Origin of the sequence: Parachryseolinea silvisoli, assembly GCF_021190955.1 — a bacterium.
GTDB classification, from domain to species: domain Bacteria; phylum Bacteroidota; class Bacteroidia; order Cytophagales; family Cyclobacteriaceae; genus Ohtaekwangia; species Ohtaekwangia silvisoli.
Genome location: NZ_JAIOAO010000007.1, coordinates 57672 through 173014, shown reverse-complemented (window position 1 = coordinate 173014; position 115343 = coordinate 57672). Strand labels below are relative to the sequence as shown.

Genomic DNA, 115343 nt, shown 5'->3' with positions numbered 1-115343 from the left:
TAACCGGGCCGATGGCTTTGTGGGCTACAGCTTGAAGAAAGATGAGTACATTTGCGACTGTTCGGAGCTGGACGACGTGATCGTGATCCGCAAAGACGGTAAAGCGAAGGTGTCGCGTATTCAGGAAAAGGCGTTCATGGGCAAAGACATTTTGTATGTGGGCATCTTTAAGAAGGGCGACGACCGCATGGTCTACAACGTGATCTACGCCGACGGCCGTGGAGGCAAGAGCTTTGCCAAGCGCTTTACGATACCGGGTGTGACCCGCGACAAGGAGTACGACCTGACACAAGGCAACGCCAACTCGAAGATTCTATATTTAAGCGTTAATCCCAATGGAGAGGCTGAAACGGTAGAAGTAAAACTTTCGCAGGCGAGCACAGCGCGGAAAAAAGTATTCAATTACGACTTTACCGAGCTGGAGGTAAAGAACCGGAGCTCAAAGGGTAACATCATTACGCCGTACCCGGTACGCAAGGTTGACTTCCTGAAAGCCGGCTCGTCTACGCTCAGCAAGCTGACATTGTGGTACGACCCCGAAGCAGGCCGTTTGAACAAGGAAAATCGCGGCAAGTATCTCGGCAAGTTTGAGCCCGAAGATCAGCTGATCACCTTCTCTCGGACGGGCACGTATAAAATCACGGGCTATGACCTGACCAACCGCTATGAGCCAGAGAAGACCTTGCGGGTGGAGAAGTTCGACCCGGCGCGTGTGTTCTCGGCCATCTATATAGACGGCGACACAAAGCTGCACATGGTGAAACGGTTTGTGATCGAAACGAGTACGCTCGACAAGGAGTTCTCCTTTATACCCGAGAACGGTTCGCGTCTGATCGCCGTGACCTCTTCCGAAGAGCCTCTGATCGAGCTCGAGTTTATCAAGAGCAAAGACAAAGGCAAGGTGACCAAGAAGGTCAAGTTAGAGAGTCTCGTCGAAGTAAAAGGCTGGAAAGCCCAGGGGGGACGTCTTTCAGACTATCGTGTAACGAAGGTGACCCTGATAGAGGAAGAGGAAACGGGACCAGAAGAAGGCGACAGCGACACCGAAGGCAATGAGGTGACTGACGCAGATCAGTCGCCAAAAAAAAAAGAGCAGCCAAGCCAGCCGCCAGTCCAGCTCCCAAGTCAAAACCGAAACCAAAGCCCGATCCAAAGCCAAAGCAGCGAAAGGGGGGAGCAAGCAAGCCTCTTCGGCCAGCCGGCAAAGCCCCAGCAAAGCAGCCAAAGCCAGCCGCAAAAAAGTCAGCAGCCGCCAAACCTCTTCGGGGGACAGCCGGAAAAGCAAAGCCCAAACCCAAACCAGGAGCCAAGCCAAAGCCAGGCAAACCAAAAAAGCGAAAGTAGCACCGAAGAAGACGGGGCGAAAAAAGCGATAGGTGACGACGACGAAGGCATCATTGGTGCCGGAGAGACCGTAGAATGGTAAACAAAAGGCACCCTGCCACACGGCAGTGATTGTCACAGATAAAAGACGCCGGAATCCCTTTTCGCAGACAGGGATTTCCGGCGTTTGCTTTTTAGTCCGTTAAAGCTTCGCTTGCGGCGGTATACATCCTTGATTGGCAAGGACTTTGCAACTAGAACCTGTAAGTTTGCATTTTAAACCAAAAGCAACCCCCATGAAAACGATTGGAATGACACTTGTTTTGCTTACCATGTTTCTGCCGGCATTTGCACAGAAAGACGAAATGCTGGCGCAGGGCAAAATAAGGGATTCGCGGACGGGCAAGGGCGTGAAGGCCAGCATCCGTTACAGCAGCATTCCTACCGGCAGTATATTCGGTCGTTTCAACGACAGCACGTTTTCGTTCCCCATCTTTGGCACCGCCAAATATCAGATCACCGCAGGTGCCGAAGGCTACAACCCGAAGACCGTGATTGTCGACCCCAAAGATGTCGATGGGAGCAAACGCATTTTGCGTGACATCACGCTAACGCCCAAAGGCCAGACGGTGGTGCTGAGCCATCTTATCTTTGCGCAGGGTAAGGCAGCCATCGACCCGAAGTCGTATGGCGAGTTGGATGAACTTGCCCAGATGATGAAAGAAAACGCCAATATGGAGATCCAGCTGGAAGGTCACACCGACAACACCGGCAGCCCGAAGGCGAACCTGGAGCTTTCGCAAGATCGTGTCGACGCCGTGAAGAAATACCTGGTGGAAAAGGACATTGCCAAAAAACGTATCCTGACAAAGGCCTTCGGGGGCAGCCAGCCCCTGCGGAATGAGATGACACCCGAAGCGCGCGCCGCGAACCGACGGGTGGAGATGCGTATCCTGAAAGACTAACGCAACGGACGTCCTATTGGGTCAGCATCTTTAAACATACCGGCGACGGTACCTTAACGGGTTTGCCCACTTGTGTGAGCAGCCCCGTTTTTGCATTTATACGGAACAGGATGATCGTGTCGGTATCCTGATTGGCGGCAAAGAGGTATTCGCCTCGTGGGTCGATCATGAAATTGCGTGGGGTCTGACCACCCGTGGGCTGGTGGCCTGCCAGCTTGATCTTGCCGGTAGAGGCCACGGTAAAGATGCTGATGCCATTAAAGCCGCGGTTCGACATGTATAAAAACTTGCCGTTGGGGGTAATGTGTATGTCGGCGCTGCTGTTCTTGCCGGTGAAGCCCGCGGGTAGGGAAAGTACCGAGTCCTGCAGCACCGTCAGGGCACCGGTCTTTTTGTCGATCTTAAAGGAGCAGACAGAAGAAGTCAGCTCTTCTGACAGGTATAAAAAGTTGCCGTTCGGGTGAAAGGTAAAGTGTCGTGGGCCTGCGCCCGGAACGACTGCGGCTTCTTTCTGTTGGGATGGCTCCAGCTTGCCTGTGTTCAAGTTGAAGTTATAGCTGTACACTTTGTCGGCGCCCAGGTCGGCCGCGTAGAGGATACGATTGTCGGGTGAGATCAGGGCCGAGTGAATGTGCGAGCTTTCCTGCCGGGTGGGATTAACGCTGCTGGCAATATACTTTTTCGAATCGGAGGGGTTGCCTACCAATCCGTCTTCAAACAACGGCAGCACCACCAGGTTGCCTTCGCCGTAATTCGAGACAAAGGCGTATTGACCCGTCTTGTCAAAGCTGATGTGGCAAGGGTCGGCGCCAAAGGAAGAACGGTTATTGAGGTCACTGAGGCGGCCGGTCTTTGCGTCGATGGCAAAGGCACTGATGGAGCCTTCCAGGTCACTGTCCTTCGCTTTGCCGCGGTTGACAGAGTATAAGAATTTGCCGGTGGGATGAATGCCTACAAACGACGGGCTTTCGGGTGTCGGTACGGTTTGTACCAGTGTAAGCGTGCGCTTGGCGCGATTGAAGGTATAGACGTACAGGCCGGCGCTGCCGCGCACACTGAAGGTGCCTACGTAGAGAAGCTCTTTTTTACCCGAGGTCTTCGTTTTTTGTGTTTTGGTTTGTCCCCATACGGTTGGGACAAGCAGGCACAGGATGACTGGCAACAGGCGTAGTTTTCGGTACATAGGTTCTCAGGGTTCAGGTCGCTTGCCGGAAGGTACTTAACAAATGTCAAATCGCCACTTCCTGGTATTGTTGTACTGTAATTTTCTTGGAGTGTGCCAGGGAGGCGTAGAGGGCGCCGCTGGGTTTCATAAAGCGATTACGGGTCTTGGGGTCGGTTTGGTATAGGCCGAACCGCATAGAGGGGCCGAGGTGCCACTCGACGTTATCCCACGTGCTCCAGTGGTAGTACCCCTGGATATCGATGCCGTCGTGGATGGCCTGGTGTATAATGGCGGCGTAATCCTGGATGGCCTGTAGCCGCAGGAAATCACTCTCGTCGCAGACGCCGTTTTCAGTGATGATAATGGGCTTTTTATACTTATTCCAATACCGGTCCAGGCAAGTGCGCAGGCCTTCGGGATAGTACTCCCAGATGTCGTCGTGTTTGCGGCCCAGGTCTTTGATTTTCTGCGGGTGATTGAGGTAGGTGATCGGCAGCGGATCGTGTGAAATGCGGCCGTAGTAGCTCATGCCAAAAAAGTCGACCTTTTCGAAATACTGGGGCACGTAGTCCATGAACCACCAGTCGCTAAGGCGCGCGGGAAACCAACCCAGGATGTTTTCGGCTGCGAAGACAGCGCAGTTGTGCGAAATGCCCACGGGGTGGTGCGGGAACCGCGACTTCAGGTAGTCGTAAACCTGATCGTGGGCCTTGCCCATGTTGATGACCACTTTGCCGGCTGCCAGCGGGTTGATCTTAAACGGAGGGAAGAAGCCTGTGAGCCATCCGAAGCTGGCGTATACATTCGGTTCGTTAAAGGTATTCCAATACGATACGTATTGACCGTATTCGTCAATCACACGGCGGGCGTAGTCGATCCAGAGGGGGATATTTTCCTCTTTTTCCCAACCACTGCGCTTTGCAAACCACAAGGGGTTGGAGAAATGATGCAGTACCATCATGATGGATACACCGCGGGCTTTCAGACTTTTAAGAAGGGTATGGTAATGCAGGCGTGTAGGTTCGTCGAAGGCGCCGTAAGGCTCGCGCTGCAGCTTGCTCCACATGAGGCTCATGCGGTAGTTCGGGGCCAGCGTGGCGATGATGTTCACATCTTCTTCCAGCCGTAGCTCGTGGTCGGTAGTTTGATCGAACACGTGCCCATCACGGCACTTGATGCCTTGCCAGTCGTGTTCGAAGGCCGTCTCGACCTGGACGGCTGCGGTGCTCGTTCCGAAGAAGAACTTTTCGGGAAACGTTAGCCTCATGATTATTTACGTGTCACCGCGCTCTGCGCAGTTTCCCATTCTTTCCAATACCGGCGCAGCACGCGAACGTCTTGCGTCATGCACGGATAGAGATCTTCTACGCGGGGAACAGGCGGCAGTATGCCGACGGCCAGGTGGGAGGAGGTAAGTCCGCCAGTCCACTCGAAGTGCCCCGGGTCATACGGCTTGCGCCAGCGTCCGCCCCAGCGGAGGCCCAGCTTTTCGCCTTCCACGCCCACGCTTTTCCAAAGGGCTTTGTTGTCCCACACGGCTACGCCATTCACAACCGGAACAACGTCCACCGCCAGGCCATACTGATGTTTGGATTTGCCGGCGCCCGAGTTGGTGTATTTCTTTCCCATGACCTTGTATTCGTTTTGTTTGGCATGGGTGCGGTATGATTCTACGACAGCCAGGGTAATGCCCTTGGCTTTGCAAGTTTCGATCAGGGTTTTGATGCGGTCGCGGAAGTAGGGGTGCAGCGCATTCAGGTCGGTGATCATGGGCATGGCACCACGGTCCTTTCCGAAATGAAAATTCTCTACATACTGCCAGTGTTTCCAACCGTTCAGGGTGTCGAATGCCTCGACGGCTTCTTCTACCTCCAGCGACACCGTAACGTCGGCATCGGATACGATCACTTCTTCTACCGGGGTGCTGTAAAAAAACTCGGCGTGTTCGCGGCAATCATAGGAGGCAAACAGGGAACTGTGTTGCGCCTGGGCAGTGAAACATACGCTGCACAGCAGGACGGTGGCGAGTAGGAGGGATTTAGGCATTTTTTTCAATGTCATACAAGGGCACAAAGATATGACTTTTAGCAATTTAGCACTTTATCCAAAAGTTAAGCTTCGAAGGGGATTTTACCGGTGTAATATTTTCGGCATTACAGACAGCCACATTCGTTTCCGAAACTAAAAGTGCACAAAACAAAAGAGGCCGCCCGGAGAGCAGCCTCTTTTACGCCGGTTCGCGGCACCTGGACGTCAGGCCGTTAGTTAACTGTGTTGTCTTTTCCCAGCTCATCCATCATGGACTGGTATTTTGTCTTCAGGGCTTCGTCCGTTGTAAGGGCTTTCTTCACTTTGTTAAAAGAAGCCACTCCCACGTAGTCCTTGGCCAGCAGTTGGTACGTTTCCTTGATCTTGGCAGTGCCTTGTTCGCGACGGGCAACCACTTCTTTTACAAAACGGATCTCATCCGTTGTTGCTTGCGCCTCCAGGAGTTTAGTCTCGTCGCCAATGATCTTATACAGCTCATTGTATCGTGCCACGGGCATGGCCTGGTTGTCCTTCACCATGGTCTTGATTTCGCCCGACAGCTCAGTCTGCATCTCGTTGATCGAGTCCATGGCCACTGCATACTTCTTCAGCTCTTCATCGGTTACGGCAGCCGCGCTCTGCGCATCTTGTGCAAACAGTGGGGCGGAAGCCAGGGTCAGGAAAAAGATCCCCGTTAAAAATGTTGACTTCATACTCGCGATGGTTTTTTTATTGTTATAAGTACGTTTAATAAGCATGTTACTAACGCAAAAGCAAGAAGCCATCGTGTTTCCCGTGAACGGTTAATTTTGCTTTTTATTGGAAAAAAAATGCCACCCCAGACAGTAGGGCGGCATCAATCAATCCCTTCTAATCACAGCCAACAACAGTGTTATCAGGCGTCAGCCTTAAGTTTTGGGGCTCCGGCGAGTATTTCGGCATTGGCCAAGGCGGCGAATTTCTCAAAGTTCTTGAGGAACGCCTCTGCCAGGTACTGCGCCTTGTGGTCGTAGGCATCTTTATCATCCCACGTGTCGCGCGGGTTGAGCAGGCCGTCAGGCACACCAGGACAGGCGAGGGGTACGGCCAACCCAAAGATTTCGTGGTTTTCGTATTCGACGTTGTCGAGCTTGCCTTCCAGCGCGGCGGTAATCAGTGCGCGGGTATATTTTAAGCTCATGCGTGTGCCGGTGCCATAGGGGCCACCTGTCCAGCCGGTGTTGACCATCCATACACGCACGCCCGCTTCCTGCATTTTGTTGCTGAGCATGGTGGCATATTTGGCCGGGTGCAGCGGCATGAACGGCGCACCGAAGCAGGCCGAGAAGGTCATGGTCGGCTCGGTCACATCGGCTTCCGTGCCCGCTACCTTGGCAGTATAGCCGGAGATGAAGTGGAAGGCCGCTTGCCCCGGCGTGAGCCGCGCGATGGGCGGTAATACGCCGTAGGCATCGCACGTCAGGAAGAAGATATTTTTCGGGTTCTTGCTCAACGACGGTTGCACCGTGTTACAGATGTAGTCGATCGGGTAGCTCACGCGGGTATTTTCGGTGCGTGTGCCATCGGCGAAGTCAACCTCGTCCGTGCCCGTTTTATAGCCTACGTTTTCGAGGAGGGCGCCGGGGCGTATAGCCCGGTAGATGTCAGGCTCTTTTTCTTCCGTCAGGTCGATGGTCTTGGCGTAGCAGCCGCCTTCGAAGTTGAAGATGACGTTGTCGGGTGTCCAGCCGTGCTCGTCGTCGCCGATGAGCTTGCGATTGGGATCGGCCGACAGGGTTGTCTTACCCGTGCCGGAAAGGCCGAAGAAGATGGCCGTGTCGCCAGCCGCGCCGACGTTGGCCGAGCAGTGCATGGCGAGCACATTCTGCTGGTGGGGCAAAATGAAATTGAGCACGGTAAAGATGCCTTTCTTGATCTCACCGGTATACCCACTGCCGCCGATCAGGATCACCTTGCGGCTGAAGTCGATGATCGAGAAGTTATGCTGGCGGGTGCCGTCTACAGCCGGATCGGCGTGGAAACCTGGCGCGTTCAGCACCAGCCACTCGGGCTCAAAGTTGCCGAGCTCTTGTTCCGTCGGGCGGATGAACATGTTGTATACAAACAGGTTCGACCAGGCGTACTCGTTGACCACGCGCACGCGCAGGCGATAGCGTGGGTCGGCGCAGGCGTATACGTCACGCACGTAGAACTCCTTGCCTTCCAGATACTGCAGCATCTTTTGATGCAGTTGGGCAAACTTGTCGGGAGAAAAGGGGATGTTGAACTGGTTCCACCACACGGCGTCCTGCGTCAAAGCGTCTTTGACCGTGAACTTGTCTTTTGGAGACCGCCCGGTGAACTCACCCGTGTCGATTGCCAGCGCGCCACTTGTCGTCTTCTTCGCTTGTCCCAGCTTGAGCGCTTGCTCCGCCAGCGCACCGGGCGATACATTCCAATGCGCTTTTCCTTTGGGAATACCAAAGCTGTCCGTCCCGACGGATCGGGACTTAGTTCCGGATTCTAACATGTTTGTTGGGTTAATGAGTTAGACAAAGTTAGGTATTTTGATAGTGTTTCAATCGTTTGCAATGAATTTTTTGTTTCCTTTGCGCCCGGAATGGCCATTTGCGAAAACCAAATTCTCGCCCTACTTTCGGGCGTTTTTGGAATAACATTTTGCCGGAAGACCTATACCTAAGCTGATCATCTGTTTTCATGAGTACAGACAAAACTTTTTTTGGCCACCCCCGTGGTCTTGCGACGCTGTTTTTTACCGAAATGTGGGAGCGATTCAGCTACTATGGCATGCGCGCACTGCTCTTACTCTTCATGGTTGCCTCTGTCGAAAAGGGCGGTATGGGCCTGGATGATAAAACAGGCGGCGCCATTTACGGCCTTTACACCATGTTTGTGTACCTGTTGGCACTGCCAGGCGGCTGGCTGGCGGACAAATTCTTCGGATTGCGCAAATCGATCTTTTATGGAGGGTGTATCATCGCTCTGGGCCACTTTTGCCTGGCTTTTCCTTCGCAAGAGACATTCTTTGTAGGCCTGCTCTTTATCGTGATCGGTACGGGGCTGCTGAAGCCCAATATCAGCAGCATGGTAGGCGAGATCTACCCGCCGGAAGATCAGGTGCGACGTGATGCAGGATTCTCTATATTTTTCATGGGTATTAACTCGGGTGCGCTGGTTTCGCCGATCATCGTCGGCTACCTGGGGCAAAATGTCAATTGGCACTATGGTTTTGCTGCCGCGGGCGTCGGAATGATACTGGGCGTCATTCAATATAAATTGACGGAAAACTACCTCGGTACGGTTGGCCTGGAGCCAGCACGCCATGCGGACCCTGTACAGCAAAAGGCCCAGGAGAGAAACATCCGCTATGCTTTGTGGATCATTGGTTTGGGCCTCGTAGCGCTGGTGGTATTACTGTGGACCCGCGCGATTACCATCAATCCGGTGGCTTTCGCACAAGGCTCCGGCGTGGTGCTGCTGATCAGCGTGCTGTTATACTTTATCTATGTGTTTATCTTTGAAAAGCTCAGTGCCGACGAAAAGAAGAAAGTGCTGGCCATTTTTATATTCTTTGTCGTGACGACGGCATTCTACGCTGGCTATGAAGGACAGGGCTCTTCCCTCAACCTGTTTGCAGACCGCTATACGGACCGGCTCTTTGGCAGCTTTAACATGCCGGCCAGTTGGTTGCAGTCTGCGCCACCCATCTTTGTCATCTTGTTTGTACCGGTCTTTACCTGGTTGTGGTCAACGTTGGCCAAGCATAAACTGAATCCGATCACGCCCGTGAAATTGGCATTGGGTTTATTCTGGATGGGCCTGGGCTACCTGGTCATGATGGGCGCCGCCGAGATTGTTATGAACGGTAACAAACCTGGCATTTCGTGGCTGGTAATAACCTACATGCTGCATACCTTCGGGGAGATCTGTTTATACCCCATTGGCCTGAGCGGTGTGACCAAGCTGGCTCCCAAGCGGTTGGTGGGGCAAATGATGGGCGTGTTTTTTATGGCGTTGGCCCTGGGCAACTTGTTTGCCGGGTTGTATGCCGGCGAGTTTAGCGAAGACGTGCTCGCAAAAAATCCTTCGCTGATGATCGACTTGTTCGCGCTGATCGTGAAGATCATGTTTGTGGCCGGTGTGATCGTGCTGGTGTTTGCCAAGCCTATTCGCAAGCTGATGGGCAACATCCGCTAATGACTGTGTAACTCATTATACCTACCCTATGGATGTAAATAAAACGTTTAAGCCGTATGTGCCGCCGGAGATCACGATGGCGGAGTTTACGGTGAAGTCCGTATTGGTCGGCTCGCTGTTCGGCATTTTGTTCGGCGCGTCGACAGTATACCTGGCGTTGAAAGCGGGACTCACGGTGACGGCCTCGATCCCCATTGCTGTTATTGCTATTACACTGGGACGTAAATTTCTCAAGACCACCATTCTCGAAAATAACATCATTCAGACCACGGGTTCGGCCGGCGAGTCGATCGCGGCGGGTGTGGTGTTTACACTGCCAGGCTTCTTGTTCTTGTCGCCCGACGCCAGTGGCGAGAGTATTGGCGAGCACTATTTCAATTACCTGACAATCCTGATCCTGGCCGCCTTTGGTGGTATGCTGGGTACACTCATGATGGTGCCGTTGCGCCGTTCACTGATTGTAAAAGAACATGGTGTGCTGCCATACCCGGAAGGCACTGCCTGCGCATCCGTGCTGCAGGCCGGCGAAAAGGGTGGGGTGTTTGCACAGACCGCTTTTATCGGCATGGGCGTGGCCACAGTCTACGCCTTGCTGCAAAAAGTACTTCACGTCATTGCGGAAGTGCCGTCGTTTGTCACGTCGCAGGCCAATAAATACTGGCCATCGGCAGCGACCCGCGGAGAGATCACACCGGAGTACCTGGGTGTGGGCTATATCATCGGTCCGCGCATCTCCGGCATATTAGTGGCTGGCTCGGTGCTGGCCTGGTGGGCGCTGACGCCGCTGTTGACTACGCTGGTGTCGCCTGATACCATAGCCCTCCAGTTGGTAAAACTGGGCTACCTGGCCGACATCAACACGTCGGGTGGACCGGGTGCCTGGGATGCGGGTGCGCACACCTTTGGCAGCTATGCCGATGCTATCTACCGGGCGTACATTCGCCAGATCGGTGCGGGTGCTGTGGCAGCCGGTGGTTTTATTACCCTGCTCAAGACCATTCCGACGATCGTTTCTTCCTTCCGCGAAAGCATTGCTTCCATGCGCAGCGACGCTGGCGCTCAGACCAACGTGGTGCGTACGGAACGAGACCTTACCTTTAAGGTCGTCATCATCGGTAGCATAGCCCTGGTATTGCTGACGGCCCTGCTTCCTGATAACATCATTCCCGGCGACAATATTCTGCAAAAGCTCATTATCGGCATCCTGATCGTCGTCTTCGGTTTCTTCTTTGTGACGGTATCTAGCCGTATTGTGGGGCTGGTGGGCACGAGTAACAATCCTATTTCGGGTATGACCATCGCGACGCTGATGGGCACGTGTTTGATCTTTACCAGTGTGGGCTGGTCCGGTAAGTTTTATGAGCCACTGGCCCTGGTAGTAGGAGGTATGATCTGTATCGCCGCTTCCAACGCGGGTGGAACTTCGCAAGATCTCAAGACTGGTTATATTGTGGGGGCTACACCACGCTACCAGCAGTTGGCATTGTTTATCGGTGCCATTGTTTCGTCGGTTGCCATTGGTGTGGTCGTGCAGATTCTGGATACGCCTACACCTGAGATGATCGCGCAAGGCCTGCAGCATGCTATTGGAAGCGACAAGTATCCGGCCCCGCAATCTACACTCATGGCTACGCTGGCCAAGGGTATCCTGTCGTATAACCTGGACTGGCAGTTTGTGATGGTCGGAGTGTTTATCGCCGTTACCATGGAGCTGTGCGGTATCAAGGCATTGGCGTTTGCCATTGGGCTGTACCTGCCACTATCTACTACGTTGCCCATTTTTGCCGGTGGTGCGCTCAAGGGATATATCGATTGGAATGCAGCGCGCAAGGGCGAGCAGAAGGAAGAAGACGAATTGAGTCGCGGAAGCTTGTTTGCTACGGGCCTGATTGCCGGCGGTGCTCTGACGGGCGTGCTCGTCGCCATCCTGGCCGTATTCCTGCCGACGCTTATGGACTCGATGAATGTGGAGCACCACCTGGTGGCCAGTATCGGTACGGATGTGTATCAACTGCTTGGGGTGGCGTTCTTTGCTGCGATGATGTTTATGTTGTATCGGCTGGCGAAGCAGAAGTAAGTACTTCGGCCGGTGATACGATAGTATAAAAGTACAAGGCCGTTCCCGGTATGGGGCGGCCTTATTGTTTAGTATCAGTATAAATATTAACCGGAGTATAAGATTATATATTCCCGGTAGGAATCCTGTCGGCAATGCGAAATTATTACCTGTCTATAATCGAGTGTGCACATCGCCACACTCTATTTCAGCCTCTGATAACATAAAAAGGCCGCCCCTGCAAGGACGGTCTTTTTATTTGGCGACTGAAACATACATGGCAGACGTTGCCCGTCACCCATAGTACATGAAGGACGAGTGTACGAAGCGTGTATATTTACCTATGTAACTATTAATTTTAAGTATCTATGAAAATGAAATGTTGGCCCCTGGTTGTGCTATTGGCAATGATGGCCTGGGCGTGTAGCGACGACGACGCGGATGTGACAACGGACAACGATCCGGAAGTTCACGAAGAGCCGGAAACTTCCGAAAGGAAGAAGCTGGTATTTACCATTACCGGAAATGTAATTCCATCTGGCTTCAGCGCCTGGATGATCCTATCGAATAAGCAAGGCGATGTGCTCGAAGCAGCCGAGCTGAAGAACAACGAATCCCACACGTTTGAGGCTGCCGAAGGCTTCGCCGAGGAAACTGTGACCCTGACGGTAATCCGTAACTATACGGCTAAGTATACCAGCGTGGATACCTATGTCCAGGTGCCTTTTGGAGAATACGGCTTTGCCACTACCGGCACAGGAGGAGTTGTTAACAAAGTGACTCTAACCCTTGAGGGCTATCAGGGTGACAGACTTTCTATCACCAACTCAGGACCGAGAGTACCGTCTACCTACCCGGAGCTATTTGAAAGCACCGATACAGGGGCAAAAATTGGCTTTACGACGTGGTCCCAAACGTCAAAGGTGCTGATCGCTAAGAATAGTGCGCCTTTTCAGTATCTATACGGCGACTTCGAACAGAATACGCCGTATACCGTTCAGATGAGTGAATTTGAGTCTTCTGACGAAAAAGACTTTGCTTGGCCTGGCGACGCAGAAATTGCAGGGTGGCAAATTACGGGTACCAACAGCGACGGCGATTTTCGCTATTATACTACGACCCGGCAACGGTCTTTGGCAAACCCAGAGCAATTTGTAACCATTCCTGTCATTCCCGAACTCTTTACTTCCTACAGTACAACGCTAACGGCGCGTACTGGCAATGTTGCTGACGTCTATTGGTACAAAGGTAGCGAAATGGCGACAACCATGAAGTATATAGATGCAACGTTTACCTACGCTCAGAACGACAATAAATTTAACTGGGAGACTACCGGTACTGCGGATGCGGTGAGACTGCAGGTAATTGCTACTATGGACGGCAATCAATCGGATTGGAGGGTGCACGGGCCAACCGGTGAACAGGAGGTGAATGTTCCGGTAATACCCGCTACCGTGACACTGAGTTCAGGCAACATGAAGCGATCATTCGCCGAACTCGTGGACAACGCAAAAAGCTTCACCACCGAGTTACGTGAATATCCGGATTACACAAGCTATTTCGATGTAGCGGTAGAGCCTGCCTTGGTGAATAATACATCGTTGACCTGGACGGAGATTTTGACTCAGTCGATAGAGCACGTTACGCAATAACACTGCGCGGATACAAACAAAAAGCCTGGCCGTCGATTGACAGCCAGGCTTCTTTTATGATAAGATGTTTTAATGCTTAGTAATCGCCCAGTGTTTCTTCCAACTGTGCAAGCGCCTTCTTCAGCTCTTCGTCGTTGGGGGCAACACCGTGCCACTTGTGCGAGCCGACCATGTAATCTACGCCGTGGCCCATTTCAGTTTTCATAAGGTTCATGACGGGTTTGCCGCCTTTGGCAAGTTTCTGGGCGTTCTCCAGGCCGGCTACGACCTCGTCCATGTTATTGCCATTAAACTCTTGCACGATCCATCCGAAGGATTCCCACTTGGCACGCAGGTTAAGCAATGACAAGATCTTATCTACGGGGCCGTCAATCTGCTGGCCGTTGTAATCGACGGTTGCAATGAGGTTATCTACCTTGTTTGCACCGGCGTACATGGCAGCTTCCCAGACTTGACCTTCCTGAAGCTCACCGTCGCCCATGAGGACGTATACAAAGCGGTCGTCGTTGTTCAGTTTCTTGGCTTGTGCCGCGCCATTGGCTACCGAAAGGCCTTGCCCCAGCGAGCCGGAAGCTATACGAATGCCCGGCAGATGCTCGTGTGTGGCGGGGTGACCTTGCAAACGAGAGTTCAGCATACGGAATGTAGCGAGCTCTTTTTTATCAAAGTAGCCAGCGTGCGCCAGCGTAGAATAAAACACCGGCGAAATGTGGCCGTTGGAAAGAAAGAATATGTCTTCACCCTTGCCGTTCATGTTGAACTTGGGGTCGTGTTTCATGATCTTGAAATACAAGGCTACAAAAAAGTCCGTACAGCCCAGCGAACCGCCCGGGTGGCCTGATTGGCAGGCGTGTACCATGCGAACGATGTCTCTGCGGACCTGGGAGCTTAACTGGCGAAGTTTATCGATGTCTGTTGTCTGACTCATGCAAATGGCGATGTTTGGTCGCGAAGATGCTGTAAATTTTGGACAAACGAAAGAGGCCCTCCCAAAAGTCGGGAGGGCTCCAAACAAAAAACCATCTCGTTGCTGAGATGGTCTTTTTCTATTTCTTAAGTCGTTAACTTTTTACGGAGCGGGTGTTTCAGTGGCCGGCGCGCCAGCAGCACTATCGGCACCGAGGTTCATGTCGGGAGTGGTTTGCGCGGGAGCTTGCTCACCTGCACGGTCCAGCATTTTGTTGGAGCCTTCTGTACCACGGTTTACGCCGATGTAGTTAGTAGACAGCACCAGGATCATGATGGCGATAATGAACGTCCAGGTTAGTTTTTCAAGCAGGTCGCCGGTCTTCTTTACGCCGATGATGTTGCTCGCGGCAGAACCGCCGAATTGGCTTGTAAGACCACCACCTTTAGAGTTTTGGGCCAGGACAACAAGCACCAACAGTACGGCGAACAGGATGATCAGGCTAATGACAATTGTATACATAAGTTATTTTTTCAACTCTTCAATTTGAGCCGCAAAGTAAGCCTTTTTTTGTGGAAATTTCCAAATAAGCTTCTTTAAAACCTCGATGGCTTTGTCTTTCTTTCCTTGCTTGAGCAAGATTTCGACCAGGGTCTCAGAGACGATGTTGTCGCCGAACTCGCCGGCCTTGATAGTAGAAAGGTCGCCTTGTGGCGGCGGCAGTGGTTTTTCTTTGGATTGTGCTATGCTGGGGGCACTGCGGATGAAATGATCGATCATCTCAAGCTGCTCTTTCAGCTTTTCGTTCTCGGGTGTGAGCGCTTCTTTGTTGGCAATCTCATCGATCAGCTCTTCGCCGTTATTTTCCTTCTTCTTGCGTTTACGTGCGGCGGTAGGTGTTTCCATTTCCTGGCTGGCGGCCCGCGCCAGTTCGATGATACGCTGCTTCCTGGCCTTTATCGGGCTTTGGTCACTGTCCGATGCGGCAGTATCGTCTTCGTCCGTTTCTTCATCACCAATCGGGGACAAGAGAGGAGTGGAAGGTACTTCGGCCACCGCCGTGGAAGGGTTTTCGGAGAACAATGATTCAAAGTTTGCTTTCAGCACATGCAGGCGTTCCAGGTCCTGGATCACCTCTTCGGCCAGATTGTCGTCATTCTCCTGTACAGCCGTAGCAGGCAAGTTGCCATACGTAACGGAAGGGATGACGCCAAGCGCACCCGGTGCCATTTGTCTGGGGGCTACTTCCGCCGTCATCATCTCGCGTAGCACCCCGCGGTCAGCCGCATAAACGGCCGCCTGTTGCAGCTCGGCTTGATGGTTGGTGAAACCGTGGTCTTTGGCCAGGCGGGCAGAAAGCGTGTGCAGCAACTGGCTATAGGGGAAAGCCTCCTTCAGGGAAAGGACGGCCTGCGCTTCCGCCGCAGAACTCTCGGGGTAGCGTTTCAGTACGTGTATGAAGAGGTTTTTTTCCACAGTCAATGGGCCTGATTGGTAAAAATACTAAATTTTACCAGTTGGCAACAGACGCGTTGTAGATGTCGTTGACGAGACGTGCAAAAATGTCTTTAGTCAGTCGCTCTTCTATGTCGGTGAAATTTTGGTCGTTCGTAAAATCCTGGTAAAACGAGAACGATTTGTCTTTGAAGGACATGGTCTCGTCCAGGGTGTTGACGTACGTAACCTTTATGGTGATGGTCAGCCGTGTCGACGAAGCGTTGCTGAACTGACCCTGGTCACCCGTCGCTACCGGCGCGATGGGGGTCAGGCGAAAGTCGGTGATTTCCCCATCCATCTGCAGCTCGCCATTGTCGGTTATTACCGACAGGTTGGAGTTCTGAATGAGGTAGTTCTTCAGGTCGTTGGTAAAGGTCTGGCCCATGTTGGCCGGCCCGAGGTCGGCGTTGTTGTAAAACTCGCTCATCGAAATGGTCTTGGCCTGCGTGGCCGAGCCGTTGAACGAGTATACACCACATCCCTGCATTACAACGGCCAGCACAGCCGCCAGGGCAAAGGCCTTCACCTGCACAGAGGCGGCGGTATTATTCTTCCAAATCATACTGTTTGATTTTACGGTATAGGGTTCGCTCGGAAATACCCAAATCCCGTGCCGCATATTTACGACGGTTATTATTTTTTTGAAGCGCCCGCATGATCAGTTCCTTCTCCTTCTTCTCAATCGAGAGCGAGTCGTCTTCGGTCTCGTGAGTGATGTCATGTACATCTTCTACGTTGGCGTCGTCATCGGGTAGAGACGACGACACATTCAGCAGCACCGGCTCGGAGGCTGTGGTCGGGTGGTGCTCGTTGGCATCCATGTCCTCGAACAGACCCGGATGGTCTTTCACGACTTGCGCCTTGTTCTGGTGGGAGTAGTTGTCCAGCACGAGCTTCTTCAGATCATTGAAGTCCTTCTTCATGTCGAACAGGACTTTGTATAATATGTCGCGCTCCGACACGCCATCCTTGTCGTTGCCGGCCGTTTTATAAAGGGCCGGCAAGCTGTTTTGTTTGGGCAGGTAGCGCAGGAGGATGTCGGCATTGATTTCTTTCTCATCCGTCGACAGCACGGAGATTTGCTCCACGAGGTTTTTCAGCTGGCGAATGTTGCCGGGAAAGCGATACTTCAACAGCACTTCCTTTGCGTCGTCTGTCAGCGCGATGGGTTTGACACGATACTTGTCGGCAAAGTCCGATGCAAACTTGCGGAAGAGCAACTCGACGTCGCGGCCACGCTCGCGCAGCGGCGGTACGTAGATCGGCACGGTGCTAAGGCGATAATATAAATCTTCGCGGAACTTGCCTTCCTCTACGTTGCGCATCAGGTTGACGTTGGTAGCCGCTACGACACGCACGTCTGTCTTTTGTACTTTCGAAGAACCCACTTTCAGGAACTCTCCATTTTCCAACACGCGCAGCAGGCGCGCCTGAGTCCCCAGGGGCATTTCGCCAATTTCGTCCAGGAAGATCGTGCCCCCGCTGGTCACCTCGAAGTAACCTTTGCGGGCTTCGTGGGCCCCGGTAAAGGACCCTTTTTCGTGTCCGAAAAGCTCGGAGTCGATCGTACCTTCGGGAATAGAGCCACAGTTAATGGCGATGAATTGCCCGTGCTTGCGCGCGCTGAGGTGGTGAATGATCTTCGAGAACGATTCTTTACCACTACCGCTTTCGCCGGTGATGAGGACGGACATATCGGTCGGTGACACTTGAATGGCCACACTTACGGCGTTGTTTAGTAGCGGCGAGGTGCCGATAATGCCAAACCGCTGTTTTACACTTTGTATCTCTGCGTCTGTAATTGCCATAACTCGGTTGTTTGTTATTGCGCCGCGCGGCCAATCAGCGTGCCGCCGGTACACTCTTCTACCAATACCTGCACATACTGCCCTTTCTGGTATTGTTCACGCGGGAAGACGATCACTTTGTTGGCGGTGTTACGGCCTTGCAAAAAGTCTTCTGACTTTTTCGAAAATCCTTCGATCAGTACTTTATGTACTTTGCCGACATCGCGCAGGTTGCGCTGCAGCGAGTGCGCACGTTGTTTGGTGATGATCTCGTTCAGGCGACGGGTCTTTACCGCCAACGGAATGTCGTCGGGGTACTTCTTCGCCGCCGGGGTACCCGGACGTTCTGAATAATAGAACATGTAGGCGAAGTCATATTGCACGGCGTCCATCAACGTGAGCGTGTCCTGGTGTTCCTCTTCCGTCTCCGAGCAGAAGCCCGCGATCATGTCAGATGACAGGCCGCAATCTTCCCCGAGGATACGGCGAATGCTCTTCACTTTTTCCAGGTACCATTCGCGCGAGTAGTCGCGGTGCATCAGGTTGAGCACACGCGTGTTGCCGCTCTGTATGGGCAGGTGTATATTTTTACAAATGTTCTCGTGACGGGCCATAGTATGCAGCACGTCATCGGTAATGTCTTTGGGGTGGGAGGTCGAGAAGCGAATGCGCAGGTCGGGGCTCACCCGTGCCACCCGGTCCAGTAATTCGGCAAAGGTGATCACGTCGTTGGTGCCGCGTTTCTCAATCCACGCCTTGTTGTTATTCTCAGGGCTCCATTTGTAGGAGTCTACATTCTGACCCAGCAGCGTTACCTCGCGATAACCACGGTCAAAGAGATCTTGCGCTTCAGCCAGGATCGACTGTGGATCACGGCTGCGCTCACGGCCGCGGGTGAACGGCACCACGCAGAATGAGCACATATTGTCGCAGCCTCGCATAATGGAGACGAAGGCCGTCACGCCGTTGGAGTTCAATCGTACAGGGCTGATGTCGGCATAGGTCTCCTCGCGGGATAGGAATGTATTGATGGCTTTTTCGCCTTCGTCCACCTGTCCGATCAGGGCCGGCAGGTCGCGGTAAGCATCGGGCCCGGCGACGAGGTCGACAATCTTTTCTTCTTCCAGGAACTTCGCTTTCAAACGCTCGGCCATACAGCCCAGCACACCCACCAGCATCTCCGGTTTCTGTTTCTTCAGGCCGTTGATATGGTGCAGGCGGTGGCGGACAGTTTGCTCGGCCTTTTCGCGAATGGAACAGGTATTTAAAAAGACTACGTCGGCCTGCAGGATATCAGAGGTCGTGTCAAAACCTTCCTTTTGTAAGATGGAGGCGACGATCTCACTGTCGGAGTAGTTCATCTGGCAGCCATAGCTTTCAATATAAAGCTTGCGGGCTTTGCCGGTATTTTGATCCTTGGACACCTGGAAAGTCTCGCACGCTTCGGTCTCGCGGGGCGTTATGACGTCCAGGTCTTCGATCAGGTTTTTCATGGGCGATGGTCGTTGCTCAGTAAATCGCAAAAATACAATTTTTAGTCTTTAAAAGTGACATCTTGTCAGTAAAACTGTCTCGGATAACGCAATTTTACGCCAAATGCGGGTAGTCACTCTGGAATCCGGTTTGTACCTTGCCGCCAATATCGTACTGACATACTTAGTAACATGGCGCTGATTAAATCCGTTCGTGGACACGAGCCCCGCTTTGGGAAAAACTGTTTTCTGGCCGACAACGCCACGGTGGTGGGAGAGGTCGTTATGGGTGACAACTGCACGGTGTGGTTTAACGCCGTGGTGCGGGGCGATGTGCACTCCATCACCATTGGTGACAATACTAATATCCAGGATGGTGCCGTTATTCATTGTACCTACCAAAAGGCTAAAACGGTCATCGGCAGTAACGTATCCATTGCCCACAACGCCATTGTGCACGGATGCACGGTGCACGATAACGTGCTTATCGGAATGGGTGCGATTGTCATGGACGACGCTGAGATTGGCAGCGATTCTGTTATTGCTGCCGGAGCCGTTGTGCTGGCAGGCACCAAGGTGGAGCCGGGCAGCATCTATGCAGGCATGCCGGCTCGCCGGGTTAAAGACATTACCGACGAGATGCGGGCCGTGATTCGCCGTACGGCGGGAAATTACCCGATGTATGCCGAATGGTTCAAATAAACACGTATTTGACATTGCTTTTTTACGTAAGCCCCCGGAAATTGCAACGAGAATAAAGCCCCTCATTGCGCCGGAAAGCGTGCGGCGTTTACCATTTTATTTTTTAAATTAAAGCAAAAGACATTCTTAAGGACAATCGCGGTATGGCAACACCAGAGAACATAGGGTTTACACAAGACGTCTTGAATGACTATCGGGCTCAAATAGACGCTTCGGGCAGAAATTTTGTTTACGACGACGAAGACGAGAACTCGGACGAATACGCCCACTTCTATTTTATTGGCAAGTACGAGGGGCGTGACGTGGTATACGACGCCGTAATCTATACGCTCCGGCTGCAGCACGAAAGCGAGCTCTACGAAATTGCCGAGCACCGCGCCGCCAAACATTTCCCGCAGTATAAAAAGATCTCCTACGAGGAAGACGAGAACGGAAACCTCGAAGCGCTTGATCCGCTCGAGGAAGAGATCGGCCTGTTTATGGCCGAAGTTATAATGGAGCTGGAGGAGGATGAAGCCGTCAAGGTAAAGGAGCATGTCGATGTCGACGCCAATGTCGAGTTCGGCGTGAGCCTGGATGCCGGCCTGCACGTGGAGGTCATCAGCCCCAAGGTCATCGAGAAGTTCATTCGCGAATTCAACGACGATACCCTCAAGCTGGACGCCACCCTGTATACGTTTCAGACCCAGGAAGCCGATTAGGGTCGGGCGGGGCGCACCCGTTTGCCATTTATTAAATTCTGACCATATTTGCGCCCTGAACTTGAACCTTAACCATGAAGAATCTTTCATTGATCCTCAACATCGTGCTGCTGATTGCGGTTGGTGTCCTGTTTTTCCTACATTTTTCAAAAGATAAGCCGGCTGGCGGCACCGCAACCTCTGCACTGGAGCCCGGCGCGCTGCAAATAGCGTACATCGATTCTGACACCGTGCTTAAATACTACGAGTACCTGAAGGTCAACAAAGCTACCCTGGAAGGAAAGACCAAACAGATGGAGCAGGATTTTCGTAACCGTGCACAAGGCCTACAAAACGAAATCGCTGCATATCAACGCAACGTATCCAGCATGACCCTGGGACAAGTACGCTCGACAGAGGAAGAACTGGGCAAGAAGCAACAGAATCTACAGATGTATCAGCAGAGCCTGAGCCAGGCGCTGATGGAAGAAGAAGCTAAACTGAACCGTGAGCTCTACACCCGCGTGACCGAGTACCTGAAGAAGTATGGTAAGGACAAGGGCCTGCAGGTAGTATTGAAGCACGACCCCACCAGCGACGTACTGTGGGCCAACAACGCCCTGGATATATCGCAAGATGTTATTACCGGACTGAACAGCGAATACACGGCTGAGAAGAACGGCACCACGCCGAAGAAAGACTCGGTAGCTACAAAATAACCCGGTAAACCTGTAAGGGTATACGGACAACGTTTCTAAAATCCGGCTCTGATGTTTCATCGGGGCCGGATTTTTTTATCTTTGATGATTATCCCCGTATGGCAAAAGGGCTAGCGAACGCGTTGCGCATCAAGAGCGAAGAGCAGAAGCAGATTGTACTGATGCTCTGTACAGGCTTTTTTATGGGGGTGTTTATTGCCACCTACCAGGTAACGGCCGACTCGCTGTTCCTGAACCGCATGGGCAGCTACCTCGACAAAGCTTTCCTGGTGGCCGGGGGCCTGGGTATCATCACGACATCGACCTTCGCCTTTTTCCAAAACCGCATCCGGTTTACAACGCTGGCCTTGGGAGCGGTTACACTTATTTTGGTGTTTACCCTGGGAGCCTACTGGTTGCTGAACTTTGGCGACCAGGCCTGGCACAATTACTTCATCTTTGCCTTGTACTGTATGTCCGGCCCCATGACAGCCATCCTGCTGCTAAGCTTCTGGGGTATCTTTGGCCGGCTGTTTAACTTCCGACAATCCAAGCGTATCATCGGCTGGATTGATACGGGCCAGCTTATTGCCGCCATTCTGGCGACGCTGGTAGCCATCCCGTTCACGTCGGAAATTATAGAGGATACTTCCGACTACCTGCTGGTGTGTGCCATCAGTATCGCCGTCGTATCGATCCTGCTGCTCGCGATCGCATCGTCTTTTACGTTGTCCAAAAATGACCCACGTGAATTCGGACAGGCTGTTCGCCGCGAGACACGACTGGTCAAGCTGTTTGGCGACAAGTACATTCGTACCCTGTGCGTGTTCCTGCTCATCTCCATGGTCATGTTTGTGCTCAGCCAGTACTCCTTCCAGGAGCTGGTGACCAAACAATATACCGATGAGCGATCACTCACGAACTTCAACTCATTCTTTGTGGGCGCGGTGTACGGCATCAGCCTCATCATGCAGACGTTCGTAAACCAACGCATCATCAGCACCTACGGGTTACGTGTATCGCTGATCATTCTGCCGGCGGTAACCGCCTTGTTTGCAGCAGGCTGCATTGGCTTCGGCCTGAGCTTTGGCTTTGAAAAAGAGCTGGCGCCCACGGGCTTCATCTATTTCTTCCTGTTCGTGGCCCTGACACGACTTTTCAACTGGACGCTACGCGACTCACTGGAGAACCCGGTATTTAAGCTCTTTTTTATTCCGCTCGACAACCGGCTGCGTTTCAGTGTACAATCTAAAGTAGAAGGGTTGATGAACGAGGTCGCGCGCTTCGTTGCCGGTCTGGCCATCTTTGGGTTGGCCTTTGTGCCGTTCTTCAACATGCTCTATATCTCGGCGTTTCTCATTCTGCTGGCCGGGGCCTATTTCTTAGTTGTAGGCGGTATGTACCACGGGTATCGCAACAAGATTCGCCTCAAGCTCGAGGGCTCGGACATCCGCCAGGAGAAGCTTGAAAAAGGATTTACGCTGATCACCCAGAAGCTGGAGCGTATGCTCGATATTCCTCAGGGCTCAAAGGCCGTCTTTTCGTATAAGCTTCTGGAAAAGATCAACGCCGGACAGGTACGGGTGTGGGTGAACAGCCTGATGAAGAACGAAGCAGAGCCCGTGCGCCACTACGCGCAGGAGAAAATGAACGAGCTAAAAGGCCTTTCGGTATCCGACCAATACGTCATTCGTTTGGACGAGAACAAGGTGGACGGCGCGCAAAAAAACATCCTGAGCCGGAGCGAGCTGCAGCTCATCATTCAGCACGGCGGAGACATTACACAAGCCCGCATTCGCAAGCTGGCGCGTTCAAACAACCCCAACGACCGCCTCTACGCATCCGAGCTGTTGCTGCACACCTCGCGGGAAGAATGTACGTCATTCCTCATGGAGCTACTGATCGACAGCGAGCCCACCGTGCGCAATACGGCCATTAAAACATCCATCAAGAAATACACCCCCGAGGTCATCAATGCCGTGATCGAGAACCTCGGCAGCCCTGTCTATAGCAACCAGGCCATGAACGCGCTGGTGCAGATCGGTGCGCCGACGCTGCAAGCCCTCGACACCGCGTTTTACCGCAGTGGCCAGAGCACGCAGATGATGCTGCGCATCGTACAGGTTATTGGCCGGGTAGGAGGGCAGCGGGCCAAAGAGATTCTTTGGAACAAGATCGACTATCCCAACAAGGTGGTAGTGTCGCAGGTACTTCTCTCGTTGGGGGAATGTGGTTTCAAAGCAGGCATATCACAGATCACCCGTATCAAATACGCCATTGAATCCGATATGGCCGACATCAGCTGGAACCTTAGCGCCATACAGGAAGTCGGCAACGAAAGCTTCAGCGAGCAGATCAAAACCGCGCTGCAGCACGAGATCAAGGGTGACATCGAGCACATCTACATGCTGCTAACGATGTTGTACGACACGCGCTCGATCCAGCTTGTAAAAGAGAACATCGACAGCGGTACCGCCGAAGGCGTGACGTATGCGATCGAGCTACTCGACGTCTTTTTGTCTGAACAGCTTAAGCAACGCGTGATCCCTATCCTCGACGATATATCCGAGGCCGAACGCATCAGCCGGTTGGAGAACTTCTACCCGCGCATCAAGCTGGACTCGCGCCTGGTGCTGAAGTTTATCATCAACCGCGATTTTACCCAGTCCAACCGGTGGACGAAGGCCTGCGTATTGTTCCAGATCGGCACGCAACGCATCGAAGAGTTTAAGCTCGACCTGATCGCACAGCTGTTTAACCCCGACCTGCTCATCCGCGAAGTGTCGGCGTGGGCGCTGCACCAGATCAATGCGACCGAGTACGAGATGAACACGAAGCGGCTAGGCGCCGATATCAAGCGTGACCTCGATACACTTATCATCCAATCCCGGCGCATGACCCGGTTTGAAAAGATACTATTCTTCCAGAAGAGTGATATTTTTGAAGGAGTGCCCGGCGTGACCTTGTCATACCTGGCCGATCTGAGCGAAGAGTTGCGGCTAAAAAGCGGCGAATCGCTGACGCTGGACGAACGGGCCAATAACCACTTTTACGTACTCGTAAAAGGAGAGGTGGCGTTGCTACAACGTGGCGAGCACGTGGCCAGCTTTGCGCCAGCGCAGTTCATTGGCGAGATGCTCGGCTTCCCTAACGACGTAAATACCAATATATTGTTTGCGGCCTCCACGGCGGTGATCCTTAAATTAAATAAAGATCAGTTTTACGAGCTGCTGTCCGACAACGTCGAGCTGGCGGACAAAGTAGTAGAGTATATATGACACGCGGTAAAAAGATTTTTGCCGGCATGGCAATCGTATTTGTGTTGGGCATCGCCTGGATCAGCTATGACATCAGCCGGCGAACCACCTTTCCGGGCTCAAAACCGCAGTTACAGGAGCGTATCAAAGACACCTATCTGCAAAAAGGCGACACCCTTGCCACTGACTCGGCAACCCATCGGTAACGTTGGAAATCAAATGATAATTTTCAGAAAACGGTCAGGTGATAGAAATTTTGTACAATTTCTTGCGCAATCGGTTGTAGAAATCGAATAAAACCCTAATTTTGATACAGATTAAAGCCAACTATAGACATGACAATCCCCCTTAGTCGAGAACTTCGGGGGATTTTCAATTATATAGACCCCTGTTAAATGCTCTTCATCCCCCGTAACATTCCATTCATCTGCGATATTTTCAAGTGGTCGATTTAGTGCTGGCGGAAAAGCCCTCACGCTATATCTTTGAATCAAGATTAAAGCCAACTATAGACAGTGATTATCCCCCGGAATCCAGGATTTCGGGGGATTCTCATTTTATACCGTTTTGGAAATTACTGAACTGTGCCGCGTTACCCGATTTATAAGGTACTGGCATATCCCCGCACGGCATTACATAAAGGCTACTATAAGTTATCCGTAGCTTTGGTATAGGTATGGAGATAGCTTTGACATAGGGATGGCTGGCTGAGGTCATACCCGTATCAAAGCCGTACATACGCCCTACTAAAGTCCTATTGAAGGCATAAAGCCACCCCCATGCTTACGCGGGTTTTCCGCCTCCGTGCTCACGCTCCCTCTGTTTTTTGCTGTATATTTGAGTATGAAGACCCCTCTGTGCGCCTGGGCACTGCTGCTTGCCACTACGCAGGCCTGTGTCTACCACAACCTGGACGAGCCGCCCCCCGGCGGGGTGAACTGTACCACGGTCGACGTGAAATACACCGAAAACATTATCCCTATCATTAATACCAATTGTGCTTTTTCGGGCTGTCACGACGGTGCCAGCGGAATTCCTAACTGGAAGGTACTCACCAATTTACAGGAGCATGCCGCGGAAATCCAGCGGCGCACCCAGCTGCCGGCCAGCGATCCTGACCACATGCCGCGGGTGGGAAGCCTGACAGAGTCTGAAAAGAATGCTTTGTATTGTTGGATCGAAAACGGGGCAAGGGGGGATTAAGTGCGCATGAGGTTTGTCGTTTTATTCTTGATTGGCCTGTTGCTCACAGCTGTGCACGGCTTCGCCCAGCATCGGTTTGTACTGGATCAGTCCACTATATCCTTTCATTCTGACGGCGTCATTGAAGACATCGCCGCCACCAACACCAAAGTGAGCAGCATCTTCGATGCATCTAAAGGCGAGATTGCCTACCTGCTCAATATGAAAGACTTTCAGTTTCAAAAGAAGCTGATGCAGGTGCACTTTAATGAAAAGTATGTGGAGTCGGAAAAATATCCGCAAGCATTCTTCGAGGGACAGATCGTTGGGTTCGACCCGACAGCGGAAGGTGTGCAGCAAGTTAATGCCGTCGGTAAGATGACCATTCACGGTGTGACCAAAGACATACAGTTTCCCGGAACCGTCGAACGCAAAGGCGGGACGCTGGCCATGAAGTCAAACTTTATCATCAAGCTTCAGGACTACGCCATAAAGGTGCCGCAAATTGTCTGGCAAAATATCGCCCAGCAGGTGGAGGTCACCGTCGATTTTAATTACCGCGCCCAATAACCCTATGATCACAAGAATTCTATTTTTTGTCACCCTGCTGCCGCTGCTGGCGCAAGCCCAAGGCGACCTGCTGGACGAACTCAACAAAACCAAACCAGAGACGGACTATACCATTGCCACCTTCAAAGGCACACGGTTGGTCAACGGGCATACCATTGAGACCAAGCAGGGGGGGACGCTGGAATTTATCTTCGCCCACCGGTTTGGGCCGCTCGACGGTGGCTTGTATGAAATGTTTGGCCTGGACGAAGCCTTTGTGCGCCTGGGGTTGGATTATGGCATTACCGACAACCTGTCGGTCAGCATCGGTCGCAACTCCTCCGACAAGATCATGGACGGCTACCTGAAATATAAAGCCTTATCGCAACGCACGGGCAAGAACAGCTTCCCCTTTACCCTGACGGCACTGGGCGGCGTGGCCTATAGCATTTCGCCCAAGCGCGATAACGAGCCCGAAGGGTTCGAGATGGCCGACCGCCTGGCGTATACTACCCAGCTTTTGCTGGCGCGCAAATTCTCGCCACGCTTATCCCTGCAGCTCATGCCGACATTTATTCATAAGAATGCTGTGAGCAAGACTGCTGAACGCAACGATCACGTGGCGCTTGGTATCGGCGGCCGCTTAAAACTTACCCGAAGCGTGGCGCTGACCACCGAATATTATTACCGCATCGATCCGCCCGACAACGATGTGCTCGAGGCCCAGGAGCTATTGCCCCGGTACAACTCCCTGGGGTTTGGTGTCGACATCGAGACCGGTGGTCACGTGTTCCAGCTGGTGCTGACCAACACGACCAGCCTGACAGAGCGTACCTTCATCACCCAGACGCAAGGCGATTTCTTTGACGGTAAGATCCACCTCGGGTTTAACGTCACGCGCACCTTTCAGCTGAAGAAACAAGACCGTCGTTAGGTGAGGGCGTATGCGGAATTCCGGCGATCTTTTCTAATTTTAGCGGTCATGCCATAACCTTGTAATACGTTGCTGCTTGCTTTTATCATTACTTACCTGATCCTGACCGTGCTGGTGGGAATCTGGGCTTCCCGCCGGGTGCAAACCTCCGGCGACTTTTTGCTGGCGGGCCGGAGCCTGCCCATTGCCATTTCCTCGGCTGCTTTGTTCGCCACCTGGTTTGGGTCGGAGACCGTCTTTGGCGCCTCTTCAGAATTTATCCAGGGCGGCCTGTATGCTGTTATGGAAGATCCGTTTGGCGCCTCACTCTGTCTGCTCTTATTCGGGTTGTTCTTTGCCCGCAAGCTCTACAACATGAACTTGCTCACGCTGGGTGACTTCTTTAAGACACGCTATGGCAGGACCACCGAGCTTACCGCCAGCTTATTCCTGGCCATTCCCTATGTAGGCTACATCGCTGCACAGCTGGTGGCCATGGGCCTGGTGCTGTGTGCAGTCACGGGGCTGGCGCTGTGGCAGGGCATTGTGATCAGTGCAGTAGTCGTCACGTTATATACCTATATCGGGGGGATGTGGGCGATCTCTATCACGGATTTTATCCAAAGCATCATCATTATACTCGGCATGGTCATCCTCGCCGTGATCCTGACGGGCAAGGCGGGTGGCCTGGACAATATCATAAAGGAAGTACCGGCCGGGACCTTCCGCTTCCTGCCGACATGGGATGCCCGCGAGATCGTGACCTACCTGGCGGCGTGGGCCGTCCTGGGCCTGGGGTCCATTCCCTCGCAAGATGTATTCCAGCGGTCGATGTCCGCCGGCTCTGCGCGCACCGCGGAACTTTCGTGTTACTTCGCGGCGTTTCTATATCTGACGATTGCCATGTTCCCAATCTTTATAGGCCTCTGCATCAAACACCTCTATCCGGAAATGATTGCCGGCGACCCGCAGATGGCGTTGCCCAACATGGTGCTGGCACACACGGCGCTGCCTGTCCAGATCTTGTTTTTCGGATCGCTGCTGTCGGCTATCATGAGTACGGCCAGCTCCGCCATCCTGGCTCCAGCCTCGATCTTTTCCGAAAACCTGATCAAGCCGCTGACCAGGCATCGTTACAACGACCGGCAGTTTCTGCTGCTCACGCGCCTTTCGGTGCTTGCCTTTAGCGCTGTGGCGACGGCGATGGCCTGTATGCGCAGTAATATTTATGAGCTCGTGGGTGAGTCGTCCATCCTTAGCCTGGTGTCACTGTTTGTGCCGCTCACTCTGGGAATCTACTGGAAGCGCTCCAGCAGCACCGGTGCCCTGTTGGCCATGGCGCTGGGGATGATGACATGGATTATCTTCGAAGTATACGAAACGGAGTGGCCCAGCCTGGTGCCGGCCACCCTGGTAAGCCTGGTGGCGATGATAACCGGCAGCCTGGCCTGGCCGCAACAGCAAGAAGCAGAAGTAAAAGCATTATGATAAAGATAGAAGTAAATCGTTTGAACGACGCCTACCACATGGAGGCAGTAAATGAGCATGGCAACCGCGTGGAGATGGACGGCTCGCCCGATATCGGCGGGGGCAACCATGGCATGCGCCCGATGCAGATGTTGTTGGCCGCCATGGGTGGCTGCAGCGGCATCGACGTCGTCAGTGTACTAAAGAAACAACGACAGGACCTTCGCGACATAAAGATTACCATTACTGGCGAGCGTGAGAAGGACGCCGTGCCGGCATTATATACTGAAGTGCACGCGCACTTTCGTCTTTACGGGAACGTCGACCCGCAGAAGGCCGAGAAAGCCGTGAGCTTATCCGTGGAGAAATATTGCTCGGTCGCGCGCACGCTCGAAAAGAGCGCGAGAATCACCTACAGCTTCGAGGTGTTGGAATAAGCCACACGACATCATAGTCACAAGAAAAGGCCATCCCGATATTCGAGACGGCCTTTCTTTTAATCGTATCGCTCTCACACCCGATGGCTATCGGGTTCACACTCACCCTGTTTCTCTAGTATGTTGGCATTTCAGGATCAATCTCTCTCGCCCACGCCAGAATCCCACCCTGCAGGTTGTAGAGGTTGGTAAAGCCGTGGTTCTTTTCAAGCCACTGGACCATGTTGCCGCTCCGCGCGCCACTGCGGCAGTGAATCACTACTTTTTTATCTTTTGAAATACGGTCTACACTGTGTGGTACGTCGGCCTGGGGAATGAGCTCTCCCTGCAGGTTGCAGATGTCGAATTCGTGCGGCTCCCGCACATCGATCAGTTGGAAATCTGCTCCGGAGTCTATCATCTCTTTCAGCTCCTGTACGGTAACTTCTTTCATGGTATGTTCTTGATTATTAACGTCCAAAGATTTGGATTTATCAGCACTTATCCCACAAAATTCATCATAATCCAATAAATGTTTTATGCTGCCACGAGTGCCCTGGGGCTTGATACGGATCACCTGCTGGCGCATGGTGGTACTCTCCAGTAACAACAGCCTGTCGGCCAGCGGTTCGCCCACGCCGCTAATTATTTTAATGACTTCGTTGGCCTGCATACTGCCGATCATTCCCGGCAGCACGCCCAATACCCCCGCTTGCTCGCAATTGGGCACCGACGCCGGGTCGGGCGGCACGGGAAACAGGTCGCGGTAGTTGGCGCTATAGTGACCGTCGGCGTACCGCCAGTTAAAGACGGCAAGCTGACCTTCAAACCGTAGGATCGAGCCGTACACCAGGGGCTTGTCCAGCAACACACAGGCGTCGTTCAGCAAATACCGTGTGGGAAAGTTATCGGTGCCGTCTAACACAACGTCGTACGCAGCGATAAGCTCGAGCGCATTGGCCGCGGTGATGCGCGTGGTGTGTGTATGCAGGGTGATGGTAGGGTTAAGTCGCTGCAGCCGCTCGGCCGCGGCCATGGCTTTGTTGCGGCCAATGTCATCCGTCGTAAACAACACCTGCCGTTGCAGGTTCGAAAGATCTACTGTATCAAAGTCGGCAATGCCTAGCGTGCCCACGCCCGCGGCGGCTAAGTAGAGTAGGGAAGGAGAGCCTAATCCGCCCGCGCCGACCACCAACACCCTGGCCCGCTTCAGACTTTGTTGACCGTTTATGCCAAACTCTTCTAACACCAGGTGTCTGCCGTAGCGTTTAATCTCTTCGTTCGTAAGTGTATTCATGTCGGTGTCAAAGGTACGCGTGTTGCTGAAAATACCCAATGCCGGGTAGCCGTCTGTATAAGCGTTACAACGCTTGTATAGTTCCTTAATTTTTATCCTTGCCGGCGTAGCGAATACCATATTTAATCCTACATTTATATACTCTTCCAGGGATTATGTGATATTGAGTTTTCTGGTGATGATCGTGATCAGACCCTGCGGGAATTTCCTTTTCAGGTTCAGTTTTATACCCGGCATTTCTTTTTTTTCCAACGTCTTTAATCTTGTTTGGTAATATGTAATCACACGTCAAACCCTCCTGTCTATGAAAACAAGTTGCAGGCCTTTTTGTCGACTGCCGCGCGCGGCGCCCTCCTTCGTATTTTCTTCTATAAACCTGGCCTGGCCCTGTGCTCGTCTGCCAGACGTCGTATCCTGATATAATTTATCCATGTGTGTCAACGCCATGTGCCGGCGCTGAACATAGTTGAATTGCCCCGTAGGCGTTTCATGCATTGCTATGTCCATACGTATCCAACGGATGGGGTAACATTCCTATTGACAATAACCAATTTAGACCCTATAGCGCTATGAAAAAAAGTACCTCGTATGTATTCCTGCTATTCTTCGCGATGCTCGCGTTGAATGCGTGTCATGATGAAGAAACCGCACGCCCTGGTAAAATCAAATTCGAATTCCGCGCGCCTTCGGGAAGCGACAATGGCCGCGTGGCAGCACTGCCGGAAGGCTCAGCCCTGTACGTCAGCATCGAAACACCGGATGGCGAGCCCATCGAAACGCTGAAAGAGTTGGCGGTATTTCAAATGGGCGAACACTTCATCAGTGAAACGTTGTCACTGGCTCCCGGCAACTATAACATCGTTTCGTTCTTTATTGCCGATGGTGATCAGGAGGTACTCTATGCCACGCCGGAAGAAGGTTCGCCGCTGGCCGGTGCGGTAGACGATCCGCTGCCGGTGTCGTTCTCGATCGAGAATGGCGAAGTGACCAACGTGGCAATGCAAGTCGTGTCGACGTCGGGCTACGAGCCGGACGATTTTGGCTATGTATCCTTTAGCATTGTTCCCGTGCTGCAGGAACTCTTTGCGCTGTCGGTCTTCCGTCCGGAGGAAGGCGGCTTCCAGCTTTCGTCAGCCCGGGTAATTATCCTGCACGAAATTACCGATCTCGAGCGCGATACGCTGTACGACGAATACCTGCCGGCCGCCGTGAACGGCATCACGTTCGCGAACGAACCCAATGTAAACTATACGCTCGTCGTTCAGGAGCATGGCCACATGCGTTACTCGCGTTACTTCACGGTAGAGGCGTTGCAAGCGGAGTTGCAAGGACAAGCGCTGGTGGTGGAACTGCAACCCGGCGTGACATTTGAAGCCTGGGGCAGAGATTTCATGCTCGGTTCATATGATTTTGAAGTGCTGCTGAACAGTGTGAACAACAGTGCTGCAACGTTCTGGGTCGACTGGGGGGATGGCGGCATCCTGGAAGAAGTCACCCGTCCCGCTGACTTTCTGTATGCATACCATCCGTATCCTACACCCGGTCCGCACTTTGTCAGCATTGGTGGCGATCTTGACAAGCTCGGCGAGCTGAATATTCCCAACACCGGATATATTAGGGAGATATCGCTGCGGCACGCCCCGGCACTGCACGAGTTTACCAACGGCAATAACTTCAGCCCGCGTGAATACGACTTCTCGCACAATCCCGAACTGGTGTCGCTGAGCCTTTCTTTTAGCAATGTCGAGACCTTCAATGTGTCGGCTAACCCGCGGTTGAAATTTGTATACCTCAATGGTAATCTCCAATTCTCGCCGACTGCGCTGAACCAGATCATTCTCGATCTGTATGCGTCCGCGGGAACGAACAGCCTCTACGAGGGCGCGCTTTGGCTGCCGGTTGACCCTATCAGCGGCGACATCCTCGGCCCGCCTACACCCGAGGCGATCGATGCGCTGGAAGCATTACGCGACACCTATAACTGGACGATAACGCCTGCGGATTTTTAGATGCCTACCTAAAACAATGAAACCTCTCTAATCCCAAGACCTAATGAAACAGATCAGTTGGCTTGTCAGTCTTTGGGTATTGGCTCTCGTCTTCCCGGGTTGCCGGGAAGACGAATCCGCCAAACCCGGAAACATACGTTTCGCATTCAATCCAGCCGTTGTAACCGACGGCCAGGGACGTAAAACAACATCATTGCCCGACGGTGCTTCGCTATATGTCAGCATCCGGCGGGTAAGCGGTGACGAGGTATATTCGCTCGAGCCGGTGCGATTGCTGAAACTCGGCGACGAGTATATCAGCGAACCCCTGGCATTACCGGGCGGCAACTATGAGCTAACGGACTTCCTGGTGGCCGACGGTGATGGCAACGTCGTGTATGCCACGCCCAAGGAAGGCTCGGAGCTAGCCTTGTGGGTGGACGACCCGCTGCCGCAAGATTTTGCAGTGAGCGATGACGACATTGCGCAGGTAGACGTACAAGTGCTACCGATCGATGCACAGCTGCCCGAGCAGTTTGGCTATGTCACCTTTAAGATCGATGTTGTGCCGTTTCCGTACTTTCAGCTGGCCGTCTTCCGTGCCGACAGCACCGCGCCGGTGTTCACGCCAGCATATGCATACTTACTTCTGGAGGGTGATACCGTGTACCATCGCCACCTGCCTGCGGGTAATCAGCCGATCAGCTTCCCGGGTAACCCTGAGGCGACCTATACGCTTGTGATCCAGGAAAATGCGCTCGCAACATACCGGCGCACGTTTGTGTTACAGGATTTAGTGGCGGAGCTGAATGGTGCGCCGTTGCAGGTAGTACTGCAGCCGGCACTGACCTTTACGGCGCTGTACCGGTTCGACTTCTTTCAGTTCTGGACTGAAAGTATGCCCGGAAGTTCGTTTACGATAGACTGGGGCGACGGTACTGTGGGGGAATATGCGGCCGACGACGGATATATAGAATTCCATCACATTTACCCCGGCTCGGGAGATTATCACGTGTCCGTGTCGGGTGACCTGGACGTTTTGTGGCGACTGGGATTGGTGTTTGGCTTTGGCGCCAGCGACCATATTTTTTTGAACGCCTTGCCTAACCTGCGAAGCCTTGGTACAGGTTCGGGATATGACTTCGGCGCCGACTCACTCGACCTGTCGCACAACCCGAAGCTAGAGGCGCTCAGTTTGTTTTACTCGAACGTGCGCTATTTTGACATCAGTAACAATCCACGAATAATTGGGCTGGAGCTAATAGGTTCCGATGACATTTCCACCGCAGTGCTTGATCAGGTGATCGCGGACCTGCATCAGCATGCTTTTGAGCTGTCCTTGGAGCAGGGATATGTCAACCTGGAGGGCGGCGAGAGTAGCATCATTGGCCCGCCGTCACCGGAAACCATAGAATTATTACGGGATCTGAAAAACAACCTTGGCTGGAACGTCGTACCTGATCCCTATTAACCAGCCAAAATCTACACGATGAAAAATTGGTTATTAACCGTATTACTGTTAGCGCTCGTCCCCACTGGCTGCCGTGAAGACGTCGCCGTGAAGCCGAGTGTTATTCGCTTTACATTGAACCCGAGAGCGTCTGACAGTCAGGGGCGCCAGGCAACGTCGCTTCCGGAGGGCGCCTCGCTATACGTCAGTATCCGGCACGCTGGTGGCGAAGAAGTATACAACCTGGAGCCGGTGCGATTGCTCAAGTTGGGCGACGAGTATATCAGTGAGCCGCTGGTCCTGCCCGGCGGTGACTATGAGCTTACCGATTTTCTGGTGGCCGATAGCGACGGCAACGTAGTGTTTGCCACACCCAGGGAGGGGGCCGAAATGGCCGACTGGGTGGACGATCCGCTACCGCAGGCGTTTACTGTGAGCGTTGATGCCATTGCCCGTGTCGATGTGCAGGTGCTGCCGACCGATCTCTATCAACCAGGCCAGTTCGGCTATGTCACCTTTACGGTGGAAGTAGTGCACGTTCCCTATTTTAAGCTCTCGGTGTTCCGCGCGGGAAGCACCCGTCCGGAGTTCGCGCGGGTACAGGCCTACCTGGTGTCAGAGGGTGACACGTTGCTTCAGCGTTACCTACCAGCCAGCGTCAACGACATTGCGTTTGACGGCAATATGGCATCTACATATACACTCGTGTTGATCAAAGAGTCATACAAAACCTATACGCGCACGTTCGTGCTGGCAGATTTTCTTGCCGAGCTGAACGGCGCGCCGCTTCAGGTGACATTGGAGGATGCGCTGACGTTTACGGCATTTTTTGATTCGCCATACTTCCAGTTTCAGATGAGCGCAAGCGGCGCGACCACACAGCCGTTTATCGTAAACTGGGGTGACGGCGCCGAAGAGGCGATAACACCCAATAGCGACAACATAAGCTATACGCCACAGCATACCTATGCACGGCCAGGGCGGTATCATGTAAGCCTGGTGGGCGACCTTGCCGCCGTGGATAGATTGAGTTTCATCTATACCTCAGTTGACAACTTCGCCCTGCGCGCCTTGCCCGCTTTACGAAGTTTCGGTATATCAAATGTAAATGAGGCCGATTCGGTCGACCTTTCGCACAACCCTGCGCTGGAGTCTCTAAACCTATCGTACTCCGATATACAGTACTTTGACATCAGTCACAATCCCCTGATCAGAGAATTGGTTCTGGAAGGAAGCGTTGACATCCCCATACCCGTGCTGAATCAAATGATTCAGAATCTGCATGACCATGCGTTTGAGCAACAGATCTACCAGGGCGAGTTGAACTTAATGGTGGATCGCCGTGGAGGACTCCTCGGACCGCCTTCTCCGGAGGCAATGGACCTGTTGGGGCATATGGGCGAGCTTGGCTGGATTATTTACCAATAGGCATACCGTGCTAATAACGAACAACTTTATAACGAGTCATTCATGAAAGCAAAATATCGGATTCTATATTTTATACTGGTGGCATTCGTGTCGGGATGTGGCGATGAGCAGCAGCTGGCCAAACCTGGCAACGTTCGCTTTACCATTAATCCCGCCGGCGGTCCCGGTGGGCGCATATCCGCATCGCTACCCGAAGGCGCTTCCCTTTATGTCAGCATTCAGAAAGCAGGCGGCGGTGATGTATATACCCTGGAGCATGTCACGTTGCTGAAGATGGGTGGGGAGTACATCAGCGAGCCGCTGGTATTGCCGCCTGGCAATTACGAGCTGACCGACTTCCTGGTAGTCAATGCAGCCGACGAGGTGGTGTATGCTACACCCAAGGAGGGATCAGCTATGGCCGACTGGGTGGACGACCCGCTGCCGATGGCTTTTGGTGTGAGCGACAATGCCATTACCGGGCTAAGCGTACAGGTGGTTTCGACAAGCGCATATCCACCGGCAGCGTTTGGATATGTCACCTTCCAGGTCGGCATCGTACCGGGCACGTCGTTTCGCCTGGCGGTATTTAAACCAACGGGAACGGGCTTCGTCTTTACACAGGCACAGGCCTACATTCTCGACGGCGCGGACACGGTCCATCGTCAGCACCTGGACGCGGCGCCCCAGGCAATCCTGTTCGAGGGCGACCTGACCAGGACCTATACGCTGGTCGTCATCCAATCGTCCTATAAAAAATATACGCAGACATTTGTTCTGGGGGATTTGCTAGGCTCGCTGGCCGGCGCGCCGCACACGGTTTGGCTGGAGCCGGCCTTTACGTTTCGGCTGCTCGAGCAGGATGTTTACTTTGAGCTTGTAGGCGACATCGATACCCTGTATCTCGATTGGGGCGATGGTACGCAGGAACTGATCACACAGGAGACATTTGAGAACCGATCGGAGCACCTGTATGCAAATCCTGGAAACCACTTCGTCAGCATCTCCGGCGCGACGCTGGATAAAATAGAAAGGGTTTCGTTTGCGTACGCATACGGCAGTACCAGCGAAATATCCGTGGAGCACCTCACCGGACTAAAGGACTTCACAGCTACCTTTACCGATTCGCCGTCGACCATCGATTTATCTCATAATCCCTCGCTGGAGCGTATCTACATCAGCATAAGTGACATTGTCGAGTTGGATGTATCGCACAACCCCCAGCTGCGTTATGTATCGATGTTTGGCAATGTAAACTTCTCGGTGCCTTCGTTGAATGCCCTGATCCATCATCTATACACCACAGCCGTGCAGTATAACCGCACGAAAGGAGTGTTTGAAGCGCACAGCTTCCCCGGCAGCTTTGATGTCTTCATAGGGCCGCCATCGCCGGAAGCTTTGGACGAGCTACGTGTCTTACGCGATGCCTACGACTGGGAGATATATCCGTCTGAATTCTGACGGGTACAATGCTCTTGCGTCCACCCGCATTGATATTTACCTTGGCGCATCTCTGGCGATGCTACGTGAGCTGTGCGATTGGTATGGATGGTTCATTTGGGCGTACGAATTTTAGCGCCTGGTATAATTCAGGCTGTACCACTTCGATGTCCTCTTTAATGATCGATTGGAAAATCTGGCCACTGGAATTCTAAGGTGTTATTACAACGTATATGATGTACGTAGTGGAATTCTCCGCCCCACATCCATGGGGGCGGAGAATTCCATTTACATTCCCTAAATATTTTTTCTTTAGCCAGGTTAACAATTGACGGCAATTAGTGATACATTTACATACTCCCGTTGAGATGCCAGCAAGAAAGAGTTGAATGTAAGAACGTTGATAGATCTTCCCGGGAGTCTCTCGCATATAGACTGGTTGTAGAAACGCTTCCTCATAGGAGGAAATAGCAGTGTATAAGTATGCCGTAGCGTCTCTCTTCCTTCGTTGCGTGATAGCAGCAAACGATAATGCTTTAACCCCCTATAATATGAAAAGCTATAGTTGGCATCTTAATCTTGTTTCACCCACCAAGGCCTTCCTTCAACAGGAAGAGGATCCTGTCATACGCGAAAATTCTTCGCAGGGTCTGTAACTAGGTTTACCCGTTGCCATAACAGGGCAAGCAGCACACGCTACGTGCTGTGACGGCTGCCGCATGCCCTTTTCTGATGCTTGCCATTTGGCGCGCGCGAAATACGCGCGTGAGTGTTCTATATTTTCTAAAAATTACCCTCTTAGTACGTTATGAAAAAAAACAGTTGGTTCCTCTCTCTTTGCATGTTTATGTTTACGATACTGTTGTCTGGCTGCCAGGAAGAAGTGCAGCCGGAAACGGCACGGGGCAACGTACCCCTTACTGGACGTGATTCCGCACACGGCCGTGCCGGATCCGTAACACCTGAGTTTACGTTTACCGCCTTACATGGCGGGCAGGTCCCCTTTCGGTTTTTCCCCTACGGACCCTTTACACAGCTTTCCGTTGATTGGGGCGATGGCACGCAGGAAGTGATAGACGGCGAACCCCTCGAAGGCATCTCGCATAGCTATGCAGCCACCGGCGAATATGCTGTGCGTATTGTAGGCGATCTTGAAAACATCGGTGTCCTCAGTTTTTATGAGGACGGCCCCACGCGGGAGATCAATCTCGAGCACCTGCCTTCCTTGCAGAACTTCTACATGCACAACGTGGCCACGCCACGCATCATTGATTTCAGACAGAATCCTCTCATCGCCTTCATTGATGTCAGCAGCACCGATGTTCAGAACATGCTGTTCTCCGGGAATGCTCCGCTTACACTCGTTAACATTCTCGACGACCCGCGGTATTCCGAAAAAGGCTTTCAGGAGCTTATTCACCAGGCATACCGGTCGGCAACAAATAACCAGATCTACTACGGCGGGCTCTACATCGGCTTACAAGCTACCGGTGAATTGATCGCACCACTCACTTCCCGGTCAAAGGCGGAGCTACGGATACTGCGCGACATATTCCAGTGGGACATCTACCCGAATAACTTTTAACTCCCTCTCTTCACATGTAAACCGTGCTATCAAAACTATACAACACTAAAAACGAAAAGACTATGAAAAAGATATATGGATTCTTTTGCCTCGCCCTGGTTGCCTGCGCAGTGCTTTTGTCATCCTGCCAGGAAGACGAGAAAAGTCCGGCTAAACCGGGCAATGTCCGTTTTACGCTGCAGCCCCGGGCGACAGGCGATGCTGCGAACGGCCGGACAGCACAAAACCTCCCGGAAGGAGCCAAGCTATACGTCAGCATCGAAAACACTTCCGGTGAGCAAATCTACAATCTGAAGGAAGTGACCCTGGTCAGCATGGGTGACTATGTCATCAGCGAACCACTGGCGCTCAATACCGGCGACTACGTGTTGACCGAGTTCATTGTGGCCAATGAGCAGGTGTCGTATGTAACGCCCAGGGAAGGTTCGCCCCTGGCGCAATGGGTGGACGATCCGTTGCCTATCGCGTTTTCCGTCGAGGACAACACCCTCGCCGGCCTGGACGTACAGGTATTGCCTTTTGACGACGACCATACGCCCCAGGACTTTGGTTACATCGGCTTTGACATCGTGGTGGCACCATATCCTTATTTTAATCTCTCGGTGTTCGCGCCGACGGGTGATGCATTTGAGTTTATACCGGTGCACGCTTATATACTCGAGGGCACCGATACCCTGTATGACGAAGTGCTGCCTGCCGGAATCAACAAGATCGCCTTTGTGGGAGATCTGTATGACGATGACAATCTAACCCGCTACAAATTGGTGTTGCAACAACCCGGTTATAGCGGGTACGCAAAAGAGTTTAGTATAAAAACGTTGCGACAAGAATTAGAGGATGCCGGTAAAAATGCGTGGGAAGTCACGCTACACCCGGCGTTTACCTTTGTAACGTTGTATGGTCGGAAGTACGCTGCCTTCGGGATACATGGCCCGGAGGATCACCTCACGGTGGATTGGGGTGACGGCACCATTGAACCAATCGCCCTGGCGGAGAGCAGCACCCGTTCTATAACCCATGAATATGAAGGCGAAGGAAGTTATTTCGTCAGCGTGTATGGCAGCGGCCTGGCAAAAGTAGAAGACTTCCGTTTAACCTTTTCCAAACAGGTAACACTGGATCATTTGCCGCGACTTCGCGAAGTTCGGATGTCGTTTGGCCAGGCTCCGCCGGTAGTCGACTTTACACACAATCCGGAATTGAACTACATCGAATTGATTCGGGCGGATGTCCAGTCCATTCTGTTGGCAGAAGATGCGTCCGTAGAAGCAATATTTCTCGATGGAAACGAGAATACTTTCTTAGCGAGTTCCCTTGACCACGTGCTCCATGTATCCTACCGCGCAGCGGTAGAGGGCCGCGTACCCCTGGGCGCATTAGGTCTTGCAGGGTATGTGCCACCCGCGGGTCCGCTGTTCTTGATTGTTACCCCTTCGCCAGACGCGTTGGAGGAACTGCGCGCCCTGCGCGATGTCTACGGATGGAGCATCTCACCGGATGAATTTTAGCAATCCCTTTTAATACAGTATATCTCTTAAAATCAACCCCTAAATCGTATGAAAAAAGTCAGTTGGTTCTTTTGTCTGAGCATGCTTGCATGCGCCATGCTCTTCCCGTCATGTCAGGAAGATGAGAAAAGTCCGGCCAAGCCGGGCGATGTTCGTTTTGCGCTCCGGCCCCAGCCGGGTAAAGATGGTACGGTGGGAAGAAAAGCTGCTGCCTTACCTTCCGGGGCAACCCTGTATGTGACGGTGGTCAATGCCGTCGGTGACGTCGTGTATGATCTCAAAGAAGTGACGCTGATCAACGTCGGTAGCAGCGTTATCAGCCAGTCCCTTTCGCTGGAGCCCGGCAATTACACGCTCACCGAGTTTATTGTGGCCGATAGCCAGGTGTCGTACGCCACACCAAAAGAAGGCTCGCCGTTAGCGCAGTGGGTAGACGACCCGTTGCCCGTACCATTTACGGTGTACAACGATGACGTGACCGAGCTGGGAGTAGAAGTGTTACCCTTTGCGGACGGATATACGCCCGAGGATTTTGGCTATGTCAGCTTCAACATCACCGTAGCGCCGTTCCCGTATTTCAAACTGTCGGTGTTTAAGCCGGAAGGGGAGACGCTGACACTTTCGCCTGTGCATGCCTATGTGATCGACGGCATCGATACGATCTACAGCCAATCGCTGCCGGCGGGTACCCACGACATTGCCTTCGTCGGCAACATGGAGCGACTCTACGAGCTTGTGCTGGTGCAACCCGGTTATCGTAAGTATACCCGGCCATTTATCCTGCAAGACTTGATTCCCGACCTGGCAGGAGATCCGTTAATGGCAACGCTCGAGCACGCGTTCACTTTTGTAACCCGCTGGGGCAACCACGTAGCGTTTCGCGTGCACGGCCCCGCCGCCGACCTGTTCATCGACTGGGGCGACCATGACGTGCAGCCGATATCGGCGATCCGCGACGGCATAGACGGCATTGAGCATTCCTATGGACGCGAAGGCCAGTTCTTTGTCAGCATCTATGGTAGCGACCTGAGCGGTTTGTATGGTCTGGAGTTCTACTATGGTGATGGCTCCGCGCTGAAAGTAACACTCGATCACGTGCCAGCGCTCCAGCAATTCGCGATGGCCTTTGCCGATACCCCCGGGGTTATTGATTTTAGCCACAACCCACGGATCTCCTCCATTGAGTTGTCTGTGAGCGATGTGAAGAGAATTATACTACCCGAGCACGCGCCGTTACACGATGTGAGCCTGGTCTACCAAACAGGTTTCTCGCAGGTGTCGCTGGGTGAGATCATTCACGCTGCGTACGTAAACGCCGTGGCGAACAACGTGCAGGACGGCTGGTTGTATCTCACCGATACGCCGCATGGCTCCAACCTGATCGCCTATCCCTATCCCGCGGAACAGGCGTTCCAGGAACTGCGGACGCTGCGCGATTCTTACGGCTGGGAAGTGTGGGGATACCTTGACTAGCATAACCGCGAAAAAAACTCCCGCTCCACCATCCTGTGGGGCGGGAGTAATGTCAGGCCCTTTTTTTTATAGGATCATGTACACTCACAATGGACATTTCCCACACCCATCAGCACGTAAACATCATCATTAAACAACAAGCGTATGAAGCAAATTAACTGGACGAATTGTGTCATCCTGGCGACGGCAATGGCTGTTACATTGTCGGGCTGTAAGGAGGACGAAAGCGTGAAGACCGCGGCCTACACCGAAGGTATTTCCATTCAGATGAACGCCCCGGCTGCTTATGGAAAACGGCCCGCCGCTTCATCAGAAGTGGTTGCCAATGTATATGTTCTCGACGGAAAGGACACCATTTACAGTCAGTTGCTTAAAAAACTAAAAGATCGCATTGCCTTCCACGGCGACGAGGACAAGTCCTATTCGTTGGTCGTGAAAGCAAACGCTTTTCAGAAAGTCGTCATACCGTTTACCATGCGTTCGTTGCAAAAGGAAAAGGGTGGGCGACTGGTTAATGTTAACCTCGTGCCGGCGCTGACTTTCGTAACAGGCGGCCAGCAAGAAGTGCAGGTGGACCTTGGTGCTACCGATGCTGCGCTTTCGATCGATTGGGGTGATGGTTCCCCCATTGAAGCAACGACATGTGGATGTTATTTGACACACCTGTATGACTCGCCCGGCTATTACTTTGTAAGCATTGCCGGCGAGCTAGACAAGGTGGAAACGCTCGGGTTCTTCTATGAATACGGCAACATCGCCGATGTTGCACTCGATCATGTCGCCAACCTCGTGAGCTTTGGCAACGCTTTTGCGCTATCGCCTACATACATCGATTTTTCGGCCAACACCCTGTTACAGACTGTCGAGCTCAGCGCCAGCAAGACGCGCTACATCACGGTGCCGGCCGATAATGATCTGCTGAACGTGAGACTCTTTCTCGACTCGGGCTTTTCGGCGACCAGCTTGAACAACGTTATCCACCAGGTATACATGGCGTCACTGGCAGAGAACCGCACAAGCGGTCAAATGTACCTTAGCCAGCAGCCGTTTGGCTCTGTCTTCATTGCCCCGATCTCCAACACTGCCAAAGACGAGCTGCGCGTATTGCGCGACAGCCTGGCGTGGGAGGTATGGCCCGATCAATTCTAACAACCAACCGCTATAAAAACAAAGAAGCCTTCCGCAACAACGGAAGGCTTCTTCATGTCAGGTCCTATACGACTAAAGTCTTTTTAACGCTAATTGTGAAACCGTCTCGCCAATGGAGAGGGAAGAGGTTGCCGCCGGCGACGGCGCATTGCACACGTGTATCGCGCGGGCTTCTTCCAGGATCATGAAGTCATCGAGTAGCCCCCCCGTGCGATCGCAAGCCTGCGCACGTACACCCGCGCCACCTGCTTCTAAATCTTCTTCGCGAATCTCGGGCATGAGCTTTTGCAGCGCTTTGGTAAAAGCAGCCTTCGACCAGGAACGATACATCTCGCCCATACCGGTCTGCCAGTATTTCGCCACGATCTTCCGGAACCCCGGCCAGGCTAACGTCTCGCCCAGCTCCGGCAGGTTGATCGCCGTTTTAGTATAGCCCTCCCGTCGGAACGCCAGTACCGCATTGGGGCCGCACTCTACGCCGCCGCCGGGCATGGTCGTGAAATGAACTCCCAGGAATGGGAAGTTTGGATCGGGCACAGGATAAACAAGTGTCTTGACCAGGTATTCTTTCTCCTTTTTAAGCTTATAATATTCGCCGCGGAAGGGAATGATGCGAACGTTCAGACCAGGCGTCGTAAGACGAGCGAGTGTATCCGAATACAAACCGCCGCAATTCACCACCAGCTTGCCCGTGTAGGTCGCGGCAGACGTCACGACGTCTACCGTGTCGTGGCTTGTGCGGATGTCAACCACTTTCTCGCCCAGCTTGATCTCACCGCCTTGGTGTCGGATCACGTCGGCATACTTTTCGGCCACCACGCGGTAGTCGACAATACCGGTTTGCGGCACATGGATGCCCGCAATACCGGCCACGTGGGGCTCGTACTCGCGCACCTCATCACCGGTCAGCATCTTTAAGCCCGCCAGGCCGTTCTGCTGGCCGCGGTCAAAGATGTTCTGGAGCAATGGCAACTCCTTTTCTTCTGTTGCAACAATCACTTTACCGCACAGGGTATGCGGTATGTCATGCTCCCGGCAGAAGTCCAGGAGAAGCTCGTAACCATGAATACAGTTGCGAGCCTTCAAGCTTCCCGGCTTATAGTAAATACCCGAGTGGATGACGTTGCTGTTGTTGCCAGTCTGGTGACGGGCCACAGCCGTTTCTTTCTCGATCACTACCACCCGGGCCTTTGGCTGCTGACGAAGAATCTGCACCGCGGTGCCAAGCCCTACGGCACCCGCACCGATAATTATAACATCGTACTGCACGACTATTGAAAATTTTGCGAAGCTAAGGATTATCCATCAGATTTTACCATCGATTACACCACCAACCGCAAGCCCATACGGTGGATTGTCGCGGGTAAGCATTACGTACCTTCTGTACGCTTATTGCCAGATTTTTACGAAAGCCATCGTGTTAAAACGCGCTACAAAAGAAATTTTCCACATCCGGACGATTTAGTAACTTTAATCAATACCCGAGGGCAACATACCATCTGCTGAATGAACGCAGCGGTTGGTGGCCCGGATGGCATCCGCTTTGCTTTACACCAAAGGTAGACGGTCTGAAGGCATCATCAGAAATGCCGGGAATTGCATGGTCCTAAAAATTGACTAACTTCTTGCAATACCCACCAGACGTTAGAAATCAGCGAAATTTTAAACATTTTAGATTATGAACGGGCATATTTTTGCAAGCATATCAAAGAAGCAGTATACTTACCAAAGCATGAGAAAGACTCTATCCACTCTACTCTTCTTTTTTGCCTTTCTGCCGGGATTCACTCAAACACACAAGTTCCAATCCGTTTTCATTTACAGCTTCACACGCTACGTACAATGGCCGGATGCCTACAACCAGGGCGACTTTGAAATCCTGGTGCTGGGCGACTCGCCCATCTACGACGAGCTTAAGAACATGGCAGCCGCTAAAAAAGTAGGAGGTGATCGCACCATCAAGGTGACCAGGATCAGTAGCCCGGGCGAGATTCGCCGGTGCCACATCCTCTACGTGCCGTCGCACAAGTCGACGATGATCGATAACGTGTTGGCCAAAGTCGCCTCCCAGCCGATCCTCATCGTGACCGAAGAGCCGGGGCTTGGCGTTAAAGGCAGCGACATAAACTTTATCGTTAAAGATGGTAAATTGGCTTTCGAACTAAACCAGGCGGCAGTAAATAGGCAAAACTTAAAGGTCAGCAACGAGCTGACCCGGCTGGGCATCATGATCTAAACTAACCTATGGAAGAAAAAGAACAGAAGAAGTTGCGTCTTCGATTAACCATCGGCAACAAGATACTCGGTGGTTTCATCATCCTGATCGCGCTGTTCATTGTCAATGGCGCCATCATTTTTTGGAAGGGTAAATTCATTGATCGTGTTGTTAACAGCTCCAGTGAAAACTATCGCCCGTCACAGGATGCTATTCAGGATTTTATCCTATTGGTAACACGTGCCAAAATGCTGGCAACGAACTGGGTGTATCTCCAGACCAACCAGGAAGATAAGGATGCCCTTAAAAAATTGCAAAAGACAGACTATCCGGTTTTACAGAATCGCTTTGAAAAACTTGTACCACAATGGGAGTCGGAAGAGCAGCGGCTGTCAATGGACACCGTGTTCGTAAAGTTCGATTCCTTAATCAAGATTCAGCAGGAATCCATCATGGCGCCCCTCCAGTCGTTCGAAAACTACGAAGATCCAATCACCAAGCTGCTGGCAGAAGATGTTATTGAAAGCCAGATCATCCCCCGTAGTACCGACCTGATCCGACGCCTCGAGAAGATCGCCGCGATCCAAAGCGAGGTGACGACGGAGTCGAACGACAACGTACTGACGTCCATCAGCAGCCTGCAAAATTACACACTTATCCTGGGGGCCGGTATCATCATCATCGGTTTGCTGAGCGCCATCTTCCTCATGCGCGCCATTACCCGTCCGGTGAACTTCCTCAAGAACGTGGTCGTGAAGCTCGGCCGCGGTGAACTGGTAGAAGACAAACAAGCCAACGTCAGCAACGACGAGATCGGCGAAATGGCCGTGGCCATGGATAACCTCGTAACAGGATTAAAATCCACCAGTCTCTTTGCCGAAAACATCGGTAACGGAAACTACCAGATGGAATTTCAGCCCCTGAGCGAGCACGACGTACTGGGTAACGCCCTGATCAACATGCGCGATAACCTCTCGAAGGTAGCCGACGATGATAAGAAGCGTAACTGGGCAACCGAAGGGCAAGCCAAGTTTGGTGAGATCCTCCGGACCAATAACACCGACCTAAACAAGCTGGCCGACGAGATCATCGGCAACCTGGTAAAATACCTCAAAGCCAATCAGGGCGCACTTTATATTGTAGACGACGCCGCGGCCGACGAAGAGACGACCATGTCCATGAAAGCGTGCTACGCCTGGGACAAGAAGAAATACCTCAACCACAAGATTCACCGTGGTGAAGGCCTCGCCGGTCAGGCATGGCAGGAGGGGGACACCGTGTACCTCACAGAGGTGCCTCAGAATTACGTACGCATCGTATCGGGTCTGGGTGATGCAAACCCCACGGCCGTACTGATCGTGCCCCTGAAAGTAAACGACCAGATTTTCGGTGTCGTAGAGATCGCTTCGTTTGGCGAGTTTCAGGACTTCGAGATCGAGTTTGTCCAGAAGATCGCAGAAAGCATTGCGTCCACCATTTCCTCTGTAAAGGTCAACGCCCGCACCCAGCGCCTGCTGGAAGAATCGCAGGAGATGACCGAGCAAATGCGTGCACAGGAAGAAGAAATGCGTCAGAACATGGAAGAGCTGCAAGCTACACAGGAAGAAATGCAGCGCAGCCAAGGTGAGACCGAAAGCACACTCAACGCCATTCACAGTTCCCTGGCCGTGTCCGAGTACAACCCCGATGGTACGATCGTGAAAACTAACAGCAATTTCCTGGAGCTCTTTGGATACACGCAAGACGAAGTATTGGGCGAGCACCACCGTGTCCTGGCCTCCAAAGAAGAAAAGAACAGCGAAGAATACCGTCAGTTCTGGAGAGATCTGGCCAATGGATACCCCAAGAAGGGACTATTCAAACGCCAGAACCGGAAAGGTGAGCTGATCAACGTCCGTTCAGCTTTCTCGCCAATCAAGAACCGCTCAGGCGAGGTCGTAAAGATCATGGAGATTGCCTACGAACTGAAGTAAGAGATATGAGCCTGACAACCGTCAGGCGGCCCCCGGAAGCCCGGAGTTCTACCAAGAGCTTCGGGCTTCTGCTTTTAGCAGATAGCCACTACGTTTGAAACGTAGCGGCAACGATACCGGTAAAATCAGGTATACACATCAGCCCCGCTCAATCGCCAAAACAAGACGAAAATCATGCCTAAGCAGCAAGCGTTGACATCGGCATGTGTATAGGGTGTAGTGTAGATGATTCAGTACATTCTTCGGTAAAGTGTATGAAAGGCCCAATAGATGGTATATACAGATGATGTATGACAGAAGAATGAGAAGTATATAAATGCAAAAGAGCCCAGCGTCTCTGGGCTCTTTTGTTTTACCTAAACCTAAACCTATGAGAAGAATTACTCTACTCACTGTATACTAACGGAGACCGTAGTGTGGGGTTTCATTAGGAGTAAAAAAAATTAAGATTTTTTCAGCTTGTCTTTAAACACCTTCTTGAACTTCTCCACCTTGGGTTGGATAACGAACGAGCAGTAGGGTGCACTGCCATTCAGGTTGTAATAGTTCTGATGGTAGTCTTCTGCTTTATAAAATACTTCGAACGGTACAATCTCAGTGACGATCGGTGCAGTGAACGCACCGGATTTATCCAGCGCTTGTTTATACTTCTCAGCCAGTTGCTTCTGCTCATCGTTGTGATAGAAGATCGCCGAACGATACTGCGTACCCTCATCGGCACCCTGACGGTTAAGCGTCGTGGGATCGTGCGTCTTCCAGAACACTTCCAGTAATTCGTCGTAGCTAATCTTCGCGGGGTCGTAATGTACATGGATTACTTCCGCATGGCCCGTCTGCCCGGTACACACTTCTTTGTAGGTAGGGTTCTTTACGTGGCCACCCGAGTAGCCGGATTCTACCAATTCGACACCCTCCACGTTTTGAAAGACCGCTTCTGTACACCAGAAACAACCGTTCCCAAAGGTTGCTACCGCGAGGCCTTCTTTTACAGGTTTATTTGTCATCGTTGTTGCTTGTTTTTGCTTTTGTCCGCAGGAGCTCCCGGCGACCAGCAGTGCCAGGATTGTTGCCCATAATCCGAATTTCATAGGAGTCCGTGTTTAGTCATAAAAACCTAAATACGGTAAAAATGGTTTGCCTGGATTCCCGTTTTCAGAAAAACGAGAGTCCAGGCAAAGGACTATACGCCAGTGACAGCGTTAGTAATTCTGATAGAATCCCTTAATGGCCGGGATCAGTTGATTATAGATCGGCTTGGTGAACTCCAGGAACAGGTCCTGGGCCACCGGCGGTTGTTGCTCGCGTTGTTTGGTGAGGGCAATCTGCTGGCTCGTCAGGGCGCGGTCGTCGCCGTTAAAGCGTGCCCACTGGCTTACCCACACATACTCACCGTTGAACTTCCGGTGTGCCAACACACCGTTGGTCTTGCCGTCCATCACAACCATGCTGAGCAGCCCCGAGGAAACAATCTCCTTGCGGTAGGTCGTGTATTTGGCCTTCACTGTGTTATACACAGGCACGGTCTTGCCCGCCACTTTGGCCTCTCCGACTTTCACGCTGTCTTTGGAGAAAGTCTCTTCCTTCTCCTTCATATTCGAATTGCCTACCGAGAAGTCGTCGAACTGTACACGCACGATCTGGTCAATGCGCTTCAGGCGAATCGTCTTCATCTCCTCGGGAGTATAGAAGCGGATAAAGGTTTGTTCTGTATAGTTGGAGCGTACAAACTCCTCAACCTTGTCCTGGAAGAAACCACCACTCAGGTTGTAACGCGCCGGCACCGGGATTTGCTCCAGCACCACGATCAGCGTCGCTTCCTCTTTGGCTTTGTCGAGGTACTCCACCACGTCCTTGTAGCCTGGCACAAAACTCTGGGCATCCGCAAAGCTGTAATACGCCTTCTTCGCTTCGTTTCGGTTACCCTTCATGAGGGCGTCTATGCCAGCGTTGTAGCTCTCTTCCGCAGCCTTTTCTTTTAGGGGGCCAATCTCCGAATAGACGTTCACCGGGTTCTTGACAGCCTTCATACAACCGGGGCACGCACGGATGGCCTCGTACATCTGGTTGATAGAGTTGTAATACTGGATGGAGTTCTTCCACTTAAAGGCCGCATTCGAGGCGATCTCGTTTTTGGCCTGCGTCTGGAATTGCTCGACCGCCAGCGGGTAGGCATTCTTCAGCGCGTCGAGCGTCTTGGAGTGATCAGGGTTGCCGCGCAACTTGTTCACAGCCTTCATTACGGCGCCGTAATAGTCGCCGCGCTCGTACGACTTCTTGGCAGAGCCGCAAGACGAGAGATAAACAAGCGCGATAAAGAGAAGAATGAACCTGCCTACCGTCAGGCAGGCGTGAAAACGTAAACGTCCGGTTTGCATAAAATGGTAGGTATAAGAGAGGTCAGTCAAATAATAGACCAAAGTTAATCAGCCGGGCACGAAAAAGTAAACAGGTGTACCACGTCGGTCATACGGAGATATGTAATTTTTGACCCGGAAAAACACCTTTTAGATCGCTTTAGCGGGGATGAACCGCTGCATGCATACTTTTATGCGGGCAGATGCGCACGATCCTCAGAGTCGTCAATAAATCGCGCAGAGACCGCACCCAGCAGCATGAAGACGCCCGCCGTCACCAACGCGTAGATGGCCTGCGAGGCATACAGGTATTTCACCACCGGGCCGCCGATAACGCCATTAACGATTTGGGGCAGTGTAATGAAGAAGTTGAAGATGCCCATGTAGAGCCCCATCTTATGCGCCGGCAGCGCACCACCCAGGATGGCATACGGCATCGCCAGAATGCTGGCCCACGCAATACCGACCCCCACCATGGATATTACCAGCCATGCAGGATCGTGAATGAAATAGATGGAAATAAGCCCCAGACCACCCGCCATCAGGGAGACCGCGTGCGTGGTGCGACGGCCCAGCTTAAACGCCAGGTAGGGCAGGAGCAAAGCATATACGGCCGACACACCATTGTAAATACCAAACAATGAGCTTACCCAGTTGCCCGCACGTTGGTACGCTACCGACGATGTGTCGCTGGCGGCCAGCCCATACACGTGTGTCGCAATGGCTGGTGTACTAAATACCCACATGGAGAATAGCGCAAACCAGGAGAAGAATTGTACTAGGCCGAGCTGCCGCATCGTGCGCGGCATCGCGGCAAAATCGGCGGCAATCTGGCGTAGGCCGTGGCCCTGTCCCTCGGCGGTGTCGTGATGTTGATACGGTGACTCCCGCGTCGTGAATACAGTCCACAAAATGGCCGACAAAAACACGGCGCCGCCAATGTAAAATGAAAGTGAAAGATAAAATGGCACCTCACCCTTGGGCAGTGCTTCATCAAACCCAAGAAACGACGAAAGAATAGACGGCAGGAACGATCCAATCACCGCACCTATGCCGATGAGGCAGGTCTGAATGGAAAAACCAAGCGTACGTTGGTCGGAAGGCAGCAAGTCGGCTACCAACGCGCGGAACGGCTCCATGGCCACATTAAAGGAAGCATCCATGATCATTAGAATGCCTGCCGCAGCGTAGAGGGTTGGTAATGCATGCACCAGTATATCGGCATTTGGCATAAACAACATCGCTACCGATGCCGCTACCGCACCGGCCAGGAAGTACGGACGGCGGCGTCCCAGCCGCGTCCAGGTACGGTCGGAATAATAACCAATGATGGGCTGCACGATCATGCCCGTCAACGGCGCCGCCAGCCAGAACCACGACAGGTGCTCCACATCGGCGCCGAAGATGCCGAGGATGCGGGAAGCATTGCCATTCTGCAAGGCAAAACCAAATTGGATACCAAAAAAACCAAAGCTCATGTTCCAGATCTGCCAGAACGACAAACGGGGTTTGGAAGGGGGGGCGGTAGGTTGCATCAGGCGAAGTTCAAACGATTGAATCCACGAATGTGTCGAAAAACGAAGAGACTATCAAGCCGCGTATTACCACTGGACCACGATCTCGCCGGCGGTATAGGCGATCTCCGCGCTGTACACTGCCTCCTGAGGGGCCGGTTCAGGATCGAAGAACGGGTCGAACTTCTCCAACGCCGCCAGGAACTGGCTCACGTCGGGATGGATCACCACCGGGTCGCCCTGGACCAACGCCTCTGTCGGATGCTCATCCAATCCGTGCCACACAATCTTGAGCTTCTTCACCGGCGAAACGTATGTGCCCTCCGTAGTGCCCACCACCAGCTTGCGCGCCGCGGCGTAGTACGCCAGTTGTCGCCGGGCATATATACCGGATTGGTATTCGAACGTCGCGCCGTCGTCTTCGTAGTAAACAAACGTCGAGTTCTGCTTGCCGGTGTAGAGGTGCAGAATCAGCAGCTCGCTCACCACCTGCGTATTAGGCGCGGCAGGTTTCAGCGGAAGAAGTGCCCCCGCCTTCACAAACACCGGCAGCCGGTGTACCGGACACTCGGTAATCACTTCCGCGTGCCCCGTGTGTTTATGGCCGGTATAAAGCGTATACCAATCGCCTTCTGGCAAATACACTTTGATAAATTCTTTCGTGCTTTCAGCCGGCGCAATCAGCAGCGATGGCCCCAGGAGGTATTGATTGTGAAACTGGCCGTCGTACACCTTCCGGTCGTGGGTATAGTCAATCGCCAGCGAGCGCTGCACCGGCATGCCCGTTTCGCTGGCTTCGTGAAAGAGCGAATACAAATAGGGCAGGAGTTGGTAACGCAACTTAATATAATTGCGCGAGATCTGTTCCACCTCTTCACCGTAGGCCCACGGTTCGGAGTCACGGCTGTTGATCATCGAGTGGCCGCGGAAGAACGGAGAGAAAGTACCGATCGATACCCAGCGTGCAAACAGCTTCGAGTTGGCATCGCCCACAAAGCCACCGACATCGTATCCCGCAAAGGCGATCCCCGACAGCCCCATGCTGTTCACGAGTCGCACCCCCAAAAGCATGTGCTCGTCGTACGCCACATTGTCGCCCGTCCAGACGGCCGCATAGCGCTGCACGCCCGAGTAGCCCGACCGGGTCAGGTTAAACGGCCGCCGTCCCCCCAGCAGGGCCTTGGTACCTTCGTACGTACTGCGGGCCATCAGGAAGCCGTATAAGTTTCGGCCGCGGCGCATCGTTGCTTGCTGACCTTCAAAATCCATCGTCATCAGCTCGGGCAACATCTGGCCCCAGGTGGCGATTTCGTTCATGTCGTTCCAGAAGCCATCGATCCCCAATGCCACATATTCCTTGAACTGCTCTTGCCACCAGGTGCGCGCCCGCGGGTTGGAGAAGTCCGGGAAGTGACACCACCCCGGCCATACCTGCCCGGTGTATGGCGTGCCGTCGGGGTATTGAATAAAGATATTCTCCCGCATGCCTGCGTCGTACGTGGCATAACCCTCTTCAACCTTGATACCCGGGTCGCACATCACGACCACGTGAAAGCCCATGTCGCGCAGCTGTGTCAGCAGGATCGCGGGGTCTGCGAAGTCGCGGTTGTTCCAGGTAAAGATCTTATACTGGTCCATGTAGTGAATGTCGAACACGATCGTATCCGCCGGAATATCCTTTTCGCGAAATGTTCGTGCCAGGTTCAATACTTCTTTATCGGGATAATAACTATAGCGGCATTGCTGATAACCAATACTCCACAGCGGCGGCATCTCCATTCGGCCCGTCAGGTGCGTATACTGGCGAATGATTTCGGCGACAGAGCTTCCGTGAATGAAATAATAATTCATCTCACCGGCGTCGGCATAAAAGCTTGCAAAGCGATCGTTCGACGCACCAAAGTTGAAGAACGACTTAAAGCTGTTATCGAAGAAAATACCATAGGCCACACCGTTGTGTACGCCGATGTAAAAAGGAATAGAGCAATATAGCGGATCCTGCCCGGGTGAATAAGCAAAGCTATCCGTCGCCCAGTTCTGATACCCTTGCCCTTTGCGGTCGAGTGGTCCCGTCTTTTCGCCCAGGCCGATAAAGCGCTCACCCGCCTGTATCTTCTTGTACGTGGTAACTTGTTCCCCGTTCCAGCTGGTGCCAAAGGCGGCATCGTCCTCATTGATCGGTTGTCCCTGCAGAGTATAAAAACTAAAGCGCACTGGCGCCGTACTGATCTTCAACACAAAAGCATTTGTGCGCAATTCCAAAAAACCTGATAGCTCCGTCAGGGTAGGAGCGCCTTGTGGTGAAGCGACAACAGCATATGAAAAATCTTCAAACGCTTCGTCGCGCGTTACACTGATGCGCGCAATGTGGTCGTTGTAGCACTGCACACGGAATGCACCGTAACTGGTTTCTCCCTGAACGCCGGCAGCCTCACGCTGCCACGAAGTAATATTTCCCAAGCTCTGATTGAGCGTACGATTGATCTTAAGGGTCATGTGTTTGTGGCGATTACATATCAAGTAACAAGAATTCAAGCCATTAAACCTACGCTAGTGGCGCACTAAAAAACAGAAATCGATTGCGGTAACTGGTTAGCCGCAATCCCGCAACCGGCTGAAATGGCATAAAAAAGCAGACTCACAGCCCGCCACCACCACACTTGATCCTCCTGGTATCGATGAGCCGCAATAAAAAAAGCCGCCCTTTCAGGCGGCTTCCCTAAACTTCAAAAACTCAAAAGACTTATTTCTTCTTGCCCGACTTCAGCGAAGAATCCCGCACGATCAAACGTGTCTTGAGAATCTTCGTCTCCGGTGTAGGATCAATATGTTCTTTCGACTTCACCTCGATCTGACGGATCAGCAGCTTCGCTGCTTCCTGACCCATTTCAAAACCAGGTTGGTCGACTGATGTCAGCGGCGGATCCATCAGGGAGCTAAAGAACCAGTTGCTGAAACCTACCACCGCAATGTCTTGCGGTATTTTCAGACCGGCTTCTTTGATAGTCTGCATGGCACCCATCGCAGCGGGGTCGTTCGTAGCAAAGATCGCATCCGGTGGATTCGCCATCTTCAACAGCTTCTCAGCCGCAGCTTTACCCTCTTCAATGGTACCTTGCGGGCAGCTTACGATCAGATCCTCGTGTACGGGCAGGTTGTGCTCGGCCAACGCTTCACGGAAGCCTTGCAGACGCTGCTTGGTAATGTCAAGGTTTGGAGGTCCTTCTAAGTGCGCAATGCGCTTGCAGCCTTGCTCGATCAGGTGCAGGGTAGCCTCTTTGGCGCCGCTCAAGTCGTCCACGATCACTTTGCTGGAATTAGCGGAGTCGTATACGCGGTCAAAGAACACCATCGGCACACCTTTCGCCATCATAGCGTCAATGTGCTCGAAGCTGTTTGTCTCGCGCGACAGCGAGATCAGCATACCGTCTACACGGCTGTTGAACAACGCCTTGATGTCGGTCTTCTCACGCTGCAGTGACTCGTTTGACTGGGTGATGATGATGTTGTACCCGGCGCTATAGGCCACATCTTCAATACCGCTAATGACGGTCGAGAAGAAAAAGTGAACAATCTCTGGGATGACGACCCCGAGTGTATTGGTCTTACTTTGGCGCAGGCTTAGCGCGACTATGTTGGGTTGATAATTCAGTTTCTCGGCCAGCTCGTTGACAGCTTTTTTCGTCTCCGGGCTAATGTCCGGGTGATCTTTCAACGCCCTGGAAACAGTCGAAGGAGATATGCCCAGCTCGCGGGCAATGTCCTTAATGGTAACCTGATTGTACTTCATACCACAAGTTTAAAAACTCTTCGGGGATTCTCCGCAACGTTTGCGCAACTTTATTTATAAAATCGCAAACGAATGCGATTCCGATTCCGGCTACGGTTTCGTGCGTTTTGTAGATAATTTTCAGTACCTTCCCGCTATTCCGACCGGCAATTCCGGCAACTCCGCCCGTTTATCAATCATTGGTATCTTCTCAAATCCATGCACCTCAATCATCGGTGCCCCAAAATCTTCCACCACCTTTCCCTCGATGTAATAAAACCCCCGCCCGCGAAACGGAAACTGCTTCGCTACAATTGGGAAATGCACCGTGTCAAACACCTCGCCATATCGGTCATAAAACGTCCCGAAGTACATCATCTCATGCTTCTGCGTCCAGGCAGTCTTCGTCGTCACAACATACCCTAAAATCGACGCCCGCTTCCCAACACAATCAACAAGCTCCCGTGCCGCAGTATCTGCCACATGCCCACCCGAAACCAATTGAAACGGATCACACAAGGGGAACCCCAACAGCTCGATCTCATCAAACGCATCCTCCTGTGCGTTCCGCTGCAGCGTGGGCAGCGGATACTCTTTCGGCGCCGTATCAAACAAGGTCTGCATCCCCGCCGGTTGCTTCGTCCGCGACTGCCCGAAAAACAACATTGCCTCCCACAACAGCTGCGGTTTAGTCTTACCCGTGAACCGAAACGCGCCCATCCGGATCAACACCCGCACTTGCTCCAACCCCAGCGGCAGACGTCGTAAGAAATTATCCAGGCTGGTATACGCGCCCTGGCGCGCCCGTTCGACGGAGATCTCCCGCGCAATCCTTTCCTCCAGGCTCTTGACATGCACAAACCCGATGTATAGCGCACGCCCTTCAATTGTCGTCAGGTATTCACTATGGTTCACGCAAGGGGGCGAGATTTGCCCGCCCAGCATACGCGCCTCATGAAAATAAAATTCGGTCTTATAGAAGCCCCCAAAGTTATTAATGACCCCGACCATAAACTCCAGCGGGTAATGCGCCTTGAGGAAAAGACTTTGATAGCTCTCCACCGCATAACTCGCCGAGTGTCCCTTTGCAAACGAATAGCCCGAGAAGCTCTCAATCTCATACCACACCCGCTTGATCACCGCCTCGTCATACCCTTGAGCGCGACAGGATGTATAGAATCTGTCGGCTACACGCTGAAATTCTTCACGCGAACGATACTTCCCCGACATACCCCGCCGCAGCACATCGGCTTCCGTCAGCGTAAGCTTCGCGAAGTGGTGCGCCACCTTGATCACGTCCTCCTGGTAGATCATCACCCCAAACGTATCACGCATTAACTCATCCATCATCGGGTGAATTGACGCATACGACTCACCACGCCGCGCCGCGTGAAAACGTTCCAGGTAGGTGCGCATCATCCCCGAGCTGGCAACTCCCGGCCGGATGATCGAGCTGGCGGCTACCAACGTCAAGTAATCATCGCAGCGCAGCTTGCCCAGCAGCATCCGCATAGCAGGCGACTCAACGTAAAAGCAACCCATCGTCCGCCCGGTACGCATCAGGTCTTTGATACCTTCGTCCTGCGTAAAGGCCTCGAATTGGTGAATGTCCACGTGCTCGCCCTGGTTGCGTTTGACGTGCCGCACGGTTTCTTTGAGATGGCCCAGACCACGCTGGCTGAGAATGTCGAACTTAAAGATGCCGAAGTCTTCCGCGTTGTGCATTTCGAAATGCGACACGGGCAGCCCTTTCGGCGGGAACTCGAGCGTTGTAAACCGGTAGATCGGCTCTTCGGTGATTAGCACGCCGCCCGCGTGAATCGACATGTTCGAAGGCAAGTCCTTCATGCGCTCGGCATACCGCAAGATCAGCGGCGCAATGTCCTCGCGATCGGGTATATATTCACTGCTGTCCGCCAGTGCTTCAATCTCGTCCTTCGGCAAGCCAAAGACCTTGCCCAGCTCCCGCAACAGCGATCGCCGCTGATAGGTCACGTGCGTGCCCAGTAAGCAGACGTGCTGCTCGCCATAGAGGTCAAAGAGATGCTGGTAAATCTCGTCACGGTTGTCCCACGAAAAATCCAGGTCGAAGTCCGGTGGCGACGAGCGCTCTTCGTTCAGGAACCGCTCAAAGTAAAGATCGAGTTTGATCGGATCGACATTGGTAATTCCTAAACAATACGCCACCACGCTGTTCGCGCCACTGCCGCGACCTACATAATCATAGCCGCGTTGTGTCGCGTATTGGGTCAGCTCGTAGGCAATCAGGTAATACGAAGCGAAGGCCTTTTTATTAATAATGTCGAGCTCTTTCTCGATCCGCGTACGTACAACAGCCTTGTCCGTATGCGCATACCGCCGTGTAAATCCCTTCCAGGTCTCTTCGGTCAGGTACGCGAGATCGGCGGCCCGACTGCCGCGCACGTGTTTTTTATTCTGATCACCGCCGGGCAGCAAATCGAGCGAGCATTGCGCCATCACGGTTTCGGCATTCGCGACCAGCTCCGGAAAGCGCGCATACCGCTGCTGTAGTTCCGACGGCGGCAACATAATCTCGTCGGGTTGAGCTTCCTGTGATTTAGGCAGCTTGCTCAGCAATGTATTGTTGGCCATCGCCCGTAGCAAGCGATGCATGTTAAAGTCGGTCTTGCTGGCAAACGTCACCGGGTGTAGCGCAACAAACCGATCTCTATACTCGTGGTACGATGTATACAACGTCAGTGGACCCAGATCCTGCGGGCGTACCCCGATATATTCATGTGGCCGCAACACCTCCGGCGCGCAACGCCCAAGGGGATATATAATGACTACCTGATCAAATACCGGTGCTCGATCCGGCAACGCCTTGTGCTCCCGGTTGTATCGGGACAGGAACCGGTTGAGCTCTTCAAAACCTGCGTTATTCCGGGCGATGGCGATATAGAGTAGCGCATTATCGTCTCCGCGACATTCCACGCCGACGGCAACATCCAGCACATAGGACTCTTTCCCATACAGCGTTAACCCATCGACACCAGGCCGATGCTCATGACACAGGCGCAGCATCTCCAGATACGAAGCCGTATTGTTGATCTCCGTCAGTATCAGCTTGTGAACACCACATCGCCGCGCTTCGTCAAACAGCTTCTGTACCGTCAACGTGCCGTATCGAAAACTAAAAGCCGTGTGACAATTAAGATACATGCTAGGAACGTCCGCTCTGCGCGGCGACTACCATGCGTATCTCGCGGTAGCTGTAGGCATCACCCAGAATGTCTTTGATAGGCGTCAGCATCAGGCCACCGCTCTGCGTGATCGCCGCCCGAATAGTCGGAAGCCTGGTAACGTCTACTAATGATTCGACAGGTATCCGTCTTTGCTGTACATAAAACGCGAGGTGGCCTTCAATGGTGACGGGACTCAATTCACGCGTTGCGGCAATAGCCTCAATGGAATAGCCCTTATTGAATAGCTCCAGCGTCTGCTGTTTCGTGTCGTTGTCGCGGTCGGTCGCGTCCTTGCGCTTTGGCTTACGGGTCTTGAGGTGTATGCGTGAGGTAAGGCCCTGCCGTGCACAAAACGAGGTAATGATCTCGCCAAACGTGTCCGCATAGCGCTCCAGCTTTTGCTGACCAAAACCTGAGATACGACTGAACTCTTCGCGGCCATGTGGCAGATAGGAGGCAAGCTCTTGCAACGTCGCATCCGACAGAACAATATAGGCCGGTACATTGTCAGCCGCAGCCAGTTGACGACGCAAGTCTTTCAACTGCTGGAACAAGGACGTATCGTACGCGGGCGCAGCCTCTTCTACCGCAGCGGATTCACGCTCGGCCGGCCGTGCCAATGCCTTCCGTAGCAATACCGTACTCGCGCGTCGCAGTACGTCGTCACTGCGGTCGGTGAGTTGCAGGAGAGGGTATTGCCCTTCCGCCTTAGCCAGGTAGCCCTGGTCGATCAGCTCCCGAATGACATCCTGCCAATCATCTTTACTCACATCCGCACCGATGCCGTACGTCGGCAGCTTCTTATGAAACTCTTGAATACGGGCAGCCTGCGAGCCCCGCAGAAAGTCGATGACATACCCGGCGCCAAAGCGCCCTTGCAGCCGGGTTACCGCAGACAGCACTTTTTTGGAGAGAATGGTAGCGTCTACCAGCTCATGCTCCGCCAGGCAGATATCACAATTTCCGCAATGCTGCGGCGCGGTCTCGTCAAAATATTGCAGCAGATACCGGCGCCGACAAGAGCGCAGATCACCATACTCCGCCATCTGTTCAAGCTTGCGGAAGGCAATCTCGGTTTGTGCCTCATTGCCGGGCACCTGGGCCAACCGTTTGATCTTGATCACATCGCCGTACGAGAAGAACAATAATGCTTCACTGTCCAGACCATCGCGACCGGCCCGGCCCGTTTCCTGGTAATACCCTTCAACGCTTTTGGGCAGGTCCATGTGTACCACAAAGCGCACATTCGACTTGTCGATTCCCATACCAAACGCAATCGTCGCGACGATGATCTTGACCTCATCCCGCAGGAATAAATCCTGGTGTTTACTCCGTAGTGTGCGGTCCAGCCCGGCGTGGTAGGGCAGGGCATCAAAACCTTCCCGTGTCAGAAAGGCGGCAACTTCTTCGGTGCTACTCCGCGACATGCAATAGATTACCCCCGAGTCGTCGCGCCGCGAACGGAGAAACTCGACCAGTCGCTCGCCGCTTTGGCGTTTGGGCTCCACCGTATACCGGATGTTAGCGCGGTTAAAGCTCGACACAAACATCGCCGGGTCGCGCAACGAAAGCTTGTCGACAATATCTTTTCGCGTCTGGCGATCGGCCGTAGCCGTCAACGCAATCACAGGCACTTTCGGCAACAGCGTGCGCAGCTGCGCGAGGTTGAGATAGTCCGGCCGAAAGTCATGACCCCAATGCGAAATACAGTGAGCCTCGTCGATAGCCAGTAAACTAACGTTGTAGCGCGGCAGCTCTTTCAGGAACGTGCTTTCCGGCGCCAGGTATAATAGCTTGAGCGTGCCCGCACGGGCGGTGTCGACGACTGCGCTTTGCTCGGCCGGTGATTGTGTCGAGTTAAGGAAGGCGGCGTGCACACCGTTCAGGCGCAACGCATCCACCTGGTTTTTCATGAGGGCAATGAGGGGAGAAATGACAACGGTCAGGCCAGGAAAACACAACGCAGGTACCTGGTAACACAACGATTTGCCCCCGCCCGTCGGCATCAGCACAAGTGTGTCGCGCTGCGCCAGGACGGCGTGGACAATGGCTTCCTGTTCCAACCGAAAGGACGAGTAGCCGAAATGTTTTTGGAGAATCTGTAACGGGTTCATGAGCATAAAGGTAACGAATTAGAAAAAAATGAGCGTGTATGATGGCTGTTAGTCTTCACCGAGCATAATGTCGCGATAATGCATCCAATGTCCATCGCCGCGGGCCAACACGGTGATCCGGTCACACAGGAAATGTTGACTGTAGGGCAGGTCTTCCAGGTGCGGCCAGCATTTGTCGAAATCCTGTAGTGACAGCATCGGCGCAATGGTGATGTGGGGTGTATAATGTGAATCTTCACGCACCAGCTTTTCGAAGATATCGCGTATGGGATACTTATTGATGACGTCGAGATAAATAGTCCGGTAATGCTTACCGTGGTGGAATGCCGCCAGATTCTTTACAAAAATGTTGAAAGGCGTCATATAGACGGCTTTCGCCTCTACGTACCGGATGATGTCCTCCAGATGCTCATCTTTATACTTAAACAAAGAAATGTGAGCCGTCGAATACCGGCCTGGAAACGGATGCCCGAGGAGGTAATGTACATCGTCTTTTAATACAAAGACGTCGCTGCGAATGTGCGGCGGGGGAGAGATAATGAACGATAATTCTTTTACAATAGAACCGGTTTTTGTCGTGAGTTTCATATCGCTTCGTCGTTTAATTACTTTCCTTTGAACATGTTCATTTCCATGCGCACCCGGCGGCTGACGTCGAGGGTCGTCGCCCGGATCAGCTTCTCCGCACCGTGTTTGTGTTTGATGAAGTCAATCGCCTCGTATAGATTAACCGAGGCCGCTGTGTCGTTGAACAGGTCGATCTGATGGCTACCATGCAGCAGGCCACTCAGCCGTACGCCCACCAGGCGGATCAGCATGCGTCGGTTATACAGTTTGTCAAACAGTGCCGTCACAGTCTGCAGCAACAGGTGGTCAGAGGCCGTATAGGGAATTTTTATTTGTTTGGTTTCCGTGTCGAAGTTGGTATAACGAATCTTGACCGTGACACACGAGGTAAGCTTGCTCTGGTCACGTAACTGGAAGGCTACCTTCTCGACCATGGCAATCAGAATGGACTTGAGCTTGGCCGTGTCCATGGTGTCCGCATCGAACGTCGATTCCGTAGAGATCGACTTCGCCTCGCTATGAGGCACGATAGGGGAGTCGTCAATACCATGGGCCTTGTTCCAGAGTGAAACACCGTTCTTACCAAACGCGCTGATCAGAAAATTCATCGGCATCTCGCGCAGGGTCGCCACCGTGCGTACGCCCATATCATATAAGAAGCTCGCGGTCTGTTTGCCGATCATGGGAATCTTCTCCACACCCAGCGGCGCCAGAAATTCCTTTTCTGTACCCGCCGGGATCTGCTTTTGTGCATTCGGCTTAAACTCTGCCGTGGCGATCTTGGAAATGAGCTTATTCACCGACAAGCCTAACGAGATAGGTAAGCCGCTCTCCTTAATAATGTGCTTACGCAGCTCGACCGCCCATTTAAAGGCGCCGAAATAGCGGTCCATGCCGCTGGCGTCTATATAGAATTCGTCGATGGACGCCTTTTCAAACAGCGGAGCCTTTTCGGCGATAATCTCTGTAACGATATGCGAGTGCTGGCTGTAGGCCTCCATATCGCCGGAAATGACCCGGGCGTCGGGACAGAGTTGCAGGGCCAGGTACATGGGCATGGCGGAATGCACACCAAACCGGCGCGCCTCATAACTGCAGGCGGCCACGACCCCGCGACGGCTGCTCCCGCCGACGATCAGGGGCAGCCCTTTCAGCGACGGGTTCTTCTTACATTCTACCGCCACGAAAAAAGCGTCCAGGTCAAAGTGGATGATGTTGCGATCCATGATTCGAAGTAACTAAAAATATTAGTTTTATTTTTGTTTGTGAACTAATTTTTTTAGCTTTGTTCCATCATTGTAGGAAACAAACAGAATACGCTGATTTTGCCATCTTGTAGATATTCTTTTTTCTAACAGTGACTACGTTGTGGTGACGTGAAACATCATAAAACCTTCCTCCATCGGCGACGCCGGTGGGGGAGGTTTTTGTTAACCCGTTGTGAATGTCAATGATATCGTGTAAAATCGATCTATAAAATGAACGTCCTGTACGTCTTATACACTTTCTCACCCCAACGGTATATACTTACCCCCTAGATTACTATGGCAACTGTAAATCAGAATCTGAAGTTCTTACGCGCTGAAAAAGGGTTGACGCAAAAACAGCTCGCGGAAAAACTCGGCCTCAAACAAGCTACCATCGGTGCTTATGAAGAGGAACGTGCCACCCCGCCGCTGCCCGCCCTGCTCGACTTCACGCGCATCTTCCAGGTAAGCCTTGACGCCCTCGTCAGCCAGGACCTCAGCAAGATCCCCGAAAAAGAACGCAAGAACCTGCGCCCCGGCCGCGGCAAAGAAGTCCTCGCCATTACCGTAGATAGCACCAGTAAAGAAAACGTCGAGCTCGTCATGCAAAAAGCATCCGCCGGCTACCTCAACGGCTACCAGGACCCCGAGTTCGTTCGTGATTTGCCCAAGATCAACCTCCCCGTCCTGAACCGCAACCGCACCTACCGTGCCTTCGAAATCCAGGGAGACTCCATGCTCCCCATTCAACCCGGCAGCATCATTTTCGGCGAACACGTCGAGGACGTCTCCACCATCAAAAACGGCAAGCTCTATATATTAGTCACGAACCAGGAAGGCATCGTCTTTAAACGTGTCTTTAACTTCAACGACGAGGAAGGCAAAGTCCTGCTGGTATCAGACAACCGCCAGTACGCGCCATATGCTGTGGCGTCCACGGATGTCCTGGAGCTTTGGGCGGCAAAGGGGTTTTATTCGAGTCAGTTTCCAGAGGGGCCTAGCGATAATGTGGCGCTTTCGGATCAGCTGGCGTTGCAGTTGGTGAGGTTGCAGGGTGAGGGGGGGAAGAAGAAGAAGGTGTAGGCGGATATAATGCTGAATAGGCAGTGATGCTTCGATTCCGCTCACCCCGACATATTAAATTGAATTAAAAGCCATCAAATTTTACATTTAGATGGCTTTTTTGTGGGCAGGCGTCATACTACTAGCCTTCCAACTCCTTCGTCATGGCTTTAATAAACCTTGGCTTGTCATTTTTTACTTTTTTCAACATCGCTTTCCTGTCATCCGGTATAGTTAAATATTTTTCAGCCCATAAATTGATTTCAATCATTATAGGAAGCAGGTCTATTCCCTTTCGAGTCAATCTATATAACACTTTTGCTTTACTATCCGGGTGTTCTAGTTTTTCAATGATTTTGTTTTCTTCCAGCGTCAGCAACCTGGAAGCTAAAATATTAGTGGCAATTCCTTCCGCCGACTTTAGGAAATCACCGTAGGTACATTCTTTTGCGAACATCAGGTCTCTGACAATCAACAGGGACCATTTATCTCCCCAAATATCAAGAGAGCAACTAACAGGGCAATTTGACCTCTTTTTGACCTTATTCATAAAATAGCTTAAAAATCACTTGCAATATACAAGTTAATAGTAGCTTTGTACTTGCAATATGCAAGTGTATCTACAAACAATACGAAATTGTTGCAACAAAATTCTGCACGATAAATAAAATAAAAAATATCATGAAGGCATTTATTGTTAATCGCTATGGCAAAAAGGAGAAATTGCAGCTGGCGGAAATAGCAGAACCTGTTGTAAAAGAAACTGAAATTTTGGTTCAGATCCATTCAGCAGGTGTGAATCTGTTGGACTCCAAGATCAGAAATGGTGAATTCAAAATGATTTTGCCTTACAAACCGCCATTTGTGTTGGGGCACGATGTGGCGGGAGTTGTCACGAAAGTTGGTTCAAATGTCAGCAAGTTCAAAGTGGGCGATGAGGTTTACGCAAGACCGGCAGATCATCGAATCGGAGCTTTTGCAGAATTCATTTCTATCAATGAAAATGATGTTGCCATCAAACCAAAAAAACTCACGATGGACGAAGCGGCTTCCATACCTTTGGTGGGGCTAACCGTATGGCAAGCGCTAATTGAAAAAGCGAATCTGAAGAAAGGTCAAAAAGTATTTATTCAGGCTGGCTCAGGAGGTGTAGGAACTTTTGCAATTCAACTGGCAAAACATTTAGGAGCTACTGTAGCGACAACAACCAGTGCTACCAACATTGACCTGGTGAAAAGTCTCGGTGCCGATGTTGTGATCGATTATAAAAAAGATAACTTCGAGACCATGTTGAACGGTTATGACGTGGTGTTGAATAGTCAAGACCAGAAGACGCTCGAAAAATCGCTGCAAGTGCTAAAACCTGGTGGAAAACTCATCTCTATCTCAGGGCCACCGGATATTGAGTTTGCAAAGAAGATAAAAGCTCCCTGGTACGTCCAATTGATCATGAAACTCTTAAGCTCCGGGGTGAAGAAAAAAGCTAAACGGCTTAACGTAGGCTTTTCCTTTCTTTTCATGAGAGCACAAGGAAGACAATTGAGCAAAATTACTTCTCTTATCGATTTGGGCGTCATACGCCCCGTTATAGATAAGGTATTTCCATTCGAAGCTACCAATGAGGCTATAGCTTATGTAGAAAGCGGGCGTGCAAAAGGTAAGGTTGTCATCAAGATCGTAAAAGGCTCCTAAAGACCTCGAATCTTGTTCCATCATTACACCTTTCCGTTTCACTCTGTCAAGAGGAGCAGTGAATAACAATTTTCCTCACCCCACATATTTGCCAGGATCGAGTTCGAAAGCGAGCCCCTTCCAGGCATGATCGCCGGCTTCGTACTTTCTACGGTTCGCTCGGGCGATCTTTCGGAATAGATGGAGAGCGTCACGATCATTAATCCCGGACGTATCCTGGTCGAGGTGTTCACGCAAAAGGTCACAACGGAAGGTGCGAACGGTATTGGGTTCAGAGAAGGCGACGTTCATCTCACTATTTCCGAAGAGTGAAAAACGGTGAAGGTTGCACGAGCCGACTGTAGCCCATTCATCGTCAATTAACATGAGCTTGGCATGGACATAGATTGGTTTGCGACGACCATCCGCGCCGATGCCTGCAATACCCGCCAGCATGAAGCCCTCGAAAGTCCCAAGCGCTGCCCGAGCTTTGAGAAACGCTTGCCGCGCTGGCGGAATCAGCGAACCGACGTCCGGTTCAGCAGGCATCAGCAAAACCACGTCCACGCCTCGCTTGAGTGCCCGATGAAGGCAATCCACGATTTCAGGCACATCAACATACTGGTTTTCCATATAAATTGACCGGCGTGCGGCATTGATGGCCGCACAATATTGATCGAAATTTGATTGCTCACCCGAAGCGATATTGTATGATATTCCTTCAGGCGCTGCCTGTCCGTCGAAATAGCGTCCCGGATGGATAGTTCGTTGTATTTGCACGACTGCACTACCGCGCGCAGTGGGAACCTGGGCTGGAAACTGTAGCCTGGCTTCGCTCCCCATTCCCCAACGACCATGCTCCGCCAATCGCTCGCTTGCTTCGTTCCAGCGTTGCACAAAATTGTGGTGAACGTCGACCACCGAGGGGCCCGCTAGTTCTACGTAAACGTCGTGATTGTGCCCTTCACCCCTATGACCGGGTGTGACCATGGAATGGGGATTGAGATTGATCCCCCCGACAAAGGCCGTTTCATTTTCGGCGCCGGCATCAATGATCCAGCTTTTCTGATGCTGGCAGAAACCTGGGTGAGCGCAGTCCCACCGGATTTTTACGCCAGATCGGCGCGCGTTGAGTAGATCAATATGAATCTTAGATCCCCAGAACGCGTTGCGCCGGAGCCATTCGGTCTTGGCGTCCGGCCGCCAAAAAATGACCCGCACATCGATGCCACGTGTAGCAGCGCGATCAAGAACATCGAATGTTCCACCACGACCGTCCGGCATCTCAAAGTCTGCCCACATGAAAGTCACCGTCACCCAGACGCTCTTTTGAGCCGCTTCAATTGTCTCGCAGATACGCCGGAACGCCGGTTCGCCGTCAATTAACGGTCGCACCAAATTCCCAGGACGAATCGGATAGGAAGCTGATGGCACGAATGGAATAACGTCGTTCGTCATCGGCACAATTTGCCTGATTTTTTTCGAATCAGGATTATCCCTACAAATTCTGCTTCCAATAGGTGCGATATTGTCTATAAAAATTCTTAACCCCACACTTTTGGCTCAGAACAAGTTTTTCAAGACTGTGTGGATGCATTTATTCATACTGTCTCTGCTGAGTCTATCCTTACCTGTATATTCACAAGCTCAGCGTCCAAAATTTAAGCGATTAACAACGAACGAGGGGCTGTCCAATGGATTAGTGTCCGCCTCTTTGAAAGACCACAATGGTTTTATGTGGTTCGGCACGGGTGAAGGCCTTAACAAGTACGATGGTTATCAGTTTACAGCCTATAAGCATAACTCCGAAAAAGTCAGCAGTATAAGCGATAATTTGGTACGGGACGTCTTTGAAGACCGGACAGGTAACCTATGGATCGCTACGGAACGTGGCCTGGATCTATTTGACCGTGAAAAGGAGATATTTATTCGGTATAGTCCTGATGGTACGGCTGTATCCGTACGGGATATTTTTCAGGACAGTAAAAACCGAATATGGCTGGGTACAACGAAAGGACTTTTCCTATTCGATCCCGTCACCAAAACCTCCAGGCTCTTCTATTACGATGGGAACGATGACAATAATTTTAAACACAATTTTATTTATAGGATAACGGAGGATAATGGAGGTGATCTATGGATAGCCACACGGCAAGGACTGGGCAGATTCAATACCCTAACGCAACAATTTGTTGTGTATCATCATGACGAGGGTAAATCCAACAGTCTCAGTGTCAATTGGACCAAAGCAGTTTTTAAAGATAGCAAGGGAAATATCTGGGTGGGGACACAAGGAGGAGGCATTGCGCTGTTCAACAAAAAGGATAATTCCTTTCGGAATTTTCGCCATGACCCAACAAACCCCAATAGCGTGGCACACAATGATATTCTTTCATTTGTTGAAGGTAATGATGGGAAACTTTGGATAGGTACCGAAAATGGTGGAGTTAGTATCTTTGACCATGAGAGAAATACTTTTGTTACGTATCAACATGACGCTACGGACAATACAAGCCTGAGTAACAATTCCATCCATAGCCTTTACAAGGATGATATTGGAAACATATGGGTTGGCACCTGGTCCGGAGGAGTGAATTTTCTGCCATATCTAAAAGATAAATTCACACATTACAAGCAGATTCCTTTTAACAGCAATAGCCTGAGCAACAACCTTGTTTTATGCATTACGGGTGATAGCATGGGCAATATCTGGATTGGTACTGATGGAGGAGGATTGAATCAGCTCGATCAAAGTAGGGAAACCTTTACGCATTACAAACACGATAGCCAGAATGATAACTCGATCAGCACCGACTACATTATTACGTTAGTAGAAATTAGTAAGGGGACTCTTGGACTGGGCTATCACCGTGTAGGACTCGATTTTTTTGATCGGAACAAGAATGTTTTTACGCATTTGCTTGAAAACGAAAATTCCAATGGCTTATCCAGTGCGAGTGTGAGTATGACCCTAAAAGATCGTGAAGGTAATTTGTGGTTTGGCATGTTTGATAATGGGGGGCTATGTTTCTATGACACGAAGGAACATCATTTTACCCGGTATCGTCAAAACCCTCAGGATGAAAGGAGCTTTGGAGGAAGCTCTGTTTTTTCATTGGCAGAAGACAAAGAAGGAAATCTTTGGGTGGGTACGGACAATGGGTTGGATTTATTTGATCGAAAAAACAACCAGTTTATTCATCATCGCAATGATCCGCGCAACAAGGAAAGCCTGAGTCATAATACCGTTCGCTCTATCCTGGAAGATAGTCACGGCAACCTTTGGCTGGGCACTGACGGTGGTTTAAATCTCTTTAACAGGAAGTCCAATACCTTTATCGCGTATACTGAAAAGGACGGTTTGGCAAATGATGCTATCTACGGTATTCAGGAAGACAATCATGGCAATCTCTGGTTTAGCTCTAACAGGGGGCTTTCCCGATTCGATCCCGTGACAAAAACCTGTCGTAACTATGATGTGAGCGATGGACTACAAGATAATTCATTTAAGCCCAATGCCTGGTATAAGACTGCAGACGGAGAAATGGTATATGGGGGTGTTAATGGTTTTAATATCTTTCACCCGGATAGCATACGAGACAATACGTTCATTCCGCCTGTTTGGATCACTGATTTTAATGTATTTAATAAACCAGTTGAGATTGGCGGCAAGGACGCTCCCCTCCAAAAAAGCATCAGCGAGTCGAAAGAAATCATACTAACGTATAAACAATCGGTTTTTTCGTTTGAGTTCTCCGCTCTGAATTATACACTTTCAGAAAAGAACCAATACGCATTCATGATGGAAGGTTTTGATAAAGGATGGAATTACAGCGGTGTACGTCGGAGGGCAACATACACGAATCTGGATCCCGGGGAGTATACCTTCAGGGTGAAGGCCAGTAACAATGATGGAGCGTGGAATGAAGAAGGTACATCCATTAAAGTTATTATTACACCTCCTTTTTGGGCAACCGTTTGGTTTAAAACCCTTTTGGTACTGGTTGTTGCCGGATCGGTTTACGGCATTTTTAGGTTCAGGTTAAATGCTGTCGAAGCCCAGAAAGTAAAACTGGAAGAACAGGTCTACCTAAAGACGGCCGAAGTCATCGCACAGAAGGATGTTTTAGAAGCTCAGGCCGAGAACTTGCAGTCACTAAATGAAGAGCAACAGGCGCAAACCGAATTTCTTCAAACATTAAATGGCGAGCTTCAACAGCAGAAAGAAGAAATAATAGTCCAACGCGAAGAGGCCGAAAAGGCTAACCGGGCCAAGAGCATTTTTCTGGCAACCATGAGCCACGAAATAAGAACTCCGATGAATGGTGTGCTCGGTATGGCTTCACTACTGGCGGAGACTTCACTTACGCCTGAGCAAAGTGAATATACGGATACTATCATTAGTAGTGGAGAGGCCTTACTTACCGTTATTAATGACATACTCGACTTTTCAAAAATTGAATCAGGAAGTCTTGAGCTCGACAATCACTCCTTCGACTTGCGACAATGTGTAGAGGAGGTGATGGATGTATTTTCCGTAAAGATCGCACAGAAGGGTCTGGATCTGGTCTACCAGATAGACTACCAGATTCCGGCGCAGATAGTGAGTGATAGTCATCGTCTGCGTCAAATATTACTTAATCTGATCAGCAATGCCATGAAATTTACACACCGGGGTGAGATTTTCCTGGGAGTAGATTTAGTGAGCAACAGGAATGGCGAACTGGAGCTGGCTTTTCATATTCGGGATACAGGAATTGGTATACCCGATGATAAGATCTCAAGACTGTTCAAATCCTTCTCGCAAGTTGACTCTTCTACTACCCGAAAATATGGTGGCACAGGTCTGGGACTCGTCATTAGTCAGAAACTGGCGGAGTTAATGGGAGGCTCCATTACCGTGGAAAGTAAGCTAAATGTCGGCACGACATTTAGCTTTACTACAAAGAGCATGGTAAGCCAGGCGTCTATTCCTCAATCTGCACATTGCAATTCAGTTGGGAATGAGGGGAAAAGAATCCTGGTGATTGACGATAACGCGACAAACCTTAAGGTACTACAAACGCAGCTGGAGCAATGGAAGTTATCGTCTACAGTGACAATTTCCGGAGAGCATGCTTTGGAGCTGCTGTCGAACCACGAAAGATTTGACCTGGTCATTACGGATATGCAGATGCCGGACATGGACGGCATACAACTATCAAATAAAATAAAAGAAAAATATCCACGACTGCCCATAGTCCTTCTTAGTTCTATTGGCGATGAAAGTAAAAGGAAACATTCTGACTTGTTTGTAGCCGTGTTAAACAAGCCCGCCCGACAGCAGCAGTTGTGCAGGGTTATTAATTCAGCGCTAAAACCAGATGATGGGACTATGCCCGTAGAAACCCTGAGACCAAAACAAGTGCTCTCAGAAGATTTTGCAGCGAAATATCCACTTAGGTTTATGATTGCAGAAGATAACCTTGTAAACCAAAAGTTGGCTGTTCGGGTGTTGAATAAGTTAGGATATAAAAAAATTGATATAGCTCAAAATGGTCTGGAAGCAATCGAAAAAATAGGCCAACAGTTTTATGAAATAATTTTGATGGACGTGCAGATGCCGGAAATGGACGGCTTGGAGGCTACCAGGCAGATACGCGCAACAGCGGGTCAACGTCCCATTATAATCGCCATGACAGCTAACGCTATGGAGAGCGACCGGGAAGATTGTATACAAGCCGGTATGGACGATTACATCAGTAAACCCATTAAGCTGGATACAGTTGTCAAAATGCTTGAGAAATGGGCCTCCATGTAAACGTAAAGATTAACAGATGTGTATCATCGGCCCGGGTGTTTTTCCGGTAACATGTTTCTGCTATATCATTCGGGTGGGCGAATCCGTAAGTTCGTTAACAATACATTAAAACCCTCCCTCTATGAAACTATTAAGAACCCCTCCGTCATTTCTTGCGATCTTACTGCTGCTCGTTGCTTGCGGTGAAGATCCATTACGAGATGTCACCGAGCGCAACCTTACCACTCGTGAGGCCAATCCCGGTACAATGGGCATCGGCCCGCCGCCGCCGCAAATTCCCTGGACGTGTTCGATCGCGACGAGCACCGAGGCTCTCGCATATCATTTCTATGCTTTAGGGGACCAGTTCTTTCAGGGGCAAGATCCCGCAGCGGAAATTGTCCCAATAGAATATAATAACCAGGGAAACCCCACCAGGATCAAGACTTACGGCGGTTTTTTCGATAGCACGCGTTCGGTTTTTAGCTACGATGCATCGGCACGGCTGAGACGCCTTGTCCGGAATGGCTACCATATGATAAATAATGGGTTGAACTATACCACGACCTATAGCTTTGTCTACCACGGCACAACCTCTGTTACTGTATCCCGGGTAACAACACCCAGTGCGCTTTGGCCGCCTTTCGATACGGGATATACAAAGCTTTATTTGGATGCCGAGGGGAGAATTAAGGAAAAGCGTGAATACCTCACATCTACCGATGCAACGGCGCAGTATATCCTGAAGTACGCGTATAATTCAGCCGGTAACCTGTCGACCATTCTCTATATCGAGCCGAACGAGGGCCAGATGACCCTGGCTAGATTTGATGCCTACGACACAAAAAAGAATCTCTATAAAACAAACAAAGTCTGGCAGATGCTGATGGAACAGTACAGTAATAATAATCCTACGGACTTTACGATACAGTGGCCGGGGGCGGAGTTTAAAATGCGGTTTACCGTACAATATCTTTATAATTTGCCCGGTTACCCGATTAGTTTTGATCGGGAGCGGAATGACTACTATATCCCCACAGGACAGTGGCAATATGCCTGCTGCACCGTCCACAGTGAAATGACGTATAACTGTCAGGTAGTGCTGCCTAATCCATAACCGGCGCAAGACCTTTCACCCCGACTTCGCCCGCTATAGCTCTGCGTAGAGCCATAGCGGGCTTTTTCATTTGGCAACACCTCATAGACTACACCCAGCTTAGGCATCCATGCCCCGATTGACGTTTTTTGAACCTTTCCTTACGCAAAGTTAAACCTCTTCGCCCATGCCGGTCAGCTATCTTTGATGAGCGCAGCCATTGAAATTGTATTGCACGGCGTGCCACGTCGGCGGTATGCGCAAAAAAATAGTAATAGGATTGATATGACGATAGACAGGCCTTTGGGAATGCGGTGCATGTGTTTGATATTGGTACTACTGCTGTATGCTTGCGGCGAGAAATCCGATACAGCAGCGGTGTTGTCGGTGCACGAAGTGATGGATAGCGTCATCACGAGGCTCTACGCGCAGGTGCCGGTTGAGCAATACAATAGTATTGATGAAGCCTTTATCCTACATTTTCTGACGTTCGAAGAAAAGAAGGTACTATCCACCCGATATCAATACTTTCGGGTAAATGTGCCGGTGATGGTATCGCTGATGCGACACAAGGATCAGCAGACAGTTCCCTTCTGGCTGGAGGATGCCGGCTTTACCCGGTCGGGAAAGATCGTAGAAAACGAAGAATATGAATATGAAGTATGGCAGAAGCAATTCGAGCCCGGGTGGGTGGAGCTTGGCATCAATGGATTCGACAAACACCGGCCGGTATACTTTGTATCTGTGGGGCCGGTAAATGCTGCGGATGAGCTGAAGATAACAAACGCGTTTCCCGAGCAGTTTCCCACCGTGCCCATGACGGTAGGTGCGTTTACATACCATGACTGGCCCGGCCTGGAGTTGACGGCCGTGCCGCCGGAACTGGTAGGGCAATCGCTGTTTACGACGGTGAGAGGACGTGCCCGGGAAGCGCATGTCGTCGGAGCGTTTCGCGAGACACTTTTTCCTTCATCCGCCGTGCCGGATCAGGTCATGCAGACGTGGAGTGGCGATCCAAAGACCTCCGTGGATATACAATGGCGTACGCACCCGGGGGTGAAAGAGAGCGCTGTAAAATATTGGGTGACCGGCACAACGGATACGTTGGAGACAAAAGCAGTCTCGAATACGCTGCAAGACCGCATGCTCTCCAACGATCGGTATATACAACGCCACACTGTTTCGTTGCGGGTGCTAAAGCCGGGCACGAGGTATGGCTACACTGTTGGCTCCGGGCGGGGTAACAACTGGTCGCCTGCAGCGACCTTCGAAACTGAGGCAGACGAGGACAAGGGATTTTCTTTTATTTGGTTTGGCGACACGCATTGCTTCCCGGATTCCGGGCGAATGATTACACTGGCAGATCAGCAGCATAAAGATATTGCCTTTTACTCCATCGCCGGCGACATTGTCAGCACGGGGCTGTATCGCGATGAATGGGATCAATTGTTTCAGTATTCGGGCGGAGCATTTTCCCGGAAACCGCTTATGCCTGTGCCGGGCAACCACGACCGCCAGGACGGCCTGGGCGCCCAACTGTACTACGATCTTTTCAGTCTGCCGCACAACGGCCCGCCACGGGTCGAACCAGAGGCATCGTATGCATTCGAGTATGGTGATGCCCTGTTTCTCATGATCGACGCTACCTCGGAAGTGACCGACCACACCGCCTGGATCGAAGAAAAACTGACGAGCTCGAAGGCGTCCTGGAAGTTTGCCATGTTTCACTTCCCGCCATACAACTTTGAGGAACCCTACCAGGATATTCAGCAAGCCTGGGTACCCCTGTTTGATAAGTACCACGTAGACATGGTGATGGGTGGCCACATTCATTATTACATGCGTTCCAACCCCATGGCCGGAGGAAAGGTGGTGGATAGTTTCGATCAAGGCACCGTGTACACCATCTCGATCAGTATTCCCAGCGAGCACAACGATATCGGTACAGAGCCCTACGCCGCCGCGCGGTATAAAGACGGATACTTTTACCAGCGGGTAGATATCGCGGGCGATGTATTGAGCTACCGTACATTCGACGACAAGGGTACCTTGAAGGATTCGTTCACCATTCGCAAAAAGCAAAAAAGATGAGACGTCTCGCATTCTATTCTCTTCTACTGGCCGGTTGGCTGTCGATCGTGGCCTGTCAACCCGATCAACCCCCAGCCATCCATCAGCCTGTTTTTCAGGACGTATCCTTTCAGCAGGACTATAGTAAGAAGTATACAGCCACCGACAGTACGGTAGTATTGAATCAAGTAAGAACCGATCGCAACGGCGTGGTACAAATCTTGTCCTCGCAGGGGCTGTTACACCCCTATGCCGGAGAATTTCTATACCCGGGCACGCTGGTCGCCGATAGGTCTTTCCGTCCCTTACGCGATAAAAAGATCCGTGCAATTGGCACGTACCGACAGCAATTGGTATACCTGGATGACAAAGCTGTGTTCAGCAATGCCTGGGCCGGTAAGCTCTATAAAAAACATACGTTGCCGGATGCGATACTTTTTACTGGCGGCAAGGATTTTTCTTTTTTAGTGTCGGACGGAACGAAGCTGCAGTACCTGGACGACCGCGGAATAGGATGGGAGGGAAGCGCGCCCGCTGGCTTGATTGATATGGTATACGATGGCCACAGGAATGCGTTTATACTATTAAGCCCTTCGGGTATTTCCGTTTTTGCGGTGGCGGAGCATACGGTGAAGAACGTCTATACCGGCACGGGCCTGACGTGCCTGGCGCTGACAAACGGGGCAAATGATCTGGTGATTGGTACCCATGCCGGGTACCTCACGTTAGACGCTGGCAGCGGCCGGCAACGTGGTACATGGCAGGGTAAACTTCCGTGTGCCGACCTGACAGCTGTGAAAGAAATGAATGGCAGGCTCTGGTTCGGATCGGTACGCGGAGCCTTTATGGTACGCCCGGATGGTAAATTTAATTATTATGCATCCAAACGTTGGTTGCCTTCCGACAGGGTGATTGACCTCGCCCTGAAAGCCGACAGCTCCATCCTGGTACTGACCGATAAGGGGCTGGGGGAGATTTGCTTCAAATCGATGACGCTTGCCGACAAAGCCGCGTACTTCGGAAAACAGGTACGCAGTCGTCACATCCGCCACGGATTTAACGCCCAGCTGGAAAATCTGGACGAAGGCAATCTGGGCACCGGTACGCTGGACGACTCCGACAACGACGGACTGTGGACGTGTATGTACCTGGCGGCAGAGGTTTTCAGACACACCGTAACCGGCGCTGACGATGCCCTGGAGAATTGCCGTGAATCGATGGATGCCCTGGAGCGTCTGTATACCATCAACCCGATGCACGGGTTTCCTTCCCGTTCCTTCGAGCGACGGGGATATAAATACGACAGCGAGCCGTGGCGGCGCGCAGAAGATCCGGAATGGGACTGGAAGTCCACCACCAGCAGCGACGAGGCCATTGGCCACATGTTTGTATATGGGGTGATGGCCGAGCTAATGCGTGACGAGGACCTGAAGAAACGCGCCGTGGTGCTCATGGATTCTTTGATGCAGCACGTGCTCGATAACAATATGTACCTGGTGGACTGGGATGGCAAGCCTACGACGTGGGGCAAATGGAACCCGGAGTATGTCAATGCGCGGCCGGTGATGGTAGGCGACCGGAAGATCAACTCCTCGAATATTATCTCCATGCTGCAGACAGCATATCATTTCACGCACAAAGAAGTGTATAAAGAAAAAGCCTTTGAGCTGATGACCCGCCATGGTTATTACGAGAACCTCATGCGGCCCATGCGTGAAATCACGAAAGCCCCTGCTTCGGCCGACGATTGGAGCAAAATGTTGTCGGAGGCCTGGAACCACTCGGACGACGAGATGTATTTTCTGGGCTATTGGGGACTCTACAGGTATGCCTTCAACGATACCCTGCGAACAAATTTCCGGGAAGCGATCGTTGACCATTGGCAAGCTGAGCGTCCGGAGAAAGATGGCGCCTGGAATATTATGACGGCCGTTACCGGTACGCAACAATTCGACCTCGATGAGGCGGTTTGGTATCTACAGGAATACCCGCTGGACCTTGTCAGCTGGGATGTGAAGAATAGCGATCGCGGCGACATTGTGAAGATCGACACCAACTTCCGCAAGCAATATACCGCGGAGGTGCTGCCACCCGACGAGTTGGGCATATCCCGGCACAACGCCAATCGCTTCGAGCTAGACGGAGGCAACGGCGGTGCATCGGAATACAGCGCGGGCGACATTTGGCTATTGCCCTACTGGATGGGACGCTACCTGGGTGTTATCAGCGCACCCAACATGATTAAACGATAACCCCGAGCACGTATGATAATAGGAGTCGATCTGGGAGGAACCAATGTGCGGGCCGGAGTCGAATCAGAAGGGCATATTCATCAGCAACGCGGCGAGATCTTTAACAACCGCGGGTCGCTGGCAGACACACTGGAACAACTGGTGGAATTTATCCGGCCGCTGGTGAGTCCGGTCGTGACCGGAATCGGCATCGGAGTTCCTTCGGTGGTAGACATCGCCAACGGCATCGTTTACAACGTTGGAAATATACCGGCGTGGAAAGCCGTGCCTTTGCGGCAAATTCTGGAGGACGCACTGTCTCTTCCGGTGGCAGTTAACAACGATGTGAACTGTTTTATTCTGGGCGAGCACCGTTTCGGAGAGGCGAGGGGCAAGCATACCGTGGTGGGCATTTCGTCGGGTACGGGGCTGGGATCGGGTATTGTTATTGACGATCAGTTATATCATGGACGCAACTGCGGTGCGGGCGAGCTGGGGTTGCTGGCATACCTCGACCGGAATATCGAGTATTATGCGTCGGGCAACTTCTTTGAAGCAGTTCACCAGTTAACAGCCATCGAAGCGCACCGCCGGGCGCTGGCGGGTGATGCTACCGCCGTAGCGCTGTGGCGGGAGTTCGGAGCACACATCGGCCACGTCATCAAGACAGTGGTTTTAACGTATGACCCCGAAGCCATCGTGATCGGCGGATCCCTGTCAAAAGCATTTCGTTTTTTTGAAGAAGCCATGTATACCAGCCTGGCGAATTTTTGTTACCCCGAGTCGATCCGCCGGTTGGAAATCTATCAATCCAGGAATGAGAACATAGCCTTGCTCGGTGCGGCGGCACTGATCAGCCACCACCAGCCCGCGCCATCGGCACGATGAGTCGTTAGGTGTATTACAGACCATTATCATACGTATACATCCGCTACAAATCCTGCGGCGGAGCGCTTGCCACGCCGTAAAATATCTACCTCACTTCTTGCGCAAAGATCGAACTGGTTAACGCAAAATGCGCGCAGGGTACGGTGCGTTCGTCGCTACATTTGTCCGTTGAAAGAATAATATATAGCGGGAGACGAAAAAGTATATAGTAATTGATTGTATGATTACTCCCGCTTTATGAAATAATTACCGTTTCCCAATCATCGTAACCGAAACTTAATACACATAAACCAAACCAGTTTATATATATGGAAGTAGACTTTTACAAGCAAAGGCAAGGGCAGCGGCGTACACGGTTGCTGGCCCTGTTCATGATGTTGGTTGTAAATGCCGGGGTGGTATTTGCAGCGAACGACGTTACGGTGTCGGGAAAGGTGACTTCTGCGGAAGACGGTGCTGCCCTGCCAGGCGTGAATGTATATGTCAAGGGGACGCAGTCAGGTACCATGACGGATGTCGAAGGTCGGTATACATTGTCCGTGGCCAATGGTGAAGCCGTTGTGGTTTTTTCGTACATAGGTTTCACGACGCAGGAAGTTGTCGTTGGAGATCGCACGACGGTAGACGTAACGCTGCTGCCGAACTCCGAATCGTTGGACGAAGTGGTCGTAACGGCCCTCGGAATTAAGCGCGAAGAGCGTTCCCTGGGATATTCCGTGGGAAAAGTGAATGGCGAAGACTTGAGCCGCATTCCGCAAGAAAACGTACTGAACGGTCTCGCCGGCCGGGTACCGGGTGTCGCTATATCGTCTACCGGCGGACCGGGTTCGTCTGTGAGCATGATTATACGGGGAGCTAAATCCCTGAGCAGCGACAACCAGCCGCTCTTTATCGTAGACGGTGTACCGGTTGCAAGTGGCCTCAATAATATTGGCGGCTTTGGAAGTGACAATCGTGTGGACTATGGCAATGCTATTTCGGACATTAATACGGATAATATAGAGTCGGTGTCGGTGCTGAAAGGCGCCAGCGCGACCGCATTGTACGGTTCGAGGGCAGGAAACGGCGTGGTGTTGATTACCACGAAATCCGGATCAAGGGTTAAACGTATGACGATAAACGTATCCTCCAACAACGCCTTTGATATACCGTACAAGTTTCTTCCTTTTCACAGCAAATTCGCTATTGGGGTACGTCCGTACACTCCCGATAATAATCCCTCCGGCGTATTGACAATCGACGAGGAGTCGGTGGCCGGCAACGGCCCGGAGCTTGATAAAGGCTACAAAGCCATTCAATGGAACAGCCCGCTCGATGAAAACGGTAATCCCATTCCGACAGCATTGGTGTCGCACCCCGACAATGTAAAGGACTTTGTACAGACCGGTATCACGTCGACAAACTCCATTTCGATCGCGAACAGCACCGGGCAGCTGAATTACAACATTGCCTACACAAACATGTCCAACCGCGGGATCATTCCCAACTCCGACCTTTTTCGGAATTCCCTGGACCTGAGTACCGGAGTGCAGTTAAATCCGAAGGTAAAGGTGACGACCAACCTGAATTTCACCCGGAGCAATTCCAACAATCGTCCGGCGAACAACCGCGGTGCGAACCCCATTCAGTGGGCGTATTACGTATCGCCGCACATTGATATCAACGATCTGCGTAATTACTGGGTAAAAGGCCAGGAAGGCTTACAACAGCTTACACAGGACAATGGCGCTGGGGAATACAACAATCCCTATTTTCTGGCGTATGAAGTGAATAATAGTTTTGTACGTGATCGGGTATATGGCAATGTCAAAGCCGAATGGCAGATCTCCAACGCCTTCAGCCTGATGGGACGTTATTCGATGGATACGTATCGTGAGCAACGCGAATCCAAAATAGCCAACAGCTATACCGGCGAGCCCAAAGGTGCCTATGGCGTTGTAAACATGGACCGGTTCGAACGCAACGCCGACTTTCTCCTTACCTATAAGAAAGACTTTGCGCCCTGGCATGTCACGGCGTCGATCGGTGGGAACACGATGTATCAAAAATCGGGCAATGTATCGACTTCCAGTAAACCCGGAGCCGGCCTGATCACACCGGGAATATATACTATCCAAAATATTGCGGTGGACAACCTCGACTACAGCAACTATTTCGGTGAAAAAGGTATTTACAGCACGTATGGCCTGGTAAACCTGGGGTATAAAGATATGGTCTACCTGGATCTTACCGCGCGTAACGACTGGTCGAGCACGTTGCCGAAAGGAGAGAATTCTTACTTCTATCCATCTGCCTCTATCAGTGTGCTGGTGAACGAAATGTTGCCCATGCCTGAACAGGTAAGCATGCTGAAGCTACGGGGCGCGGTGGCGCAGGTGGGTAATGATACAGGCCCCTACCAGTTGATCAATATCATGAATACCGCCAGCGCATGGGAGGGCACGCCACGGGTAACGAGGCCGCAGGACTTGCTTACACCTGCCTTAAAGCCTGAGATTTCTACTTCTACGGAAGTGGGGGCGGAGTTCGGTCTGCTGAGCAATCGCATACGATTCGAAGGAACATACTACACGACGGATAACAAAAACCAGATCATTCTGACGGACATGGCGCCGTCGTCGGGGTTCGAAAGGCAAAAAATAAACGCCGGACTTTTGCAGAGCCGCGGCTGGGAGTTTGGTCTGGGCGGTACGCCTGTTCAAAAAGGTGACTTGCGCTGGGACGTTTCGGTGAATTATAGTCGCAACCGCACCAAGATCGTTGAGCTGCCAGAAGAGCTTAAATTTTATTCTTTCTGGAGCGACGGTCGGGCTGAGGTAAGAACCTATGTTGGCGAAACAATCGGCGACATCTATGACAGCAAGATGGTGACGGTCGAAGATAAGACCTCTCCGTACTATGGTTACCCGCTTCTGAGCGACGAAGGCACCTGGCAGGTGATCAGAAGCAGTAATGTGAAGAACAAGATCGGAAATTTTAATCCCGACTTCACGATGGGGCTGCAAACTACGGTGGCGTACAAGGCCTTTACGTTGAATATGTCGTTCGACTGGCGCAAGGGTGGCGATTTTATCTCACAAACGTATCGATATGCAGAGTCGGATCTGAAGACACAAAGATTTTTGGATCTGCTGATCAATCCGGGAAATCGCACAGGACAAGAGTTGCGCGATTGGCTGGTGGCAAACCAGGGAAGTTTGATTACCGATGGTATCAATATCGTTGGAGGCCCCACGGCAGCCTATGGTGGGCAACCATTAGAGCCCGGCGACGGTGTAACGCTCAATGACGGTGTCTTCAACCCCGGTGTGATAGCGCAGTACGACGGTGACGGAAATATCATCGGGTATACCGAGAACCTGGGTGGAGAGGGAACGAAGTATGTCCCCTACGCCGATAACTATCCCTGGGATTTTATGGGTGCTGCCATGTTCGATGCCTCATTCATCAAGCTCCGGGAGATCTCCCTCGCGTATCAGTTGCCGGCGCCGTTGGTACAATCCATCGGCATTCGCAACGCGTCGCTGTCGGTCTACGCCCGGAACATCATGCTCTGGACGGCCGCCAAGATAGGAGTAGATCCTGAACTGGCGTTCCAACCCGAGTCGGGCGCGCAGGGAAATGGTATCCAGTTCAAGCAAGGAATTGAACGATACAACGTTAGCCCCTGGACGATTTCTACAGGTTTTAAATTGAGCCTCACTTTCTAAAACACGATCACATGAAACTTAAATATTTCGCAATAGGTATCCTGATGGTCTGTCTCTCGTGTGACGACCTGACAGAACTCAACGAAAATCCGAACGGCGTAGAACCCGGCGTAATCAATCCCAACCTGGTATTGCCCACCGTTGTGACGGAAGCATCGAAGCTATACCTCAACCTGGGTTTTGGAAACATTGCAGGTGTGATGCAGCATACGCAGTTGGACGCATGGTTCGACGAACATAACGATTATGCCTGGACGAATCAGAGCTGGACACCCTACTATGGCGTCTTGCGTGACAACAAAGTTTTATATGAGCGTTCTGCCGAGCTGGGCATGGAGTTTCATCAGGGTGTTTCACTGGTCATGAAGTCCATGACGTTTGGACTGATCACAGACTTGTGGGGAGACGCTCCCTACACCCATGCCCTGAACGGGGACCTGTCAGGCCTGGAGAATAAGCTGCCGGTATTCGATGATCAGGAGACGATCTATCGCGGCATTATCGCCGATCTGGAGACAGCCAATACGCTGCTGTCAAAAGACAAGCAAGAATATATCGGCCTGTACGAAGATGACGAGGTGCCATACGCATCGATGCATATGGATCCGGCGCTATGGCGAAAGATGGCCAACTCCCTGTTATTGCGTTATTATATGCGTATCTCCTCCAAGCTTCCGGATGTTTCCCGCCAGGGAATTGAGAAGATTTACGCGCATCCCGAAGAGTATCCGCTGATCACCTCCAGCGACGAGGACGCCACGATGTCCTATGCCGGCAATAGTGAGGGGGACTCCTGGCCGTCGAACGCGGTGTTCGATGCCAGCGGCAGTAACTACCGCCGGAACAGAATGTGTGCTACTCTCGTAGAGGTTTTGCAGGCATCGAACGATGCGCGACTCGGTGTATGGGCGAGCAAGGTGGAAATTCCACTGGTGGTCGATGCGGGGCTTCCCGAAGGTACTGATAAGATAGAGGACGGTGTGCGCTACCTGTCGCCCGACGTCGTAGGAGCAAAGTTGATTGATACCGACCCTGAGTATGTTGGGATACCGCCCAGTATTTCGAACCTACCTTCGGGCTACAATCTGAATCCTACACCTGGCCAAACGTCGAACAACCCTCACGTTTCTTACCTCAGCCCGATATACGCCGACGCTGCCGGCCCGCTGCTGAAAGCCAGGCTGATCTCTGCCGCCGAGGTACACTTTATCCTGGCCGAAGCTGCGTTGAAAGGTTGGGCCACGGGCACAGCAAACGAACACTATTTGGCAGGTATCCAGGCGTCGTTTGAGACGTGGGGTGTAGCCGACACGTACGACGACTATGTAACGCAACCTGACATTGTGCTGTCGGGTGATACCGACGAGCAGTTGGTAAAAGTAATGACGCAAAAATGGATCGCCAGTTGGTCGGCCACGACAGAGTCCTGGTTTGACTACCGTCGTACCGGCTTACCGGTTCTGGAAGCCGGGCCTGTCGCCGCAAGGGAAGTATTGCCAGTGCGATTTTATTACATGCAGGACGAGATCGAGATGAACGCCGCTAACACAGCAAAAGCCCTCGACCGATTGGAGAAAACGCAGTACACGCAAGCCGACGGCGCCAACAGCGCCTGGTCCAAGCCGTGGTTGTTGCAAGGAACTTCGAAGCCGTGGTAACATTTGTTTAATAGTTTACAGGTATGGCGGGGGCTATGGCTCCCGCTATTTTTTATACAATTTCATCGATTTAAATTCTGGTTTTCATGTATAAGAAATGGTTTGTAGCGCTGGCAGTGGTTTTCACGGTGTCGGCTGGCTTTGTCCGGTATATGTACGTACGCGGCGCGGATGCCGAGTATTACGACTACAGCGAGGAGCATCACGATCACACGCACGGCCATGCCGTTGTGCTACCCAACACGTTGCTGTTTCCCACGCCAGCGCCCGATCGGGTGATTCTGAATCTTTCGGAAACTCCAGAGACGTGCCTCGCCGTAAACTGGCGAACCGATACCACCGTGGTGACGGGTTTTGTGGAGTACGCGGTGGCAACGGCCGGGCCGGAGTTTCGCGACAAGGTCACGCGGTTGCCGGCGCAACGCGAGTATCTCCAGGTGCGGCGCGAAGAAGAGCCGGTGGTCACCGCGCATTACTTTTCGGCACGCCTGGAAAAACTTACGCCCGGTGAGCAATACGTATACCGCGTGGGGAATGAAGCCGCGTGGAGCGAGTGGTTCCAGGTGCGCATGCCCGATGCCGCGAACAACAAAATCTCCTTTCTCTATTTTGGCGACGCGCAGAACGACCTCAAGTCCATGTGGTCGCGTGTTATCCGGGAAGCTTACAAAACGGTGCCACAGGTTGACTTCATGTTGCACGCGGGCGACCTGATCAATCGCTTTGACCGTGACGTGGAGTGGGGCGAGTGGTTTTATGCTGGAAGTTATATTCACGCCACCGTGCCCAGCATGATGACACCCGGAAACCACGAGTACGGAAAGGGCGTGCAACTGTCGCCGCAGTGGCGCCGGCAGTTCAATTTACCACGCAATGGCCCCAAGGGTCTGGAAGAAACGTGCTATGCCGTGAACTATCAGAATCTGAAGGTGGTCTCGCTCGATGCTGAGCAAATTGATGAGTCGCCCGTATACCGCGAACAGCAGGCCGTATGGCTGGATTCTGTACTGACACACGACCCGCGCCCCTGGACGGCGATTACATTTCATTATCCCGTATTTTCAACCTCGCCCAATCGCGACAACGAAAACCTGCGCCGGCATTTTAAGCCGATTTTCGATAAACATCATGTCGATATCGTGCTGCAGGGTCACGACCATGCCTATGGCAGGGGGATGGTGAAAAACGTGCCGACGGGCTATAGCGTCAAAGACAAAACATCGGGTACGGTATACGTTGTGTCGGTTAGCGGCCCCAAGATGTATGAGCTGTCTAACGACCCGTGGATGCAGCGCAAAGCCCGCAACACACAACTGTTCCAGATCATTACCATCGAGGGAAATACATTGTCGTTCGGATCGTATACGGCCCGGGGTGAGTTGTACGACGCATTTGACCTGGTAAAATCGAAAAAGGGTGTCAATGAATTGGTGAACCGTATTCCGGATATCCCAGAACGATTGTAACGGATACTCCGGATAAACGTGCTACTTTTACGATGCCATACATACGAATGTCACTGCTATGATGAAAAACAAAGTACTGGCGGCTATTATCCTGATGCTGCTGACGATCTTATTCTTTGCGCAAAGTCTCCCGGCACAGTCCACCCTGAGCGCCGCCACGGCGCTGGAGGCCTATATTGGTAACGGTGATAAGTCGTACCGGTGGGAGGTGAAGGACACGTATACCCGGGGAACCGTCCAGGTATATAACCTGCGGTTGGTATCGCAGCAGTGGCATGAATATCAGTGGACTCATCAGCTTTCCCTGTTAGTACCAGCAGATTGCCGTCACGACGGAGCATTGTTTTTCATTACCGGTGGGGGAAATAAAAAAGGCGAACCCGAGTGGCGCGGTCCCGACGATAAGCTGACGTTAAGTCTCGGCGACATGGCGACCGCGAACCATGCGGTGGTCGCCATCCTGCGCCAGACTCCCAACCAGCCGTTGGTGGGAGATCTGACCGAAGACGCCCTGATCTCCTATACACTGCATCAGTTCAAAGAAGATGGCGACTACACCTGGCCATTGTTATTCCCGATGGTCAAAGGGGTGGTGCGCGCCATGGACGCGGTACAAGAGTTTTCCAGGAAAACGTTGCAGCGTGATATAAACCGGTTTGTGGTGACGGGTGCATCCAAACGTGGATGGACTACGTGGCTGGCCGGCGCCAGCGACAAACGGGTGGCGGCCATTGCCCCGATGGTGATCGACGTACTCAATATGCCGGTAAACCTGGACTACCAGGTCAAGATGCTGAAGGAATATAGCGTGCAGATTCAGGATTACGTCAAGCTGGGTATTCCGCAAACGGTTCATTCTGAAAAGGGAGACGCCATTACGGCGATGGTAGATCCCTATGCTTACCGTAAAAAACTGACGATGCCGAAGATGATCTTCATGGGGACGAACGACGAATACTGGACAGTTGACGCTGTGAAACATTACATCGACAGCATACCGGGCCGCAACTTTATACACTATGTACCGAATGTGGGACACGACCTGGGCGATAAGAAGCAAGCCTTTCAGGCGCTCAGCGCATTCCTGGGGATGACCCTGGCGCATCAGCCCTATCCGGCCTGCCAGTGGAATGTTACCCCCGGTAAAAAGGGCGTGACCCTAAGCATAACGGTAACACCGGATGCCCTGGTGGACGCCGTACTTTGGTCGGCGTCGTCGGACGATACGGATTTTAGAAACGATACCTGGAAGGGACAATCGCTGGGACTTAAAAAGAAAACCTCGGTGATTACCACGACGACGCCCTACCCGCAGAAGGGGTACCGGGCCTTTTACCTGGACCTGAAATACAAAGATCCCAAAGGCGGTGAATATACCGAAAGCACCCGTATGTTTGTGACGGATAACGACGAGGTATTCTTAAAATAAACAGCTGCGATATGAACGTGCGTGTTTTAGGGGTGGTGTATTGCGTATTTCTCTACTGGACCGATGTATCTGCCCAGCGAAGCATGGAAGCTATCCGCCAGGACTTCCGGAGTGCTACCAGTACAACGGTACTGGTGGCTGCCCACCGGGCGGTACACAATCGTTACCCTGAAAACTCCATTCCGGCAATCCGGGAGGGGATTCGGGTGGGAGTGGACATTGTGGAGATCGATGTGAAGGTATCCCGAGATGGTGTGCCGTTCCTGCTGCACGATCATACCCTCGACCGCACCACCACGGGTAAAGGCGAGGCCGAGGCGCTCACCTGGAAACAGCTGCAAGAGCTTTTCCTTGTCGACAAGGGCCGGAGAACATCGCTCAAAATCCCGTCGCTGCAAGAAGCGCTGGAGACAGCCGCCGGACATGTGCTGGTAGACCTGGACCTGAAGACCGACAACATAACGCCTATCCTGGCTGTTGTCAAAAAAACGGCCACAGAGGATATTGTCTTCTTCTTCGACTCGGACTATGCCATGCTTCGCCGTATTCAACGGGCGGACGATAAGCTCATGGTGATGCCGCGGGTGCACAACGATGCCGAGACCGACTCTGCGCTGGTCTTCGACCCACCGGCAGTACACATCGACTTTACCTGTTATACCGAACAGGTCACGCAACGTATACGAGACAGTTTTGCCCGCACGTGGATTAACGCCCTCGGCGACCTCGACGACGATTTGCGTAAAGGCCGCGAAAGACGTGCGTTAAAGGCGTTGCTCGAGCACGGCGCGAACATTGTGCAGACAGACGAGCCCGCGTTGTTGCTGACCATACTTCGCAAGAACGACCTGCACCCATAACAAAGCTGCCTTTCAAATAAAAGGACGGATTTACATGCTACGCCGTAGCGCCTTGTTTCGCCAACATATATTTTTTGCGATACTCCATCGGTGTAACACCTTTGATTTGTTTGAACTGTCTTGCAATGTTCTTGCTGTCGCTTAGTCCCAGGTCGAGCGCAATCTCGAAAATGGTCATGTCCGTTTCCAGTAGCTTTTGTGTAAAACGTTCGATGCGCTGGTGATAGATATATTCGTAGACGGGATACCCGGTAATCTGGATAAAACGTTTTTCGAGCGACCGGCGGGATAGCGGCACTTCTTTTAGCACCTGTTCCACATTGAGGTTTTTGTCCAGATTATCGTGTATATATTTCAGCGCGTTAACAATGTATTTGTCCTGACTGGCAAAGATGTCGGTCGACTGCCGGGAAATTACCTGTGTCGGCCGTACCACGATGTCAGGGCCGGAACAGGTGCCTGCACGGATCATTTGCTCCATGACACGAGCGGCATCGTAACCGCTTTTTTCCGTGTCGAGGCCGATGCTCGAAAGAGGTGGGTCGGAGAGGTTGCAGACCATCTCGTCGTTGTCCACACCCAGCACGGCCATGTCTTCGGGAATACGTATGCCCGCGTGGCGCGCAGCCTCGGTAATATGATGACCCTGGTTGTCATCGCAGGTCATCAGCGCTATTGGTGTGGGCAGTGACCGGAGCCACTGAATCAGCACGGAGGGCTTATAATACCACACATCCGCCGGAGCGCCTTCGTTATGCTCATAGTAATGTACCATATGGCCCGCCTGCCGCAGACGCTCTTCAAAACCCTCGGCACGCTCACGTGACCAGACGATGTGCTGGAAGCCGTAGAAGGCGAAATGGCTAAATCCTTTTTTTAGAAAATACTCAGCACCTATTCTCCCCGCTTCGTGGTAGTCGCCGGTGATATTGGGGATGTCCGTAAAACGTTCTTTGAAGTCCTGGGCCAGCACCGGAATTCCCGCCCGGGTGAATTTCTGAATCTCTTCAGTATGATAGAACTGGCCGATGATGCCGTGCGCTCCCCATTCACGGGCCCATTGCAGTATGCCATCGATGCCGAGGTGCTCACGGAAGTATGCGGGCATACGACAAAAAGCCCAGGGACCGTGATCTTTCGAGTAGCGGGTGATGCCGCGGAGCAAGCTCTTGCCATACTCCTCGCCGAAATCGCATAGTAGAATGATCTTGATCATAAGTATTATTATTAATGGTTTGGTAAAATCCTAATACTGATGTCATGTTATCCAACGTGTATATTCGCTCGAAACGGTTGGTTTATAAAATATACTAATTTAAACGGAGTTCTTTTCGCGTTCACCGCGGCGGATGTGGGCGTTGTGGTGGGCATAGTACAAAGAAAAGACAGGTGGCAGGTGCCGCCGCTGTAAGAGCATGCGATGTGAACCGTCCCCGGGCATAAAGGAAGATTTTTCCTGTGTCGTGGGCGTAATGGCTGTGTGAATATTGTATTAACTTACATCGGCATGGCTATCCGAAAGAATCGAAGACTTCCTTAGTTTTTCAGAATCTCTACTTCTATCCGGTCGTTAGCAGCAGCCTGTTCATAGACAGCCAACTGGGCGCCATAGCCTTTGGTACTGATGCGCGCAGCGTCAATGCCTTTGCTGACGAGGTATGCCTTCACGGCTTCGGCGCGAAGTCTCGACAGTTCCTTACCTGATCCATGGCTGGTGGCGTTGGTGGCAGGATCCGGTGCAAAGAAGTTGGTCGTTGTGCCCAGTGTTGTTATGTCGCCACGCTCGTTGCTGTGGGTGTGACCGTACAAGCGAACCCGAAAGCGGGGATTGCCCATCAGGTTTACAAGCTGGAGAAGCTCGTCCTCAGATGCCGGCGTGAAGATGGCAGTGTGATCAAAAAATTTAACGTTCTCGAGTTCTATATAGTCACCTGGGGCTACAGGCACAAGCTTGATAGGAATAACGCGCTCTCCTGCAGCGCCGGGGTTGTCGTAGGGTATGGTCCGTTTAGCAAGCTTGTAACCTACCACATGGCAGACAATTGTCACTTTGCCCGATGTCGGCGGAGGTATAATAACTTTTTCGTCGGAGGCGATGCGCTGCGGCTGTGTGCCGGCTTCCTGCATAAGGTAAACAGGGCCGGAAACGGCGGTATTATCGGCACCGGTCGTAAGCCGGAAGATAAATTCTTTGCCTGCCGGTTTAGCCGGTGTGGTTTCGATAGCAGGCCTGGCGGCCACAGTACTCCCTGCAGGGTCTGTTGCTCCTGCTTCTGCTGCCGGTGGGCCGGACTGGTTTGTGGCGATGACGTTGGGACTAGGCCCAGCTTCGTTACCCGGCGCGGCACCCTCCGAGGGCAAAGGACCGGCGCCTGTTTCTGCATCATATTCTGCGATAGCCTGGGCCTCAATGGCTGTGTTTCCTTCGAGTGGGCCCTGGTAGATCCAGGTTCCTGTGAACTCGGACTCCAGGCGTAACCGGTAGGCTAGCTGTCGTGCACGCTGCGGATCGGCGGTAACCTGCACGTATACATAGTAAAGGTTGCGGACGGGATTGAACGCATATCGCGCCGGATAGTTCCTGGTGAGCACTTGCTCTGTGAACCGCTCGGCATTCTTATGAACAGCAAAACCGCCGACAACCACATAATAGGTTTCGGACTGATTCTGGGCCTGGGCTATGCCGGATGTAACGGAAGCGATCAGGATAAGGAGATTCCGCAGAGCGGTAGAGGAGGGTCGACCTATAGACATAGAGGGGCGAATGTAAATCGAAAAACAAATAAAACCAGCGACATATTATTCCTTTTGACTGTTTTATAACAGGAAGGAGATACAGATACGAAGAGTTGACCGGCAATCCGCTTAAAATTGGCGCACCGCTCTTTTTAAGTCTATATTAATTCATGTCTCAGCTTCATTTCCTCAGGGAGCATCAGGTTTCCGACAAATTTCAGTCGGAGTTTGTAACAACTCGCACGAACATTCGCAGCCGGCATCGTCCAATGTAATGGCGTGCATTCTATTTTCGACCTTTCGCGAGATCGATTCCAATCATCCCACCCCATCGTTTTTGAAAATTTTCAAAAAAACTACGGCATTAATGAGTTAACAGCCGAATTAATAGGGATTTAAGAGGAAATTAATTGAACTGCCCTAGGTTTGACTTGCTGCTAACGATTGAATCATCAATCGCAAACGGTAACAGTAATCTTAACCAAAACCTAAATGTTCAATTCTATGGGTAAAATCTACCTGCTTTTTTCCCTGGCCTGGTGTGCTTTAGCCTCGGCGCAGGCGGCGTCAGTCAAGGGAACCGAGGCTTCTTTATGGGGGAATAAACATGCTGAAGGGCAACGAACCGTTGCCATTTCGACGGCAAGCGACGGGGCCTTCCGGGCAACTGGAGGGGTGAAGAGTGAAGGAACCGATGCGGTAATTCCGCAAGGCAGACAAATTACCGGTACAGTGAACGACGAGACCGGTGCAGGACTTCCCGGCGTGAGCGTTATCATCGAGGGGTCGACCGGTGGGACAGTGACTGATGCCGACGGAAAATTTGCCATTGTAGTCCCGTCAGACGAATCCGTGCTGGTGTTCAGCTTTATAGGATATGTTATGCAGAAAGTTTCGGTCGGCGCCCTTTCGGTGGTCGACGTTTCTATGGAGGCCGACGTTACAAGCCTCGGCGAAGTGGTGGTCATGGGGTACAGCACACAGAAAAGAGCAACGTTGACCGGAGCTGTATCGATAATCGATAACAAGGATATCGTCCGAACCAAAAACGAGAACGTACTGAACGCATTGACCGGTAAACTACCCGGCGTCCGAATCGTCCAAAAGAGCGCAGCGCCGGGTGCCTATGACACCCAAATCGATATTCGGGGTATGGGCGATCCGTTGTTTGTGATTGATGGTATTGTTCGCGACAAAGACTTTTTCGCGCGCATGAGCTCGGAAGAAATTGAAAACGTAACCATCCTGAAAGACGGCTCCGCAGCCGTCTACGGCCTACGGGCAGCCAACGGTGTGGTCGTGGTCACCACCAAAAAGGGGATTTCAAACCCGGACGGAAAGGTGGATGTCACCTTGAATAGCAGTACTTCCTGGCAGCAATTTCTGTATGTACCGAAAAGCGTCAACGCCGTGGATTATATGACGTTGAGAAACGAACAGGTTGCGCAGGACTTTGGAAGAAGCTATTTCGAGCGGGCAAACCCGATCTACACAGAGGAGCAGATCGAGGAATACCGTAACGGGACTAAAAAATCTTATGATTGGTTTGATGAGGTGTTTCACAAGACCACCCCGCAAACGGAAACCAACCTGAGTGTAAACGGCGGAGGTGAGAAGATGCGCTACTACTTCAACCTCGGCTACAACAAGCAGATGGGGTCGTATAAAAGTAATGACTACTACTCATCACGTTGGAACATGCGGACCAATATCGATGCGCAGATCACAAAAAGATTGAGCGCGCGTGTTTCGTTAGGCGCAATCATGGTCGACACGCACCAACCGAACGGAACAGGATGGACCACCTATAAGTTAACCTGGTTGACCCGCCCGGACGCTTCTTTTTATGCTAACGATAACCCCTTATATCCAAATGGAGATTCCGAATTCCTGAATGAAGGCGCCAACATGATTACGCAGACCGATGCTGACTATGTGGGCTACAACATTACCAAGGATAGAAGGTACAATGGGACACTGACACTCGAATATGAGATTCCCGGAATAGACGGATTGTCGGCAAAAGGCATCTATGATTATTCCCCGAGCCTACCGGATTTTACCACCTACAAGCGTGCGTACACATTGTATCGCTATAATGAGGACACGGATACGTATAGCCCGATTCAGCGAAATACACCTTCGGATATCACAAGAAGCGTCAATCTTAACTACAGCACGAACATGCAGTTGGGATTGCACTATAACCACACCTTTGCAGGTGATCATAACGTAGGTAGCTTTCTTATTTACGAAGAACGATACAATGCCTGGGACGGTATCAATGCTTATCGCGAGCTATTTGTAGATTCTGAATATTTATTTGCCGGTGAAGATAAAAATCAACGCGCTACCGAAGGAGACATAGGTGACCAGGCGAGTAAGTCGCTGATCGGTTCCCTGAACTATGATTTCAGAGGTAAGTATTTGCTTGATTTCAAATTTCGGTACGATGGATCCTCACGCTTTCCGGAGGGCAACCGGTTTGGATTCTTCCCTTCGATTTCACTGGGATGGCGCTTGAGCGAGGAAAGTTTCATCAAAGACAACTTTGAGTTTCTTGATAACCTGAAGATCAGAGGCTCGTACGGAGAAATGGCGAATGACGCCATTGCCGGAGTGTATCCTCCTGCGACAGGTTACGGGTTAAATGGCAACGAGTACGGATGGTACTATGGCGGCTCGTTAACCGGCGGTGTATCGGCGCAGAGTATCCCGAACCCGAATTTGACATGGTATAATGCGAAAGCATATAACATCGGCCTCGATTTTGGATTGCTTAGTCAAAAGCTGAGCGGCAGTGTAGACGTTTATAAGCGTGACCTTACCGGCATACTGGCCACCAGCGCTGCCGTCATCCCCGGTACTGTAGGCGCCAGCTTACCCCAGGAAAACCTGAATAGCGAGCGTAACTTCGGTTATGAGATATCCTTGCGCTATACGAATACCTTTAAGGACATCAATTACTATGTAGGCGGTCAGCTTTCTGCTACAAAGCGCAGAAGGACCAGTTGGCTGGAAACGCCTGCCGGCAACTCATATGACAAGTGGAGAAACCGTACCAGCGGACGTAACACCGATATCTGGTGGGGTAACGAATCTCAAACACAGTTCACCAGCTACGAGCAAATCCAGAACTATGGACTTCCCGTGGGGCAAAATACCTTGCCCGGCGACTGGGTGCTAAACGACTGGAATGAAGATGGCGTGATCAACGATCAGGATCAGCACCCGATAGCCTCCATAGGTCGCCCCGTATTTAACTACGGCATTTCACTTGGAGGAACCTGGAAAGGACTCGACCTGGCGTTAGATTTTCAAGGTGCGTGGGGTGTTTATGTTCAGTACTCTGAAGTACTGACAGAAGCATTACCGTTCGGCGGACAAAATACATTGGACTATTTTATGGACCGGTGGCGTCCGGCAGACCCCAATGCGGACTATTTTAATCCCAGCACGCAATGGATCTCTGGGTATTACCCCGTTACCGGTCACGACGGTCGTCGCACAGGTACCAACGGTGTTCAGAATGCCTCCTATATGCGTTTGAAGACAGCACAGATCGGTTATACTCTTCCCTATGCATGGACATCGAAAATTAAGATGAAAAATCTGCGACTCTATGTAAGTGGATACAACCTGCTTACGTTTACCGGACTTGAAAACATCGATCCCGAACGTCCCACATCCGGGGGCACAGGTGCCGAATCTGTCGAATTCTACAACTATCCTGTGAATAAGACCTATACCATTGGTGCAACTGTCAAATTCTGAAAAGAACTGAGCTATGAAAAAACAATATTTAATATATATAACACTTCTGTGCGCGGTAATCTTCTCGTGTCAGGATTTGAACCTGGAGCCGAAGGGCATATTGGGGGAACCGGAGCTCTTTGGTAATGAGAATGGCGTGAAGAAGTACTTCGCGGGTATTTATAATAATCTTCCAATAGAAGACTTCCTGTACTACGGAACAAATTCAAACACAGCGTACCGCCCGGACAATTACTGGGAGGCGGGTAAAAACAGCCAGGGAAATATGAGTGGCGAGTTTTTCAATACGTGGGTGCTGCCCGACAACGATGGGTTCGCGTATTGGCCGTACGACCGTATTCGCGACGTGAATACGTTTATCCAGAACTTCCCCAAATACAAGGAGAACTATACGGACGACGTATATAACAAACTGTTGGGTGAAGCGCATTTCTTACGTGCGTTCTATTACTTCGGCCTGGTGAAGCGTTATGGTGGGGTTCCCATCATTAAAGATATCCAGGATCCGCTGGCGGGCGCCGAAGTCCTGGAAGTTCCCCGCAATACCGAATATGACACCTGGAAGTTTATCTACGAAGACCTGACGTTTGCTATTGCCAACATGGGAACGAAGGTGGATGAAACCGGTCGGGCGAACAAGTATGTCGCTGCCGCGCTATTATCGCGTACCATGCTTTATGCAGGGTCTATTGCAAAATATAGCGAGTCCTTGGGCTTCCAGGGTGAAGCGGCCACAAGTGCCGGCATGGCCGGTATGGATGCTTCAAAAGCCGATGAGTTTTTCCAGTACTGCGTAGACGCCGGAGCCGTTGTGGAATCAGGTCCTTTTGCGCTGTATACCCGGGGCTATCCCGATAAGGCAAAGAACTTTGCCGATCTTTTCCTGGATGGAACATCTTCCGAGAATATTTTTATCAAAGACTACGATATAACGTCTCCTGGCAATACCCGTTTGCGCCATACCTACGATGCATTGATGTCTCCTTCGCCCGATATGTCGTCGTTTGTTGGCGCGGAAAGCTATCCGCCGCTGGATTTCATGGAACTGTATGATATGCCTGACATTGTTAACCCGGACGGAACACCGGTTCGTTTTGACAATCGTAGCGATATCCGGAACGGCATGGAGCCACGTGCACGCGGTACCATGTATTTTGACGGTGATGAGCTACGCGGCAAGGCCTTCAGTATTCAGCGCGGCATTTACAAAAACTTCGATGTATTGGCGTCAGATGCGGACTTCGGTAGCGGTCTGGCACCGATTAACAGTGCGGCGAACCGTCTGTTAGGTGGCAGAGGTCAGGTGACAAAAATCGATGGTGTCGACTATACGATCGCAGGCGCACATGGAAATTTTGAAGATCAGGGCGGCGAGAACAACGGTTGGGGATCGGCTTTCATTCGCAAGTATGTGGATCCGACGTTAGCAGCAAGTGACGTTCAGGTGTATCGCAGCAGCCAGCATTGGGTTGTATTTCGCCTGGGTGAAATCTACCTGAATTCTGCTGAAGCCCTGTATGAGCTGGGTAAGAGAGACGAGGCCTTCAATTATATTGAGAAAATCCGCGAGCGTGCCGGCGCCCAGGTCACCCGTCCTGCCATCGACGTGTCGACATCGAATATTGGCACCATCAACAAGGCAAACTATTCGTATTCTATCGAGGCATCCTTGCAATTCATCCGCGATGAACGCGCGCGCGAGCTCTACGGTGAGAATCACTGGTGGTGGGATCTTCGCCGGTGGAGAACAGCCGACCAGGTGTTGAATCAGTTCCGTCACCGCGTGCTGAGCTGTTACTACGTGTACGACGAGGGCAAGTATATTTACCTCGACGAGTTTAACCGGATCAACCGCGCCTGGACAGCCTCTAAACAATGCTATTATGAACCGATTCCCTGGGGTGAGATTGGTAAGAACAACAAACTCCTGCCACAGAATCCGCTTTATTAATTGTTAACCATTGAGATGAATACTATGAAAAAGATACTATATGTAGTGCTCGGCGTACTAATGATGTCGGTTACCGCGTGTATGGAGGTCGACAACTGGGACGAACCCGATGCGCGGGTTTATGGTCGGGTAATTGACGCCTATACAGGGGAGAATTTGCTGACCTCACAAGGAGATTGGGGAATTCGCATCTGGGAGAGAACCTGGAACGAGTCAGAGCCCACGTCCCAATCACTGGCTGTGAAGCAGGACGGATCGTATAATAATAGTAAACTTTTTGGCGGCACATACGATATGCTTCCGTATGGTGGTCCCTTCTGGCCGGTGGATACCCTGCAGGATGTCGTATTCGGTGGAAGTACCGAACAGGATATTACCGTTACACCCTACTTGCAAGTCCTCGGCTTTGAATATTCCCTGGATGGTTTAAAACTAACCTTAAGCTGCGTATTGAAGGCCCCGATTCGTCAGGGACTCCCGAACCTGATTGAGGTGAAGCCTTTCTTAAGCCTCAGCCAGTTTTGCGGAGCGACGAATTTTATTGATATGAAGGAGTATAATGACAGGAGGATGCAATACAACAAATCCTGGACGGAAGCTTTTGGTGACGTTGATGAGAGTACGGTTATTCACATAGGTCCCCTGCCAGTCAAAGCAGGCTATACGTACTACGTGCGCCTGGGAGCTAATGTCAATGATGCCAACAAGAAGTATAACTATTCTGAGATCATTAAAGTAGTGGTGCCGGCAGATGCTCAGAACGATCCGAATGCAATCCCTGATTTTAAGAACGGAACATATCCCTTTGCCAAAGCGGATTGGGATGGCACGCGGTGGGGTAATTTGGCTGACTGGAAAACCAACGCGGCCATGCGGAATCGGGACGGCAGAGGTGGATACGACGGTGGCTGGGAAGGTGCGGCAAATGATAAGAAAAGCCTGGGATTTGAACATTGGAACGCCGGTGAAATGGCTATCGTAAACGGTAAGCTTTATCAAACATTCGACCTCCCTGTTGCGGGCACATATCGGTTTACCATGAGCCTGGCGGGCGATAACCCCATTAAAACAAATGGCGGCACCGATCCGCGATATATCGTGGCCGCACTTGGCGAAGACCTCCCGGATATCGAAAACATAGCGACGGCGCTCGCCTCTGCCAGCTTTGTCGGTCTGAATCCTGATACCGGTATCGCGACGATCGATTTTACGATCGATGGCCCTAAAAAGGTATCGGCTGGTTTTCTCGTCAGCTTTACTGGTAACGAGCAAAATGTGAGGGCGTCCTCTGTGAAACTGGAAAAGATAAATTAGGTCGTAGTTTATAGAACGGTTGTCCGGCACAGTTGTGTTGGACAACCTTTTTTTCTTTCACGTTCAGGCCGGGATTAAATTCGTTGACAAAAAAAGTAATGAAATACATTCGAATCAGCGTTACACGATCATATACTACACACTGGGTGTGCAGTATTTTTTTGTTTGCGTTTTCAACGGTCGTTGCCCAGGATTGGAAATTGGTGGATACAAAATATCCGACGCTTGACAATGTTGTCAGCGCCTATTCAGTGGCTGATTTCGGTATCACCGGTGACGGTATAACAGATGTGACCCAGCAATTTCAGGATCTACTCGACCAACTGGGCGCGTTGGGCGGCGGGACGTTGTTTGTGCCCGAGGGGCAGTACGTAATAAAAGGTAATCTGCTTCTTCCGAAAGGCATTACACTTCGCGGTGAATGGAAGAAACCCGAAAAAGGAGAATCCGTGGTAGGAACAATTTTAATGGCCTACGCCGGGAAAGGTAATGAAGATGCGACACCGTTTATTACCATGGAACCCTCATCGGCTGTGATGGATCTGGCCATCTGGTATCCTGAGCAAACAGCATCAAACATCACTCCCTATCCGCCCTCGGTAGAGTTTGGAAAACCCAACTATTTTGGTAACGAAAACTGCAATGCCAAACATATCACACTGGTAAATTCCTATGCAGGCATTGTTTTCTCGAGAAAAAACGGTGGAACATGCCCGACCATTAATGGTGTTTATGGAACACCGTTGTCGCGGGGTATTGAAATTGATAATATCGTGGACGTAGGCCGTATCGAATGGATCGATTTTTCACCAGACTATTGGGCAGGTTCCGGATTACCCAATTCACCCGCCATGGATGGCGACCATAAGGCATGGATTTATGAAAACGGAACAGGCATTGTCATGCGAAGAAACGACTGGTCTTATACCTGCTTTATAAATGTCGAAGGGTACAGTAAAGGGTTTCACGCGGTGGAATCTATTGCAAGTGCAGGGGCGCAGCCAAACGGGCATCATTATTCCATGATCTTTACAAAATGTAAAATAGGGCTGGATATCAGCGCCGCGAACTCCGTGGGATTGATGTGTACCGGGATCAAAACCGTGACATGTGAAACCGGGATTGCTGTTGAAAATTCAGCCTCGGGCGTCGTACAGCTCCATACGTGCTCACTTGACGCCACGAAGAATGCCATCCTGGTAGACGAATCCGCCAGCACCCGCCTGATGATGCTGCAGTCTACGATACAGGCAGGGGCCGTATCGGTAGGAGGTGGCACCTTTACGGCAACAGACTGTGATTTTAATAACCCTGCTCCTCAAATTAGTATCACAAAAAATGCGCGTGCGATCATTACCGGTAATCGGTTTGCGCAAGACGTAAAATTAGTTGAGTCCTCTATTTTTAAAAATATTGTCGATCACACGCCGGTTGAAACAAAATTGCTGCCGGAGATTATAGAGATTGCTCCGGAAATACACAAGCCGCTCCGTGTCAAATTATATATCGCCACGGACACGCCCTACCATGCCGTGGCGGACGGTGTTACCGATAATACTGTCGCCATTCAATCCGCCCTCGATAGAGCAGCGGCCGATGGCGGGGGAGTGGTATTCCTCCCCCCTGGAAAATATAAAGTTCTGGGACACCTTGTTATTCCGTCCGGCGTCGAGTTAAAAGGCTCTGTGGATGTCAGTACGACTCCTACAGGGCCGGGAAGCACGTTGGAGGTTTACGCAGACCGCGATAATCCTGAGGGCGAGCCTTTTCTGAAGTTATCAGAGAACAGTGGAATCCGTGGCATTGTGTTCAACTATCCTCAGCAGTTGATCACGGAACTACCCAGCCTCGGGAAATATCCCTATTGTGTGCAAGCTACCGGTCGTAACACCTACATGATTAATATTGGCATGCGGGCCGTCGATAAAGGCGTTGACTTGTTTACCTACGCCTGCGACAATCATTACATCGACTACATGGCCGGTCATGCGTTTGATGTCGGCATTCGGGTAGGCGGCGGTACCCGTGATGGGAGAATATACAACACCCAGTTTAATATCATCGCCTACGCGGCAGGTGATGAGTCAAAATATGGAAGCTGGCCCAACTCGGTGGGTGACGGAGGTCCGGCCTATGACTATGGTTTTGCCAATTTCAATTTTATGATCCTGGGTAATTGTGAAAATCAGGTCCTCTATAACAATTTCCACTACGGGTCTAAAAATGGTATGATCTTAAGCGATGTCGAGGGAACCGGGCCTTCGGGCATCAGTATCGGCAGTGGAATCGACGGCGCTGGAAACGGCATTGTTATAAACGCCGTGGGCAACAAAGGTTTCGACTTCGTCAATTCGCAAATTGTAGCCATTGGCAATCAAAATACAAAATACATGGAGACCGGTGCTGGATATACATCAGGGGTCACTTTGTTTAATGCCGATTTCTGGGGAAATCCTTCCAATGGCATTTACATGGATGGCGGTGTACTGACGCTTCAGCAAGTGAACATGAATCAGCCGGGGCAGCAACGCATGGCCGTGATTAACAAGGATACGTTGTATGTAGAAGCCTCCAGTATTTATCCGGTTAACCAGCTGTTGGCAACCGGCACGGAACCTCGCCTGTCCATACATTCCTCAGTCGTTGACCCCACGGGGATTGAAAAGGCTAACTGTGCTGTATGGATTAATAACATGGGCAATGTCCCGGAAATATCCCTCGAGTCGGCCAAGAGCCGAAGTGCCTGGAAAGTATCAGCCTCTAATAATTCCGGTAATGCCGGACTGGCAATTGATGGCAGCGCTACGACTCGTTGGGACACGGGTGGTTCGCAAAGCGCGGGGCAATGGTTTACGATCAATTTCGGTAAGCCGGAAAAGATCGAGCAAATCATGTTGGATGTTGCGAAGAGTCCGTCCGACTCCCCGCAAAAGTATGAGCTCTATGTGTCGGATAACGGTACCGATTGGTATGGGCCGGGTGCATCGGGCACTGGGGCGGACGTGATGACTATTGTAAGTTTTCCGTCTTCCACGGTTCAGTATGTCCGAATCATGCAAGCCGGATCGAAAGGTAATTGGTGGTCCATTCACGAAGTGTATGCCTTTGGCAGCGAATCTCCGGTAAGTGTAACGGAAATCAGTTTGGAAGAGCAGGAAATAAGATTACCCGTTGGCGAGGTTTATGAGGTGCAGGTTCAATTCCTTCCCGAGGATCCTGCTAATAAAACAGTATTCTGGAATTCCAGCCAAACCGCTGTTGCACAGGTTACCCGGGACGGGAAAATAGCCGGTGTCTCATCAGGTGTTGCCACCATCAAGGCTATCAGCATGGATGGGATAAAGAAAGCAAACCTGACGGTGTTTGTCGGTGATGGTGTAACCTCTATCGATGAGTCCAGCGGGAATTATCGCCTGAGATTGTATCCGAATCCGGCGTCGGGGAATGTTTCCGTCCGCTATAACCTGGATAGGACACAGGAGGTTTCTGCAGAAGTTTTAACGATGGTCGGAAATACCGTAGAAACAACAAGATTCCAATCTAACGCCGGGGAGAACCTGGTGTCACTACCATTGGAAGGTTTTTCGCCGGGGGTATATTTCTTACGATTACGTTCAGCGGAGGGTATTCAGGTGGAAAAGATGGTGGTGCGTTAGCGTATTGACGTAGATAATGAAAAAGCAATAGCATTAAGCGTTTATGAGGTTCAAAGATTTACATTCAGATCAATTATGAGGGTATTTAGCGGTACAACAGTGTCAATTTTAACGTCATTGATATTAGTTTCGATCAATATCAACGCGCAGCAGAAAAAACCTTTTATCACCGACATGTATACGGCCGACCCGTCTGCCCACGTCTGGCAAGACGGTCGCTTATATGTTTACGCTTCGCACGATATAGCGCCACCCAAGGGCTGTGACCTCATGGACCAGTATCACGTATTTTCTACGGACGACATGGTGAACTGGACCGACCACGGCGAGATCTTGCGCGCCAGCCAGGTGAAGTGGGGGAGACCGGATGGTGGCTTTATGTGGGCGCCCGACTGTGCCTATAAAAACGGCACCTATTACTTTTATTTCCCACACCCCAGCGGTACGGAGTGGAACAAAACATGGAAAATAGGAGTCGCAACCAGTAAACATCCGGCAAGGGATTTTGTAGCGCAAGGGTATATAGAAGGCCTGGAAGCCATGATCGATCCGTGTGTTTTTGTCGACGATGATGGGCAGGCTTACTTCTACTACGGTGGGGGTGGTACCTGTAAAGGTGGAAAATTAAAAGACAATATGGTGGAAATTGACGGTGAGCTGAAAACCATGGAAGGCCTCGTGGATTTCCATGAGGCTAGCTGGGTGCACAAATACAAAGGCGTGTACTACCTGTCGTATTCTGATAACCACGACGAGAACAACGATAAGGAAGGTGTTAAAGGTGACAACCGCCTGCGATACGCCACCAGCAACAGCCCGCTTGGCCCCTGGAAGCACCAGGGAATCTACATGCAGCCCACCGACAGCTATACAAACCACGGCTCCATCGTTGAATACAAAGGCAAATGGTATTCCTTTTATCACAACAGCTCCCTTTCCAATCACGATTGGTTGAGGTCGATCTGTGTTGATCAACTTTTCTACAATAAAGATGGGACCATTAAAATGGTAAAATAGCCTGTCGTTAAAAGGCAGAAACACGAACGAGCACTGCCATTGGATTTCTGACGAACGATGTGGATTTTAACGATGTCAAATATCGATATCGACCTTTCCGTCGGGAGCAAGAAGCGCTGTGACGTCACCCTTCAATCCCAAATTATGAATTTGGCAGATTCCCATTCCAAAATGAGCAGTCAGATTTTTTAGATTGGACGTAGTAGCGTCTTCTGGTTTTTCGTTTCGCTGAATTCGATGACATAGATGTACTTTTGTTATTCTTAGCCCGGTGGATAATAAGGCCATTGATTGTAGCGCGTTTTGTCCTAAGGCACTGATGCTCTTGTTGTCGTCATCGTTTGTATGGTAGAGGGTTGTGTAGTGCATTCCGATGAGTCGTTCTGTTCCATGTTGATCGCCGGCTTCAATAAAGATGGCTATACAGCTCATCAATCCGCTGATCCTCATCGTTTGAGGCAGCCGCCCCTGTGAAATAAAGTCGGGAGCTGTATTAACCTCCTGATGTATTCGATCTGTTGGTCTTTTGGGATGGAGTAGGTCCGCTGGTTCTTTCAGACGTTTTAAAGATTTCGTGGCATCCGCGATATAATCTTCGTCGGCGCTGAAAAACTGAAAAAGTCTTAAGTCATTTATAGCATCCTCGATGGTTTGTGGGCGATCTGCTACGCTGTCAAGGTCTTTTATGGCCGCCATTATTTTTATGATATCTAGGCCGCTACCTTCCAGGTGTTCGACTTTGGTCAATAACTTTTTGCCATCAACTATTATTGCTCGCTGGATCGGTTCTTTGGGGAGTTTACTCATCTTTCGTAATTTTCGTTGAGAAACAGCCTCTGGACGATTGTCTACAAACTGGAAGGAAGATGTGCCAACGTCACGCTTAGCCGAAGCTGAACGAGCGGCAGCGTTGATCGTATCATCTTGTATTTTGTTCGCGTGAGTATTCATAAAAATCAGTTACTTAAACCACCCTGGCTTATCGCATTTTCCGCAATCGACTATATACAGTCCATTTTTTGATGGAAAGAGATTTTCCTCGAAGATCATATAACCGTCTACGACTTCGATCTTGTCTCCGGTAGATCCTATAAAATTCTGTTTGATGACTTCCTGCAAGACCTCCATGCGCGTGGAGTCATGGAATAATGCCTCCCGGCGGCGTTGCCAGTGACGATAGTTCCAAATAAATTTCACGACGTTGGAAGAATACATCGAGTCTATGCAATTGTCGACCAGGTTGCTTTTGTAGATCAACGCCGTTGTCCATTTGTCTACGGCTGTCTTGTATTTTTCGCCTTTGTGGATGTGAAGGTATTGCTGGTTAATCTCTTTGCTGACACGCAGGCAGTCATCGTACATGCAGTCGAATTGTTTGAGCATTCTATGCTGCGCAATGGAGAATGCGCTGTATAACGTAACCAGGATAACGCCCACGAATGCCGCGACGATTAAATTCCGCTTGATGCTTTTAATCTTCTTTTCTTCTTTCTTTCGTGTCTCTTCAGCTTTGTTGATGTCTCGCCAATGATTTACACCCAGCGTGACAAATTTCCGGGTCTGTTCAAAGCTGGCGAAGGAGCTTCCCGGGGGCGTGTGGAGAGCCGCCCAGGTACTGTCTTTTTGGAGAAAGTCGTGAATGATTCGGGAATATTCGTTGTTGTCGATGGGCTCGCCGTTTAAGATGGTGTTGGCATACCGTTCCAGCGTTAACGGATGGGATGCTGTTTTGCCCGCTGCAGCCTGTGCGTAAAGGAGGTACTCCTGAATGCAATCGCTTTCCTGTTTGATCCAGAGTGCCACTTTGGGGAACATACCTGCCAGGCTAAGGTTTCGTACCGATACTATGGCGTCGTCGTCAATGTGGGCTCCATTGTGAATCATGTTCAGGCTTTCCTCTACGCGGGAGGACGGTATTACCTGCACCAGTCCCAGTCCGTCATCGCCAAAGCACTTAATGAACCGGTCCACGTCCTGCTGCGTGATCCCGTTTTTCCCGACCAGGCATGTGGCCATGATTTTATAGCGAAGCGGCTCCAATGTGCCGTCCCGGGATGTCAGTGTTTTGACGAACAGCTCGCAGACCGTTTCCATTTTGGGATTGGCGCGGAAGATCTCCTCGACCTCCAATGCCAGCGAGCGCGGTATCTTACCTGCCGCATGGTAGAGCCCTTGTAAGGTTAACTTCTTGTCGGTTTCTTTGGTGCCTTTCACAATCCGGACAAGTGTCTGTTGTTGTTGTGTTGACAGTTTACGCCAAACGCCGTTGCTTCTTTTATTGGCGGTGGCGTTGATGACGGAAAGCTCATCGCGCAACAGATCATTTACCAGCAAGGGAAGATAGTTGTTATCAGCCAGTTCCTTTAACGACGATTCTCCCGCGATTTTCTTATGGATGCCCTGGTACCCGCGGTGCCAGAGCGCGAAGGTATATTGCAGGGAGTGGTTCAACAGGTAACGCCAGGCAGGGTTGAGCGTGTGACGCTCCTGGTCTTCGTCAAGCCGTTGCAGCGTAGTCTTTTTGATCACGGCAATGTCTTTGTGCCCCTTCCAGATGGCAGGCACGGCACGGTCTATTACAGCGTCGGTTTCCTGGATCGATATACCTTCAAATGGAAAACTTCGTTTTTGCAGCAGCTCCAGGAGTTTGGGATGTTCGGAGGCACGGTCGCGATAATTGTCGGAGAAAGAGACCACGACATAGACGGGACGCGTATTGTGATGCTCGAATGCCCACAACAGGTTGATGAACTTCTGTGCTTCCGAGGATGCAGCGATCTTGCTCACAGCGGTTTGCGAACGGTCTGGTAAAAAGATGTCTTCGAAATGGTCAACCACCAGCAGGAGCGTGGTGTTGTGTTGGAGCGGATATTGCTCGAATACCTCCGTGAGGGTACTGCTGCCGGTGCGCAGCAACGCTTCGATGGCCAGTGCAGCGTTTTGTTTTGCATTAGTGGACTGCGCCTTGTCCAGCGCACGCGCCAGATTCTTCAGCGGACTTCGTCCCGGCCTGAATTTGGCGGCTACCCATCGCTCGGCGTCGTGATTCAGATGGTGGCCGGAAGGAACAATGACAGCACAATTGAGAAAGGAAGTTTTGCCACTGCCGGGTTCGCCGGTCAGGAATACAAAACGGTTCTTCTTCAGCGTGCGAAAGAATTTCTCGGTGAGCGTTTCGTCTATATAATAGCGCTCAGAGTCTTTTTCATCAAAAGGTTTAAGTCCGGTGAGCGTATGTTTTTTGGGCGTGGTTTTCATGTCTCGGGAGTATTGCTAACAACAAATTCCGATATCAGTTCGGTGGAAATTTTATCAAGGTCGGCCATGCTGCTGCGGAGTTCCCGGAGTACGCGCCGGTCCTGTACAGCGGATGCGTTGTTCCCAGCCTGTGCCACGAGGCGTTTCAGCTTTTGCCAGGCGCTGAATTTTTGTTCAAACGCGGCCATATCTTTTAAGTTAAGCCATCGTATGTTCACGCGCAGATGCGCCGGCAGACAACGGCAGAGGCTTTGCCGAAGCAAAACGCGGAACTCCGGATCGCTGAACCGCGGTATCCATTTGGGAAACACCAGCGTTATACCCGGCGTGAGCAATGTCTCTTCATCGATCCGTTCCTGCATCAGGATGAAGTTTGCATCGGCCGTGCCGGTAAGTCCCTTTCGTTCGAGCTCCACAAAATAAGGAACAAGCGTTTGCTCGATGCATGTAGTGGCAAGTGCATATTCGCCGAAAGTGGTGTTGAGCTTAACGAGAGCGTTACCCTGACGGTCGGTTAGGTAGATGCGATACGAGGGACCTTCCTGGTTGATCGTATAGTTTGTTTTGTCCGTGCCGTAGATAACCACGTCCACCATCAGGTTTCGCTGCTCTTCCAGGTGATCGCGCTCTGCGGATTGAAAACTATAGGGAGTTTGGCGCAGTGGAAATTCGACATCGTATTGTTTTTCGAGTGTCGGTCTCAGCAGCACGTGCTCTAAAACATAGAAATCGCTGGCTTGTTCATGCAGCTTTTTAAACTTATCAACCAACTGCGCAATCAATTCTTCCGCGACGTCGAAAGAAGTACAGTCTGCCAGGAATGTTCCGTGTGGGTCCTGTTGCGTATGAAACAATACGATATACGGCTTGACGGTGGCGTCGACGGATACAATACTATAGCTATCAGTAAGCGACCCGTAAAAGACCAGCTGGTCGCGGCTTTCGGGATGGTTGGGTAATTTAAACCGAACCGAAGTGCTGGCGTTAGGCTTTTGACTTGCAGGCGTCAGGAATTGATAGGGGGCTGTCAGCGATGGCAGGGCCTTGTCGTTGACGTTACTGCGACGAAGATTTAAAAGCAGGCTGAGACGTGTCTTAAAAGGATAGGCATCCGGTTGATGGCCCGCGATATAGTTGGCTCCCCGGTTTCGGTGTTTACTAAGCTCAGGCAGTTGCTGCAGCAAGGCCGATTTAATGGTCGCCAGGGTGGCGCTGAGTGTGGATTCTTCCACACCCAGCAGCGCCGGCAGGTTGGGGTATTGCAGCTCCGGACAGGTCTCGGAAAACCTGGCGAGAAGATGATCGAGCACCCGGTTTTTTCGTTCGAAGTAGTTGTCGTGCACCAGGGCTCGAAGCCTGTTTTCGTCCAGCGACTTGTCGGTTAGCTTGTCGATGTCGGGTATATCGTGTGGCTTACCCATGCCCGGAAGTTGGGTAAAGTAGGTGGTCTGCGCGCTGTCGATGGTATAGCTGAACAGTTGATCCAGGTTCTGGAGCTGCGCCAGGTGATTGAGCATGATCTGGTCAAAAAACAACAGATAGCTCTGCAGTTGCCGGGCCTGTCTGACCCGTGCATAAGGCGCATTGCCCGGGAGGCCGTATCGTCCAATGCCATAGACAATCGGAAACGTGTTTTGAACGCTTACGTACGTGCCAATGTGTCGTTTTACGTCCTCGTCCTTTTTTTCGATGTGCACCGGCGTGAAGGGGTAGGACTTGTTTTGTATGTCTGTTTTTTCCTGGTAATAATGCTTCACCCGGTAGGCATCGTAGCCTATTTTGTTATGATTCCGGTATACAGCGATGGAGATCTTGTGAGATTCCAGCGATACTTCGGGTAAATAGCCTTCTTCCGCGGTGATATATTTTCCGGTTACCCGAATGCCGTCCTTGCTCACAACCAGATTGCGCACGCTTCGTATGCCGGGTACATTACTAATAATGTCGTCGAGGGCCGATATCGGAAATACTTTTGTGTCGTTCATCGGCGGCAGCTTCCGGATAAAGCCGTGTTCAAACGCGGGTGTATTGAACAGGGTCTCGTATCCCAGTCCTTGGTGAATCAGCTCGTGCAACGGCAGGCGCGTAGCCGACGGATTAAAATATTCATGCAGCGCATAGAACATGTCGCCCAGTGCCTTCTCGGGCGAGACCTCTTCGTTGATTTCAATAGACGCTGCGATGTCGATGTACAGTGGCCTGAGCATGATAACCCGCTGGATGTCTTCGCCCAGGCTCCGGTGCGCGGCATAGACTTCGCGTATCTTTCCTTCGAGCGACGCGTGGAGTTGTGGGGGCGCTGACGTACGCACGTATACATCAAAGAGGCCTGCCGTCATACTACCCGTCACTTTCTTAAACCAGACGTTGTCCACACCTTCATTTTTGAGCAGGTCGCAAAAGAGTATCCGAAGGTCGCCGAGCGTCACCGTGCCGCTGGCAAAGATCTCTTGTGGACCATAGAGTGCATTACTCTTTACGATAGCCGCCTCTCCGCCACCGAATACCAGTTGATGTACGTCCAGGTTGGTTTTGTAGCCTACCACGGTCAGTGCGTAACACAATTGCTCGAGTATCGTCACGCCCGGATCATGGCTATTGTAGTCGGTCCAGATCTTTCCCGACAGGGCCTGTGCATGCGCCATTCCCTCGCTGCGCAGCAAAGCGAAGTTCATGCTCTTGCTGGGCATATAGTGCGCGTGTATGCCGGGTAGCGCTACCATGTTCAGTCATTTATGTTTTTCATGATCGTACTGTCCCACAGTTTGCAGACGTGAAAGCTGATCGTATTGAATTTTTTGTCCTTCCGCAACGCATAGTGCTTGCCAGTGCGGATTTGCAGCACATAATTGTCGGACGCGCCCTGCCAGCGGAAATGCAGCTTGTCGCGAAAGTCAAACCAGTCGTATGACGTACGAATTACTTTGATCGTGCCTTTGCGGCCTTGGTGGGCGTTTAATGCAATGGCATGTGCCATCGTATAATGCCCCTCGCCGGGGTTTCCTTCGGCCGCGGCCACAATTTCGAATGCATTAAACCCCTGAAGCCCCGGTACGATCGTGTGCCACGTCGCGTCGGCAGGTACCTTTCCTGTTTTATACCCGCCCATTCGCCCGGTGGCGCTTATCGTGCCCGTTACGTCAAGCGCCGTTTGAGGAGTAAAGGTCTTTATACCCACATTACCGGCGCTGCTAAAGGTGAGGGAAGGAGACTTTTCATGCCCCGGCTGTATAAAGGCAATTCCCTTATTGTTCTCCGGATTGATGGCAATTTTCCAGTCGGGGGTGGTACTGGCAATGCTTTCATAGAAGCTCATCAGCATGGTGGAGTTTCCGAAGGGTGCAAGCTTTAAGCCATCGTTTTCCGTTTTATTTAGCCCGTCGTCCACCTTATTCCAGGTAGAGTCTATCAGGTCCGAGAATTCTGTTTCGGAGGGCGACTTCCCGTTGCGGAAGAAGTTCTTTAAGGTATTTCTGTTTCTGATTGACATGACGAACGGTATAGTTAATGTACGATAAAATTTCAGGAGGAGTGATGCTGTTTTCGCGGTTCACAGCGGTATATCAAATTCCACATAGCCTCGCAGGCCGGTCGCATCGTCCGGGGCGTCTTCCGGAAGGGTATTCTCTGTTTTTCCGGCCACGACGAACTCCCTTCCCAGGCGCATATTCATGATCGCAGCTTTCTCAGGGGTTAAATTCTGTTCTTCTGTATTCATGTTGATCTGGTGTTGTTTCATCGGTATAAGCACGCACCAGGGTTGGCTGCTGTAAAGTTTTTTGCGGTCAGAGGCACCTTGTGCAGAATCTGTGATCGTGTAGATTTTGTTGTTGTGTTGCAGGATCAGGACCGAGACCTTCGAGACAGATTTTACGTACGATCGGGTAGCGATAAACCCGGTGACCTCGTCCAGGTCCAGGGAGCCACCAAAGGCCATGTCTTCCTGAGCATTGCTATACCAGGGACAGAGATAATTCCGGATGTCGCGGTACAGTACATCTTCGTATTCTCCCGTGACTTCGTCGGCCAGCACGATGTCTGCCGTGATTTTAACTTCTTCGTAGGTTGGGTTGACAACGACGATTGTGGCAAAGGCGGAAATACGTTTTTCCAGGTATATCCTGATATCCTGGAGTACGGCCGGGCTGAACCGCGGCAGGATGAATCGATCCCCTGTCATCACTTTCGGCGTTACGACGACAATGACCTTGCCCACCTCGGTAAAGAAAGGATACTCGACAGCGGAGATGCACTTTACCTGGTTTACGGCCGGTAAATTTTCAAGTACCAACCTTTCAATATCCCAGGCAGTGACTGCCCTGTTTTTATGGGCTAAAAATTCGCTCACGCGGATGTAGAAATCCTGTGGTGCTTCCTTAGGCCGTCCGCCGAAAGATGCTGCGGGTTGGAAGACCGCAACAATATCTGACGTTGCCAGCGCCAGGCTGTTGATGGTATTAGGCGGGAGGTTGGCTTTCCATTGTGCTCCCGGTTTGTGGGGTGTCCAGGTGAGTGTTATAGCCTGTGTCTGGATCGACCGTATTTTTCCGGTCGCGGTGGGATCACCCTTTAATGCGGCGATAATCCAATAGCATCCTCCGGGTAACACAGCGTTCTGATTGCTGATGTCGGCAGGTGTCACCAACTTAACCAGGCCTGTGGTGGTAAAGCTGCGGGTGGTATCGAAGATGACATCCTTTTTGTTGAACGTGTGCCACGTGTCGTCCGACACATAATACCATTCGATCGTGGGCACCTCGTCGGTTGAATCGGATAACGTATTGCGCTCGAGCACGAAGCAAAACGTCACAGCTTCGCCGGGTAGTACGGTATCAAGTCCCAGCAGCAGGTAGCCATCATGCTCATATTGTGGCAACAAGGTATCTACCGACGGTGTTGTTTCAGCAAATGTCGTTCGAACGCCAAATGCCTGTAGTTGAAACGTTTTTTCATCCGCTTTGGGATGTGCCTTGAGGGCAGATGACTTTTGAAAGCTTATCTGTGTGGATGCGCGATACCGCAGGGCGAGCGACTTTACCTGCGGGGTATAGGGTGCTTCGGGCAGTTTGGTATCTTCCCGCCGGGCTTTCCGCAAGACGGCCTCTGACAAGAGTATGGGATATTTCTGATGGCCGAATCCCATTTCGGGGGTGATCAGCTCTATCTTGATATATCCCGTTTTGGCGCTGTTGTCGTAAGGGCCTAACGGTTCTTTGGTGAAATTGTCATGAAGTTTCAATGCCTTCACATCCAGGTCTTGGATAGTGGTCTGAATGGCCGGTTTGCGTTGTGTTGTCTGCCCGTCATTCTGCTGGGTAACGAACAGCGGGAAGGTCTGTATTTTATCCGCCGCCACAGGGTGAAATGCATAATCTGACAAACCGGTTACGCCAACCCGAAAGGAGTCGTTGGTGATGTCTTCTCCATACGTTTCGTAGTGTTCGCGAAATCCTCCTTCCACCCGCGGCAGGTTGTGCCAGGTAATTTCCAGGGCGATGTCGCTGATCTGTTTTTTTGTCAGCTCGTCATAGCCCACCAGGAAGGCGCTTCCCATCACTGGCAGCGCGCCAAAAGGGTAGAAAGGAACGCTGGTCTCCACTTTTCCCAGGTCATTGTATACCTCCAGATTTTTGATCTGGCTCACCTCTACAGCAATAGAGCATGTCTGTATAATCAAATGCTCCAGATACGAATACGTATACATAGTCTTGCGATCGGCCAGGCTTATCTTCATCACCGGCCACAGTGTGTTGTATTTTTTTACTTCGTCAGCCGGCCAGTCTTCGCCAAAAGGAGTAATAGGAGGCGCGCCGAGTGGTAATTCAAAATAGAACTCTACTTTGCCGCTGCCCCATGCCGGAGGCAGGATTGTGTAGTCGGATACCTCATGCCATCCACCGGGTGTAGTGAGCGAAATACTGAAGGCTTCCGAGAAAATTCGATAGAAGACATTATTCGCACTCAGGTTCTCGGCCTTAGCATAGCGCTCGAAGAAGGAAACCAGGGGCGACATCGAGTTCAATTCGAACTGCAACGATAAGGTTATCTGTCGGCAGCCTTCACGCAGCAGCAGGGTAGGAGAGGCGATGGCAAAACCGATCTCGCTGGGCTTCATCGTTTTTTTTGTGGCATTGTAGACGGCCTCGCCAAACGCTGGAAAAGCTCTGGCGGCCGCAGTAAAATCAAAGCCACCGGCGGAATAAAGCAGGTCTGTTTCATAAATAGCCGATATGAATTCATAGTACGGCTCAATACCGATCTCACCTTTTCGGGCAGGGTAAAAGGATCCCAGGGCGACAACCTGGGTTTGGTTTACCGAGGCGTAGTCTTTTGCCGCATAGAGACAGTCCAGTCCTTCTTCATCCAGGTTGGCGTTGAATAATGTTCCTCTTTCGATCGCTGCAGTTTCGACGTGGTCTGACAAACGAACGCATACGTATACCTCGTCGGGCTCGGACGGCTTATGTTTCTGCTGCAGCAGGTCGTAGAAAAAATAGTCCAGGTGCTTGCCCGTAATCTTGTTGAGATCTTCCTGGGCGTAAGCGTAAAGCTTTAGGAAGGAAACATAGAGTGCAAGGGCAGGGTCGTGCTCCTGGTAATCGTAGATAAATTCGTGCAGTAGATTTTGCGCACTCTCTGTTACTTTATGGGATAACGACAGGAACATGTCCAGCGAAGCGTCTACAGCAGTAGTATGTTGTTGCGTGGCATCGTCTCCTTCCGCTGGAGCGGATGTATCCTTCGTGGCATAGTCAATAACGATGCCGGCTTGCCGGCAGGATTGGATCACCCGATCCATCGCCGCCTTCAGTTCGTCAAGCTGAAACAGCAGGTGGCTGATCTTCTTGCTGTTTGTTTGTTTTTCTAAGGAGGGTGGCAGGGCGCCCGGCAGGCTGCCGGCATAGCGCACAAAGTTGTTAAGTTTGTGCAGAACATGATGGGGTGGCGTGGCCGCGCCGGACAGAATATCATACGTAACGGTGCGAACCGGCTTGCCAGAACACAGCCTGGCCAGAAAGACGATAATGCTACCACCAAAGAAATTTTGCCACGTGGTGGCGTCGCCGGATACATCGGGTGCATCGGCATAGACATAGGCGGCATATTGCTCGGCAAATACCAGGAAGTCGGCCAGCGTTCGTTCGTCTATTTTAAAGTACTCCGGATGCAGCGCTGCCGCAAAGCGCCGGTTGCGCGACGAACCGTACGGATCGTGCACATCCTCCCAGGGTATATCGACATTCTCATCCGGCGCACGCATGGCAGTTCAATATTAAGGGTGCTGTATGTTTGTTCCTTCTTTAAAGTAAAATGGGTATACCATATTACTCCGTACATTTATTTTTCGAATGGTGTAGAATAACGTTGCATACACTACGCCCTCGCTGGCCTGCGTTGTGTTTACCGTGATCTCATCCAGGGTGACGCGGGGCTCGTGGTGAAGGATCGCCGTACGGATGCTGTCTTTGATGCGGTTGATAAACAGGCTGTCGATGCTGTCGAAGACGAACGTAGCCAGCGTGCTCCCGAATTTCGGGTCCATGATCCGTTCGCCTTGCATGGTAGAAAGGATCAGTCGCAGGCTCTCGGCGATGTCTTCGTCTTCTTCTACCATCACTACCGCGTTGCGTACAAAGTCGAACCGCGGTGGGAACGACCAGCCTCTGCCCAGGAATGTATTGTCTTGCATACCCCGTATCGTTTTGTGTCTATCCGCCGATCATTACTGTGGGACATCCCAATGCAATCTGTCCGCCGTGGGCGGTGGTGTCGCCCATGCGCGCCGCTGGTTTACCGCCAATCATCACCGTGGCCGATCCCTTCATAATGGAATCGGGCGGACCGGTGCACACGCAGGAATCTCCCAGCACAGCGGCGGGAAGTTTCCCGATGAGTACCGTCGGTGCGCCGGGACCAATCACCGGACCTCCAACATGCGGGATGGGCGGAAGACCGGGTGTGACCATGGGACACACATGCAGATCGGTTATTCTTGCAGCAAATGGCATACGCGAAATATTAGTTAATCATGACCATGCCACCTTTTACTTCCACCTGCCCGGAAGCCTTCAAGGTGGCCTGTGCCGTTCCCTGCGCCAACAGCGCTAGCTTAGCCTTGGCGTTGATGTTGTTTCCGGCCAGGTTCACATCGCCCTTGGCGTTGGCGACGAGATCTATCGCGTCGATCGAAAAATTACCCTTCGCGGTGAACTTGACGTCCTTCGCGCTGTCGAAGACAATGCCGTCGGCAGAGAGTGTGATCTTGTTCTTGTTTTGATCCTGGATCGTAAGCGATTTTCCATCGTCATCCAGAATGACCTTATTTCCTCCCGGTGTTTCCAGCGTGATACTTTTCTTTTCTTCGTCGAAGGTGAGCTTCAGCTTGCTTTTACTCACGAAGCCCTTCGTGTTGTTTTTACTTTCGGGTGTATAAGGTGGTTTTTTCTTTTTCCCGTACAAGGAGCCAATGATCACGGGGAAGCGCGGGTCTTCATTCAGAAATCCCAGCACCACCTCGTCGCTTACCTCGGGCAGAAAATAGAAGCCCGCACCGTCGGTGGCGTAGGGATGGGACAGTCGTGCCCAGATGCCGATGCCGGTGGCTTCCACCATGGGTAGATCCACCAGAATTCTGTATTCGCCGTCGGTATCCTGGTCGATTTGTTTTACCGTGCCGATCTGTAACCCTGGTGCTGCAGGCAATGCGCCAGCGGCCGCAGGAGCGAGGATCTTTTTGGTTTCGGTAAAGAATGCCGGCTCAAGACCAAAGTTCACGCGTGTGACCCAGGTGCCCTCTTCCAAAGTATGGTGTACACCGGAAATAAACGCGTCGCCGTTAAAGCGTGTGCCGAAGCTGTTGAGCTGAAGTAGCTTGCCCAGTTTGGGCGCGGCATTGCCGGGGAACGTTACATACCCCTGTATTTTTGCCAGTCGCATTTGTTGCAACTTGGCATTTGCCCAGCCTTTGAGTACAGACGCATCTTCCGGCACGGCAGATTGTAATGTATATACTTTCGAGCCCAGTACTTCCGAAAGCTTTTTACCCGTGATGTTTCCGTGGGCATTCACACTGGGCTCGGCGGATGTCCCGGTGGTTACCTGGAGCATGGTGCCATCCCAGGCGGTGGACGACACACTGTCAATTTGATATTGTGCATCGAGGTCGGCCGCAAAATCGATGATGTCGATGCCGTAGGTCACCGCCAGGTCGGCGGTTCCGCTGAGGACCGGCGCCGTCACTTCCAGTGTGCCGTCGTTGCAGATCGCAATAAATCCATTGACATCCGCGCGCGAAACAATGAAGTCCCAATCCGTGCAGTCGTATTGAACCATCTTCTTGTATGCAAACGTCGTGGCATCTACTTTTTTGGTGATGCCTGCTTCTGTCAGGATGGAGCTGATAATCTCGCTGTCCTTCTTGTCTTTAAAATATTTGCTCTTTCTCCCGACAGTAAGCTTAACAGCTTCGTCCATACATTGCAACGTCAGCTGTGAAACGAGCTGGTTGACACGACTTCGAACTTTTATGCTTTGTGCCGTGATAATGCCTTTGAATACCGTTTCGTTCGTGCTGTGGTAGCCCAGGCTGATCTCGATTTTTTTGCCCGGCACAAAGTCATCGGATTCGCTTGCCTCAAACGTTCCTGTGGTCGTGTCGCCGTCCAGCAACACAACCTTTGCCTCATTGATACTGTTGATGGCTTTCGTGACGGAAATGCTCAGCACGAGGTATGTGTCCTTAATCGCGGTGCCGTCGATCAGGATGGTATATGTAGGCAGATCGCTCTTGGCGTTTAAGGGGGACTTAATCATCGGTTAAACGGGGAAAAATTATCCTTTGCCCGGGGGTAAGGACGTTGAAATTGATCAGATGGTTATAAGCGGCAACCTGTATATAATATTTAGGATCTCCGTATACGTTGTGGCAAAGCATGGGCAGCGTGTCGCCATCCACAACCGTTTTGATATGAGATAGGTCTGGCGAGCTGAGGTTATTTTGTTTTGCCTTAGCGTCGGCGTCGATAAATTGCCGCAACTTCGCCATCACCTTGGCCCGTACCGGCGTTCCATCGGGCTTGAATAAGACAAAATCCGTTTTCAGCTCAGTCATCTCACAGGGGAATGTAAAATCGGTTCCCCAGCGTACCTTGAGGTAGTTCGCCCGGTGTATTTTCCCATTCACATCCACACACAGTTTTTTCAAGGCTTTGATATTAGCTTCCACATCGTCGCAGCCGCCGACGGCTCCGGTAGAGTCTATATAGAAGTCCAGTGTCAGGTACTCCTGGTCGACGGATTTATTCGAGGGGATACTATCTCCATTGGCCAATCGCCGGGTGTCTTCTTTCACAGAGGACTCCTGCGTGCGATCATACTTTTCAGGATTGATCTGAAAAATATAATCATCAGCCACCTTGGCTGTAAAGTCCGGCGCTTCGTAGCCCTCAATCACCATTTTTTCCCGCTTCCCACTAGTGGCCATGATTATCGCCGGTCACGTTTACGTAAAAGCTCCTCTATCTTTTCGAGGCAGTCACTGATGATCTCTTCTTTCATCGTTCTGTAATCGGTAGCCTGCTGTTGCACGGCCGCGGGACTTTCCGCTTCGTCCTCAAACTTTGCCTGTATGATAAATTCTTTGACATCCAGCGGCATGATTATATAATTTTGATGGTGCTATACTTCAGCTTGATGCTTTCAACCACCAGGGCGGCGTCGCCCGAGGCGGTGGAGCTGAAGCTACTGATATCAAGTTTCACGGGGTAGGCTTCGTTAAACTGCCAGGTCATAACGGCTGCGCCATCTTTATTGAGCAACTTCAGCGATACCGTTTTCTTCTCTATTGGTTGAGAATAGTCGTTCAGGAGCCAGCTGTAGCACCACGCGGTTACGGCAGACGATGCCGATAACAAGCCTCTTTTTAATTCCAGGTCGCTGAAAGTTGTTTTCTGCGGCAGCGTCACAACGAAACCACTGTCACCACCCTGTGCTATATTTTGCACTTCCAGCGACATACTAATACCCGATATTTCTTTGAATTTTACATCGTTTGTATCGTTGATGCCGCTGAATGAAACACTAAAGTAGAACCCTACCAGCGGGTAGGGTTCTCCGGTCGTTTGGGTTACTGCCATAGGTTAGGATCAGCCTTTCGCGATCACCAGGCCCTCATGCGCCAACACCAATTGCTCGATGGCCGCGTCACTACTGCCCGAGTTGAGATCAGTCGATTTAACCGATTTCGGGAACGCGTTGGTGAGCGTCCAGACAATTTCTGTGTTTCCGCCTTCGTTGAGTAACTTGATCGTTACACCCTTGCGCTCGATGGTGTTTAACTGGTTTTTACTGAACCATTCAAAGAACTGAATGTCGCCGGTAAAATGGCCCTTCTTCAGCGTGACGTCGCTATATTTTTTTAGTCCCGGCATTTTAATCTTGGTAAAGTCTTTACTGTCACCGTGCCGGTATTCGAACACATCAACTTCAGCATCGAGGCCCGATACTTCTTGAAAGGAAGCCGTCATACCACCCTCTACTTCCACACTGAAATAGAATTTCGGTAAGGGCCATACATTGTCCTGTTTTTCGCCTGCCATAATTATTGAGTTTAAGGAGAGATGTTAGGGTTATGATTTTTGCATTTGTTGCTGGAACGTGATCACGATAAATTCGGCTGGTCTTACGACGGCAAGCCGCACCGTGATTCGCATGATACCATCCAGAACATCCGTAGGAGTCATCGTTACGCCCAGGCCGATATCGACGCTGAAGGCATCCTCGGGTATGGCGCCGGCCAGCGAGCCGCGCTTCCATTGATCGGTCAGGAAGTTGCTCATCATACCTTTTACAGTCACCCAGGTGTTCGATACGTTGGGCTCGAATACATACGCTTCCGCGGCAATCTTGAGCGACTGTTCGATCATAATGACCGTGCGGCGCACGCTGAGGTATCGCCAGTCCTGGCTGTTACCGTCCAGGGTACGCGCGCCCCATACCAGCACACCTTTACCGGGAAAACTACGAATGGCGTTCACCGCCTTGCCGTTGAGCGGCAGGTTCAGGTCTTCCTGAATGGCGTTGGTGATATTGACAGTGGGTTTCACCACCGATCCCATCGATACGTTGGCGGGCGATTTGGCTACCCCTACGGCGTTGTCGACCATCGTCAGTACGCCGGCCATGGCACCACTGGGAGGAAGTATATTTATTTTTTGCCTGACTTCCGTGAGGATAGCTTTATATAGCGGCACGGCTGTGAACAGTGTTTGATGAAGTGCCACGACATCGGTATCGGCCGCGCCGATCTTTTCGATCTCCAGTGCGATGGCGGCAGTCTTTTTTTCATCGGCCTTGTCCTTGCTCAGCGACTCGGTCAGCTTGGTCTTTAAGACGTCGGGGTTTGCAAAGTTCGCCAGGTCTATTTCGGTGAGCGGTACCACGGTGCTTTCCACCCATGGATAATACGCCGCCGCCCATTGCAGGTGATTGATGCCGATGCCTTCGCGAAACTTGGTGATCACATCGTCATCGGCCATGGTTCTGGATAA

General features: G+C 51.5%; 81 protein-coding genes (2 of these 81 cut by a window edge). 42 read left to right on the top strand and 39 right to left on the bottom strand.

Going from position 1 to position 115343, the window contains the following annotated elements; translation table 11 throughout:
• Both K7P01_RS29765 and K7P01_RS29760 read left to right on the top strand, forming a co-directional pair.
• Positions 1-1426 carry the 3' end of a DNA gyrase/topoisomerase IV subunit A gene (locus K7P01_RS29765; protein ID WP_267298246.1) on the top strand. The gene continues 1523 nt to the left of window position 1, outside the view, so only the last 1426 of its 2949 coding nucleotides appear in the window; the start codon falls outside the window, past its left edge; the stop codon is at positions 1424-1426.
• Positions 1427-1619: 193 nt separating this feature from the next.
• Positions 1620-2288 carry an OmpA family protein gene (locus K7P01_RS29760; protein WP_267298245.1) on the top strand — a complete coding sequence of 223 codons (669 nt, stop codon included), beginning with the start codon at positions 1620-1622 and terminating at the stop codon, positions 2286-2288.
• A 13-nt stretch (positions 2289-2301) separates the two neighbouring features.
• On the opposite strand, the gene K7P01_RS29755 is transcribed toward K7P01_RS29760, so the two are convergent.
• From K7P01_RS29755 to pckA, 5 genes are all read right to left on the bottom strand, one after another.
• Positions 2302-3471, bottom strand: a complete 1170-nt coding sequence (locus K7P01_RS29755) for a lactonase family protein (protein WP_267298244.1) — start codon at positions 3469-3471, stop codon at positions 2302-2304.
• 46 nt (positions 3472-3517) lie between these two features.
• The gene (locus tag K7P01_RS29750) at positions 3518-4720 is read right to left on the bottom strand and encodes a family 1 glycosylhydrolase (protein ID WP_267298243.1); all 1203 of its coding nucleotides are present in this window, start codon (positions 4718-4720) and stop codon (positions 3518-3520) included.
• 2 nt (positions 4721-4722) lie between these two features.
• Positions 4723-5499, bottom strand: a complete 777-nt coding sequence (locus tag K7P01_RS29745; protein WP_267298242.1) for a M15 family metallopeptidase — start codon at positions 5497-5499, stop codon at positions 4723-4725.
• A gap of 215 nt (positions 5500-5714) precedes the next feature.
• A complete protein-coding gene (locus tag K7P01_RS29740) occupies positions 5715-6194 on the bottom strand; it encodes a hypothetical protein (RefSeq protein ID WP_267298241.1) in 480 nt (159 codons plus the stop codon).
• 182 nt (positions 6195-6376) lie between these two features.
• Positions 6377-7990: a phosphoenolpyruvate carboxykinase (ATP) gene (gene pckA, locus K7P01_RS29735; protein ID WP_267298240.1), complete on the bottom strand. Its 1614-nt coding sequence runs from the start codon at positions 7988-7990 to the stop codon at positions 6377-6379.
• 188 nt (positions 7991-8178) lie between these two features.
• On the opposite strand from pckA, the gene K7P01_RS29730 reads away from it, so the two are divergent.
• The 3 genes from K7P01_RS29730 (at position 8179) to K7P01_RS29720 (ending at position 13386) form a co-directional block, all read left to right on the top strand.
• A complete protein-coding gene (locus K7P01_RS29730) occupies positions 8179-9678 on the top strand; it encodes a peptide MFS transporter (protein WP_267298239.1) in 1500 nt (499 codons plus the stop codon).
• A 28-nt stretch (positions 9679-9706) separates the two neighbouring features.
• Positions 9707-11755, top strand: coding sequence for an OPT family oligopeptide transporter (locus K7P01_RS29725; RefSeq protein WP_267298238.1), 2049 nt, complete (start codon positions 9707-9709; stop codon positions 11753-11755).
• 347 nt (positions 11756-12102) lie between these two features.
• Positions 12103-13386, top strand: coding sequence for a hypothetical protein (locus K7P01_RS29720; protein ID WP_267298237.1), 1284 nt, complete (start codon positions 12103-12105; stop codon positions 13384-13386).
• A 76-nt stretch (positions 13387-13462) separates the two neighbouring features.
• Here the strand turns inward: K7P01_RS29720 and K7P01_RS29715 are convergent, their stop codons facing one another.
• The 6 genes from K7P01_RS29715 to miaB form a co-directional block, all read right to left on the bottom strand.
• The gene (locus tag K7P01_RS29715) at positions 13463-14314 is read right to left on the bottom strand and encodes a transketolase (protein WP_267298236.1); all 852 of its coding nucleotides are present in this window, start codon (positions 14312-14314) and stop codon (positions 13463-13465) included.
• Positions 14315-14455: 141 nt separating this feature from the next.
• The gene (gene secG, locus K7P01_RS29710; RefSeq protein ID WP_267298235.1) at positions 14456-14815 is read right to left on the bottom strand and encodes a preprotein translocase subunit SecG; all 360 of its coding nucleotides are present in this window, start codon (positions 14813-14815) and stop codon (positions 14456-14458) included.
• Positions 14816-14818: 3 nt separating this feature from the next.
• Positions 14819-15769 (bottom strand): hypothetical protein, encoded by a 951-nt coding sequence (locus K7P01_RS29705; protein WP_267298234.1) that lies wholly within the window; start codon positions 15767-15769, stop codon positions 14819-14821.
• Between the two features lie 34 nt (positions 15770-15803).
• Entirely contained in the window at positions 15804-16352 is a 549-nt protein-coding gene (gene lptE / locus K7P01_RS29700; RefSeq protein ID WP_267298233.1) for an LPS assembly lipoprotein LptE, read from the bottom strand.
• The gene (locus K7P01_RS29695; protein ID WP_267298232.1) at positions 16336-17598 is read right to left on the bottom strand and encodes a sigma-54 interaction domain-containing protein; all 1263 of its coding nucleotides are present in this window, start codon (positions 17596-17598) and stop codon (positions 16336-16338) included. The genes lptE and K7P01_RS29695 overlap by 17 nt, the downstream gene beginning before the upstream one ends.
• A gap of 14 nt (positions 17599-17612) precedes the next feature.
• Positions 17613-19070 carry a tRNA (N6-isopentenyl adenosine(37)-C2)-methylthiotransferase MiaB gene (gene miaB, locus K7P01_RS29690; RefSeq protein ID WP_267298231.1) on the bottom strand — a complete coding sequence of 486 codons (1458 nt, stop codon included), beginning with the start codon at positions 19068-19070 and terminating at the stop codon, positions 17613-17615.
• A gap of 171 nt (positions 19071-19241) precedes the next feature.
• Between miaB and K7P01_RS29685 the strand changes: the two genes are divergently transcribed.
• The 10 genes from K7P01_RS29685 to K7P01_RS29640 all read left to right on the top strand — a co-directional run bounded on the left by K7P01_RS29685 (position 19242) and on the right by K7P01_RS29640 (position 28934).
• Positions 19242-19751: a gamma carbonic anhydrase family protein gene (locus K7P01_RS29685; protein WP_267298230.1), complete on the top strand. Its 510-nt coding sequence runs from the start codon at positions 19242-19244 to the stop codon at positions 19749-19751.
• Positions 19752-19894: 143 nt separating this feature from the next.
• Positions 19895-20452, top strand: coding sequence for a hypothetical protein (locus tag K7P01_RS29680; protein ID WP_267298229.1), 558 nt, complete (start codon positions 19895-19897; stop codon positions 20450-20452).
• Between the two features lie 74 nt (positions 20453-20526).
• The gene (locus tag K7P01_RS29675) at positions 20527-21150 is read left to right on the top strand and encodes an OmpH family outer membrane protein (RefSeq protein ID WP_267298228.1); all 624 of its coding nucleotides are present in this window, start codon (positions 20527-20529) and stop codon (positions 21148-21150) included.
• 98 nt (positions 21151-21248) lie between these two features.
• Positions 21249-24407: a cyclic nucleotide-binding domain-containing protein gene (locus K7P01_RS29670; RefSeq protein WP_267298227.1), complete on the top strand. Its 3159-nt coding sequence runs from the start codon at positions 21249-21251 to the stop codon at positions 24405-24407.
• Positions 24408-24433: 26 nt separating this feature from the next.
• Positions 24434-24592: a hypothetical protein gene (locus K7P01_RS29665; RefSeq protein WP_267298226.1), complete on the top strand. Its 159-nt coding sequence runs from the start codon at positions 24434-24436 to the stop codon at positions 24590-24592.
• 637 nt (positions 24593-25229) lie between these two features.
• Positions 25230-25589, top strand: coding sequence for a hypothetical protein (locus K7P01_RS29660; RefSeq protein ID WP_267298225.1), 360 nt, complete (start codon positions 25230-25232; stop codon positions 25587-25589).
• 6 nt (positions 25590-25595) lie between these two features.
• A complete protein-coding gene (locus K7P01_RS29655; protein ID WP_267298224.1) occupies positions 25596-26138 on the top strand; it encodes a YceI family protein in 543 nt (180 codons plus the stop codon).
• A 4-nt stretch (positions 26139-26142) separates the two neighbouring features.
• On the top strand, positions 26143-27051 hold the full coding sequence (locus K7P01_RS29650) for a DUF5777 family beta-barrel protein (protein WP_267298223.1): 909 nt from the start codon (positions 26143-26145) through the stop codon (positions 27049-27051).
• A 69-nt stretch (positions 27052-27120) separates the two neighbouring features.
• Positions 27121-28518 (top strand): sodium:solute symporter family protein, encoded by a 1398-nt coding sequence (locus tag K7P01_RS29645; RefSeq protein WP_267298222.1) that lies wholly within the window; start codon positions 27121-27123, stop codon positions 28516-28518.
• Positions 28515-28934, top strand: a complete 420-nt coding sequence (locus tag K7P01_RS29640; RefSeq protein ID WP_267298221.1) for an OsmC family protein — start codon at positions 28515-28517, stop codon at positions 28932-28934. The genes K7P01_RS29645 and K7P01_RS29640 overlap by 4 nt, the downstream gene beginning before the upstream one ends.
• A gap of 115 nt (positions 28935-29049) precedes the next feature.
• On the opposite strand, the gene moeB is transcribed toward K7P01_RS29640, so the two are convergent.
• Positions 29050-30330, bottom strand: a complete 1281-nt coding sequence (gene moeB, locus K7P01_RS29635; protein WP_267298220.1) for a molybdopterin-synthase adenylyltransferase MoeB — start codon at positions 30328-30330, stop codon at positions 29050-29052.
• 449 nt (positions 30331-30779) lie between these two features.
• Between moeB and K7P01_RS29630 the strand changes: the two genes are divergently transcribed.
• The 8 genes from K7P01_RS29630 to K7P01_RS29595 all read left to right on the top strand — a co-directional run bounded on the left by K7P01_RS29630 (position 30780) and on the right by K7P01_RS29595 (position 42210).
• Positions 30780-32219: a hypothetical protein gene (locus tag K7P01_RS29630; protein WP_267298219.1), complete on the top strand. Its 1440-nt coding sequence runs from the start codon at positions 30780-30782 to the stop codon at positions 32217-32219.
• A 43-nt stretch (positions 32220-32262) separates the two neighbouring features.
• Positions 32263-33669, top strand: coding sequence for a hypothetical protein (locus K7P01_RS29625; RefSeq protein WP_267298218.1), 1407 nt, complete (start codon positions 32263-32265; stop codon positions 33667-33669).
• 18 nt (positions 33670-33687) lie between these two features.
• Positions 33688-35076 carry a PKD domain-containing protein gene (locus tag K7P01_RS29620; RefSeq protein ID WP_267298217.1) on the top strand — a complete coding sequence of 463 codons (1389 nt, stop codon included), beginning with the start codon at positions 33688-33690 and terminating at the stop codon, positions 35074-35076.
• Positions 35077-35118: 42 nt separating this feature from the next.
• A complete protein-coding gene (locus K7P01_RS29615) occupies positions 35119-36516 on the top strand; it encodes a hypothetical protein (protein WP_267298216.1) in 1398 nt (465 codons plus the stop codon).
• Between the two features lie 787 nt (positions 36517-37303).
• Complete coding sequence (locus K7P01_RS29610; protein WP_267298215.1) at positions 37304-38080, top strand: hypothetical protein; 777 nt, start codon at positions 37304-37306, stop codon at positions 38078-38080.
• 62 nt (positions 38081-38142) lie between these two features.
• Entirely contained in the window at positions 38143-39588 is a 1446-nt protein-coding gene (locus tag K7P01_RS29605) for a hypothetical protein (protein ID WP_267298214.1), read from the top strand.
• Positions 39589-39636: 48 nt separating this feature from the next.
• Positions 39637-41061 carry a hypothetical protein gene (locus tag K7P01_RS29600; RefSeq protein ID WP_267298213.1) on the top strand — a complete coding sequence of 475 codons (1425 nt, stop codon included), beginning with the start codon at positions 39637-39639 and terminating at the stop codon, positions 41059-41061.
• Between the two features lie 144 nt (positions 41062-41205).
• Positions 41206-42210, top strand: coding sequence for a hypothetical protein (locus K7P01_RS29595; RefSeq protein ID WP_267298212.1), 1005 nt, complete (start codon positions 41206-41208; stop codon positions 42208-42210).
• A 72-nt stretch (positions 42211-42282) separates the two neighbouring features.
• Here the strand turns inward: K7P01_RS29595 and lhgO are convergent, their stop codons facing one another.
• Positions 42283-43479, bottom strand: coding sequence for an L-2-hydroxyglutarate oxidase (gene lhgO / locus K7P01_RS29590; protein ID WP_267298211.1), 1197 nt, complete (start codon positions 43477-43479; stop codon positions 42283-42285).
• Positions 43480-43942: 463 nt separating this feature from the next.
• Here lhgO and K7P01_RS29585 point away from each other — a divergent pair, with 463 nt between their 5' ends.
• Positions 43943-44446: a YfiR family protein gene (locus K7P01_RS29585; protein ID WP_267298210.1), complete on the top strand. Its 504-nt coding sequence runs from the start codon at positions 43943-43945 to the stop codon at positions 44444-44446.
• 8 nt (positions 44447-44454) lie between these two features.
• A complete protein-coding gene (locus tag K7P01_RS29580; protein ID WP_267298209.1) occupies positions 44455-46398 on the top strand; it encodes a GAF domain-containing protein in 1944 nt (647 codons plus the stop codon).
• 443 nt (positions 46399-46841) lie between these two features.
• Here the strand turns inward: K7P01_RS29580 and msrA are convergent, their stop codons facing one another.
• From msrA to dinB, 9 genes are all read right to left on the bottom strand, one after another.
• Positions 46842-47486: a peptide-methionine (S)-S-oxide reductase MsrA gene (msrA, locus tag K7P01_RS29575; RefSeq protein WP_267298208.1), complete on the bottom strand. Its 645-nt coding sequence runs from the start codon at positions 47484-47486 to the stop codon at positions 46842-46844.
• A 111-nt stretch (positions 47487-47597) separates the two neighbouring features.
• Positions 47598-48773, bottom strand: coding sequence for a hypothetical protein (locus tag K7P01_RS29570; protein WP_267298207.1), 1176 nt, complete (start codon positions 48771-48773; stop codon positions 47598-47600).
• A gap of 170 nt (positions 48774-48943) precedes the next feature.
• The gene (locus K7P01_RS29565; protein WP_267298206.1) at positions 48944-50287 is read right to left on the bottom strand and encodes an MFS transporter; all 1344 of its coding nucleotides are present in this window, start codon (positions 50285-50287) and stop codon (positions 48944-48946) included.
• A gap of 66 nt (positions 50288-50353) precedes the next feature.
• A complete protein-coding gene (locus K7P01_RS29560; protein WP_267298205.1) occupies positions 50354-52762 on the bottom strand; it encodes a glycoside hydrolase family 31 protein in 2409 nt (802 codons plus the stop codon).
• Positions 52763-53009: 247 nt separating this feature from the next.
• Positions 53010-54056: a LacI family DNA-binding transcriptional regulator gene (locus K7P01_RS29555; RefSeq protein ID WP_267298204.1), complete on the bottom strand. Its 1047-nt coding sequence runs from the start codon at positions 54054-54056 to the stop codon at positions 53010-53012.
• Between the two features lie 120 nt (positions 54057-54176).
• Positions 54177-57218 carry a DNA polymerase III subunit alpha gene (locus K7P01_RS29550; protein ID WP_267298203.1) on the bottom strand — a complete coding sequence of 1014 codons (3042 nt, stop codon included), beginning with the start codon at positions 57216-57218 and terminating at the stop codon, positions 54177-54179.
• A 1-nt stretch (position 57219) separates the two neighbouring features.
• Positions 57220-59355, bottom strand: a complete 2136-nt coding sequence (recQ, locus tag K7P01_RS29545; protein WP_267298202.1) for a DNA helicase RecQ — start codon at positions 59353-59355, stop codon at positions 57220-57222.
• A 48-nt stretch (positions 59356-59403) separates the two neighbouring features.
• Entirely contained in the window at positions 59404-59943 is a 540-nt protein-coding gene (locus K7P01_RS29540; RefSeq protein WP_267298201.1) for a 2'-5' RNA ligase family protein, read from the bottom strand.
• Between the two features lie 17 nt (positions 59944-59960).
• Positions 59961-61148 carry a DNA polymerase IV gene (gene dinB, locus K7P01_RS29535; RefSeq protein WP_267298200.1) on the bottom strand — a complete coding sequence of 396 codons (1188 nt, stop codon included), beginning with the start codon at positions 61146-61148 and terminating at the stop codon, positions 59961-59963.
• A gap of 318 nt (positions 61149-61466) precedes the next feature.
• On the opposite strand from dinB, the gene K7P01_RS29530 reads away from it, so the two are divergent.
• Positions 61467-62252 carry an XRE family transcriptional regulator gene (locus K7P01_RS29530; RefSeq protein WP_267298199.1) on the top strand — a complete coding sequence of 262 codons (786 nt, stop codon included), beginning with the start codon at positions 61467-61469 and terminating at the stop codon, positions 62250-62252.
• 121 nt (positions 62253-62373) lie between these two features.
• Here the strand turns inward: K7P01_RS29530 and K7P01_RS29525 are convergent, their stop codons facing one another.
• Entirely contained in the window at positions 62374-62781 is a 408-nt protein-coding gene (locus tag K7P01_RS29525; protein ID WP_267298198.1) for a winged helix-turn-helix transcriptional regulator, read from the bottom strand.
• Positions 62782-62912: 131 nt separating this feature from the next.
• Here K7P01_RS29525 and K7P01_RS29520 point away from each other — a divergent pair, with 131 nt between their 5' ends.
• Positions 62913-63923 (top strand): NADP-dependent oxidoreductase, encoded by a 1011-nt coding sequence (locus tag K7P01_RS29520; RefSeq protein WP_267298197.1) that lies wholly within the window; start codon positions 62913-62915, stop codon positions 63921-63923.
• Between the two features lie 75 nt (positions 63924-63998).
• Here K7P01_RS29520 and K7P01_RS29515 read toward each other — a convergent pair whose 3' ends face one another.
• On the bottom strand, positions 63999-65360 hold the full coding sequence (locus tag K7P01_RS29515) for a phospholipase D-like domain-containing protein (protein WP_267298196.1): 1362 nt from the start codon (positions 65358-65360) through the stop codon (positions 63999-64001).
• Positions 65361-65460: 100 nt separating this feature from the next.
• On the opposite strand from K7P01_RS29515, the gene K7P01_RS29510 reads away from it, so the two are divergent.
• From K7P01_RS29510 to K7P01_RS29465, 10 genes are all read left to right on the top strand, one after another.
• On the top strand, positions 65461-69702 hold the full coding sequence (locus K7P01_RS29510; RefSeq protein WP_267298195.1) for a hybrid sensor histidine kinase/response regulator: 4242 nt from the start codon (positions 65461-65463) through the stop codon (positions 69700-69702).
• Positions 69703-69823: 121 nt separating this feature from the next.
• Positions 69824-70798 carry a hypothetical protein gene (locus K7P01_RS29505; protein ID WP_267298194.1) on the top strand — a complete coding sequence of 325 codons (975 nt, stop codon included), beginning with the start codon at positions 69824-69826 and terminating at the stop codon, positions 70796-70798.
• Positions 70799-71095: 297 nt separating this feature from the next.
• On the top strand, positions 71096-72868 hold the full coding sequence (locus tag K7P01_RS29500; RefSeq protein WP_397311151.1) for a metallophosphoesterase: 1773 nt from the start codon (positions 71096-71098) through the stop codon (positions 72866-72868).
• Positions 72865-75099 (top strand): ligand-binding sensor domain-containing protein, encoded by a 2235-nt coding sequence (locus K7P01_RS29495; protein ID WP_267298192.1) that lies wholly within the window; start codon positions 72865-72867, stop codon positions 75097-75099. The genes K7P01_RS29500 and K7P01_RS29495 overlap by 4 nt, the downstream gene beginning before the upstream one ends.
• Before the next feature lie 12 nt (positions 75100-75111).
• Positions 75112-75966: an ROK family protein gene (locus K7P01_RS29490; protein WP_267298191.1), complete on the top strand. Its 855-nt coding sequence runs from the start codon at positions 75112-75114 to the stop codon at positions 75964-75966.
• A gap of 308 nt (positions 75967-76274) precedes the next feature.
• Entirely contained in the window at positions 76275-79676 is a 3402-nt protein-coding gene (locus tag K7P01_RS29485) for a SusC/RagA family TonB-linked outer membrane protein (RefSeq protein WP_267298190.1), read from the top strand.
• A gap of 11 nt (positions 79677-79687) precedes the next feature.
• The gene (locus tag K7P01_RS29480; protein WP_267298189.1) at positions 79688-81334 is read left to right on the top strand and encodes a SusD/RagB family nutrient-binding outer membrane lipoprotein; all 1647 of its coding nucleotides are present in this window, start codon (positions 79688-79690) and stop codon (positions 81332-81334) included.
• 86 nt (positions 81335-81420) lie between these two features.
• A complete protein-coding gene (locus K7P01_RS29475) occupies positions 81421-82800 on the top strand; it encodes a purple acid phosphatase family protein (RefSeq protein WP_267298188.1) in 1380 nt (459 codons plus the stop codon).
• Between the two features lie 58 nt (positions 82801-82858).
• A complete protein-coding gene (locus K7P01_RS29470) occupies positions 82859-84229 on the top strand; it encodes a PhoPQ-activated pathogenicity-related family protein (RefSeq protein WP_267298187.1) in 1371 nt (456 codons plus the stop codon).
• An 11-nt stretch (positions 84230-84240) separates the two neighbouring features.
• Positions 84241-85089, top strand: coding sequence for a glycerophosphodiester phosphodiesterase family protein (locus K7P01_RS29465; RefSeq protein ID WP_267298186.1), 849 nt, complete (start codon positions 84241-84243; stop codon positions 85087-85089).
• A 37-nt stretch (positions 85090-85126) separates the two neighbouring features.
• Here the strand turns inward: K7P01_RS29465 and K7P01_RS29460 are convergent, their stop codons facing one another.
• Together K7P01_RS29460 and K7P01_RS29455 are read right to left on the bottom strand one after the other, a co-directional pair.
• A complete protein-coding gene (locus tag K7P01_RS29460; protein ID WP_267298185.1) occupies positions 85127-86305 on the bottom strand; it encodes an AraC family transcriptional regulator in 1179 nt (392 codons plus the stop codon).
• A gap of 320 nt (positions 86306-86625) precedes the next feature.
• Positions 86626-87843, bottom strand: a complete 1218-nt coding sequence (locus K7P01_RS29455; protein WP_267298184.1) for an OmpA family protein — start codon at positions 87841-87843, stop codon at positions 86626-86628.
• Between the two features lie 486 nt (positions 87844-88329).
• Between K7P01_RS29455 and K7P01_RS29450 the strand changes: the two genes are divergently transcribed.
• The 5 genes from K7P01_RS29450 to K7P01_RS29430 all read left to right on the top strand — a co-directional run bounded on the left by K7P01_RS29450 (position 88330) and on the right by K7P01_RS29430 (position 99537).
• A complete protein-coding gene (locus K7P01_RS29450; protein WP_267298183.1) occupies positions 88330-91599 on the top strand; it encodes a SusC/RagA family TonB-linked outer membrane protein in 3270 nt (1089 codons plus the stop codon).
• Positions 91600-91612: 13 nt separating this feature from the next.
• Positions 91613-93550 carry a RagB/SusD family nutrient uptake outer membrane protein gene (locus tag K7P01_RS29445; RefSeq protein WP_267298182.1) on the top strand — a complete coding sequence of 646 codons (1938 nt, stop codon included), beginning with the start codon at positions 91613-91615 and terminating at the stop codon, positions 93548-93550.
• A gap of 24 nt (positions 93551-93574) precedes the next feature.
• Complete coding sequence (locus K7P01_RS29440; RefSeq protein WP_267298181.1) at positions 93575-94864, top strand: DUF5013 domain-containing protein; 1290 nt, start codon at positions 93575-93577, stop codon at positions 94862-94864.
• Positions 94865-94962: 98 nt separating this feature from the next.
• Positions 94963-98520, top strand: a complete 3558-nt coding sequence (locus K7P01_RS29435; RefSeq protein WP_267298180.1) for a glycosyl hydrolase family 28-related protein — start codon at positions 94963-94965, stop codon at positions 98518-98520.
• Between the two features lie 75 nt (positions 98521-98595).
• A complete protein-coding gene (locus K7P01_RS29430) occupies positions 98596-99537 on the top strand; it encodes a family 43 glycosylhydrolase (protein ID WP_267298179.1) in 942 nt (313 codons plus the stop codon).
• Between the two features lie 75 nt (positions 99538-99612).
• Here the strand turns inward: K7P01_RS29430 and K7P01_RS29425 are convergent, their stop codons facing one another.
• The 13 genes in view from K7P01_RS29425 to K7P01_RS29365 are tightly spaced (at most 60 nt apart) and all read right to left on the bottom strand, a layout consistent with a single transcriptional unit that may run on beyond the window.
• Positions 99613-100488 carry a hypothetical protein gene (locus K7P01_RS29425; protein ID WP_267298178.1) on the bottom strand — a complete coding sequence of 292 codons (876 nt, stop codon included), beginning with the start codon at positions 100486-100488 and terminating at the stop codon, positions 99613-99615.
• A 9-nt stretch (positions 100489-100497) separates the two neighbouring features.
• Positions 100498-102795: an ATP-binding protein gene (locus K7P01_RS29420; RefSeq protein WP_267298177.1), complete on the bottom strand. Its 2298-nt coding sequence runs from the start codon at positions 102793-102795 to the stop codon at positions 100498-100500.
• A complete protein-coding gene (locus tag K7P01_RS29415; RefSeq protein ID WP_267298176.1) occupies positions 102792-105518 on the bottom strand; it encodes a hypothetical protein in 2727 nt (908 codons plus the stop codon). Before K7P01_RS29415 ends, K7P01_RS29420 begins: the two co-directional genes overlap by 4 nt.
• Positions 105519-105520: 2 nt before the next feature.
• Positions 105521-106285 carry a hypothetical protein gene (locus K7P01_RS29410; RefSeq protein WP_267298175.1) on the bottom strand — a complete coding sequence of 255 codons (765 nt, stop codon included), beginning with the start codon at positions 106283-106285 and terminating at the stop codon, positions 105521-105523.
• A 60-nt stretch (positions 106286-106345) separates the two neighbouring features.
• A complete protein-coding gene (locus tag K7P01_RS29405; protein WP_267298174.1) occupies positions 106346-110056 on the bottom strand; it encodes a baseplate J/gp47 family protein in 3711 nt (1236 codons plus the stop codon).
• Positions 110057-110068: 12 nt separating this feature from the next.
• On the bottom strand, positions 110069-110485 hold the full coding sequence (locus K7P01_RS29400) for a GPW/gp25 family protein (protein WP_267298173.1): 417 nt from the start codon (positions 110483-110485) through the stop codon (positions 110069-110071).
• A 19-nt stretch (positions 110486-110504) separates the two neighbouring features.
• Positions 110505-110804 carry a PAAR domain-containing protein gene (locus K7P01_RS29395; protein WP_267298172.1) on the bottom strand — a complete coding sequence of 100 codons (300 nt, stop codon included), beginning with the start codon at positions 110802-110804 and terminating at the stop codon, positions 110505-110507.
• 10 nt (positions 110805-110814) lie between these two features.
• Positions 110815-112608, bottom strand: a complete 1794-nt coding sequence (gene vgrG, locus K7P01_RS29390) for a type VI secretion system tip protein VgrG (RefSeq protein WP_267298171.1) — start codon at positions 112606-112608, stop codon at positions 110815-110817.
• Positions 112601-113278, bottom strand: a complete 678-nt coding sequence (locus K7P01_RS29385; protein ID WP_267298170.1) for a CIS tube protein — start codon at positions 113276-113278, stop codon at positions 112601-112603. The genes vgrG and K7P01_RS29385 overlap by 8 nt, the downstream gene beginning before the upstream one ends.
• 2 nt (positions 113279-113280) lie before the next feature.
• Positions 113281-113451 (bottom strand): DUF5908 family protein, encoded by a 171-nt coding sequence (locus K7P01_RS29380; protein WP_267298169.1) that lies wholly within the window; start codon positions 113449-113451, stop codon positions 113281-113283.
• A 2-nt stretch (positions 113452-113453) separates the two neighbouring features.
• On the bottom strand, positions 113454-113930 hold the full coding sequence (locus tag K7P01_RS29375; protein ID WP_267298168.1) for a phage tail protein: 477 nt from the start codon (positions 113928-113930) through the stop codon (positions 113454-113456).
• 9 nt (positions 113931-113939) lie between these two features.
• Positions 113940-114392, bottom strand: a complete 453-nt coding sequence (locus K7P01_RS29370; protein WP_267298167.1) for a phage tail protein — start codon at positions 114390-114392, stop codon at positions 113940-113942.
• Between the two features lie 30 nt (positions 114393-114422).
• A protein-coding gene (locus K7P01_RS29365; RefSeq protein ID WP_267298166.1) for a phage tail sheath family protein crosses the window boundary here: on the bottom strand, positions 114423-115343 show its 3' portion. 570 nt of this gene lie beyond the right edge of the window; 921 of the gene's 1491 nt are visible here — the last part of the coding sequence; its start codon lies beyond the right edge, outside the window; the stop codon is at positions 114423-114425.

Coding starts and splice junctions, on each gene's coding strand:
- K7P01_RS29720 (WP_267298237.1), top strand. CDS start 12,103: ATGAAAATGAAATGTTGGCCCCTGGTTGTGCTATTGGCAATGATGGCC.
- K7P01_RS29695 (WP_267298232.1), bottom strand. CDS start 17,598: ATGGCAATTACAGACGCAGAGATACAAAGTGTAAAACAGCGGTTTGGC.
- dinB (WP_267298200.1), bottom strand. CDS start 61,148: ATGGATCGCAACATCATCCACTTTGACCTGGACGCTTTTTTCGTGGCG.
- K7P01_RS29530 (WP_267298199.1), top strand. CDS start 61,467: ATGGCAACTGTAAATCAGAATCTGAAGTTCTTACGCGCTGAAAAAGGG.
- K7P01_RS29685 (WP_267298230.1), top strand. CDS start 19,242: ATGGCGCTGATTAAATCCGTTCGTGGACACGAGCCCCGCTTTGGGAAA.
- K7P01_RS29470 (WP_267298187.1), top strand. CDS start 82,859: ATGATGAAAAACAAAGTACTGGCGGCTATTATCCTGATGCTGCTGACG.
- K7P01_RS29715 (WP_267298236.1), bottom strand. CDS start 14,314: ATGAGTCAGACAACAGACATCGATAAACTTCGCCAGTTAAGCTCCCAG.
- K7P01_RS29525 (WP_267298198.1), bottom strand. CDS start 62,781: ATGAATAAGGTCAAAAAGAGGTCAAATTGCCCTGTTAGTTGCTCTCTT.
- K7P01_RS29370 (WP_267298167.1), bottom strand. CDS start 114,392: ATGGCAGGCGAAAAACAGGACAATGTATGGCCCTTACCGAAATTCTAT.
- K7P01_RS29490 (WP_267298191.1), top strand. CDS start 75,112: ATGATAATAGGAGTCGATCTGGGAGGAACCAATGTGCGGGCCGGAGTC.
- K7P01_RS29660 (WP_267298225.1), top strand. CDS start 25,230: ATGAAGACCCCTCTGTGCGCCTGGGCACTGCTGCTTGCCACTACGCAG.
- msrA (WP_267298208.1), bottom strand. CDS start 47,486: ATGAAATTCGGATTATGGGCAACAATCCTGGCACTGCTGGTCGCCGGG.
- K7P01_RS29665 (WP_267298226.1), top strand. CDS start 24,434: ATGGCAATCGTATTTGTGTTGGGCATCGCCTGGATCAGCTATGACATC.
- K7P01_RS29675 (WP_267298228.1), top strand. CDS start 20,527: ATGAAGAATCTTTCATTGATCCTCAACATCGTGCTGCTGATTGCGGTT.
- K7P01_RS29615 (WP_267298216.1), top strand. CDS start 35,119: ATGAAAGCAAAATATCGGATTCTATATTTTATACTGGTGGCATTCGTG.
- K7P01_RS29555 (WP_267298204.1), bottom strand. CDS start 54,056: ATGAAGTACAATCAGGTTACCATTAAGGACATTGCCCGCGAGCTGGGC.
- vgrG (WP_267298171.1), bottom strand. CDS start 112,608: ATGATTAAGTCCCCCTTAAACGCCAAGAGCGATCTGCCTACATATACC.
- K7P01_RS29500 (WP_397311151.1), top strand. CDS start 71,096: ATGTGTTTGATATTGGTACTACTGCTGTATGCTTGCGGCGAGAAATCC.
- K7P01_RS29505 (WP_267298194.1), top strand. CDS start 69,824: ATGAAACTATTAAGAACCCCTCCGTCATTTCTTGCGATCTTACTGCTG.
- K7P01_RS29420 (WP_267298177.1), bottom strand. CDS start 102,795: ATGAAAACCACGCCCAAAAAACATACGCTCACCGGACTTAAACCTTTT.
- K7P01_RS29745 (WP_267298242.1), bottom strand. CDS start 5,499: ATGCCTAAATCCCTCCTACTCGCCACCGTCCTGCTGTGCAGCGTATGT.
- K7P01_RS29395 (WP_267298172.1), bottom strand. CDS start 110,804: ATGCCATTTGCTGCAAGAATAACCGATCTGCATGTGTGTCCCATGGTC.
- pckA (WP_267298240.1), bottom strand. CDS start 7,990: ATGTTAGAATCCGGAACTAAGTCCCGATCCGTCGGGACGGACAGCTTT.
- K7P01_RS29580 (WP_267298209.1), top strand. CDS start 44,455: ATGGAAGAAAAAGAACAGAAGAAGTTGCGTCTTCGATTAACCATCGGC.
- K7P01_RS29670 (WP_267298227.1), top strand. CDS start 21,249: ATGGCAAAAGGGCTAGCGAACGCGTTGCGCATCAAGAGCGAAGAGCAG.
- K7P01_RS29760 (WP_267298245.1), top strand. CDS start 1,620: ATGAAAACGATTGGAATGACACTTGTTTTGCTTACCATGTTTCTGCCG.
- K7P01_RS29600 (WP_267298213.1), top strand. CDS start 39,637: ATGAAAAAAGTCAGTTGGTTCTTTTGTCTGAGCATGCTTGCATGCGCC.
- K7P01_RS29385 (WP_267298170.1), bottom strand. CDS start 113,278: ATGGCCACTAGTGGGAAGCGGGAAAAAATGGTGATTGAGGGCTACGAA.
- K7P01_RS29550 (WP_267298203.1), bottom strand. CDS start 57,218: ATGTATCTTAATTGTCACACGGCTTTTAGTTTTCGATACGGCACGTTG.
- K7P01_RS29650 (WP_267298223.1), top strand. CDS start 26,143: ATGATCACAAGAATTCTATTTTTTGTCACCCTGCTGCCGCTGCTGGCG.
- K7P01_RS29730 (WP_267298239.1), top strand. CDS start 8,179: ATGAGTACAGACAAAACTTTTTTTGGCCACCCCCGTGGTCTTGCGACG.
- K7P01_RS29445 (WP_267298182.1), top strand. CDS start 91,613: ATGAAAAAACAATATTTAATATATATAACACTTCTGTGCGCGGTAATC.
- moeB (WP_267298220.1), bottom strand. CDS start 30,330: ATGGTATTCGCTACGCCGGCAAGGATAAAAATTAAGGAACTATACAAG.
- K7P01_RS29560 (WP_267298205.1), bottom strand. CDS start 52,762: ATGACCCTTAAGATCAATCGTACGCTCAATCAGAGCTTGGGAAATATT.
- K7P01_RS29725 (WP_267298238.1), top strand. CDS start 9,707: ATGGATGTAAATAAAACGTTTAAGCCGTATGTGCCGCCGGAGATCACG.
- K7P01_RS29450 (WP_267298183.1), top strand. CDS start 88,330: ATGGGTAAAATCTACCTGCTTTTTTCCCTGGCCTGGTGTGCTTTAGCC.
- K7P01_RS29540 (WP_267298201.1), bottom strand. CDS start 59,943: ATGAAACTCACGACAAAAACCGGTTCTATTGTAAAAGAATTATCGTTC.
- K7P01_RS29430 (WP_267298179.1), top strand. CDS start 98,596: ATGAGGGTATTTAGCGGTACAACAGTGTCAATTTTAACGTCATTGATA.
- K7P01_RS29625 (WP_267298218.1), top strand. CDS start 32,263: ATGAAACAGATCAGTTGGCTTGTCAGTCTTTGGGTATTGGCTCTCGTC.
- K7P01_RS29640 (WP_267298221.1), top strand. CDS start 28,515: ATGATAAAGATAGAAGTAAATCGTTTGAACGACGCCTACCACATGGAG.
- K7P01_RS29480 (WP_267298189.1), top strand. CDS start 79,688: ATGAAACTTAAATATTTCGCAATAGGTATCCTGATGGTCTGTCTCTCG.
- K7P01_RS29605 (WP_267298214.1), top strand. CDS start 38,143: ATGAAAAAGATATATGGATTCTTTTGCCTCGCCCTGGTTGCCTGCGCA.
- K7P01_RS29630 (WP_267298219.1), top strand. CDS start 30,780: ATGAAAAAAAGTACCTCGTATGTATTCCTGCTATTCTTCGCGATGCTC.
- K7P01_RS29475 (WP_267298188.1), top strand. CDS start 81,421: ATGTATAAGAAATGGTTTGTAGCGCTGGCAGTGGTTTTCACGGTGTCG.
- K7P01_RS29465 (WP_267298186.1), top strand. CDS start 84,241: ATGAACGTGCGTGTTTTAGGGGTGGTGTATTGCGTATTTCTCTACTGG.
- K7P01_RS29410 (WP_267298175.1), bottom strand. CDS start 106,285: ATGTCAATCAGAAACAGAAATACCTTAAAGAACTTCTTCCGCAACGGG.
- K7P01_RS29380 (WP_267298169.1), bottom strand. CDS start 113,451: ATGCCGCTGGATGTCAAAGAATTTATCATACAGGCAAAGTTTGAGGAC.
- K7P01_RS29620 (WP_267298217.1), top strand. CDS start 33,688: ATGAAAAATTGGTTATTAACCGTATTACTGTTAGCGCTCGTCCCCACT.
- K7P01_RS29455 (WP_267298184.1), bottom strand. CDS start 87,843: ATGTCTATAGGTCGACCCTCCTCTACCGCTCTGCGGAATCTCCTTATC.
- miaB (WP_267298231.1), bottom strand. CDS start 19,070: ATGAAAAACCTGATCGAAGACCTGGACGTCATAACGCCCCGCGAGACC.
- K7P01_RS29375 (WP_267298168.1), bottom strand. CDS start 113,930: ATGGCAGTAACCCAAACGACCGGAGAACCCTACCCGCTGGTAGGGTTC.
- recQ (WP_267298202.1), bottom strand. CDS start 59,355: ATGAACCCGTTACAGATTCTCCAAAAACATTTCGGCTACTCGTCCTTT.
- K7P01_RS29485 (WP_267298190.1), top strand. CDS start 76,275: ATGGAAGTAGACTTTTACAAGCAAAGGCAAGGGCAGCGGCGTACACGG.
- K7P01_RS29740 (WP_267298241.1), bottom strand. CDS start 6,194: ATGAAGTCAACATTTTTAACGGGGATCTTTTTCCTGACCCTGGCTTCC.
- K7P01_RS29585 (WP_267298210.1), top strand. CDS start 43,943: ATGAGAAAGACTCTATCCACTCTACTCTTCTTTTTTGCCTTTCTGCCG.
- secG (WP_267298235.1), bottom strand. CDS start 14,815: ATGTATACAATTGTCATTAGCCTGATCATCCTGTTCGCCGTACTGTTG.
- K7P01_RS29515 (WP_267298196.1), bottom strand. CDS start 65,360: ATGACGAACGACGTTATTCCATTCGTGCCATCAGCTTCCTATCCGATT.
- K7P01_RS29400 (WP_267298173.1), bottom strand. CDS start 110,485: ATGCAAGACAATACATTCCTGGGCAGAGGCTGGTCGTTCCCACCGCGG.
- K7P01_RS29570 (WP_267298207.1), bottom strand. CDS start 48,773: ATGCAAACCGGACGTTTACGTTTTCACGCCTGCCTGACGGTAGGCAGG.
- K7P01_RS29415 (WP_267298176.1), bottom strand. CDS start 105,518: ATGGTAGCGCTACCCGGCATACACGCGCACTATATGCCCAGCAAGAGC.
- K7P01_RS29610 (WP_267298215.1), top strand. CDS start 37,304: ATGAAAAAAAACAGTTGGTTCCTCTCTCTTTGCATGTTTATGTTTACG.
- K7P01_RS29425 (WP_267298178.1), bottom strand. CDS start 100,488: ATGAATACTCACGCGAACAAAATACAAGATGATACGATCAACGCTGCC.
- K7P01_RS29595 (WP_267298212.1), top strand. CDS start 41,206: ATGAAGCAAATTAACTGGACGAATTGTGTCATCCTGGCGACGGCAATG.
- K7P01_RS29495 (WP_267298192.1), top strand. CDS start 72,865: ATGAGACGTCTCGCATTCTATTCTCTTCTACTGGCCGGTTGGCTGTCG.
- lptE (WP_267298233.1), bottom strand. CDS start 16,352: ATGATTTGGAAGAATAATACCGCCGCCTCTGTGCAGGTGAAGGCCTTT.
- K7P01_RS29405 (WP_267298174.1), bottom strand. CDS start 110,056: ATGCGTGCGCCGGATGAGAATGTCGATATACCCTGGGAGGATGTGCAC.
- K7P01_RS29755 (WP_267298244.1), bottom strand. CDS start 3,471: ATGTACCGAAAACTACGCCTGTTGCCAGTCATCCTGTGCCTGCTTGTC.
- K7P01_RS29680 (WP_267298229.1), top strand. CDS start 19,895: ATGGCAACACCAGAGAACATAGGGTTTACACAAGACGTCTTGAATGAC.
- K7P01_RS29435 (WP_267298180.1), top strand. CDS start 94,963: ATGAAATACATTCGAATCAGCGTTACACGATCATATACTACACACTGG.
- K7P01_RS29565 (WP_267298206.1), bottom strand. CDS start 50,287: ATGCAACCTACCGCCCCCCCTTCCAAACCCCGTTTGTCGTTCTGGCAG.
- K7P01_RS29520 (WP_267298197.1), top strand. CDS start 62,913: ATGAAGGCATTTATTGTTAATCGCTATGGCAAAAAGGAGAAATTGCAG.
- K7P01_RS29750 (WP_267298243.1), bottom strand. CDS start 4,720: ATGAGGCTAACGTTTCCCGAAAAGTTCTTCTTCGGAACGAGCACCGCA.
- K7P01_RS29440 (WP_267298181.1), top strand. CDS start 93,575: ATGAAAAAGATACTATATGTAGTGCTCGGCGTACTAATGATGTCGGTT.
- K7P01_RS29655 (WP_267298224.1), top strand. CDS start 25,596: ATGAGGTTTGTCGTTTTATTCTTGATTGGCCTGTTGCTCACAGCTGTG.
- K7P01_RS29460 (WP_267298185.1), bottom strand. CDS start 86,305: ATGATCAAGATCATTCTACTATGCGATTTCGGCGAGGAGTATGGCAAG.